110 protein-coding genes, 1 tRNA gene and 1 riboswitch (2 of these 112 running past the window's edge) are annotated in these 114909 nt (G+C 65.8%); of the genes, 59 read left to right on the top strand and 52 right to left on the bottom strand.

Annotation, left to right across the window (positions count from 1 at the left end):
* From MWU77_RS17545 to MWU77_RS17565, 5 genes are all read left to right on the top strand, one after another.
* Positions 1-741, top strand: the 3' portion of a protein-coding gene (locus MWU77_RS17545) for an AraC family transcriptional regulator (RefSeq protein ID WP_169689771.1). Its footprint begins 27 nt before the window's first position; 741 of the gene's 768 nt are visible here — the last part of the coding sequence; its start codon lies beyond the left edge, outside the window; the stop codon is at positions 739-741.
* 152 nt (positions 742-893) lie between these two features.
* Positions 894-1928 carry an iron-siderophore ABC transporter substrate-binding protein gene (locus tag MWU77_RS17550; protein WP_169689772.1) on the top strand — a complete coding sequence of 345 codons (1035 nt, stop codon included), beginning with the start codon at positions 894-896 and terminating at the stop codon, positions 1926-1928.
* Complete coding sequence (locus MWU77_RS17555; protein WP_169689773.1) at positions 1925-2968, top strand: iron ABC transporter permease; 1044 nt, start codon at positions 1925-1927, stop codon at positions 2966-2968. The genes MWU77_RS17550 and MWU77_RS17555 overlap by 4 nt, the downstream gene beginning before the upstream one ends.
* Positions 2965-4017 (top strand): iron chelate uptake ABC transporter family permease subunit, encoded by a 1053-nt coding sequence (locus MWU77_RS17560; RefSeq protein WP_169689774.1) that lies wholly within the window; start codon positions 2965-2967, stop codon positions 4015-4017. Before MWU77_RS17555 ends, MWU77_RS17560 begins: the two co-directional genes overlap by 4 nt.
* Positions 4014-4817 carry an ABC transporter ATP-binding protein gene (locus MWU77_RS17565; RefSeq protein WP_169689775.1) on the top strand — a complete coding sequence of 268 codons (804 nt, stop codon included), beginning with the start codon at positions 4014-4016 and terminating at the stop codon, positions 4815-4817. Before MWU77_RS17560 ends, MWU77_RS17565 begins: the two co-directional genes overlap by 4 nt.
* Positions 4818-4854: 37 nt before the next feature.
* Here the strand turns inward: MWU77_RS17565 and MWU77_RS17570 are convergent, their stop codons facing one another.
* The 5 genes from MWU77_RS17570 to MWU77_RS17590 all read right to left on the bottom strand — a co-directional run bounded on the left by MWU77_RS17570 (position 4855) and on the right by MWU77_RS17590 (position 9271).
* Positions 4855-5103, bottom strand: a complete 249-nt coding sequence (locus tag MWU77_RS17570) for a hypothetical protein (protein ID WP_169689776.1) — start codon at positions 5101-5103, stop codon at positions 4855-4857.
* Between the two features lie 122 nt (positions 5104-5225).
* Complete coding sequence (gene efeB, locus MWU77_RS17575) at positions 5226-6467, bottom strand: iron uptake transporter deferrochelatase/peroxidase subunit (RefSeq protein WP_169689777.1); 1242 nt, start codon at positions 6465-6467, stop codon at positions 5226-5228.
* On the bottom strand, positions 6464-7603 hold the full coding sequence (gene efeO, locus MWU77_RS17580; protein ID WP_169689778.1) for an iron uptake system protein EfeO: 1140 nt from the start codon (positions 7601-7603) through the stop codon (positions 6464-6466). Before efeO ends, efeB begins: the two co-directional genes overlap by 4 nt.
* A gap of 44 nt (positions 7604-7647) precedes the next feature.
* The gene (gene efeU / locus MWU77_RS17585) at positions 7648-8535 is read right to left on the bottom strand and encodes an iron uptake transporter permease EfeU (RefSeq protein ID WP_169689779.1); all 888 of its coding nucleotides are present in this window, start codon (positions 8533-8535) and stop codon (positions 7648-7650) included.
* Between the two features lie 130 nt (positions 8536-8665).
* Positions 8666-9271 carry a DedA family protein gene (locus MWU77_RS17590; RefSeq protein WP_206040326.1) on the bottom strand — a complete coding sequence of 202 codons (606 nt, stop codon included), beginning with the start codon at positions 9269-9271 and terminating at the stop codon, positions 8666-8668.
* Between the two features lie 107 nt (positions 9272-9378).
* On the opposite strand from MWU77_RS17590, the gene MWU77_RS17595 reads away from it, so the two are divergent.
* Together MWU77_RS17595 and MWU77_RS17600 are read left to right on the top strand one after the other, a co-directional pair.
* Positions 9379-11400, top strand: a complete 2022-nt coding sequence (locus tag MWU77_RS17595; RefSeq protein WP_247274352.1) for an ABC transporter ATP-binding protein — start codon at positions 9379-9381, stop codon at positions 11398-11400.
* Positions 11400-12158: an energy-coupling factor transporter transmembrane protein EcfT gene (locus MWU77_RS17600; RefSeq protein WP_247274415.1), complete on the top strand. Its 759-nt coding sequence runs from the start codon at positions 11400-11402 to the stop codon at positions 12156-12158. Before MWU77_RS17595 ends, MWU77_RS17600 begins: the two co-directional genes overlap by 1 nt.
* A 4-nt stretch (positions 12159-12162) precedes the next feature.
* On the opposite strand, the gene MWU77_RS17605 is transcribed toward MWU77_RS17600, so the two are convergent.
* A complete protein-coding gene (locus MWU77_RS17605) occupies positions 12163-12795 on the bottom strand; it encodes a maleylpyruvate isomerase family mycothiol-dependent enzyme (protein ID WP_247274353.1) in 633 nt (210 codons plus the stop codon).
* 53 nt (positions 12796-12848) lie between these two features.
* On the opposite strand from MWU77_RS17605, the gene MWU77_RS17610 reads away from it, so the two are divergent.
* Positions 12849-13874 carry a DNA polymerase IV gene (locus MWU77_RS17610; protein WP_247274354.1) on the top strand — a complete coding sequence of 342 codons (1026 nt, stop codon included), beginning with the start codon at positions 12849-12851 and terminating at the stop codon, positions 13872-13874.
* Here the strand turns inward: MWU77_RS17610 and MWU77_RS17615 are convergent, their stop codons facing one another.
* Positions 13875-14303, bottom strand: coding sequence for a PPOX class F420-dependent oxidoreductase (locus MWU77_RS17615; protein WP_247274355.1), 429 nt, complete (start codon positions 14301-14303; stop codon positions 13875-13877). It abuts the gene before it with no gap.
* Positions 14304-14431: 128 nt separating this feature from the next.
* Between MWU77_RS17615 and MWU77_RS17620 the strand changes: the two genes are divergently transcribed.
* A complete protein-coding gene (locus MWU77_RS17620; RefSeq protein WP_169689786.1) occupies positions 14432-15115 on the top strand; it encodes a hypothetical protein in 684 nt (227 codons plus the stop codon).
* 8 nt (positions 15116-15123) lie between these two features.
* Here MWU77_RS17620 and MWU77_RS17625 read toward each other — a convergent pair whose 3' ends face one another.
* Positions 15124-15963 (bottom strand): AraC family transcriptional regulator, encoded by an 840-nt coding sequence (locus tag MWU77_RS17625; RefSeq protein ID WP_247274356.1) that lies wholly within the window; start codon positions 15961-15963, stop codon positions 15124-15126.
* Between the two features lie 37 nt (positions 15964-16000).
* On the opposite strand from MWU77_RS17625, the gene MWU77_RS17630 reads away from it, so the two are divergent.
* Together MWU77_RS17630 and MWU77_RS17635 are read left to right on the top strand one after the other, a co-directional pair.
* Entirely contained in the window at positions 16001-16561 is a 561-nt protein-coding gene (locus MWU77_RS17630) for a maleylpyruvate isomerase family mycothiol-dependent enzyme (protein WP_247274357.1), read from the top strand.
* Between the two features lie 19 nt (positions 16562-16580).
* Positions 16581-17495 (top strand): pseudouridine-5'-phosphate glycosidase, encoded by a 915-nt coding sequence (locus MWU77_RS17635; protein WP_247274358.1) that lies wholly within the window; start codon positions 16581-16583, stop codon positions 17493-17495.
* 16 nt (positions 17496-17511) lie between these two features.
* Here MWU77_RS17635 and MWU77_RS17640 read toward each other — a convergent pair whose 3' ends face one another.
* Both MWU77_RS17640 and MWU77_RS17645 read right to left on the bottom strand, forming a co-directional pair.
* Complete coding sequence (locus MWU77_RS17640) at positions 17512-18141, bottom strand: histidine phosphatase family protein (protein WP_169689789.1); 630 nt, start codon at positions 18139-18141, stop codon at positions 17512-17514.
* Positions 18141-18815, bottom strand: coding sequence for an NUDIX domain-containing protein (locus tag MWU77_RS17645; protein ID WP_247274359.1), 675 nt, complete (start codon positions 18813-18815; stop codon positions 18141-18143). Before MWU77_RS17645 ends, MWU77_RS17640 begins: the two co-directional genes overlap by 1 nt.
* Positions 18816-18876: 61 nt before the next feature.
* Between MWU77_RS17645 and MWU77_RS17650 the strand changes: the two genes are divergently transcribed.
* A complete protein-coding gene (locus MWU77_RS17650) occupies positions 18877-19830 on the top strand; it encodes an ADP-ribosylglycohydrolase family protein (RefSeq protein WP_247274360.1) in 954 nt (317 codons plus the stop codon).
* Here the strand turns inward: MWU77_RS17650 and MWU77_RS17655 are convergent, their stop codons facing one another.
* Both MWU77_RS17655 and MWU77_RS17660 read right to left on the bottom strand, forming a co-directional pair.
* Positions 19831-20010, bottom strand: a complete 180-nt coding sequence (locus MWU77_RS17655; RefSeq protein ID WP_169689792.1) for a hypothetical protein — start codon at positions 20008-20010, stop codon at positions 19831-19833.
* A 68-nt stretch (positions 20011-20078) separates the two neighbouring features.
* Positions 20079-22133 (bottom strand): elongation factor G-like protein EF-G2, encoded by a 2055-nt coding sequence (locus MWU77_RS17660; protein WP_169689793.1) that lies wholly within the window; start codon positions 22131-22133, stop codon positions 20079-20081.
* A 224-nt stretch (positions 22134-22357) separates the two neighbouring features.
* Between MWU77_RS17660 and MWU77_RS17665 the strand changes: the two genes are divergently transcribed.
* A complete protein-coding gene (locus MWU77_RS17665) occupies positions 22358-23515 on the top strand; it encodes a collagen binding domain-containing protein (RefSeq protein ID WP_247274361.1) in 1158 nt (385 codons plus the stop codon).
* A gap of 1 nt (position 23516) precedes the next feature.
* Complete coding sequence (locus MWU77_RS17670) at positions 23517-24131, top strand: class F sortase (protein ID WP_247274362.1); 615 nt, start codon at positions 23517-23519, stop codon at positions 24129-24131.
* On the opposite strand, the gene MWU77_RS17675 is transcribed toward MWU77_RS17670, so the two are convergent.
* Positions 24132-24632 carry a TetR/AcrR family transcriptional regulator gene (locus tag MWU77_RS17675; RefSeq protein ID WP_247274363.1) on the bottom strand — a complete coding sequence of 167 codons (501 nt, stop codon included), beginning with the start codon at positions 24630-24632 and terminating at the stop codon, positions 24132-24134.
* Between the two features lie 3 nt (positions 24633-24635).
* Between MWU77_RS17675 and MWU77_RS17680 the strand changes: the two genes are divergently transcribed.
* From MWU77_RS17680 to MWU77_RS17725, 10 genes are all read left to right on the top strand, one after another.
* On the top strand, positions 24636-25271 hold the full coding sequence (locus tag MWU77_RS17680) for an SRPBCC family protein (RefSeq protein WP_308198817.1): 636 nt from the start codon (positions 24636-24638) through the stop codon (positions 25269-25271).
* A gap of 125 nt (positions 25272-25396) precedes the next feature.
* Complete coding sequence (locus tag MWU77_RS17685) at positions 25397-25789, top strand: hypothetical protein (protein WP_247274364.1); 393 nt, start codon at positions 25397-25399, stop codon at positions 25787-25789.
* Between the two features lie 149 nt (positions 25790-25938).
* Positions 25939-26745: a TauD/TfdA family dioxygenase gene (locus MWU77_RS17690; protein ID WP_247274365.1), complete on the top strand. Its 807-nt coding sequence runs from the start codon at positions 25939-25941 to the stop codon at positions 26743-26745.
* On the top strand, positions 26742-27266 hold the full coding sequence (locus tag MWU77_RS17695; protein ID WP_247274416.1) for an SDR family NAD(P)-dependent oxidoreductase: 525 nt from the start codon (positions 26742-26744) through the stop codon (positions 27264-27266). The genes MWU77_RS17690 and MWU77_RS17695 overlap by 4 nt, the downstream gene beginning before the upstream one ends.
* 310 nt (positions 27267-27576) lie before the next feature.
* A complete protein-coding gene (locus MWU77_RS17700) occupies positions 27577-28965 on the top strand; it encodes an ABC transporter substrate-binding protein (RefSeq protein ID WP_247274366.1) in 1389 nt (462 codons plus the stop codon).
* Positions 28965-31088 (top strand): ABC transporter permease, encoded by a 2124-nt coding sequence (locus tag MWU77_RS17705; RefSeq protein ID WP_247274367.1) that lies wholly within the window; start codon positions 28965-28967, stop codon positions 31086-31088. The genes MWU77_RS17700 and MWU77_RS17705 overlap by 1 nt, the downstream gene beginning before the upstream one ends.
* Entirely contained in the window at positions 31066-31779 is a 714-nt protein-coding gene (locus MWU77_RS17710) for an ABC transporter ATP-binding protein (RefSeq protein ID WP_247274368.1), read from the top strand. The genes MWU77_RS17705 and MWU77_RS17710 overlap by 23 nt, the downstream gene beginning before the upstream one ends.
* A complete protein-coding gene (locus MWU77_RS17715; protein WP_247274369.1) occupies positions 31776-32480 on the top strand; it encodes an ABC transporter ATP-binding protein in 705 nt (234 codons plus the stop codon). The genes MWU77_RS17710 and MWU77_RS17715 overlap by 4 nt, the downstream gene beginning before the upstream one ends.
* Entirely contained in the window at positions 32477-32830 is a 354-nt protein-coding gene (locus MWU77_RS17720) for a hypothetical protein (RefSeq protein WP_247274370.1), read from the top strand. The genes MWU77_RS17715 and MWU77_RS17720 overlap by 4 nt, the downstream gene beginning before the upstream one ends.
* 53 nt (positions 32831-32883) lie before the next feature.
* Positions 32884-33420, top strand: a complete 537-nt coding sequence (locus MWU77_RS17725; protein WP_247274371.1) for a hypothetical protein — start codon at positions 32884-32886, stop codon at positions 33418-33420.
* 82 nt (positions 33421-33502) lie between these two features.
* Here the strand turns inward: MWU77_RS17725 and MWU77_RS17730 are convergent, their stop codons facing one another.
* Together MWU77_RS17730 and MWU77_RS17735 are read right to left on the bottom strand one after the other, a co-directional pair.
* A complete protein-coding gene (locus tag MWU77_RS17730) occupies positions 33503-35272 on the bottom strand; it encodes a sulfite reductase subunit alpha (RefSeq protein WP_247274372.1) in 1770 nt (589 codons plus the stop codon).
* Positions 35269-40758 carry a glutamate synthase-related protein gene (locus MWU77_RS17735; RefSeq protein WP_247274373.1) on the bottom strand — a complete coding sequence of 1830 codons (5490 nt, stop codon included), beginning with the start codon at positions 40756-40758 and terminating at the stop codon, positions 35269-35271. The genes MWU77_RS17730 and MWU77_RS17735 overlap by 4 nt, the downstream gene beginning before the upstream one ends.
* Positions 40759-41091: 333 nt before the next feature.
* On the opposite strand from MWU77_RS17735, the gene MWU77_RS17740 reads away from it, so the two are divergent.
* The gene (locus tag MWU77_RS17740; RefSeq protein WP_169689804.1) at positions 41092-42516 is read left to right on the top strand and encodes an aldehyde dehydrogenase family protein; all 1425 of its coding nucleotides are present in this window, start codon (positions 41092-41094) and stop codon (positions 42514-42516) included.
* A 155-nt stretch (positions 42517-42671) separates the two neighbouring features.
* A complete protein-coding gene (locus tag MWU77_RS17745; protein WP_240959832.1) occupies positions 42672-43160 on the top strand; it encodes a hypothetical protein in 489 nt (162 codons plus the stop codon).
* 81 nt (positions 43161-43241) lie between these two features.
* Here the strand turns inward: MWU77_RS17745 and MWU77_RS17750 are convergent, their stop codons facing one another.
* Positions 43242-43541: a chorismate mutase gene (locus MWU77_RS17750; protein WP_169689805.1), complete on the bottom strand. Its 300-nt coding sequence runs from the start codon at positions 43539-43541 to the stop codon at positions 43242-43244.
* Between the two features lie 313 nt (positions 43542-43854).
* Here MWU77_RS17750 and MWU77_RS17755 point away from each other — a divergent pair, with 313 nt between their 5' ends.
* Both MWU77_RS17755 and MWU77_RS17760 read left to right on the top strand, forming a co-directional pair.
* A complete protein-coding gene (locus MWU77_RS17755; RefSeq protein WP_240959834.1) occupies positions 43855-44745 on the top strand; it encodes a hypothetical protein in 891 nt (296 codons plus the stop codon).
* 159 nt (positions 44746-44904) lie between these two features.
* The gene (locus MWU77_RS17760; RefSeq protein ID WP_169689806.1) at positions 44905-46089 is read left to right on the top strand and encodes a thiolase family protein; all 1185 of its coding nucleotides are present in this window, start codon (positions 44905-44907) and stop codon (positions 46087-46089) included.
* Positions 46090-46281: 192 nt separating this feature from the next.
* Here MWU77_RS17760 and MWU77_RS17765 read toward each other — a convergent pair whose 3' ends face one another.
* The 4 genes from MWU77_RS17765 to MWU77_RS17780 are packed head-to-tail and all read right to left on the bottom strand — an operon-like array spanning position 46282 to position 53549.
* Positions 46282-46776 (bottom strand): NUDIX domain-containing protein, encoded by a 495-nt coding sequence (locus MWU77_RS17765; protein ID WP_247274374.1) that lies wholly within the window; start codon positions 46774-46776, stop codon positions 46282-46284.
* 13 nt (positions 46777-46789) lie between these two features.
* Positions 46790-50944, bottom strand: a complete 4155-nt coding sequence (locus MWU77_RS17770) for a TIGR02680 family protein (protein ID WP_247274375.1) — start codon at positions 50942-50944, stop codon at positions 46790-46792.
* Complete coding sequence (locus MWU77_RS17775; protein ID WP_247274376.1) at positions 50941-52077, bottom strand: TIGR02678 family protein; 1137 nt, start codon at positions 52075-52077, stop codon at positions 50941-50943. The genes MWU77_RS17770 and MWU77_RS17775 overlap by 4 nt, the downstream gene beginning before the upstream one ends.
* A complete protein-coding gene (locus MWU77_RS17780) occupies positions 52071-53549 on the bottom strand; it encodes a DUF2397 domain-containing protein (RefSeq protein WP_169689810.1) in 1479 nt (492 codons plus the stop codon). Before MWU77_RS17780 ends, MWU77_RS17775 begins: the two co-directional genes overlap by 7 nt.
* Before the next feature lie 102 nt (positions 53550-53651).
* Between MWU77_RS17780 and MWU77_RS17785 the strand changes: the two genes are divergently transcribed.
* Genes MWU77_RS17785 through MWU77_RS17795 form a run of 3 tightly spaced genes read left to right on the top strand, consistent with a single transcriptional unit; the run spans position 53652 to position 56580 of the window.
* Positions 53652-54239, top strand: a complete 588-nt coding sequence (locus MWU77_RS17785; protein ID WP_169689811.1) for a DinB family protein — start codon at positions 53652-53654, stop codon at positions 54237-54239.
* A gap of 60 nt (positions 54240-54299) precedes the next feature.
* The gene (locus MWU77_RS17790) at positions 54300-54791 is read left to right on the top strand and encodes a MarR family winged helix-turn-helix transcriptional regulator (RefSeq protein ID WP_169689812.1); all 492 of its coding nucleotides are present in this window, start codon (positions 54300-54302) and stop codon (positions 54789-54791) included.
* Positions 54784-56580, top strand: a complete 1797-nt coding sequence (locus MWU77_RS17795; protein ID WP_169689813.1) for a long-chain fatty acid--CoA ligase — start codon at positions 54784-54786, stop codon at positions 56578-56580. The genes MWU77_RS17790 and MWU77_RS17795 overlap by 8 nt, the downstream gene beginning before the upstream one ends.
* A gap of 3 nt (positions 56581-56583) precedes the next feature.
* Here the strand turns inward: MWU77_RS17795 and malQ are convergent, their stop codons facing one another.
* Positions 56584-58698 (bottom strand): 4-alpha-glucanotransferase, encoded by a 2115-nt coding sequence (gene malQ, locus MWU77_RS17800; protein WP_247274377.1) that lies wholly within the window; start codon positions 58696-58698, stop codon positions 56584-56586.
* Positions 58699-58755: 57 nt separating this feature from the next.
* On the opposite strand from malQ, the gene MWU77_RS17805 reads away from it, so the two are divergent.
* Positions 58756-59271, top strand: a complete 516-nt coding sequence (locus tag MWU77_RS17805) for an O-acetyl-ADP-ribose deacetylase (protein ID WP_169689815.1) — start codon at positions 58756-58758, stop codon at positions 59269-59271.
* On the opposite strand, the gene MWU77_RS17810 is transcribed toward MWU77_RS17805, so the two are convergent.
* On the bottom strand, positions 59268-60680 hold the full coding sequence (locus MWU77_RS17810; RefSeq protein ID WP_247274378.1) for a hypothetical protein: 1413 nt from the start codon (positions 60678-60680) through the stop codon (positions 59268-59270). The two genes, MWU77_RS17805 and MWU77_RS17810, sit on opposite strands and share 4 nt — an antisense overlap.
* Positions 60681-60798: 118 nt before the next feature.
* Here MWU77_RS17810 and MWU77_RS25005 point away from each other — a divergent pair, with 118 nt between their 5' ends.
* Positions 60799-61374 carry a potassium channel family protein gene (locus tag MWU77_RS25005; RefSeq protein ID WP_247274379.1) on the top strand — a complete coding sequence of 192 codons (576 nt, stop codon included), beginning with the start codon at positions 60799-60801 and terminating at the stop codon, positions 61372-61374.
* A 79-nt stretch (positions 61375-61453) separates the two neighbouring features.
* Here MWU77_RS25005 and MWU77_RS17820 read toward each other — a convergent pair whose 3' ends face one another.
* The 6 genes from MWU77_RS17820 to MWU77_RS17845 form a co-directional block, all read right to left on the bottom strand.
* Positions 61454-62017 (bottom strand): LysM peptidoglycan-binding domain-containing protein, encoded by a 564-nt coding sequence (locus MWU77_RS17820; RefSeq protein ID WP_247274380.1) that lies wholly within the window; start codon positions 62015-62017, stop codon positions 61454-61456.
* 123 nt (positions 62018-62140) lie between these two features.
* Entirely contained in the window at positions 62141-63136 is a 996-nt protein-coding gene (locus tag MWU77_RS17825) for an alpha/beta hydrolase (protein ID WP_247274381.1), read from the bottom strand.
* A 189-nt stretch (positions 63137-63325) separates the two neighbouring features.
* Positions 63326-64075, bottom strand: coding sequence for an ABC transporter ATP-binding protein (locus MWU77_RS17830; protein ID WP_247274382.1), 750 nt, complete (start codon positions 64073-64075; stop codon positions 63326-63328).
* Positions 64072-64920 carry an ABC transporter permease gene (locus MWU77_RS17835; protein ID WP_247274383.1) on the bottom strand — a complete coding sequence of 283 codons (849 nt, stop codon included), beginning with the start codon at positions 64918-64920 and terminating at the stop codon, positions 64072-64074. The genes MWU77_RS17830 and MWU77_RS17835 overlap by 4 nt, the downstream gene beginning before the upstream one ends.
* Positions 64901-65923: an ABC transporter substrate-binding protein gene (locus MWU77_RS17840; protein WP_374229903.1), complete on the bottom strand. Its 1023-nt coding sequence runs from the start codon at positions 65921-65923 to the stop codon at positions 64901-64903. The genes MWU77_RS17835 and MWU77_RS17840 overlap by 20 nt, the downstream gene beginning before the upstream one ends.
* Positions 65908-66618, bottom strand: a complete 711-nt coding sequence (locus MWU77_RS17845) for a TenA family protein (protein ID WP_247274384.1) — start codon at positions 66616-66618, stop codon at positions 65908-65910. The genes MWU77_RS17840 and MWU77_RS17845 overlap by 16 nt, the downstream gene beginning before the upstream one ends.
* A riboswitch (TPP riboswitch) is annotated at positions 66611-66707 on the bottom strand. Its footprint overlaps the gene before it by 8 nt.
* Before the next feature lie 83 nt (positions 66708-66790).
* Here MWU77_RS17845 and MWU77_RS17850 point away from each other — a divergent pair.
* The 4 genes from MWU77_RS17850 to MWU77_RS17865 are packed head-to-tail and all read left to right on the top strand — an operon-like array spanning position 66791 to position 71625.
* Complete coding sequence (locus tag MWU77_RS17850; protein WP_247274385.1) at positions 66791-68332, top strand: carboxylesterase/lipase family protein; 1542 nt, start codon at positions 66791-66793, stop codon at positions 68330-68332.
* Positions 68333-68387: 55 nt separating this feature from the next.
* Positions 68388-69041 (top strand): TetR/AcrR family transcriptional regulator, encoded by a 654-nt coding sequence (locus MWU77_RS17855; protein ID WP_169689824.1) that lies wholly within the window; start codon positions 68388-68390, stop codon positions 69039-69041.
* 20 nt (positions 69042-69061) lie between these two features.
* Entirely contained in the window at positions 69062-69988 is a 927-nt protein-coding gene (locus tag MWU77_RS17860; RefSeq protein ID WP_247274386.1) for an ABC transporter ATP-binding protein, read from the top strand.
* A complete protein-coding gene (locus MWU77_RS17865) occupies positions 69985-71625 on the top strand; it encodes an ABC transporter permease (RefSeq protein WP_247274387.1) in 1641 nt (546 codons plus the stop codon). Before MWU77_RS17860 ends, MWU77_RS17865 begins: the two co-directional genes overlap by 4 nt.
* A gap of 11 nt (positions 71626-71636) precedes the next feature.
* On the opposite strand, the gene MWU77_RS17870 is transcribed toward MWU77_RS17865, so the two are convergent.
* The 7 genes from MWU77_RS17870 to MWU77_RS17895 are packed head-to-tail and all read right to left on the bottom strand — an operon-like array spanning position 71637 to position 75175.
* Complete coding sequence (locus tag MWU77_RS17870; protein WP_169689827.1) at positions 71637-71924, bottom strand: GNAT family N-acetyltransferase; 288 nt, start codon at positions 71922-71924, stop codon at positions 71637-71639.
* A 10-nt stretch (positions 71925-71934) separates the two neighbouring features.
* On the bottom strand, positions 71935-72573 hold the full coding sequence (locus MWU77_RS17875; protein ID WP_169689828.1) for a Type 1 glutamine amidotransferase-like domain-containing protein: 639 nt from the start codon (positions 72571-72573) through the stop codon (positions 71935-71937).
* 3 nt (positions 72574-72576) lie between these two features.
* Positions 72577-73380, bottom strand: coding sequence for a maleylpyruvate isomerase family mycothiol-dependent enzyme (locus tag MWU77_RS17880; protein ID WP_247274418.1), 804 nt, complete (start codon positions 73378-73380; stop codon positions 72577-72579).
* 38 nt (positions 73381-73418) lie between these two features.
* Positions 73419-73859: an HIT family protein gene (locus MWU77_RS17885; protein WP_169689830.1), complete on the bottom strand. Its 441-nt coding sequence runs from the start codon at positions 73857-73859 to the stop codon at positions 73419-73421.
* 4 nt (positions 73860-73863) lie between these two features.
* Positions 73864-74607, bottom strand: coding sequence for an NAD-dependent deacylase (locus tag MWU77_RS17890; RefSeq protein WP_169689831.1), 744 nt, complete (start codon positions 74605-74607; stop codon positions 73864-73866).
* Between the two features lie 60 nt (positions 74608-74667).
* The gene (locus MWU77_RS24770) at positions 74668-74802 is read right to left on the bottom strand and encodes a hypothetical protein (RefSeq protein ID WP_281499444.1); all 135 of its coding nucleotides are present in this window, start codon (positions 74800-74802) and stop codon (positions 74668-74670) included.
* A gap of 10 nt (positions 74803-74812) precedes the next feature.
* On the bottom strand, positions 74813-75175 hold the full coding sequence (locus tag MWU77_RS17895; RefSeq protein WP_169689832.1) for a DUF488 domain-containing protein: 363 nt from the start codon (positions 75173-75175) through the stop codon (positions 74813-74815).
* 257 nt (positions 75176-75432) lie between these two features.
* Here MWU77_RS17895 and MWU77_RS17900 point away from each other — a divergent pair, with 257 nt between their 5' ends.
* From MWU77_RS17900 to MWU77_RS17910, 3 genes are read left to right on the top strand one after another with little or no spacing between them, the layout of a single operon-like run.
* Entirely contained in the window at positions 75433-76560 is a 1128-nt protein-coding gene (locus MWU77_RS17900; protein WP_169689833.1) for a Re/Si-specific NAD(P)(+) transhydrogenase subunit alpha, read from the top strand.
* Positions 76561-76890, top strand: coding sequence for an NAD(P) transhydrogenase subunit alpha (locus MWU77_RS17905; protein WP_169689834.1), 330 nt, complete (start codon positions 76561-76563; stop codon positions 76888-76890). It abuts the gene before it with no gap.
* A complete protein-coding gene (locus tag MWU77_RS17910; RefSeq protein WP_247274388.1) occupies positions 76890-78314 on the top strand; it encodes an NAD(P)(+) transhydrogenase (Re/Si-specific) subunit beta in 1425 nt (474 codons plus the stop codon). Before MWU77_RS17905 ends, MWU77_RS17910 begins: the two co-directional genes overlap by 1 nt.
* 58 nt (positions 78315-78372) lie before the next feature.
* On the opposite strand, the gene MWU77_RS17915 is transcribed toward MWU77_RS17910, so the two are convergent.
* From MWU77_RS17915 to pdhA, 4 genes are read right to left on the bottom strand one after another with little or no spacing between them, the layout of a single operon-like run.
* Entirely contained in the window at positions 78373-79506 is a 1134-nt protein-coding gene (locus MWU77_RS17915; RefSeq protein WP_169689908.1) for an MFS transporter, read from the bottom strand.
* A 40-nt stretch (positions 79507-79546) separates the two neighbouring features.
* Positions 79547-80833 carry a dihydrolipoamide acetyltransferase family protein gene (locus tag MWU77_RS17920; protein WP_247274419.1) on the bottom strand — a complete coding sequence of 429 codons (1287 nt, stop codon included), beginning with the start codon at positions 80831-80833 and terminating at the stop codon, positions 79547-79549.
* Positions 80834-80847: 14 nt separating this feature from the next.
* Positions 80848-81831 (bottom strand): alpha-ketoacid dehydrogenase subunit beta, encoded by a 984-nt coding sequence (locus tag MWU77_RS17925; RefSeq protein WP_169689836.1) that lies wholly within the window; start codon positions 81829-81831, stop codon positions 80848-80850.
* A complete protein-coding gene (gene pdhA, locus MWU77_RS17930) occupies positions 81828-82940 on the bottom strand; it encodes a pyruvate dehydrogenase (acetyl-transferring) E1 component subunit alpha (protein WP_247274389.1) in 1113 nt (370 codons plus the stop codon). The genes MWU77_RS17925 and pdhA overlap by 4 nt, the downstream gene beginning before the upstream one ends.
* A 168-nt stretch (positions 82941-83108) precedes the next feature.
* Between pdhA and MWU77_RS17935 the strand changes: the two genes are divergently transcribed.
* Complete coding sequence (locus MWU77_RS17935; RefSeq protein ID WP_169689838.1) at positions 83109-83576, top strand: Lrp/AsnC family transcriptional regulator; 468 nt, start codon at positions 83109-83111, stop codon at positions 83574-83576.
* Positions 83577-83603: 27 nt separating this feature from the next.
* On the opposite strand, the gene MWU77_RS17940 is transcribed toward MWU77_RS17935, so the two are convergent.
* Complete coding sequence (locus tag MWU77_RS17940; RefSeq protein ID WP_247274390.1) at positions 83604-84068, bottom strand: thioesterase family protein; 465 nt, start codon at positions 84066-84068, stop codon at positions 83604-83606.
* 131 nt (positions 84069-84199) lie between these two features.
* Between MWU77_RS17940 and MWU77_RS17945 the strand changes: the two genes are divergently transcribed.
* Positions 84200-85033: a sulfurtransferase gene (locus tag MWU77_RS17945; RefSeq protein ID WP_247274391.1), complete on the top strand. Its 834-nt coding sequence runs from the start codon at positions 84200-84202 to the stop codon at positions 85031-85033.
* A gap of 67 nt (positions 85034-85100) precedes the next feature.
* Positions 85101-85958: a DUF5995 family protein gene (locus MWU77_RS17950; RefSeq protein WP_247274392.1), complete on the top strand. Its 858-nt coding sequence runs from the start codon at positions 85101-85103 to the stop codon at positions 85956-85958.
* A gap of 51 nt (positions 85959-86009) precedes the next feature.
* Here MWU77_RS17950 and MWU77_RS17955 read toward each other — a convergent pair whose 3' ends face one another.
* Entirely contained in the window at positions 86010-86831 is an 822-nt protein-coding gene (locus MWU77_RS17955) for a shikimate 5-dehydrogenase (protein ID WP_247274393.1), read from the bottom strand.
* Between the two features lie 69 nt (positions 86832-86900).
* Here MWU77_RS17955 and MWU77_RS17960 point away from each other — a divergent pair, with 69 nt between their 5' ends.
* The gene (locus MWU77_RS17960; protein ID WP_169689843.1) at positions 86901-87686 is read left to right on the top strand and encodes an enoyl-CoA hydratase/isomerase family protein; all 786 of its coding nucleotides are present in this window, start codon (positions 86901-86903) and stop codon (positions 87684-87686) included.
* 3 nt (positions 87687-87689) lie between these two features.
* Here MWU77_RS17960 and MWU77_RS17965 read toward each other — a convergent pair whose 3' ends face one another.
* From MWU77_RS17965 to MWU77_RS17975, 3 genes are all read right to left on the bottom strand, one after another.
* Positions 87690-88400: an HNH endonuclease family protein gene (locus MWU77_RS17965; protein WP_247274394.1), complete on the bottom strand. Its 711-nt coding sequence runs from the start codon at positions 88398-88400 to the stop codon at positions 87690-87692.
* A 126-nt stretch (positions 88401-88526) separates the two neighbouring features.
* Positions 88527-88853, bottom strand: a complete 327-nt coding sequence (locus MWU77_RS17970; RefSeq protein WP_169689844.1) for a hypothetical protein — start codon at positions 88851-88853, stop codon at positions 88527-88529.
* 70 nt (positions 88854-88923) lie between these two features.
* Complete coding sequence (locus MWU77_RS17975; RefSeq protein ID WP_247274395.1) at positions 88924-89850, bottom strand: NADP-dependent oxidoreductase; 927 nt, start codon at positions 89848-89850, stop codon at positions 88924-88926.
* A gap of 50 nt (positions 89851-89900) precedes the next feature.
* On the opposite strand from MWU77_RS17975, the gene MWU77_RS17980 reads away from it, so the two are divergent.
* The 7 genes from MWU77_RS17980 to MWU77_RS18010 all read left to right on the top strand — a co-directional run bounded on the left by MWU77_RS17980 (position 89901) and on the right by MWU77_RS18010 (position 99089).
* Entirely contained in the window at positions 89901-92750 is a 2850-nt protein-coding gene (locus tag MWU77_RS17980; RefSeq protein WP_247274396.1) for a DEAD/DEAH box helicase, read from the top strand.
* The gene (locus MWU77_RS17985) at positions 92750-93508 is read left to right on the top strand and encodes an SWIM zinc finger family protein (protein ID WP_169689847.1); all 759 of its coding nucleotides are present in this window, start codon (positions 92750-92752) and stop codon (positions 93506-93508) included. Before MWU77_RS17980 ends, MWU77_RS17985 begins: the two co-directional genes overlap by 1 nt.
* A 141-nt stretch (positions 93509-93649) precedes the next feature.
* Positions 93650-95182: a CoA-acylating methylmalonate-semialdehyde dehydrogenase gene (locus MWU77_RS17990; RefSeq protein WP_247274397.1), complete on the top strand. Its 1533-nt coding sequence runs from the start codon at positions 93650-93652 to the stop codon at positions 95180-95182.
* A 12-nt stretch (positions 95183-95194) separates the two neighbouring features.
* Positions 95195-96349 (top strand): isobutyryl-CoA dehydrogenase, encoded by a 1155-nt coding sequence (locus MWU77_RS17995; protein ID WP_169689849.1) that lies wholly within the window; start codon positions 95195-95197, stop codon positions 96347-96349.
* Positions 96346-97407 carry an enoyl-CoA hydratase/isomerase family protein gene (locus MWU77_RS18000; RefSeq protein ID WP_169689850.1) on the top strand — a complete coding sequence of 354 codons (1062 nt, stop codon included), beginning with the start codon at positions 96346-96348 and terminating at the stop codon, positions 97405-97407. Before MWU77_RS17995 ends, MWU77_RS18000 begins: the two co-directional genes overlap by 4 nt.
* Positions 97408-98316, top strand: coding sequence for a 3-hydroxyisobutyrate dehydrogenase (gene mmsB / locus MWU77_RS18005; RefSeq protein WP_247274398.1), 909 nt, complete (start codon positions 97408-97410; stop codon positions 98314-98316).
* Positions 98313-99089, top strand: coding sequence for an enoyl-CoA hydratase (locus MWU77_RS18010; RefSeq protein WP_169689852.1), 777 nt, complete (start codon positions 98313-98315; stop codon positions 99087-99089). Before mmsB ends, MWU77_RS18010 begins: the two co-directional genes overlap by 4 nt.
* Positions 99090-99151: 62 nt before the next feature.
* Here MWU77_RS18010 and MWU77_RS18015 read toward each other — a convergent pair whose 3' ends face one another.
* Positions 99152-99679, bottom strand: a complete 528-nt coding sequence (locus MWU77_RS18015) for a MarR family winged helix-turn-helix transcriptional regulator (protein ID WP_169689853.1) — start codon at positions 99677-99679, stop codon at positions 99152-99154.
* A 30-nt stretch (positions 99680-99709) separates the two neighbouring features.
* A complete protein-coding gene (locus MWU77_RS18020) occupies positions 99710-100714 on the bottom strand; it encodes an ABC transporter substrate-binding protein (protein WP_206040299.1) in 1005 nt (334 codons plus the stop codon).
* A gap of 241 nt (positions 100715-100955) precedes the next feature.
* Here MWU77_RS18020 and MWU77_RS18025 point away from each other — a divergent pair, with 241 nt between their 5' ends.
* Positions 100956-101525 (top strand): low molecular weight phosphatase family protein, encoded by a 570-nt coding sequence (locus tag MWU77_RS18025; protein WP_247274399.1) that lies wholly within the window; start codon positions 100956-100958, stop codon positions 101523-101525.
* Here MWU77_RS18025 and MWU77_RS18030 read toward each other — a convergent pair.
* Genes MWU77_RS18030 through MWU77_RS18040 form a run of 3 tightly spaced genes read right to left on the bottom strand, consistent with a single transcriptional unit; the run spans position 101510 to position 104625 of the window.
* The gene (locus MWU77_RS18030; protein WP_169689855.1) at positions 101510-102658 is read right to left on the bottom strand and encodes a sulfotransferase; all 1149 of its coding nucleotides are present in this window, start codon (positions 102656-102658) and stop codon (positions 101510-101512) included. The two genes, MWU77_RS18025 and MWU77_RS18030, sit on opposite strands and share 16 nt — an antisense overlap.
* A 12-nt stretch (positions 102659-102670) precedes the next feature.
* On the bottom strand, positions 102671-103462 hold the full coding sequence (locus MWU77_RS18035; RefSeq protein WP_247274400.1) for an SDR family oxidoreductase: 792 nt from the start codon (positions 103460-103462) through the stop codon (positions 102671-102673).
* The gene (locus tag MWU77_RS18040) at positions 103459-104625 is read right to left on the bottom strand and encodes a hypothetical protein (RefSeq protein ID WP_169689857.1); all 1167 of its coding nucleotides are present in this window, start codon (positions 104623-104625) and stop codon (positions 103459-103461) included. Before MWU77_RS18040 ends, MWU77_RS18035 begins: the two co-directional genes overlap by 4 nt.
* A gap of 130 nt (positions 104626-104755) precedes the next feature.
* On the opposite strand from MWU77_RS18040, the gene MWU77_RS18045 reads away from it, so the two are divergent.
* Together MWU77_RS18045 and MWU77_RS18050 are read left to right on the top strand one after the other, a co-directional pair.
* Positions 104756-105877: a 3'(2'),5'-bisphosphate nucleotidase CysQ gene (locus tag MWU77_RS18045; protein WP_247274401.1), complete on the top strand. Its 1122-nt coding sequence runs from the start codon at positions 104756-104758 to the stop codon at positions 105875-105877.
* A 68-nt stretch (positions 105878-105945) separates the two neighbouring features.
* A complete protein-coding gene (locus tag MWU77_RS18050; RefSeq protein ID WP_247274402.1) occupies positions 105946-106935 on the top strand; it encodes an MBL fold metallo-hydrolase in 990 nt (329 codons plus the stop codon).
* A gap of 53 nt (positions 106936-106988) precedes the next feature.
* Here the strand turns inward: MWU77_RS18050 and MWU77_RS18055 are convergent.
* The 3 genes from MWU77_RS18055 to MWU77_RS18065 all read right to left on the bottom strand — a co-directional run bounded on the left by MWU77_RS18055 (position 106989) and on the right by MWU77_RS18065 (position 108759).
* Positions 106989-107064 (bottom strand) — tRNA-Arg (locus MWU77_RS18055).
* A gap of 121 nt (positions 107065-107185) precedes the next feature.
* Positions 107186-107917: a DUF305 domain-containing protein gene (locus MWU77_RS18060; RefSeq protein WP_169689860.1), complete on the bottom strand. Its 732-nt coding sequence runs from the start codon at positions 107915-107917 to the stop codon at positions 107186-107188.
* Between the two features lie 2 nt (positions 107918-107919).
* Entirely contained in the window at positions 107920-108759 is an 840-nt protein-coding gene (locus tag MWU77_RS18065; RefSeq protein WP_169689861.1) for a DUF3105 domain-containing protein, read from the bottom strand.
* A gap of 132 nt (positions 108760-108891) precedes the next feature.
* Between MWU77_RS18065 and argS the strand changes: the two genes are divergently transcribed.
* The 5 genes in view from argS to thrB are tightly spaced (at most 35 nt apart) and all read left to right on the top strand, a layout consistent with a single transcriptional unit that may run on beyond the window.
* A complete protein-coding gene (argS, locus tag MWU77_RS18070; RefSeq protein WP_169689862.1) occupies positions 108892-110544 on the top strand; it encodes an arginine--tRNA ligase in 1653 nt (550 codons plus the stop codon).
* Positions 110541-111962 (top strand): diaminopimelate decarboxylase, encoded by a 1422-nt coding sequence (lysA, locus tag MWU77_RS18075; protein ID WP_169689863.1) that lies wholly within the window; start codon positions 110541-110543, stop codon positions 111960-111962. Before argS ends, lysA begins: the two co-directional genes overlap by 4 nt.
* Complete coding sequence (locus MWU77_RS18080) at positions 111959-113287, top strand: homoserine dehydrogenase (protein ID WP_169689864.1); 1329 nt, start codon at positions 111959-111961, stop codon at positions 113285-113287. The genes lysA and MWU77_RS18080 overlap by 4 nt, the downstream gene beginning before the upstream one ends.
* Positions 113284-114375, top strand: coding sequence for a threonine synthase (gene thrC / locus MWU77_RS18085; protein WP_247274403.1), 1092 nt, complete (start codon positions 113284-113286; stop codon positions 114373-114375). The genes MWU77_RS18080 and thrC overlap by 4 nt, the downstream gene beginning before the upstream one ends.
* A gap of 35 nt (positions 114376-114410) precedes the next feature.
* Positions 114411-114909, top strand: partial view of a homoserine kinase gene (thrB, locus tag MWU77_RS18090; RefSeq protein WP_247274404.1) — the 5' portion only. It continues 431 nt past the right edge of the window; only the first 499 of its 930 coding nucleotides appear in the window; it begins with the start codon at positions 114411-114413; its stop codon lies beyond the right edge, outside the window.

The following is a 114909-nucleotide window of genomic DNA, read 5'->3' on the forward strand; positions in this document are numbered from 1 at the left end:
GCCGCTGGAGAGATCGAGGTGCCGTTCGTGATCGCCGGTATGGACGAACTCATCGGACGCGACACCCGTTTCGAGCCGCACTCGCATCCCACCCATGAGCTGTTGTGGAACGAGCGCGGCGCATCGAGCGCAACGATCGGCTCCCAGACCTGGACCATCTCCCCGACGATCGGACTGTGGATCCCGGCGGGTCTGCTGCACTGGGGCATCATGCCGACGGGGACGTGGTATCGCACTGCGCATTTCGGTATCGACCATGCGCCGTCGCTGTCCGATGGCCCGGTGGCCGTCGAGATGACACCATTGCTGCGTCTGCTACTCGACCGCCTCGCCGACGATTCGCTCGAGCCTGCATCACGATCGTTGACGGAGAAAATGGTGATCGACGTGCTCGTCCCCGCTGAGCACGAGCTGCTGGTCCGGGTGCCTGCCTCACCGTTGCTGCGACCCATCGTCGAAGCGATCGGCGAGGACCCCGGTGACCCGCGGACCCTGTCGGACTGGGCGACGGAACTCGGGGTCAGCCGCCGCACCGTCACACGTGCGTTCCGCGCGGAGACAGGCCTCAGCTTCGGCCGTTGGGTGGCGGCAGTGCGAGCGCAGCACGCGGTGATGCTCCTCGGACACGGCATCGAGCTGGGCGAAGTCGCAGAGCAGCTCGGGTATCGCTCGGCGAGCGCATTCGGTGCGGCGTTCAGGCGGGCCACGGGGGCGACACCGGCATCGTTCCGCGCGGGCTGAACGGGCGACGAGTCGTGACCCGATCGCGATAACCGGTGGCCCGATCGCGCGATTGCGTCTCAGGTCGGCAAACATTAGGTTTAGGCAAACCTCGCCTAACATCCGATCTGTCCGGATGTGGGCACCCCCTGCACGAAAGCGAGTTCGTCCCCATGCGTTCACAGCGCTTCCTGGCAGTGGCCGCCGCCGCGGTCGCCGTCACACTCGGCTTGTCGGCCTGTAGCTCCGACCCGGAAACCACCGAGAGCGACACCGGCACCACCTCCGGCGGATACCCGATCACCATCGAGCATGCCCTCGGCACCACCACGCTCGAGCAGAAGCCGGAGCGCGTCGCCACCGTGCAGTGGGCCAACCACGAAGTGCCCCTCGCGCTCGGTGTCGTGCCGGTCGGTATGGCCGCCGCGAACTTCGGCGACGACGACGGCGACGGCATGCTGCCGTGGGTCGAGGAGAAGCTCGAGGAGCTCGGCGGCGAAACCCCGGTGCTGTTCGACGAGACGGACGGCATCGATTTCGAAGCCGTGTCCGATACCGACCCCGACGTCATCCTCGCCGGCTACTCCGGACTCACGCAGGAGGACTACGACACCCTCAGCGAGATCGCTCCGGTCATCGCGTACCCCGAAGCCCCCTGGGCGACGGCATGGCGCGACATGATCGCGATCAACAGCGAGGGGATGGGGATGGCCGAAGAAGGCCAGGATCTCATCGCGAGCCTCGAGAGCGAGATCGCCGACGAAGCCGCCTCTCACCCGGAACTCGAAGGCAAGGCGGCGATGTTCCTCACCCACGTAGACACCGCCGACCTGAGCCAGGTCAGCTTCTACACCGCCAACGACACGCGGGCCGCGTTCTTCGAAGACCTCGGACTCGCCACCCCGAAGAGCGTCGCTGACGCTTCCACCGGCGACGAGTTCTCGCAGAAGGTCAGCGCCGAGCAGGTCGACGTGTTCGATGACGTCCAGATCATCGTCACCTACGGCGACCAGTCACTCGTCGACTCGTTGAAGGCAGACCCTCTGCTGTCGCAGATGCCCGCGGTCGCCAACGACTCGATCGTCTTCCTCGACGGCTCCGGCCCGCTCGGCACCGCCGCGAACCCGACGCCGCTCGCCATCTCGTGGGTGCTCTCGGACTACGTGGAGATGCTCGCCGAAGCAGCAAGCAAGACCAACGCGGAGTGACCTCCGTACAACAAGCATCGACGCCGGGCGCCGCACTCTCGCGGCGCTCGGCGCTCGGCAACTCCGCGTGGCTCCTCGTTCTGCTCGGGGTGCTCGCGCTCCTCGTCGTTGCGTCGGTCACCATCGGGTCGCGTGATGTGGAGTGGGCCGACATCGTCGCCGCGCTCGGCGGGTCGACCGACAACATCGGGCAGGGCGCCATCGCGAAGAGAATCCCGCGAACGGTGCTCGCACTTCTCGTCGGGGCGGCATTGGGACTCGCAGGTGCGGTGATGCAAGGCGTCACCCGAAACCCGTTGGCCGACCCCGGAATCCTCGGCGTCAACATGGGAGCGTCGCTCGCGGTGGTCGTAGGCATGGCCTGGTTCGGGCTGTGGACGCAGACCGCGATGCTGTGGGTCGCGATCTTCGGCGCAGGCGTGACCGCGGTGTTCGTCTACATGATCGGTTCGCTCGGCCGCGGCGGAGCGACACCGCTCAAACTCGCACTCGCCGGAGCCGCTACCGCGGCCGCCCTTTCGTCGTTCATCACCGCGATAATCCTTCCGCGCAACGACATCGCGGGGAACGTGCGCTCGTGGCAGATCGGCGGTGTGGGAGGCGCGACCTTCGACGTGATCGGGCAGGCGATGCCGTTCCTGATCGCAGGATTCGTGATCTGCCTGCTGTCGGCGCGCAGCCTCAACTCCCTGGCCTTGGGTGACGAAATGGCCGCCGGGCTCGGCGAACGTGTCGCGCTCGCGCGAGGGCTCGCCTCGCTCGGAGCGGTGCTGCTGTGCGGCGCCGCGACCGCGATCGCCGGCCCCATCGCCTTCGTCGGTCTCGTCGTGCCGCACCTGTGCCGGCTCCTGATCGGCGTCGACAACCGGTGGCTGTTGCCCTTCTCCGCACTGGTCGGTGCCGCGCTGCTCACGGCCGCCGACGTCGTCGGCCGCATCGTCGCGCGACCCAGCGAGATCGACGTCGGCATCATCACCGCGCTCATCGGCGCACCGTTCTTCGTGTACATCGTCCGCCGGCAGAAACTCCGAGAACTGTGACAGCCACACTCACCACCATCGAACCGGATGTCGACGAGGTCGCCGCGAGCCGAGTGCGCCGCGGACGACGTCGACGCATCGTGATCGGAATCCTCGGCGCGCTCGTCCTCACCGCATTCGTCGCGAGCCTGATGTTCGGGAAGACGTTCTATCCGCCGTCCGACATCGTCCGCGTGATCCTCGGCGAAAACGTCCCCGGTGCGACGTTCACCGTCGGCCGACTCCGCCTGCCGCGCACTGTGCTCGCCGTGGTCGCGGGAGTGTGCTTCGGTCTGGGCGGCATCACCTTTCAGACGATGCTGCGCAATCCGCTCGCGAGTCCCGACATCATCGGGATCAGTGCCGGGGCGAGCGCCGCTGCCGCGTTCGGGATCATCGTGCTCGGTCTCGGCAGTACTCAGGTGTCGATCTTCGCGATCGTCGCGGGGCTCGGCGTGGCGCTGTTGATCTATGCGCTGTCGTATCGAGGCGGTGTCGCGGGGACGCGGCTGATCCTCATCGGCATCGGCATCGCAGCCATGCTCGACAGCGTCACCTCGTATCTGCTGAGCACCGCAGCCGCATGGGATCTGCAGGAGACCATGCGCTGGTTGACCGGCAGCCTCAACGGTGCAACGTGGGGCGCGACCGTGCCCGTGATCGTCGCACTCGCGATTCTCGGTCCGGTGCTGTTGGCGCAGACCCGCAACCTGTCGGTAATCCAGCTCGGCGACGAGGCCGCGCAGGCACTCGGTGTGCGCGTCGAGCGCACACGCATAGTGGCGATCGTCGCCGCCGTCGGACTCATCGCGTTCGCCACCGCGGCAGCCGGACCGATCGCGTTCGTCGCATTCCTCGCCGGTCCGATCGCCGCGCGCATCGTGGGGCAGGGTACGTCGCTGTTCGTCCCGGCGGCGCTCGTAGGTGCGTTGCTGGTCCTCGTCGCCGACTTCGTGGGCCAGTACGCATTCGGTACCCGCTACCCGGTGGGCGTCGTGACCGGCGCCCTCGGAGCACCGTACCTCGTCTACCTGATCATTCGCTCCAATCGAGCGGGAGGCTCGCTGTGACCGCATCGCACACTTTGACGGTCGAGAATCTGGAACTCGGCTACGGTAACCGGACGGTCGTCGAGAACCTGGATCTCGACGTACCTTCCGGGATGATCACATGCATCGTCGGCGCAAATGCGTGCGGCAAATCGACGCTACTGCGGTCGATGTCGCGACTGCTCGCGCCGCGCGGCGGGCATGTATTGCTCGACGGCAAGGACGTCCACAAGCTGCCTGCGAAGAAGCTCGCTCGTACTATGGGCCTGCTGCCGCAGTCGCCGATAGCTCCGGAGGGGATCGTCGTCGCGGATCTCGTCGGACGCGGCAGGCATCCGCATCAGCGGGTCTTGTCGAGGTGGAGTCGCGAGGACGACGCCGCCGTCGCCGATGCGCTCGCCGCCACGAATACCACCGAACTTGCCGAACGCGCCGTCGACGAATTGTCGGGTGGCCAGCGTCAACGGGTGTGGATCGCGATGGCCCTCGCGCAGCAGACCGACGTGCTGCTGCTCGACGAACCCACTACCTTCCTCGATGTGAGTCATCAGGTGGAGGTGCTGGACCTGCTCACCGACCTCAATCGTGACCGCGGCACGACGATCGTCATGGTGCTGCACGATCTCAACCTCGCCGCCCGTTACGCCGACTACCTCGTCGCGATCGCAGACGGGCGGCTCTATGCGGCGGGTGATCCGTCGGACGTGCTCACGAGTGAGACCGTCGCCGCGGTGTTCGGGCTCGACAGCCGCGTGATCGAGGACCCTGTCTCCGGAAAGCCGCTGGTGCTGCCGGTCGGGCGACATCACGTGAGTATTTGAAAAGTGGGGATCCGGGCCCGGATCCCCACTTCGGGTATCAGCTGTATGCGTTCTTGATCGCGTCGAGTGCGGTGGTGCACGGGACGTCGGCTTCGCGCAACGCGTCGACGACGTCTGCCTGATCTGCCAGAAGGCTGTTCGCAGCGACCGCCCAGGTCACTTTGCCGGGCTCGAACTTGCGGGTGGGAACCCACCCTCGCTGCGGAGCCAGCTCGCGCAAGGTGCTCCAGTGGGCGACCTCGGTCGCGTCCGGACGTCCGATGAACAGCAACTGCTGGTGTGCCACGATGAACCCCTTTGTTCTACATGCCTCGTCAGGGGTGTCGTTCACTGTGTTCTTTTCGTTACATTGCGCTCGGACGAAATTTGTGCCCTGGGTCAGGACTCGGGGAATGCCTGGGCCGCAGGTCAGGCCTCGAAGAGTGTCTGGCCCCAGTAACCGTTCTCACCGGGACCGGGCGGGCACGCGAACACTGCCGATCCGACGTGCTGGATGTATTCGTTGAGAGCGTCGGACCGGGCAAGCGCGAGTTGCATCGGCACGAACTGGGTCTGTGGGTCGCGACAGAAGGCGATGAAGAACAAGCCGGCATCGAGATGGCCGAAGCCGTCGGACCCGTCGGTGAAGTTGTAGCCGCGACGCAGGATCTCGATGCCACCGAGATGTTGCGCCGACGCGAGCCGGACGTGCGCGGTGGTGGGGATGAACGGCCCGTCGGGACCGTTGGATTCGAGATCGAGTTCGTCGAACTCGTGGGTCTTCCCGAGCGGTGCACCCTCTCTCTTGTCGCGCCCGATGACCGCTTCCTGCTCGCCGAGCACCGCACGATCCCACTGTTCGATGAGCATCCGGATGCGTCGCGCAACAAGATACGTGCCGCCGCCGAGCCAAGGCTGATCGTCTGCTGGTGCGACCCATACCGACCGGTCGAGTGCGGCAGGATCCTCGGCTTTGAGGTTGTTCGTTCCGTCCTTGAATCCGAACAGGTTCCGCGGTGTCGTCTGCGATGTCGACGTCGACGAGGTCCGCCCGAAACCGAGTTGCGACCAGCGCACCGATGCAGTTCCGAACGCGACGCGCGCGAGATTGCGGATTGCATGCACCGCGACCTGCGGGTCGTCGGCGCAGGCCTGGACGGCGATGTCGCCGCCGCCACGCGTCGGGTCGAGATTGTCGGCCGGGAAGTGCGGGAGGTCTTCGAGTGCTGTGGGTCTGAGGTGGGCGAGCCCGAACCGGTCGTCGAACAGGGACGGGCCGAATCCGATGGTGAGTGTGAGGTGGGATGGGCCGAGGTCGAGTGCTTCACCGGTATCGCTCGGTGGGTGATAGGCGCCGTCGCCCGTCGCGCCGTCCTCCGTGGCCTCGCGGCCGGCGGTCATCCGGTCGGCCATCTCGGTCCACGTCTTCAAGAGCGCGATCAACGCGTCACGGTTATCGGTGGTGACATCGAACGCAACGAAATGCAAGCGGTCCTGCGCCGGAGTGACCACCCCGGCCTGATGCGCCCCTCGAAACGCGACGATGGGGTCGGTCGTGTCGGATTCGGGTGCGGTGGCTCTGCCGATCACCGCACCCGTTCCTGCGAGCACCGCTCCGGCCCCCACCGCGCCGAACAGTCGGCGGCGGGAGATCCCCGGGTTCTCGGTCATTGCCCCGATGCCTCCGCAACAACGCCCTGAACCTTGCTGACCTCAGCGGACAGTGCGTCGAGCAAGCGGGACAGTTCTTGACGCTGCGGTTCGGTCACCGTGTCGTAGGAGACGAACCCTTCGCCTTCCCGATACTGCTGCAAGGCTGCATCGAGGTCGGCGAACCGACTGTCGATCACCGGTCCGAGTTCTGGATCCTGCTCGTCGAGGACCGGACGCAGAGCGGCGATCGCAGCCTGCGAGCCGTCGACATTGGCCTGGAAATCATAGAGGTCGGTGTGGGAGAAGATGTCCTCCTCACCGGTGATCTTCGACGTGGAGATCTCGTCGAGTAGGCCCTGTGCGTCGCCGGCGATGCGGGTGGGATCGATCGTGTAGTCCTCTGCATTCACCAGGTTCGCGAGCTCCTGGATGTCGACCACGAGCTGATCGGCAATGGCGTTGGTGTCGGGCTGGAGTCCGTCGACCCACAGGTCCTTCTCGATGCGGTGGAAGCCCGTCCAATCCTGACCGGGTTCGAGGTCGGCCTCGCGTAGGTCCAGGCGCGGATCGAGGTCGCCGAAGCTTTCGGCCTCGGGCTCGATGCGTTCGTAATATGTGCGGGTCAGGGGGAACATCCGCTTGGCTTCGTCGACATTGCCGGCTTCGACCGCGGCGACGAACTCGCCGGTGGTGGTCACCAACGCCTCGGCCTGGCTTCGGATGTAGCGGCGGTAGCCGTCGGCGGCTTCGGCGAGTTTCCCGTCGGCGTCGCTTGCCGCCTGGGAGTCTCCGGTGACGGTGAACGGCTGGCGGACACCATCGCCCACCATGCCCGGCCGGCACGAAAGCTCGTATTCACCGGCTTCGGGGATGCTGACGATGAGCTGCCGAGTCAGGCCCGGGCCGATGTTCTCGACCTCACCGAGCGCGCGGTCGCCCGTGGCGAACACGTAGAACTCGGTGACCTTGGTGCCGTTGTTGGTGATAGCGAACGTCGAATGGCCGGTGACGGCCTCCTCGGTCGATACGTCGCAGGACGTGTCGGTGGCCGTCACCGTGATCGCCTCGGCGTCGGACGACGCTTTCTCCGTGCATCCGGCGAGGACCAACGGAAGCAGGGCGGCAGCCCCGGCGCAGTAGAGGGAACGACGCATATTCGTACCTTTCGAGCGAGCGCACACGGATCGCGGACGCGAAATCAGGGGGTTACGGCGGCCTGCGACGGGCGGACCCGTGGCTCGGCAGCGAACGGCCTCAGGAACAGGAACAGGACGACGACCAGGTAGAGGAGCCACGCGGTGAACTGCAGGACCGTCGGATCGGGGCGGAGGTTGAAGATGCCGCCGAGGACCGTTCCGTACCAGCTTCCGGCGTCGTAGGTGTCGGACACATCGAAGGCAAGGGACGTGCCACCGGGCAGTACCCCGCCGATCTGTAGTGCACGCACGCCGTAGCCGAGGATCCCTGCCGCCACGACCACGAGGAAGGCTCCGGTGAACGTGAAGAACTTCGCCATGTTGATTCGGATAGCGCCGAGATACATCAACACGGTGATCCCGGCGGCGACGGCGATACCGAGCAGGAGTCCGATGAGCGGCCACGGGCTACCGGCGGTGTTCTCTGCGTAGCCGACCATCAGCAACGCGGTTTCGAGACCTTCACGGCCGACCGCGAAGAACGACAGGGACAGCACGGCGACCGGTCCGACGACCAGTGCCTTCTCCATGCCGGACTTGAGATTGCCGGAGATCGTCCGGGCGGCGTTACGCATCCACAGCACCATGGTCGTGACGATCACGACCGCGATGAGCGAGGCGATGCCCGCCGCGATCTCGGCGGCCAGACCGTCGAGCGTGTTCGTCCCGAAATGGATGATCAGGAAGGTGGCAGCGACCAACGCCACAGCGATCCCGACGCCGAGCCACACCCATTTGAGGGCATCGCGACGTTCGGATTTGACGATGAACGCCACGAGGATCATGACGACGATTCCGGCTTCGAGTCCCTCGCGGAGGCCGATGAGCCCGGACCCCGCCAGTTGAGTGGCAATGGACGGTGCATCGGCGCCTGCAGCCAGAGCGGACATGGAGCAACTCCCGTACTAAGGTGAGCCGACCCTCACTGAGCCGCGCGGAGAAGAACATACACCCATCTGCCACCTCTGCGGGAGGGGCTTTCGGGTCATTACCTGCGCATTACCGAGTCGGACGGACCCACTACTTGTCTGTGCCGGCCGACTCGTCCGTATTGTGCTCTGCCTTCGACCGCATGCGTCGCACGATGGCGTAGGCAACAGCGATCACCACGACGGCGATCACGATGTACTGCAACGTCTCCGCATAGGGCTCGACCCGGTACCAGTTCTCGCCCAGCTGATACCCGGCGATCACGAAGATGCTGTTCCAGATGAGGCTGCCCGCGGTGGTGAACGCAGTGAACTGCCAGATCGGCATGCGTGTCACGCCGGCCGGGATCGAGATGAGGCTGCGGAAGATGGGCACCATCCGGCCGAAGAACACTGCTTTGCGGCCGTGCCGCCGGAACCATTCGGTGGTCCGGTCCAGATCGTCGACGTCGACGAGAGGCAGCCGGTCCACCGCGCGGCGTATCCGTGCCTCACCCACCCAGCGTCCGAGGGAGTAGAGCCCCAGTGCTCCGACGATCGAGCCGAGCGTGGTCCAGAAGAGCGCACCGAAGAGGGTGAAGCTGCCGAGGCTCGCCGCGAAGCCCGCGAGCGGGAGGATGACCTCGCTGGGGAGCGGAGGGAAGAAGTTCTCGAGCGCAATGGCGATGCCCGCGCCGACCCCGCCGAGCTGATCCATGAGATCGAGCGCCCATCCGGCGAGTCCGTCTGTGGGGGCCGTTCCGGCATCTTCGATACTCACCTCACCCAGGGTAAGGCGGAGTCGACGCTGGCAGACTGGGCCCGGTGAACGCGGGGACAAGAACCAGAACCAGAGGACCACTCCAGCCGCCGGAACTCGCAGCTGCGGCAGTGTTCGGAGCACTCACGGCGGTGTTGTCGGTGGTCGCAGGGTTGATTCCGATCGGGGTCGCGCAGGTTCTGGTGGCGCTACCCATCGCGTTTCTCGCCATCACGGGCCGCGTCCGCACCGTCATCGCCGCCACTACCGCAGCGGGTGTCGTAGCACTGATCGCAGGCGGACCGTTCGCGGTCGCGGCGGTGGTGCTGCTCGCGGCGATCGGCACCCTTGTGGGGTTTGCGCAACGCCGCTGGGGACGATCGGCGGTATTCGTCATCTTCGCGTGCTCGGTACCGATGGGTCTGACGGTGGCGGCGGCGGTCGTCGGCCTCCTGGTCGTGTTCGAACAGACCCGCGTCCTGCTGCTCGAGGCACTGGTCAACACCATGCGCGGGATGCTTGCCGCGTTCGAGGCCGCTGGGGCGGATACCGAGCTCAGCCGGATAGTGAACGAGACCATCGATTTCCTCGTGACCTACTGGTGGCTGTGGATCGGCAGTGCTGTCGTCCTCGGAGTGGTCGGGACTGCACTGCTGGCGTTCGGGATGTTCGCGTCCGTCGCACAGCGCAGTACCTGGCCGCGGCAACAGGCGGGATGGCCGCAACGGACAACCGAGCGTGAGCCCGGCCCGCTCCCCGTGAAGCTGAACTCGGTCTCGTACCGCTACCCCGGCACAACCGTCGATGCGTTGAGCAACGTGGACCTGACGATCACCGAAGGCGAGTTCGTCGCAGTCGTCGGCGCCAACGGCTCCGGGAAATCGACACTCGCTCGCATTCTGGCAGGTCTCGACCCCACTTCGGGTTTCGTCGATCGTCCCGGCCCGGTGGGACTCGGCAGTCCGGGCGGAACAGTGCTGGTCTTCCAACATCCGGAAGCTCAGGTGCTCGGTCGCACGGTCGGTGAAGATCTGCGCTGGGGAACGAGCAGCGACATCGACATCGACATCGACTCCCTGCTTGCCCGTGTCGGACTCGAAGGCATGGGAAACCGCGCCACCGAAGACCTCTCCGGCGGGCAACAGCAGCGCCTGGCGTTGGCCGCCGCACTCGCGCGTACTCCGAAACTGCTCATCGCCGACGAGATCACCGCGATGGTGGACTCCGACAGCCGCACCGCACTGGTCGGTCTGCTCGCCGAGATCGCTGCCGGTGGCACCACAGTCGTGCTCATCACCCACCTGGACGACGAAACTGCACACGCCGACCGCGTCGTACATCTGGATCGGGGGCATACAGTCGCGCCGCCGGCGCCCGAACAGCGGCGCGAGGCGATCATGGCCGCACCGCCGGTGCAGTGGCTCGCGGTGCTCGAACTTCGCGAGGTCACCCACACGTATTCGGCGCGCACCCCATGGGCACACACCGCGTTGCACAACGTGTCGCTGACCGTCGGCCGCGGGGAGGGGGTGCTGGTGGTCGGAGCCAACGGGTCCGGCAAGACCACCCTCGCGTGGACCATCGCAGGTCTGCTGCGACCCACGAGTGGCACCTGCACCGTGCATGACACTCCCAGCGCACGGGTGCGCGGCGAGGTCGGCCTCGTGTTCCAACAGGCGCGGCTACAGCTGCAGCGCCCCACGGTTGCTCGCGAAATATCCGAAGTCGCGGGCCTCCACCGCACCGACCACCAGTATGTCGCTGCTGTCCTGAAGCGGGTGGGGTTGAGCGCCGGTCTCGCAGTTCGCCCGATCGATCAGCTCAGCGGTGGTGAGATGCGACGAGTCGCGATCGCCGCCCAACTGTCGCGTGCTCCGCGCGTGCTCGTGCTCGACGAGCCCCTTGCCGGTCTCGATGCCGCGGGACGCCGCGAACTGATTTCGATCCTCGTGCATCTGAGAACCGTCGAGCACGTCACGATCGTCGTCATCTCCCACGACCTGCACGGCATGGAAGAGGTGTGCTCGCGCACCGTGGTCCTCGAGGGCGGCACCGTCGTCGACGACGGAACGAAGGCGGCCGCGTGATGAAGAAACAGCGTCAGCGCCGTCCCCGTCAGCGCCGTCCCCTTGTCCTGCTGCGGCCGGTTCCGCGTGAGACACCCCTGCACCGCGTGTGGGCGGGCACGAAAGTGATTGCGGCTGCCGTGCTGTCGGTGGTGGTGAGTTTCCAGCCGTCGTGGGCCGGGCTCGGCGTCATTGTTGCCGTGCTCCTCGGAGGTCTGCTCGTCGCGCGCATTCCGCGCGGTGTGGTGCCCACCATCCCGTGGTGGGTGTTCGCGTTCTTCGCGTTCTTCGGCGTCATCAATGCGGTCGGTGGAGGTATCGACGCATACATCCGGGCGACGCTGCTGGGTATCGCACTGTTGGTTCTTGCGTCGCTGGTGGGGTGGACGACGCGGCTGTCGGAGCTCGTCGACGCCCTACCCGTGCTGCTGGCACCACTGAGGATCCTGCGTGTCCCGGTCGACGAATGGGTGACGACGTGCGCATTGGCGTTGCGCGTGCTGCCGTCGATCCGCGGGGAACTGCGCATGTTGTTCGCGGCGCGAAGGCTTCGTGGCCGAGCGGGACTCCCGTCACCACGCGGGTCGTGGCACGAGGTCATCGATGCGGTCGGTGCCGTGGCGTCGGTGTCGATGCGGCAGGTGCGAGACCTCGGGGACGCCCTGTCGGTGCGCGGCCCACGCCCTGTTGCGCGGGCCTGGCCGCGGCTCGGGGTGGGCGATGCCGTGGTGGTGCTCGTCGTGGTCGCGGCGTGCGTTGCCGTGGAGATTCTGGGGTGAAATGTCATGGGCAGCGTGCGCGGAGGATGTCGGCACCGGGCCCCGTGAGATCGTCGCAGTAGTCGGTGCGGCCTGCCATCGCCATCGTCAGCGAAAGGGTCGGGCCACCCACCTCCGGTCCGGAGCCCACGGTGAAATCGCTGTCCGTGGCGGTGAGCCGCAGCCCCTCGGCGGCGGTTCTGCTGTTCACCGCGAAATCTTTTCGCGCGTAGAAGCGTGCAACTTCTGTGGTTACCGCGATCGCCGGTGTGCGGGAGATGCCGAGCGGGCGACGAATGTCCTGTGCGTGCACCACCACCTCACCCAGCCATGCCGCGGTCGGGCCGAGCGGAGCCGTGGTACTGGTGAGCACGCGTCGAAAGTTCGCGAGCGTGTCATCCGGTGTGGCGCCGAGGTGCTCTGCGAGTCGTCGTGCGTTGTGGAGGTCGGTATCGAAGCGGGCGCCGAGGGCACTTCCGATCCACCGCAGTGGACCCACAGTGGCGACCGCGGTGAGATGCGCGACGACCTGCTCGACCGTCCATTGGCCGCACAGCGACCGGCATGCCCACTGGGCAGAATCGAGTTCCGCAAGGTCGTCCGCAAGCGCCGACCGTTCGGCGTGCACAAGATTCCAGAGTCGATCGCGGTCGGCCACGCTGGTGAGGATATCGGGTTCGGACATCCGATTCCGGCGGTAGCGTGTGCCATGTGCGTTGGGTTCTGCACGTCGACCTCGACGAGTTCCTCGCCGCCGTCGAAGTGCTCCGACATCCCGACCTCGCCGGGAAACCGGTGGTGGTCGGTGGCCGCGGCGACCCCACCGAACGTGGCGTGGTGTCGACCGCGTCGTATGCGGCGCGCAAATTCGGAGTGCGGTCGGGAATGCCGCTGCGTGTCGCGGCCCGCAAGATCCCCGACGCGGTGTTCCTGCCGGTCGACGCAGATGCCTACAACGAAATGTCGCGACGGGTGATGGATGCCCTGCGTGGGTTGGGTATCACAGTCGAGGTGCTGGGATGGGACGAAGCATTCCTCGGGGTCGAGAGCAGCGACCCCGAAGCGTTTGCAACGGTGGTGCGACAGTCGGTGCTCGACGCGACCGGTCTGCACTGCTCGGTGGGGATCGGCGACAACAAACTGCGCGCGAAGATAGCGACCGGATTCGGTAAGCCCCGGGGCCAATTCACTTTGACCCGCGACAACTGGTATTCGGTGATGGGAGACCTGGGCCCGATCGCGCTGTGGGGGATCGGGGCGAAGACCGCGAAGAAGTTGGATGCCATCGGGATTCGCACGGTCCGCGAGTTGGCGTCGTCTTCTGTCGACGAGATGGCGTCGAGATTCGGTCCGAAGACCGGGCCATGGCTCGTGGGGCTCGGTAGGGGGGTGGGCAGCGCGGAGGTGTCGAGCGAACCGTGGGTTGCACGATCACACAGTCGCGAAACGACGTTCCAACACAACCTCGCGGACTGGGACGAGGTCGCAGAGCATGTGCGACGGTTGGCCGCGCGGGTCACCGAAGACATCCGGGCCGAGAAGCGGCCCGGCGTGCGGGTCGAAATCAAGCTCCGCTACGCACCGTTCTTCACGCGCACCACCAGCCGCGCGCTGCCGGATCCGACACTGGATCCTTCGGTGATCTCGGCGGCAGCGGTGTCGCTGCTCGACCGCTTCGATCACGAGCGGCAGGTGCGGCTGGTGGGGGTGCGGGTGGAGATGGTGGAAAGCGGGTAGCTATCGGGCGATGCCGTAGAACCGATCGACACGCACTCGCAATACCAGTCGTTGTTCGTCGACCATCGCCGCGCGGAACTCGTCCCAATCGGGATGCTCGCCCTGGACCTTGCGGTAGAGCGCGACGAGTTGTTCGGCCGCGTCGTCGTGGGGAGTGCGTGCGATATCGGACAACTCGGCGTTGCCCTCGGCGACGGCGTACGACCAACCACCGTCGGAGTCCTTGAACAGGCTCACGCGCGAGTCGCGGCGCATGTTCCTCGTTTTCGCGCGAGAGTCGGTGATCGAGATGGAGAACGTGTGTGTCCGGTGATCGTAATGGTAGAGGATGTTCGAGACCTGAGGTCTGCCTGAACGTTTGAGGGTGACGAGCGCGGCGATTCCGGTGTCGCCGAACAGGGCTTCGAGAGTGGACTCATCGGCTGCCATGGCGTCAGGATACGTGGGCCGAATGTGGTCGTCAGGCAGTCGAAGTGAACGAATGTGACATTCGGCTGCAGTAACGGGTCTACCCTCGGATGAGGGTCGGGGCCCATTGTCGTGACATCGAGGCAGCCATGGCTGACAACACCACAAGCAATCGCGCTTCATCGGCGGGGGAGGGTGCGGGTTCATCGATCATCGACAAGGTGCTCGACGGACCGCTGACAGGCCTCGCGCCTTGGATCTTCCTTGCCATCTTCGAAGGACCCGGCAGCATCGGCTGGGTGTCTGCGGTGGCGCTCGCCATCTCGGTGTTCTTCGTCGTGGCGGATCGGATCCGCGGAAAGAGCCTCAAGCTTCTCGGGGCCGTCGACGTGCTCTTCTTCGCCGGCCTGTTCGTCCTGCAGTTCTTCCTGAGCGCCGACGGTGAGGTATGGCTCGAGAAATGGATCGGTGAGATCGCGAACATCACCCTGGTGATCATTGCGGTGGGATCGATCCTGATCCGGGTGCCTTTCACCCTCCAGTACGCGCGCGAGATGGTCGAGCGCGAGTACTGGGATTCCCCACTGTTCATCAGGACCAACTACATCATCACAGCAGCGTGGGCCGTAGCATTCGCGGTTGCGGCGGCCGCCGGTTGGTACGGCGACGCTGTTCTCGACGACAGCAACAACATCTGGACGGGTTGGGTGCTGCAGACCGGGGCGATGATATGTGCGATCAAATTCACCTCCTGGTATCCGGATCACGTCAGTGCGAAGGCGATCGGCGAGCATGAGAACGCGGACAGCGACGCGACCGGGGAGACCGCCTGACGACCGGGTCAGAGCCCGTACTGCTGCGCGAAGGCTGCCGGTGTCATGCCGACGACCTTCGCGAAGTCGCGTACGAAATGCGGTTGATCTGCGTACCCGAGCATCGCGGCCATTTCGGCCAGGGGGATTGCATGCTCACGCAATCGTCCCGCCGCTTCCTGGAGACGGCGACGCTGGATCAACCATTTCGGTGTCAGCCCGATCCTGCGGTGTACCAGCCGCTGCAGCGCCCGCTCCGACAGGCCGAACTCGTTTCGGACCTGCTCGACGCGAAGGACGTCGGAATTGTCCTCGACGTATGCGACCACCTGGTTGATCAAGCGCCCCTCGTCGTCGATCGACGCATATGGCCGGAGCATGTCGTCGAACAGGTCCATTGCGGCGCGATGCGATTCGGGAGCACGGGGCGAAGTCGCCATCGCGATACGTACCTCGTCGGTGAGGCGGGCACCGGCGTCGCCGAAGATGTCGCGCAGATCGACGAACCGGTCGGTGAACGCCGCGACCGGTGTGTGTGTAAGTAACCGACCTGCTGCCGGGGTGAACATCACCCCGACCGCCCACCCCTTGCCTCTGAGCGTGGTACGGGACAACCCCGACGTGATGCCGTAGAAGCGCGCGTAGTCCTGTGCGATCACTGCAAGGCACACGGGGTATTGCAGAACTCGCTGGACGGACTCCTCACCGTCGGGCACAGACCACACCGGAATCCAGTACCGACGCATCAACGCAGTGAGCTCGGGTGCGGCCGAATACCGGAAGACCCTGCTGGAGGTGTCGGTCGGGTCGTTCAGGTGGGCGCGTTCGATCGGCTGTCGATCCGGATCGTCGACCGTGTCGGGTTTCATCAATACCGCATCCTTTGCGCGGAAATATTGTCACGTCATGAGTACAGCGTCCATGAATACAACAGCACTCCGACACGACGAGGCGAACGCGCCGCTCACCGCACTCATCGGCGCCGTCGCGTCCGGTTCGTGGGACCGGCCATCGCCCTGCGACGGCTGGACCACGCGCGATGTGGTTGCCCATATCGTCGATACGCAACGGGAGTTCCTCACCAGTCGCGGTCTCGATGTCGGTGAGCGTCCCGACCTCGACGATCCTGCGGCGGGATGGCGTGAGCACACCGCTCGTGTCGCGGCGCTGCTGACCGACGACGAGCTCGTCGTCGCCCCGTACGAGGGATACTTCGGCCCCACGACGTTGGGTGCAACGTTCGAGCAGTTCTACATCTGGGATCTGCTCGTTCATCGTTGGGACATTGCGCAGGGCGCCGGAATCCCGGTGTCTTTCACCGATGCCGAACTCGACCGGATCGAGGCCGGGGCGAACAGCTTCGGCGACTCCCTCTACATGGACGGTGTCTGCAAGCCCGGTGCGGAAGCCGGGTCCGACGATCGGCAGGAGCGGGTACTGGCGCGATTGGGACGCCGAGCAAAGTGATGCCCCCTATCGTCGGTGTATGACCGGAACGATCGTCGTTGCCGACGAGGTGCGCGCGGCCGTCGCGGAGGGTAGGCCCGTGGTGGCGCTCGAGTCGACGATTTTCACACACGGCCTGTCGCGGCCACGCAACCTCGAGGTGGCGTTCGAGGCCGAACGATCATTGCGCGACGCAGGCGTGACTCCGGCGACCGTCGGAGTGGTTTCGGGTGTCCCCACCGTCGGTCTGTCCCGCGACCAGATCGAACTGATCGAGGCCGTGGACGCGGGGACCGTGAAGACCGGGATCCGCGACCTGCCCACGGCTGCCGTGAAGAGGCTGCACGGTGGAACGACCGTGGCCTCGACCGCGTGGCTTGCGCACCGCGCCGGGATAGCAGTGTTCGCGACAGGGGGTCTCGGAGGTGTCCACCGCGGTGCGGCGACAACCTTCGACGAGAGTGCAGATCTCGTCGCGCTGTCGTCGATTCCGATTCTGATCGTCAGCGCGGGAGTGAAATCCATCCTGGACGTGCCTGCCACACTCGAACGGCTCGAAACGCTCGGCGTGATCGTGCTGGGGTATCGCACTACCCGCTTCCCGGGCTACTACGTGCGCGACAGCGGGTGTTCGATCGAGGCGGTGGAGTCGTCGGAAGCTGCTGCCGCTGTAGCCCGAGCCCGCGACGATCTCGGGATACGGTCGGCTGTGCTCATCGCCAATCCGGTCGCTGCCGACGAGCAGGTGGATCCGGCCCTGCATGATCGCGTACTCGCCGAGGCGGAGCGGGAGGCGGCCACGGCCGGTGTTCATGGCAAGGACCTGACGCCGTTTCTGCTCGACCACATGCACCGCGGTACGGAGGGTGCCACCCTCGACACGAACAGTGCGGTGTACTTGAGGAACGTGCAGGTCGCAGCGGAGATCGCGACAGCCCTCCAGGGTGCATGCTGACCGAAGGCACTCGGCCTCAGAGTAGGTGACCGACGTCCCCGAGGGTGTGCAGCGTTCGGTTGTGGAAGACGTCGTCTTGCTCGAGCACCGTGATGCTGCCGGGAGCGGCGCGATAGGCCACATACGCGCAGGCACTGATCGGTAGCCGCTGCCAGGAGGCAATGACCCAGCTCAGCGAACCGCCGTGGGTGACGACAATGCGATGCGCCTTGCTGTCGGCAGTGATTCGAGCCATGGCCCGGTAGACGCGAGTGACGCAGTCGAGCTTGGTTTCCGCACCCTCGATTCCTTCGTCGTGATCCAGGCGTTCTCCGGCGGGAGGGGGAGGAACGAAGTAGGTGTCGAGCCAGGCCTGCGGACGACCACCCGCAACGCCGTAGGACTTCTCGCGTAGGTCGGGAAGAAGTACGGGTTCGACGTCGAAAACTTCCGCGAGGGGGCGGGCGGTCTCGGTGGCACGGGTGAGGTCCGACGTGTAGAGAGCCGGAATCGAATCGGCGGGTATGAGATCCCGCAGTCGTGTAGCGATCGCATGCGCGTGGATCACTCCGCGGGAGGTGAGTGCGGAGTCGTACCAGCCGCCGACGAGACCGTCGACGTGATGGGTCGCTTCGGGGTGCGTGACGACGTAGATGTGCTCGCCCATCAGCCGGACCGGTTCCAGAGGAAAGACGCTGCACCTGGAAGCAGCGGCGTGTGTGTCTTCCGATAGAGCTCGGCAGGCCTGCCCACACCTTCGCGGCTGAGTTCGCCCGTTGCTTCGAGGCCGTGTGACAGGTGGCGTCGGAAGGTGTCCTTCGGGAACCGACGCCCGTAGATCACTTCGTAGAGGCGTCGCAATTCGAGGATGGTGAACTCGTCGCTGATCAATCCCGACGGATCGACCGCTGTTGCGTAGCGGCGACGCAGATCGTCGACGGCGAGGTCGACGATGTCGGCGTGGTCGAACGCGAGCTCACTCGTGTCGTCCACAGGTGCCAGCTGAGCCCCGGTGGGGAAGCGCTCGAACGGCACGGCTGCGCTGTGGGCCATCGACAGTACCCAGCCGCGGTCATCGCGCTCGGGATCGTCGAGCATGGCCATCTGGTGGAACTCGACGCTGTCGAATCCGGCTTTGTCGTGGAGCGCACGACGTGCGGCGTCGGCGAGGCGCTCGCCGGGATGCAGGAACGTCCCGGGTAACGCGCGTCCCCGCGGATGATCGACCACCAGTACTTTCACGGTGTCGTCGACGACGGTAAGTACGGCCACGTCGACGGCGACCGAGGGGCGCGGATAGTCGGTGAGGGGCTTGCTCGGTGACCGCGGATTCTTGCTCATGTTGTCATTAAAGCAAACTTGCGCTAATTTGGTTGGCGCAAGTTTGATCAAAGGGGAGAATGTGAAACTGGACGCGCTGCAGAAGGATCGTGTCGCCGGAGTGCTCGTGGCCACCGCCGCGGGTGATGCGCTCGGTGCCGGATACGAATTCACTTATCCGCGACCGGATATGGCAATCGACATGATCGGTGGCGGACTGGGCCCGTTCGCGCCGGGGGAGTGGACCGACGACACCTCGATGGCCCTCGCCATTGCCGAGGTATCCGCCTCGGGACGACCGATCGGGCACGGCGAAGGACTCGATGCCGTCGCAGCGCAGTTCGTGCGCTGGTACGACACCCACCCGAAGGACATCGGCAACCAGACGCGGGCCGTGCTCTCCGCGCGGCCGACGTCGGCCGCGGCGATGCGGCGGCATGCCCTCGAACTTCCGGGACGCAAAGCGGGCAACGGGTCGCTCATGCGCACCGCGCCCGTCGGCATTGCCTATCTGCACGACGCCGGCGCGTGTGTCGCCGCGGCCGGCGACATCAGTGCCCTGACTCACAACGACCCTCAGGCCATCGAAGCGTGTCGCCTGTGGTCGTACGCGATCCGTCACGCCGTGCTGCACGGCAACTTCGACGGGGCCCGACTGTATCTCGACGGAGCATCCGATGAGGTGGCCGACTTCTGGGGAGGGCTACTCGACGAGGCTGAGAAGGCAGATACCGCAAGAGTATTCGACAAGAACGGATGGGTCGTGCACGCGCTGCAGGTCGCGTGGTGGGCGATCACCCACACCGACGCGTCCGGACCGGGCCACCTCGTCGATGCGCTGGAGGCTGCAGTGCGTGCCGGCGGCGACACGGATACGACCGCGGCGATTGCAGGCGGTCTGCTCGGAGCCCGGTGGGGCGCGTCGGCAGTACCGGAACGTTGGCAGCAGATGCTGCACGGCTGGCCCGGATATCGTGCCGCCGATCTCACCGATCTCGCCTCGAAGACGGCCGCGCGCGCAGGGCAGGGGATGTAGTCAGGAGGGTGCCTGATCGTCGGGCTCGACTTTCTCGGTCTTCTCACGGTCGGTGGAACTTCCCGGGACGCCCTCCTCGTTCCGCTCCTTCTTGACGTTCTCTTCCATGTCGTCGATGAGCTGAGACAGGTTGTCGCCGGTCAGGTCGTTGTCGTGTGCACGTCGATCGGGGTCGGGCATGGTATTCCTTTCGTCGTGCGGATTCTCTGACTTCCACGTACCCGAGTCGGCGGGCCGCGAAACCAGCCTCACGACCGAGCGGGTGCCGTCCCGTCGAGGAACTGTGCGGCGAGCGATGCCGGCATCGGTTCGTGCCGCAGGTATCCACGAGCGAAATCCGCGGTGCCCTGGGTGATGGCGCGCAGGTCGATCGGGTAGCGGCCCAATTCGAGTTCGGGCACCTCCGCGCGTAGCAGCGCGACCCCCGGGCCGGGGGCTTCGGTTCCGAGCACCCGGCCGCGGCGCGCCGACAGATCGCTCAGTACCGACCCGAGGTGTTCCTCCGGCAACGTCACCCGAACCGCCGCTACCGGCTCGAGCAGGCGGGTCTCGCCATGGGCCGCGGCATCACGCAGCGCCAGGCCCGCAGCGGCCTGGAACGCGGCATCCGACGAGTCCACCGAGTGGGCCTTGCCGTCGACGAGCGTGACTCGTACATCCACCATCGGATTTCCTGTCGCGACTCCTTTGGCGGCCTGCGCGCGCACACCTTTTTCCACGGACGGAATGAACTGCCGCGGCACCGCGCCTCCGACCACGCGCTCTTCGAACACCACCCCGCTGCCGACCGGGAGAGGTTCGATCTCCAGGTCGCACACCGCGTACTGGCCGTGTCCACCCGACTGTTTCACCAAACGACCGTGCCCTGAGGTCGGGGCAGTGAACGTCTCGCGGAGCGGGACACGATGCTCGACCAGATCGACCTGCACGCCGTGCCGGTTGCGGAGCCGATCCACGACCAGTTCGGCGTGGGCTTCGCCGGTGCACCACAGTACGACCTGATTGGTGTCGGCATTCTGCTCCACGCGCACGGCGGGATCTTCGGCCGTCAAGCGCGAGAGGGCCTGTGACAGCTTGTCGTCGTCGGTGCGTGAATGTGCCTCGACCGCGAGGGGCAGCAGCGGTTCGGGAATCGGCCACATCGCCAGGTCTGCGGGGTGGTCGGGGTCGTGGAGCGTATCGCCGGGGCGAGCGGTCGCGAGCTTGCCCACGCAGACGAGATCTCCGGCCACCGCCTCGCCGGTCGGTCTTTGTTGCTTGCCGAACGGGCTGGTCAGCGCGGGGATTCGTTCGGACGAGCGCTCGCTTCCAGTGAGTGCGGCTGTCGTATCCGGTCGCAACGTTCCCGCGTAGACGCGCGCCAGACTGATCCTGCCCACATACGAGTCTCCCGTCACCCGCACGACCTGGGCAACCAGTGGGGCGTCGGGATCGCACGGCGGAGCGCCCCGCAACCGGTGGGTGGGGTCGGGGAATCCCGTGACGATCAACTCGAGCAACTCGACCGCGCCGACGCCGCTCTCGGTCGCGGGAACCGCAGGGTGCATTGCGCACAAAAGTATCTCGCGGGTGAGTCCGTCCTGCAAGGAATCCGGATCGAGTTCTTCACCGGAGACGAACCGTTCCATGAGTGTGTCGTCCTGGCCGGAGATTGCCTCCACCAGGCTTTCGCGCGCGGCATCGGAGACAGGGCATGGGCCGGGCTCGCCGTAGCTTCGACCCGTCAGCAGCCCCATCGACCCGATCGGCCGGTCCCCGTCGAACACCGGATAGAACAGTGCGCGCACGGTGTCGGGGCCGAGTCCGAACGCGTCGTGGCACTGCTCCAGTAGTTCGTCGTAGGTGTGTCGCGCGATATCGAGTTTGGTCACGACAATTGCGCGCGGAATCGCCTCGTCGTCGCACTCGCGCCACAACGCGCGAGTGGCCGGAGTGATGGCATCGGTGGCCGAGACGACGAAGATCGCTGCGTCGGCGGCGTGGAGCCCGGCGCGGAGTTCGGCGTCGAAGTCGGGGTGGCCGGGCGTGTCGATCAAATTGATCTTGACGCCTTTCCATTCGAGGGGCAGTACCGCCAGCTGCACGGAGCGTCGGTGTTCCTGCTCGATCTCTTCATAATCGGACACTGTGGTGCCGTCGGCCACCCGGCCCGCACGGCCGATTGCACCTGATGCGAAGGCGAGTGATTCCGCGAGCGTCGTCTTTCCCGTGGCGCTGCACCCGACCAGCGCGACGTTGCGTATGGCGTCCGGCGTTTCTGCAACGGGCGCCTGCCGAGTACGTGATGCGGTGCGATCTGACATCGACCTGCTCCTCGTGTCGCTTCCGCCCAGTTTAGGCAGCGACACGGCTGCGGCGGTCCCCTTTCGATCATCGGGAGACGACGGGAACCGTCGAACACCGTGTGATGACGATGCGGCTACGTCTCGGTCTCGAGTCGCTCCGAGGTGCTAACGGGTGACGGAGCCACGTCGACGACACCGGTGTCGGGGTACCCACCTTTCGAAAGTCGAAGGAGGCACCCACCATGCGAACTCCCTCACGCGTACTCTCCGTGCTGTTCGGTTCCGCTCTCGTCGTCGCACTGTCCGGAGTCGCTCTCGCGGACCCGTCGGAGACCGTCCCCACCACGACCGAGATCACAGCCACAACAACTGTGCCCTCAACAACTGTGCCCACAACTACTGCGCCGTCACTGCCGACGACGTCCGTGAACACCGACCCGGCGCCACCCGATGTCGGCATCGAGATGGGTACGGTGGCGATCCGAGCGGCCACCCTGTCCGACGATCAGCCGGTTGCCGGTGTGTCGGTCGAAGTCGCGCGCTGCGACACCGGTGAGATCGTCGGGACACCGGCGACCGGTCCGGAGGGAACCGCGAGCGTGTCGGTCCCACTCGGATGCCACACCGCCACGGCTGTGGGTTTCCCCGACGGCTACGACCCCGTGTCGGTAGGGCCATGGCAGGTCGAGGTCACGGCTCCGGGACAGGTGCAGAGCGTGGGGTTCACCTTTGCTCGCTGGGCACCACCCGGAGAGGGCACGATCGATCTGCGGGCTCGCGACCTCACTACCGGAACGCCGATCGCAGGAGTGACGGCGTCGGTGCGCTCCTGTGTCGAGGACGGGCCCTACGGTTACCTGACAACGGATCTGGACGGTGCAGCGAGCGCGACGTTCCCGCTGAACTGCTACGAAGTGACCGCCACGACGATTCCTGCGGGCTCGACAGTAGTGTCCGGCGGACCGTTCACCGTCGAACTCGATGCCCCGGGGGTCGTGCGCAGCGTCGAGGTCATCCTCGACCGTTCATCTCCGCCGGATCCGCCGACGCCTACCGTGCAGGGACGAATCATCAAGATGGACAGGATATCCGGTTCGCCTCTCGAGGGAGCGATCTTCGTCGTGGGTCCGTGCAACTCGGAGTGGAACCATCGTGAGGTCACCGGCGCGGACGGTCTGATCCCCCTCTTGCTCGCCCCCGGGTGCTACGTGGCGAAGGAAATCAGTGCACCCGACGGGTACATCGCAGACACCGCCCCGATCACATTCACCGCGACGGAGGGCGAGTACTTCACCGTCCAGGCACTGAACATGCCCGAGAACCCCGGGCCGGTCTTCCGCAATCCCGACCTTCGCGTACCGGTTCGGTCGATACCGGCCGGCCCGGTCGAAAGGCCCTGAGATGCGCGCCCGGGTACTTCCCGCAGCGTTGGCGGCGGCCGTTCTCGTCCTCGCGGGAGCCTGTTCCTCGGATGCCCCCACCACAGGCTCGGAGGTCTCCCCACCTACCACTCGGCAGGAGGATGGTAAGCGCGATATGCCGCCGCCGGTGATGGCGATCGCCGACGACCCGGCCGTGCCGGTGGCTCTGACCATCGGCGAGGACTCCGCCCCGACGGATCCGGTCGCGACCGATACCGCGGGTGTCCTGATGCCCCCACAGGATGTGTCGCGGTTGGGATGGTGGGCGGATTCGGCGCTACCCGGATCCGGGACCGGATCGATCGTCGTCACAGGGCACGTCGACGACGTCGAGCAGGGTGACGGATTCGCCGTGCGTTTCACCGAACTCGACGAAGGTGACGAGGTGACCTTGTCGCTGGGAGGCGGATCGAGGCACCAGTACCGTGTCGATCGGGTCGTCAGTGTCGGTAAGGGCGGGGACGTGCCGTTCGACGAAGTGAACCGACTCGGCGGACCGGAAACGTTGGTGCTGGTCACGTGCGGCGGTGAGTTCGTGGGGCCGCCGTTGGGTTATGCGAACAACGACTTCGTCTTCGCGACACCGACAACGTGATCAGGTGTCGCTGCGGGGATAATCGAACAGCGATCCCTGGATCAACAATCTGACTGCGGCGTGGGTGGCCCGATACTGCTCGGGTGTGGCGGTCGCGGCATGGTCGTGCAGACCCCGAAGCACCGTGATGATCGCGTCCGTTGCACCTGCCGTGCCGGTGTTGAGGATGCCTTCCCGGGCGGCCTGATCGATGATTCCGGCGATCACGTCGTGTAGCGATGTGAAGATCACGTCGCTGTCTTCACCCAGATGGAGATGTTCGGCGTTTTCCATCCGCAGTGCGCGGTCGAACGCCACGGAGTGAGGATTCTCGAGCAGAACGGCAGCGCCCTCGTCGAGTACCGCCAGGAGCTTCGCCCGAACACCGTCGGCTCGCTCGGCCGCGGCCTCCAAGCGCGGCAGGGTCACCTGCGCGATAGCGGTGAAGGCGGCCTTGACCAGTTCGGCCTTGTTGGGAAAGTAGTGGTCGAGAAGAGTCGATACCGCCTGCTCGATCGGCACGCGGTGTCCTGTTCTCCGTTCGAGGTCGCGCACGTCGACGAATTCACTGCGGAGGGGCAGGTCCAGGGGATTCGTGAACTGCCCGAGACGTTTCCATCGATCATGCGGGTCCTCCCACGCTTCGAGGAAATAGTCGACAGCCACCGCACCGACGGCCGGGCACTGTCGTTCCCCGACGGGGTCACTGCGCGAACCGTCCTGCAGCGAGCCACGCGGGAGGTTCTGACGGAATCGGGTCTCGACGTCTCCGGCCTCACAGACGCTCAGATGAGCGACAACCACGGTTGGGTCCTGTTCCCCAACTTCTTCATGACGGTTCGTGCAGGTGAAGCCACAGTGATTCTTGCCCAGCCCGACCCGGAGGGCGACCCGAATCGATGCGTCTGGCAGATCATCAGCGTCATGTTCCTGCCCGACGAGATGAAGGACGCGCTGCGCGCAACACCCATCGAGGTGAAGGAACCGGGCGAGTTCAAGTATCTCGAAGCGCTCCAGCAGGATTACGAACAGATGCCTCGCCAGCAGCGGGGCCTGCGCAACGAGGCGCTCGACCATCTTCTTCTCGTGTCGGAGGAAGTGGTTGTGGCGCACTTTCATTCTGTGCTCGACCGTTACCTCGGTGCGAGTGAGCGGGCCTGATCCACACGTTCGCAACCGGAACCACACCACAGCACCAGGAGAGGGACACGGAACTACGCGAAATTGTCGACGTCGCTGACGATTACACCGGACGAGCACGCACTGTGCTCGAATACAGCCTGCTCATGAAGTCTCTCGTGGACCTCGCCAAAGAACCGGGGTTCTCGAAGGAAGGCTGGGCGCCCCTCGCCGAACTCGTCGCCACGGACGAGTTCGTGCGGGTCGGGAACTTCAAGGAGGTGATGAACTGGTCCGAATACGTCGAGTTTCTCACCGGCTGGGCCGGCTCGTCGCAGTGGGCAGGATCCTTCAGGCGCATCACCGAAACACCGGACGTCGTCTTCCTCGAGCTCGAGGAACGAAGCAGCGTGGGTGATTTCTCCAGCGTGGTCAATTCTGTATCGGTTTACGAATTCGACGACGCCGGGAAGATTTCCCATATCGACGTCTACCTGCAGATGGCGCTTCCCGAGAGCGCCATGCTCGGCAGTTACGAAGACGTTCAGGTCTCCGAATAGCGTTCCATTCCAACCGGAAAGCATTCACTCGAAAGGCTGTAGATGTCCCTGGAAGAGCGTATGAGCCAGCACCGGCGAGTGGCCGAGAGCTACCGGAACGCATACCTGCGTGAGGGCGTGAAGGACGCGACGATGGAGGCCGAAGCCTGATGGAGTCTGTGGCAATCACCCCGTTGTTCGGTACGGAATTTCGGGGAGTGGACACTCTCGACGACGACATCGTCGCGGCCCGCATCGCCGAGGCCCTGAAGTGGCGGGGTGTCGTACTCATCCGCGGACTGCATCTCGACGACGACGCACAGATCGCCTTCAGCCGGCGACTCGGCGATCTGGTGGAACCGGTGCGAAACGAGAAGATCATGACGGTCTCGCTCGACCCGGAGAAGACAGCGGCGGCAGAGTACCTCGCCGGGACCTTCAGCTGGCACATCGACGACACCACGAACAAGGTCCCGGCGAAAGTCACCACACTGACGGCGCGGCAGGTCGCCGAAGTCGGAGGCAGAACCGAGTTCGCCAGTACATACGCAGCGTACGAGAACATGTCCGAGCACGAGAAGAAAAGATACGGGGGGCTGCGGGTCGTCCACAGTTTCGAGGCCGCACAGCGCACCGTGTACCCGGATCCCACCGACGAGCAGGTCAAGTTGTGGCGCATGCTGCCGCAGAACGAATCGTCTCTGATCTGGGACCGTCGTGACGGGCGACGTTCGCTGGTGCTGGGCGCGACAGCAGATCATGTCGTCGGCATGGATCCGGAGCGAAGTCGCAGGTTGCTCGACGAAGTACTGGCGTGGAGCACGCAGAAGCAATTCTCCTACCTGCATGAATGGGAGGTCGGAGACTTCGTCCTGTGGGACAACACGGGGATCCTGCACCGTGCAGAATCGTACGATCCCGCATCCGGGCGGTTGATGCAGCGGACGACCATCGTCGGGGATGAGCCGTGGACGTGAGGACGGCGGTGGTGACCGGTGGTGGATCGGGGATCGGCAAAGCGGTCGCCGCCCGGTTGCGCAAGGACGGGTATCAGGTGGCCGTGTTCGATATCGCCCCGTCGGGAGGGGAACTCGAGTACAAGGTCGACGTCACGGATCGCGCTCGGGTCGATGCCGACTGGGGGCGCATCGTCAACATCTCCTCATCGAGTACCCACTCGGGGCAGCCGTTCATGTCGTCCTATGTTGCGGCGAAGTCGGGAGTCAACGGGCTCACGAAGTCACTTGCACTCGAGTACGGCCCACAAGGGATCACCGTCAACGCCGTACCGCCGGGATTCGTGAACACTCCGATGCTGCGACGCGCAGAGGGGAAAGGCTTGCTCGGCGGCACCATCGAGGAACACATCGAGCGAACCCCGGTGCGGAGGGCGGGCCGTCCCGAGGACATCGCGGCTGCCTGTTCTTTCCTGATCGGCGAGGAAGCCGGTTACATCACCGGGCAGATTCTCGGCGTCAATGGCGGGCGCAACACGTGATCGACGCGCCTGGGCGCGACCGAAAACATACCCATAGGGAAAGTTTATCCACCGCGAAATAACGTATTTCAAGAATGAGAATTGCGTTATTGACAATCGAGTATGTGAGTTGCACCATATGTGAGTCGATCGCGGATCGGACGCGCTCGATGTGGTCGGGGGGACTACGGGGCAGAGGGGTCGAAACGGCAGCATTTCTGAGCAACGCGCGGTGAGTGGCATCGATTCGTTCTGTCGATGGGGCACTCTCCCTGAGATTCTCCGGGTGTGGGGATAGCCCGAATCATCGACACGGCCGGCGACGGCCCGGATGAAGGACTCCAATTTGAAATTACACAAGGTGGTTGTGGCGTTCGCGGCTCTCGCAGTACTCGCGACCGGATGTGGTGGCAGAGAAGGCGCAGAGGAGATCGACTCGGGCTCAGGCCAGTCGGACTCGACAGCGACAGCGAACTTCGGCGACCTGACCGAAGTATGCGGCCCGGGCGATGCGTCCACGGCCTCGGCCCAAGGCGTGACCGCCGATTCGATCGAGGTCGGAGTGTTCTCCGACATCGGATTCACCAAGAACTCCGAGTTCGTGGACGCCGCGAAGGTCTTCACCTCGTGGTGCAACGAGGCCGGCGGCATCAACGGTCGTGAGCTCATCGCGACCACGCGTGACGCCAAACTCATGGAGCCGCGCCAGCGGATGATCGAAGCGTGTCGCGACGACTTCGCGCTTGTCGGAGGCGGTGCAGGACTTGATGCGCTCGGTGTCGAGACACGTCTTGAGTGCATGTTGCCCACTTTCACGGCCCAGGCCGTCCAGGAGAAGGCCGCGGGTGCAGACCTCGAGATCTCGGCCTCACCGTCCAAGATTCCCGGCTACGACAACTACGCGGGATTCCGCACCTGGGTGCTGAACGAGGCGTACCCGGAGTCCAAAGCTGCGGTCGGCATGATCAACGGCGACTCCGCGGTGACCAGAGTCGTCGGAGAGATCAGCAACGAAACCCTCCAGGACATCGGGGCCACGGTGATCTACGACGAGCTCTATCCGGCAATGGGAGTCGCCGACTGGACTCCCTACGCTCAGGCCATCAAGTCCAAAGGCGTGCGCGGCCTGATCTTCATGGGTAGTTTCGAGCAGCTCGCCAAGCTCGAAGAGTCGCTCACCAACATGGATTACAAGCTCGACTGGATCGACGCCAACAACAACGCATACAACGACCAATTCATCGAATTGCTCGGTCGATCTGCGGACTTCCAGAACAACCTGGTCGATCTCGGCGGTGTTGCTCCGCTTGAAAGTGGCGAGCCGGCGGTGGAGGAACTTCGTGCGCTGTACGAGAAGTACGCGCCGGATGCCCAGATCACTCTTCCCGCGCTGCGCGCGTGGTCGTCCTGGTTGCTCTTTGCGAAGTCCGCGGATGCATGTGGAGACGACCTGACACGCCGATGCCTCTACGACACGGCGAGGCAGGAAACCGAGTGGACCGGTGGCGGACTCAACGTCCCCATCAATGTGGCCGAACCACTTCCCCCGCAGCCATGCTTCAACGTCGAGCGGGCCACATCCGACGGATGGAAGACGGCAGACTTCGGAGCCGACAACGGTCTGTACCGGTGCGACATCCCGGCTCGTGAGCTCACCGGCGACTACGGTGTGCCCATGACGCTCGCCGACGTCGGCAAGAGCATGAACGACGTCGAATAATGGACCAGTTCATCACCTTCGGCCTCGTAGGCCTCTCGACGGCTGCGATCTATGCGGTCATCAGCAGCGGTTTGGTGGTCACCTACACCACCACCGGTGTGTTCAACTTCGCGCATGGCGCGACCGGAATGATGGCGGCCTTCGCCTACTGGCAGCTCAGTGTCGGTTGGGGATGGCCCGTGTGGCTGGCGTTGCCGATCATTCTGGTGGTGCTGGCACCGCTGTTCGGGATCCTCGTCGAACTGCTGATGCGACCCGTCCAAAAGCTCGGTGACGCTGAGAAACTCGTGATGACGATCGCGTTGCTGAGCGGCCTGATCGCGCTTGCGCGGTGGGTGTGGAATCCGACAGAGGCGCGATCACTTCCCACCTTCTTCGCTGACCGGGTGCCCTTCCATATCGGTTCGGCGACGATCAGCTGGCATCAGGCACTGACGATGGTGATTGCCGTTTCAGTGGCGCTTGCACTCCGCGTCCTGCTGTTCAATACCCGCACCGGCGTCGAGATGCGGGCCACCGTCGACGACCGGGCGCTCGTCGGGCTCACCGGAGCAGACCCGGTGCGGGCCAACCGCGTTGCTTGGGTAGCCGGCACTATGCTCGCTGCTCTCGGTGGGGTGTTGATCGCACCTATGGTGTCGCTCGACGCGACTCAGCTGTCACTCTTGATCGTCAGCGCGTATGCGGCCGCTATCTTCGGTCGGCTGAAGAGCCTGCCGATGACGTTCGTCGGTGCGATTGTCGTCGGATGCATGGAGGCCTACCTCGCGGGATACCTACCACAGAACGACTATTTGCCGGGGCTCCGTCTCGCGGCGCCGGCGCTCCTGCTGTTGATCGCACTGCTGATCTTCCCGCATCGGAAACTCCGTGGACGCGAACGCAATCTCACACAGGTGCCGGTGCCCACAGTGCGGGGCACGATCGCATTCGCCGTCGTCATCGTCGTCTTCGGTCTCATGCTGGCGACGGTGCTCGGTGAAGGCGACCTGATCACCTACGGTCAGATCTTCGCGTTCGGTGTGATTGCGTTGTCGATGGTGCCGCTCATCGGCTACGCCGGGCAGATCTCGCTGGCTCAGCTGGGAATGGCCGGCATCGGTGCGGTCGTGTGCGCGAACTTCGGTGCGGAGGGTCAATGGTGGGCGATACCTCTCGCGATGGTGGTGGCGGGTGCGATCGGTGCGCTAGTGGCGTTGCCGGCGTTGCGCCTGTCCGGGGTGTATCTGGCCTTGGGGACAGCTGCAATTGCGGTTGTTCTCGATCGGTGGGTCTTCCCCCTGGCACCGGTGACGGTGTTCGGCAGGGAGTTCACCTTCTTCAACCAAGGATCGGCAAACCTGGTGGGGCCCAGCTTTGCCGGATACCACCTCGACAGCACAGCCGAGCTCACCGTGTTCGCTGCCGTGTGTCTGGCATTGGTGACCGCGTTCGTCGCGGCGATTCGGCGAGGGAAGCTCGGTCGTCGTCTGATTGCATTGCGCGACAGCGAAACCGCATACGCGACATTCGGTGGCAGTCTGCTGTACATGAAGGCGCTGGTGTTTGCGATCTCCGCTGCGATCGCTGGACTCGGCGGTGTGCTGTACGGGATGCAACTGCAAGCGGTGGCACCCCAGCAGTTCAACTTCGTTGCGGGTCTCGGTATCTTCCTGATCGCGGTGGTCGGCGGACTCGGTGTGGTCGGCAATGGACTGTTCACCGGTGCGATGATCGCCGGACCGATGAACGCGATCGTCGCGCTGTGGCCTGCAACCCAGAATCTCGTGCAGACCCTCCCGGCAGCGGCCGGACTCGCCTACGGGTCGGGGACGGTCGACGACGGTGTGGTGCCCTCCCTGAGAGAACGATTCGACGGTGCGCTTCGCAACCCGATTGCCATGGGCTCGCTCACGATAGCGGTCGTAGTGCTGTGGTTGCTGCGGATCGCCGACGTGATCAACGGCTACGTGCTCGTCCTGGGGATCGTGATCGCAGCAGCGGTCGCCTTCGGATGGGGTGCGCGTCGCGTGCCCGAGACGGGCTCGGAGCTGGATATCCCCGTCGAGTGGTGGGGACTGCAGCGCCCGTGGGACGAGAACGATGAGGAGGTGCTCGATCGTGCCATCACAACTCGAGGTTGAGAACGTCACGGTGGCATTCGGCGGCCGCAGAGCCCTCGACGGTGTCGACCTCCGGGCCGAACCGGGACATGTCACCGGGCTGATCGGTCCCAACGGGGCGGGAAAGAGCACGCTGTTCGACGTGATCTCCGGACTGCGCAAGCCGGTGAACGGGAGCGTTGCCCTCGGCGGACGGGAGATCACCAAGCTCGGCCCCGCGCGCCGCGCGCGGCTCGGGATGTCCCGTACCTTCCAACGGCTCGAACTGTTCGGGCGGCTCAGCGTCCGCGACAATCTCCTCGTCGCAGCCGAGATGGGACCCGACCGGAAGCAGGCGTCCACCGTGGTCGACGGACTCCTCGATCGCCTCGATCTACGGACCATCGCCGACACGACCGCGGATGCGCTGTCGACCGGCATGGGGCGCCTCGTCGAAGTGGGACGCGCACTGGCCGCGCGGCCCAGCGTGCTTCTCTTGGACGAACCCGCCGCAGGCCAGGATCACGAGGAAACCGAGCGCTTCTCCACGCTGCTGCGTACGGTTGCCGACGACGGCGTGGCGGTCCTGCTCGTCGAGCACGACATGGACCTGGTGATGAAGGTGTGCGACACCGTCCACGTCCTCGATCTCGGGAAGATCATCAGTGTCGGTACTCCGGATGAGATCCGCAGCGACGAACGCGTCATCACGGCCTACCTGGGAGCGTCATGAACCCCATTCTCGAACTCCGCGATGTCTCCGCCGCATACGGGAAGATCACCGTCCTGCGCGGTGTGAACGTCGCCGTGATGCCCGGACAGGTCGTGGCGCTGCTCGGCCCCAATGGCGCGGGCAAGACCACGACGCTACGCGTTGCGTGCGGTGCTCATCCCGTCAGTTCGGGTCAACTGTTGCTCGGCGGCCGCGACATGACAGGTGCCTCATCGCGCGACCTCGCCCGTATCGGTGTGTGCTTGATCCCGGAGGGTCGCGGGGTCTTCCCCAACCTGACGGTCCGGGAGAACCTCGTGATGATGACGTTCACGGGACGCTCGATCGAAGAGATCGAGGAGATCGCCTACACGCGGTTCCCGATCCTCGGTAAACGCGTGTCGCAGACGGCCGGAACGATGTCCGGCGGCGAACAGCAGATGCTTGCACTGGCACGGGGATTGGCAACCGATCCTGCGGTGCTCATGCTCGACGAGCTGTCGATGGGATTGGCTCCCCGGATCGTGGCGGAACTGTACGAGCACGTCGCCGAGGCCGCGGCGCAGGGGGTCGCGGTCTTGGTGGTCGAGCAGTTTGCCACTGCGGTGCTCCACACCGCTGATCACGCCGCGGTGCTCGTCCGCGGTGAGATCGAGATAGAAGGCCCACCGGACGAACTCGGCGACGAACTCGCCTCCCTCTACCTAGGAAGTGCATCATGACCGCGACGGAAACACGCGCCGACAGGTTTGCGCGCGAACTGACCGAACTGAAGATCCCCGATCCGGCTGCCGGCCGATCCGGCCTGTGGTTGAAACTCGGTGTCGCGCTGATGGTTCTCGGGCCGGTGCTCGCGATCGTGGCGTACTTCCTGTCGCACAACACCTCCGACGCGCTCGTTCAACGCGACGCCATCATCGTGGCGTTACTCGGTATTGCGGTGGCAGTCGTGGGAGCGGCTGTATTCCTGCGATATTCGATCACGGGATTCTTGAGATTCTGGCTCGCTCGGCAGTCGTACGAATTCGCTCGACTCGGTGATCGACTTCCCGCGGACCCCACCGCACCCTGACTCGACTGCACCACCCACGTGGACGAGGGTCCACCCTTCGAAAGGAACACCAAGTGCGCACACATTCCATCCGTCGGGCATTGGCGGTTGCCGGAATCGCCGCCGTGGCTCTCGCCGGAGTCGTCGGTTGCAGTAGTGACGATTCGTCGGACGCCACCGACGACACGACCTCGACCACTGTCGCCACCGCCACCACGGAGGCCGAGGAGACGACGGAGGCTGCCGGGGGCGCCGCAGACGCGGAGACGACACAGGCGGTCACCGACGCCTGGGTCGCGTTCTTCAACGGAACGACCCCGCCGGAGACCCGCGCGGGCCTCGTCGAGAACGGTGACGAGTTCCTCCCTGCGCTGCAGGGAATGGCTGCAGATCCGCAGGCGACGGCGACCACTGCCACAGTGGAAGGTGTGATGAGCGCGGGAGATGATGCTGCGACCGTCTCGTGGACACTGCTGATGAACGGCGCTCCCGTACTTCCCGACCAGTCCGGTGAGGCACTGCTCGAGGACGGTCAGTGGAAAGTGTCCGCCGTGACCTTCTGCACGCTGCTCGCGATCCAAGGCGATGGCAGTCAGGTGCCCGGCTGCTGACGCTGCCAGACCCTGAACGGTCGAATGGCCGAATGCCACATCGTGACATTCGGCCATCGAGCGTGTCAGCGGACCGTCAGCGTCAGTACACGTCGCGCACGTACCGCTTTTCACGCTTGAGTGAGGTGATGTACTCGGTGGCCTGCTCTGCGCTCATGTTGCCGTGTTCGGCAACGACCTCGTGGAGCGCGACGTCGACGTCCTTCGCCATCCGCGACGCGTCGCCGCAAATGTAGAAGTGCCCGCCCTCTTCGAGCCACGCGAACAGCTCGGCGCCGTGCTCCTTCATCCGGGTCTGGACGTAGATCTTCTGGGCCTGGTCGCGGGAGAACGCCAGGTCGAGGCGGCTGAGCAGACCGGACTCGACGAAGTCGGCGAGCTCGTCTTCGTAGATGTAGTCGCAGCTGCGCTTCTGGTCGCCGAACAGCAGCCAATTCTTGCCGGTCGCACTGCGGGCGCGGCGCTCTTGCAGGAAACCGCGGAACGGTGCGATACCGGTGCCCGGTCCGACCATGATCATCGGCGCGGTGTCGTCGGATGGGACGCGGAACGACTTGTTCTTCGTCACGAAGATCCCGACCGTGTTCTCGCCGGCACGGTCGGAGAGGAACGTCGAGCACACGCCGCGCCGTTCACGCTCGTCGTTGCCGTAGCGCACGGCCGCGACCGTCAGATGCACCGACCCGTCGGCGATGTGAGGGCTCGAGGAGATCGAGTACGCCCGGTGCTGCAGGGGTTTGAGAACCGCGAGGAGTTCTTCGGGTGAGAACTTCGGGGTGGGTTCGAGCGACAGGACATCGAGAATGTCGCGGCCCCACAACCATTCGTCGAGTCCGGTCTTGTCGCCGTGGCGCAGCACGTAGGTGAGTTCTTCGTTGCCGGTGCGCTCCGCGACGGCTTCGAGCAGGTCGACGTTCGGTGCGGTGATCTCGTCTTGGTAGGTGAGCAGATACTCGAGCGTGTCGTCGTGACCGTCGGGTACCACCTCGCCGTCGAGCCCCAGCAGGTCCAGCAGCGACCGCACGAGACCGGTGTCGTTGACCGGCATTACGTTCAGCGCATCGCCTGCCTCGTACTCGATGCCCGAGTCGGCGAGCGCGAACTCGAAGTGCCGGATCTCCTTCGCGGAATCCTCACCCGAGAGCAATCGATTGACGGTGAGTGTTGCTGGGAACGGGTTCTTCCGCGTCCACTGCGACTTCGCCCGCGCCCGCGCCCGCGCGGGTGCGGCCTCGGCCGGAGCGGCAAGGGCACCGTCGCCGTTGATGCCCTCGACCGCAGCGACGAGGGGCAACGTCTCGGCGATCCACGCTGCCGCGACGTCCTCGAACTCCACGTCGCAATCGACGCGCGATACGATGCGCGCCGCTCCGAGTTGCTCGAGGCGCATATCGATCAGCTTGCCTGCCTGGCAGAATCCGTCGTAGCCGGTGTCGCCGAGAGCGAGCACTGCGAAGTCCACACCGTCGAGACGAGGTGCGGATTCGTCCGACAATGCGTCCCAGAACAGTTCGGCGTTGTCGGGCATCTCACCCTCACCGTAGGTGGACGTGATGATCAGGACCCGCCCGAGCGACGCGAACGTCGCGGGATCGACGTCGTCGAGGGCGGAGACCACGGGCGCGAATCCGTGCGTGCGGGCCGCTGCTGCGGCATCCTCGGCAACCGTTTCGGCGTTGCCGGTCTGCGACCCGTACAGCACGTGCAGGGCGGGAGCCGAACCGGTGGCGCCGACAGCGCTGGCGGGACCACCGGAGAACAGACGGGTCTGCATTCCCGCGAGGAAGCCGGCCAGCCACGAACGCTGGTCGGTGGTGAAAGGAGCGTCGACGGGGATGAACGGAGCGGTCATGTGGAAACTCCCAGAGTCGGGGCGACAAGGCCGGGTACCGCGTGGCGGGCGAACAGTTCTTCGTAGCCCGGAAGATCACCGGCGATGTCGAGATTCTTGCCGCTTTGCCACAGGATCCACCCGTAGGTGCCGGGTGCATCCACCGAGCGGACGTTGCGCAGCGCGAGGGCCTGCTTGTAGTCGGTGAGCCGCTTGTCGGCGACGAGCGCTGCCAACTGGGTGTCGGTGTGGTCTGAAATCGCTTCGAGTGCATAGCGTTCGAGCTTGCTGATGAGGAAGAAGTCCTCGGTGAGCAACAGATTTCGCGCCGCCTTCTGGACTGCGGGATCGTCGGTGCCTGCTGCGCCGGGGACCTTCTGCAGTGCCATCTCCTGTGCGGCGGCGAGCACCGTGTAGTTGTTGAGCAGCGCGTACATCGACTCGGTGTCGGTGCCGTTCGGGGTGACACCACCGGCGACGGGCGCACCCGACCGGTAGCTCTCCTTGAATTTGCGCACCTGATGGGCGACGAGTGCTGTGGCGACCTCACTCGCGAGTTCCTTGCGGGTCGAGGCGGCGAGGATCGCGTCGAAGTCCTGGTATTGCAGCAGAGCGCGCGGCATGCCGTACGCGAAGTGCTGCTGCTCGACCTGCCAGTTGTCGATGAGGAATCGGGCCTTCTCGGATCCGGTGGCCTCGACGTGCAGGTGCAGCAGTCGTAGCACGGTCGCGTTGTGGATCGCGGCCTGCGGTTCGTCGCCGGTGATCGGGCCGAGCACGATCGAATCGGCGCTGGCCTTGCCGGAGAGCTGACCCTCGGGGTCGTACTGGTAGACGAACCCGCCCGACATGCCGTTACCGACGCCCTTGCCGAACCCACCGATGTTGAGTACTGCGCCGTTGGTCATGTATTCGCACGCGAAGTCGCCGACACCTTCGACAACGGCGGTCGCACCGGAGTTGCGGACGGCGAAGCGATCGCCTGCTTCACCCTGGACGAGCAAACGGCCGCCGGTGGCGCCGAACAGTGCGAAGTTGCCGATCAGCACGTTGCCGCCGCGGTCGTTCGCGCCACCGCCTGGGGAGGACACGACGATCTGCCCGCCGCACTGGCCCTTGCCGACTCCGTCGTTGGCGGTGCCGGTGTGGTGGAGCACCATGCCGTCGTTGCAGAACGCCCCGAACGACAGGCCGGCCGAGCCGGTGGTGGTGATGGTGACGGTGCCGTCGCGCAGCCAGCGGCGTCCGCGCTCGTCGGTGAGCGCGGATGGCACGTGGCCGAGTTGCTCGTGGTTGAGCATGCGCTCGATGTCGATCGCGAGCTGCGCGCCGACGCTCTTGTTGTTGTTGGTCAGCCGCACGCCCTCGCCGAGTACGACGGTGAGTTCGTTCTCGTTGTCGAGAGCGCCGCGGAGCTCGCTGATCCACTCGTCGTCGAGCGAGTAGTCCTTCTCCAGATACACCGGGTTGTCGACGTGGACCTCGGGGATTACGGCGAGCATCGCCCGCAGGTCCAGTTCGCCGACGCTCGACGGATGGTCGAGCAGGTGCAGCAGGTCGGACCGGCCGCGTGCGTCGCGGAGCGACTGCAGGCCCAGGCGGGCGAGCAACTCGCGGGTCTCGTGCGCGATGTTGAGCAGGTACTGCGCCATCGCCCGTGGGTCGCCGTTGAACATCTCGGGGTTGGTGGTCAGGCCGGCGGGGCATTTGACGTTGCAGTTCTTCGCCATGACGCAACCGAGCATCATCAGTGCAGTGGTGCCGAACTCGAAGCTGTCGGCGCCGAGCAGTGCGGAGGTCAGGACGTCGGAGGCGGTCTGGTGAGCACCCGAGCACCGCAGGATCACCTTGTCGCGCAATCCGTTCGCGCACAGCGCCTGGTGGACCTCGGCGACACCGATCTCAGCGGACCGGCCGGCGTACTTGAGCGAGGTCACCGATGCGGCACCTGTGCCACCGGTGTTGCCTGCGACGTTGATGACATCTGCGCCGGCCTTGGCGACACCGACGGCGATCGTGCCGATTCCCTCCGACGAGACGAGCTTGACGATCACCCGCACGCGGGCTGCCTTCGCGTCGTGGATGAGCTGCGCGAGATCCTCGATCGAGTACGTGTCGTGGTGCGGGGGAGGGGAGACGAGTTCGACACCGGGGGTCGCACCGCGGGCGGCGGCGATCTCGACGGTGACCTTCTTCGCGGGAAGCTGGCCGCCCTCGCCCGGCTTGGCGCCCTGCGCGATCTTGATCTCGATCTCCTCGAGCATCGGATCTGCCAGATACCCGGCCCACACTCCGAAGCGACCCGACGCGAACTGCTTGATCCGCGATCCGCGGATGGTGCCGTAGCGGGAGATGTGTTCGCCGCCCTCACCACAATTCGACATGCCACCGACCATGTTGGTGCCGTGTGCGACTGCCTCGTGAGCGTTGGAGTTGAGAGCACCGTGGCTCATCGCACCGGACGCGAGGGAGCGGGTGATCTCGTGGGCCGGCTGGATCCGGTCGAGACGCAGGCTCTGCGGCGCCTGCCGGATCTGCCCGAGATAGTCGGCGGCCTGCCCGAGTGCCCGCACGGTGAGGGTGTCGCAGTAACTGCGATACTCGACGATCGAGTCGCCGAACCGTGCGACGAGCGACTGCGCGAGCGCCTCGGGGCGGGTGTGGTCGTCGGCCAGCGGGCCGGTCAGGCGCAGCACGAACTCGTTGTCGCCGACGCGGGACGCGGAGAGCCCGCGCACCAGCATGGAGTTGTTGCCGTACCGGGCGAACCGGCCCATCTCGCGCTGGAAGTCGTCGGCGCCGGTGAGGTATGTGACGTCGGCGGGCAGTGCGAGCACGTCGCGCAATGCGGCGGGGCGGCGTATACGTTCGTCGGCGATCGTGCGTGCGAAGGCGCGGTAGCCGGGAGTGATGTCGAACGCGTCGATCTCGTCGGGGGTGAGCGCACGGAATCCGCCGTAGCGGTAGGCGTCGTCGTCGAGGCCGTGTGCGTCGGACAGCCGGTGCAGCGGAAGCAGCCGCAGGGAATCGGTCAGGTCGGCCTCGCCCGTACGCTCGACCGGCAACGTGACCTCTTCCTCGGTCATGTCGACGAACCCGCGCACCGCGGTGGTGCCGAAGGAGTGACCGGCGCCGTCGGCGCGTTCCTTGAACAGGCCGAGCAACGGCACGTCGGTCTCACCCTGCACGCTCAGGGCGTGGCTGTGCCAGTCGGCGACGGCCTGCGCGATGGTGGTGAATCCGACACCGCCGACCGGGGTCCTGACGTTGGGGAACCAGCGGCTCAGCACCTCGTCGTCGGTGTCGAGGTAACTCGGTTCGAAGAACTCGCCACCGATGTACGACTCGACGGTGCACAGACCCACCCGGCCCATCGTCTTCATGAGTGACTTCTCGGCGGCCTTGCGGAACTTCAGGAATGCTGCGTCGGCGTCGTCGCTGAACTTCTCCTCGGCGCGCATCTGCACTGTCAGCGGGTAGACGGAGGCGGCGCCGAAGCCGAGCGTGGCAGCGATGTGGTGCGACGAGAACAGCTGACCGGATTCGACGATCACGGACACCCGAAGACGTACGCCATCGTCGATGAGTCGCTGGTTCACGGCCGCGACGGTGAGAATCATCGGCAGCGGCGCGTGGTCGGCGGACACGTGGCGGTCGGTCAGGACTGCGATACCGCCTGTGGTGCGAGCGAATTCGGTGATCCGGTCGGCGACGACGTCGACGGCGGCGGCGAGCGCCGCGGCATTGGCCTTGCTGTCGTCGAACACGGGGGAGTACAGCATTTCGAAACGCTGTGTCGGTGTCTCGGACTGCTCGCGGATCCGGAGCATGTCGAGGTGGGTGAGGATCGGGGTGGGAACGACGATCTGTGCCGCGGAGGGTGCACCGCTGCCGGGGCGTGCACCGAGCGCGACCCTCAGCGTCATGCCGTCGGCTTCGCGAATGGAGTCGAGTGACGGGTTGGTGACCTGCGCGAATCGCTGGGAGAAGTACTTCGCGACACCGCCCTCCTGATCGGAGAGGGCATTGATCGCGTTGCCGTAGCCCATCGCCGAGATTCGCTCCTGTCCCGAGGCGAGCATCGGGTCGAGCATGAACCGGAACGATTCCTGATTGAGCGAGTACGACACGTAGCGCTGGTGCCGCCCGAGGTTGCCGTTGTAGCGCAGCGGTGAGCCGGCTTTCTCGGCCGGGACCGGAGGCAGCGCGTCGAGGTTGCGGCGGGCCTCGTCGACCAGCGTCGCGTAATCTCGTTGAGCCGCAAGCATCTCGAGTGCTTCGTCGGCTCCGTACGACCGGCCCGTGCGGTGGTCGAAGTACAGCATGCCGCCGGCTTCGATGCGGCCGCGACGAATCACGGCTTCGGGCGCGAAGTCGAACTGGCCGGCCTCGGAGGTGACGGCGAGATACTCGTCGGTCTCGACGGTCCGCAGAGGACGTAGGCCGAGTCGGTCGAGGCGCGCGCCCACGACGGTGCCGTTGCCGAAGATCAGTGCGGCGGGCCCGTCGTTCTTCTCCTCGTAGAGGGAGAAGAATTCGAGCATCGCGCGGACCTGCGGCGACACGGTCGGATCGTTCTCCCACGCGGGCGGAACCATCTGGACGACCGCAGTGACGAGATCCAGATCGCCCGGCGCGATGCGCGCAGCGAGGGTCTGGTCGAATCGGCAGCTGTCGGACTGCCCGGGCGGGCGGATGATGTCGCGGCCGGCGGCGCGCGCCTGGGCGCCTTCGAACAGGCGGTTCTTCCGGTCGGTGTTGAGCTCCCCGTTGTGGGCCATGAGCCGGAACGGTTGTGCCATCGTCGGATGCGGGTCGGTGTTGGTGGAGAAGCGAGTGTGGAAGAACAACGTGTGCACCGCGTGTCGCGGGTCGACGAGGTCGCGGAAGTAGGGAATGACCTCGTGAGAGTTCAAGCGGCCCTTGAGGACCTGGGTTCGGGTGCTCAGCGACAGGGGGTAGAGACCGGCCAGGGCGGGCTCAGTGTAGGCGCGGGACTCGATCGTGAGCAGTATCTCGTGCAGGATGCGGTCGAATTCCTCTGCTGACGTGCAACTGTCGGGCCGTCCGAAGATCCACTGACGGATCGGCAGCTGGTAGGCCGCGGCCGACGGACGCAATACGGAATCGTCGACGGGGATTTCACGGACGGTGATGACCTCGACACCGGCCGCGGTGAGCGCTCCGGTGACCAACGCTTCCGTGTCGTGGTGCACGGATCGGTCGGCAGGCATGAAGAAGTTCCCGACGCCGAATTCCTGTGCGCGCAAGGGTCGTCCGGTGAGCACGGAGAAGAAATCGACGGACAGGTCGACGTTGACACCGGCGCCGTCGCCGACGCCCTCGGCGGACATGCCGCCGCGGTGGGGAACCACGCACAGTGCTTCGTGTCCACGGGTGAGGACCTCGTGAGTCTGGGCGCCGTCCTTGCGGGTGATGAACCCGACTCCGCAGCTGCTCTTGTCGAGCGTGCTGTCGTACAACCCGGTATCGGTGTCATGCGTCAACGGACCATCCTCCTCGGCGATTCGAAGTCGACCGACGGCGGCGGAAGGCGCGTGCGTATACGCACGGAAAGCGCCAAGGGTAGACCGGTGCCTGCGACGGTGACCAAAGATCAGAAAACAGACGTCTTTGTCCGAATGCGCCGAGCGTTGCGACAGTGGAGCGCGCGAGCAGCGTTGTCGATTGTAGCGCACAGGTTACGGCCGTGGGTCCGCGTCGTGCGTCACAGGCGGGGTGGCATCTGTGTGAGTGCCGCAGGTCACAGGGGTCGGATACGCTGCGATCGTCGTCCGATCCGTACGTGCAGGTATCGAAGAAGAGCAGGGGTGTTGCAGATGAGTGAAGTTCTCGACCGAACCAAGATCTACATCGGCGGGCAATGGGTCGACTCCGACGGCGCCGGACACATCGAGGTCGTCGATCCCACCACCGAAGAGGTCATCGCGAAGGTCGCGGACGGTGTGGCTTCCGACGTCGATCGGGCGGTGGCAGCCGCCCATGAGGCGTTCCCGGCATGGTCGTCGCTGAGTGGGTCTGCGCGCGCGGCTTACCTGGAGAAGATCTCGTCCCTCGCCAACGAGCGTGTCGATGCACTGACCGCGACCGTGTCTCAGGATATGGGGATGCCGCTGAGTCTGGCGAAGCCGGTGCAGATCGGCATGCCGCTCAAGAACATCGCCGCCTATGCCGCATTGGCAGGCGCCTACGATTTCGACGACCAGGAGATCGGCAACGCCCTTGTGGTGCGTGAACCGATCGGGGTCGTCGGTGCGATCACCCCGTGGAACTACCCGCTACATCAGGTGGTCCTCAAGGTGTTTGCGGCGCTGGCAGCCGGATGCACTGTGGTCCTCAAGCCCACCGAAGTGGCGCCGCTGATCACCTACGCGCTTGCAGACATCGTCGACGAAGCGGGCTTGCCCCCGGGCGTATTCAACGTCGTCAGCGGTTACGGCCCTGTCGTGGGCGAGGCCATCGCCGCGCATCCCGACGTCGACATGGTGTCGTTCACCGGGTCGACGCGCGCGGGTAAGCGGGTCGCGGTGGTTGCCGCCGAGACCGTGAAGAAGGTGGCGCTCGAACTCGGCGGTAAGTCGGCGAACCTCATTCTCGACGATGCCGACCTTGCCGCCGCTGTCACCGAGGGCGTGGGCAAGTGCTTCCTCAACTCCGGACAGACCTGCACGGCGCTCACCCGGATGCTCGTGCCCGCTGATCGACTGCCCGAGGCTGCCGCGATCGCCGCCGAGGTGGCGAAGGCCTACACCGTCGGGGTCCCGTCCGAGCCGGGTTCGAAGCTCGGACCGCTTGTGAGCGGTACGCAACAGAAGCGGGTGCTGTCCTACATCGACAAGGGTGTGGCCGAGGGCGCCGAACTGACCCTCGACGGGCGCGAGCACGGCTTCTCCACGGGCTACTTCGTCGGTCCCACGGTCTTCAGCAATGTCACCGAGGACATGACCATCGCCAAGGAGGAAATCTTCGGACCGGTGTTGTCGATCATGGGCTACAAGGACGACGACGACGCTGTGCGCATCGCCAACAACAGTGAGTACGGACTGTCGGGTGGTGTGTGGTCGGGAGACCCTGCGCGCGCCGAGTCCGTTGCACGCCGTATCCGCACCGGCCAGGTCTACATCAACGGCGGCGCGTTCAACACCGATGCTCCGTTCGGCGGGTACAAGCAGTCGGGCATCGGCCGTGAGGCCGGCGTCTTCGGACTGGAGGAGTTCCTGGAGATCAAGACCATCCTGCGCTGATCGGCACCACGTGCCGTGCGCCGCGACACGCCGATTTCGGCAGTGTGTGATGTTCGACACGTTTCGGGCGATAGTCGAAGTGGGCGACGAATCGCAGCTCGAAACATGTGATCGATCGCGGCGCACAGCACAACGGCACAGGAAGAAGCGCGGCTATGTATTGGTCGGCGAATACGGGTGACGGAGTCGGCGGGTTCGGCCACGGTGGCGTTCCGGGCGGGAACCTGCCGCCCGGTCGTCGTGGTGCCGAACCGCCACTGCGCAGTCTCCTCGAGGCCCGGCTTCCGGATCTCGCGCCTTGCGCACGACTTCTGGCAGGCAGTCATGACGTGGACACCGCGCTGCTCGATCGGGCGGTCGCTCGTGCCGCGGCGACCTGGCGGGAGCCTGTGGGGCCCGAATTGTGTGCCTACGTCCTGTACTGGTTCGGGTATCTGCTGCAGGCGAAGCGGCCTCACTGTGGTCCGCCTCATCCGGATCTCGGCGTCGACGACACGGTGCTGTTCGGAGCTCTGTCCCCGCTCGAGCAGGTCACGATCGTGCTGAGCGCGTATGACGGGCTTCCCTCCGCGCGTGTTGCCGCGCTGGCAGGGCGGGCGCTCGCCGAGTTCGAACTGGACGAGTCTCGGGCGATCGTCGGATAGTCGTGGTCGACCGAGGGTGTGCGCATCTACGCACGAGGCCCCCGCACCATCGGTGCGGGGGCCTCGCTCAGGAGAGTGTGGTCAGGACCGGCGCGTACGTCCCAGTCGAAGCAGGGTCATGGCGAGGGTCTTGCCGTCGTTGCCGAGTTCGGCGAACCGATCGAGCACGCTCATCTCGTTGGACTGTGCTTCGCGGGTCTCACCCGATTCTTTCGCTGCGGCGCCGATCTGCTGGGACAATTCGGAGCGCCGCTTGACCGCCTCGAGGATATGGGCGTCGAGGTCGCGGATCTGGTCGAAGAGGCTTCCCAGGTCCGTGTCGTTGGCCGACGATGCTGCTTCGGCGCGCTCGATGCCAGGCGAATCAAGCTGGATGGTCATGCAGATTCCTCCGGTCTCGTCTGAATCGTCACAGATTGTGTCGTGTTCATCGGCGAGGGTGTTACTCATCCGTACATGAAAATTCTCCGGCTCCGCAGACACGACCGAATCAACCCCCCTCAAAGGCACTGTGAACAGGATAAATACCCTATCTGACCGGTGAGTATGGTAATTGTCACACTGGCGTGTGCCAAGACTTTGTGCTGAGCACCTGACGGGGTACTCGTCGGTGGGGTCGGGTGCGGTAGCGTCGGGCCGCGACCGGCATTCACCGGAGGCGTCGGGGCCTCCGGTGCTCCGGAAGGGAGTACCTATGCAACGGCCGATTCTTCGGAACGGGCAGGGCTCGGGGGAACGTCAGGAGCACGCGAACGGCCTGGTGCGTCCGGGTGAGTGGGGGCGGCCCAGGTGGAATGCCCGGGCTGCGATCTCGATCGTGGTGGCAGCCGTGGTCAGTGTCCTCGCCTTCGTCGGCGGACTGTCGTCCGCAGGCTCCGGCTTCGGGCCCGAATCCAGATTCTTCTTGATCCTCTCCGCGCTGATGCTGCTCACTGCGGCGTTCGGATGTGTGTTCTGGTGGCCGAGGCGCGGTGCCCCGGGGGTGCGGACTCTGCGCCGGGGTGGTCTCGGCGCGGGGACCGAGGTGCGCTCACGGATGTCGGTCTTCGTCGCTCTCGTTTCGATGGTGGGCTGCGCGGCAGCGCTCGCCGTGGGCGCCGCCGTCGAGGTGTTCCTGTTCAACAACGGCATCCCTTGGGTGAGTCTGGTCCTGGCGCTGCTGGGCGTGCCGTGCGTGACCTTCGTGATCGAAGTGGCGCTCGGTCGCCTGGCGGTGGGGGCGCTCGTGCTCAGCCCCGACGGCATTCGTCAGCGCGGATGGTCGTTCGAGTCGTATCTGCCGTGGATGTCGGTGGCCGGCGTACAGGCACTGGATTTCGGATACCCGGAAACGTGGATCGAGGGAACGCCGACCGCGGCGTGGGCGCGTCGCCGCACCAGTGCGCTGTTCCGGCTGGACAGGTTCCCGGAGACACCGCGCATAGAGATCGACTCGCGGCGCTACGCGGTCGACCCGGTGCTGCTTCACCGGATGCTCGAGTTCTACACGTCTCACCCTGCCGCGCGAAGCGAACTCGGCACCCCGCGGGCGGTCGAGAGGTTCCGGCGAGCCGACCTTCGCGACCCTGACCGACTCGGCGAATGAAAGTCGGATTCTCTGGAAAAGAGAGCGATACTTCCATATAGTCGGGGTCGAGAGTCCATTGCGTAATGGATTCTGCGGCACTGAGTGCCGTAGCCTTCGTTCGGGGTGTACAGCACGGCAGCCCAACACGAGAGTGTTCGACCAGATTGGATTTCAGATATGACCACTCCGGACCCGATCGTCATCGTCGACGGCGCACGTACCCCGGTGGGAAGCTTCGGCGGCGCGTTCAAAGATGTCCCCGCTCACGAACTCGGCGCGGTTGCCGTCCGAGCAGCGCTCGAGCGATCCGGTGTGGCAGGCAGTGACATCGACGAAGTGGTCATGGGCTGCATCGGGCAGGTCGGTGGCGACGCATACAACGCGCGCCGAGTCGCCCTCGCGGCGGACCTGCCGATATCGACCCCTGCATTCACCGTCAACCGCCTGTGCGGTTCCGGACTGCAGGCCATCTGGTCGGCTGCACAGCAGATGCACTGGGGCGGCGCCGACATCACCATCGCCGGTGGCGACGAGAACATGTCGCGGATGCCGTTCTACGACTTCGGCGCCCGGAGCGGTTACAAGCTCGGTAACCGCGAGCTCGTCGACGGCACCACCGGCATGCTCACCGACCCGTTCAGCGGCAAGCACATGGGTGTCACGGCTGAGAACGTCGCCCGCGAGTACAACGTCACCCGCGAGCAACAGGACGAGTTCGCCCTCGAATCGCAGCGACGCGCAGACAGTGCCGCGGCCAAGGCCGCCTTCGCCGAAGAGATCACTCCGGTCGAGGTCGGTGGACGCAAGCCGGTCACCGTGACCACCGACGAGCATCCCAAGCCCGAGACCACCCTCGAAGGGCTCGGTAAGTTGCGGTCGGCGTTCATCAAGGACGGCACGGTGACCGCAGGCAATGCCTCGGGTATCAACGACGGTGCCGCCGCAGTAGTGCTGGCAAAGCAGTCCGTCGCGCAGGAGCGCGGCCTCACCGGCTCCGTGGTGATCGACTCGGTCGCCGTCGCAGCGATGGATCCGTCCCTGATGGGCTACGCCCCCACTCACGCGCTTGCGAAGCTGTTCGAGCAGACCGGCACGACACCGTCCGACATCGACACGATCGAACTGAACGAGGCCTTCGCCTCGCAGGCAATCGCCGTGATCCGCGACGCGAAGCTCGACCCCGCCAAGACCAATCCGTACGGCGGAGCAATCGCGCTCGGTCACCCGGTCGGCGCCACCGGCGCAATCCTGACCGTCCGGGTCGCCAAGGACCTGGTCCGCCGCGACCTCGAACTGGGCATCGTCACGATGTGCATCGGCGGTGGCCAGGCCCTCGCCGCATTGCTGCGTCGAGTCGGCTGACGGACGACCCGTAGAACGGATGGACCCCGAGACCGGGGTCGGGGACCGGTCGCCCGGCCCCCGACCCCGGTCTCGGATGCTTCGTTCGTGTCCGTCCCAGTAAGGGCCTCCGCGTGCGCAGTGAGGTTGCGGTGGGTCAGCTGAACCTCCTTCGGGCGTCCCGTGGTCGCGGAGGATGTACGCCTTCGAGGCCTACCGAGGAGGGGACAGATCGATGGGCGGATTCGGAACCGGGCTGTCGAGCAGACGCGGGTAGTCACTGGCGAGCGAACGCGGTGCCAGCAGATCCGGACCTGGGTATCCGATGATTTCGGAACGCTCCCACCAGCGGAACGCGGTCAGGTTCTCCTGTGCGAGTTCGTCTGCGGTCAGAGTGGGGCTCGGGACGAACTGGGCGGTGCGGATGAGGAAGTAGTCGTTGATGATGCCGTCGAAACCGGGCACGTGATCGGGCGAGATGATCGTCGAATGCCATACGTGTGACGGCTCCGTGGAGAGCTCGAATCCGACCTCTTCGACGAGTTCGCGCGCCAATGCCTCGAGCGGGGTCTCCCCGGTCTCGATGCCGCCCCCGGGGGTGATCCACACGGTGTACCCATCGGGCGTGCGCGCACGGCACAGCAGCAGTCGATCGTCCGGGTCGACGAGAAGTGCGCGGACCGAGTGGCGGAGGCGGCGGAAACTCACGTCGCGAGCCTACTCAGTCGCCCCCGCGCACGTGTCTGCTGCGCCCGTCCCAATGGACATGGGTCGTGACGGCAGAGCTGTCGCCGAGGCGACGGACTTCGTAGATGTCGAGTGCCGGCACCTGGGGCACACATCCCCACAGCGCGTGCCCGGTCATGACGAAATCGATGTCCTGGCGCACCAGCAAACCCATGAGCTCACCGATCGTCGGCTCGTCGATCTTGGCGAACGCGTCGTCGAGCAGCACCATCCGCAGCGCGAGGTCGGTGTCGGGCAGTCCCGACAGATAGCCGTCTGCTGCGGCGAACAGTGCAACGTACGACACGAATCGAGTCTCGCCCTGGGAGATCTTCGCCCGCTTCGAAATACGACGCTCTTGATCGGGCTCCGGGCCGATGATGGTGACGTCGATGGTGTGCCACGCCCGGTAGTCCAGTGCCCGCGACAGATGCGCTGCATACCCGGCCGACGGGTCGGTGCCGTGCGAGACCTCCACGCGGTGACGAAGCAGCTCGATCAGATCGTCACTGTCCTCGATCGACCGGGTGCTACCGGTGAGGAGTCCGGTGATCCGCGCCGCGTCGGCGTCCTCACGGACCGGATGCCACCCGATGCGGACGCCGATACCGTGGCTGGTCCGGCTGTCGCTGAGACTCTCGTTCATCGCCGCAATCAAATTCTCGGCCTGCGTGATCCGCCTGCGGAGTTCATCGGCAACACCTCCGAGCACGAAGCCGGTGAACACATCGTGTTCACGCTGGGACAGCGCGGCCCTGCCCTCTTCGACACGGGCGGTGAGGTGGGCGAGTACCCCTGTCGGGGTGGTGTCGGGACCCGCGCCGGACAGGCGCACCACATGGGCGCCCGATTCCACGGTGTGCTCGATGTCGAGCGCTTCCGAGATCTCCCGATCGAATCGTTGCAGCGCAGCGAGGATCCGGTTCTCGCCCGTGTCCGTGGCGCGTGGCAGTGCTGTCAGCACGGCATCGGCAGCCTCACGGACATGTTGCGAGTCGAGATGCGCGATCGGACCACCTTCGACATCGGCTGCTGCGGAGAGGGCGGGGATGGCGAGCCGAGCCTCGAGTATGCCCGCAGCGGCCTCGAGTTCCTCGCGGTGACGGGTGAGTCGCTCCCGCGCTGCCGAGGCCTGTTGCATCGCCGCTGCCACAGCCTTGCCCAGCTGCTCGCGGTGAGCAAGGGTGCGGCGGCACTGCTCGTCGGTCCGGGCCCTCTCCGTCTCCGAGCTTCGCAATTCCTCCGCGAGGTCGGCGACCTCGATGTCGACCGCCTGAGTCTGCGCGGCGATCACCGCTGCCCGCTCGTGCCACTCGTGCCAACGGGCGTCGGCCTCAAGCTCGGCGCGTGCGCGCAGTTCTGCCGACTGGGTGACTGCGTGCGCGGAACCGCCGAATCTTGCGTAGTCGGCCAGGACGTCGCCGATGCCGCGGGCCAGAGTTGTGCACGCGGTGTCCGCCTCGGCACAGGCCACGACGACTGCGTCCAGGTCGGCGACCCCGATCGGCAACGCGAAATGGGCGCAGGCGGTCCGGTGGGATTCGAGATCGGCCGCCCACCGGGAGCGCAGTGCACCCGCCCGCTCCCGAGCTCGGTCGGCGATCTCCGTACGGCGGAGCGCGTACTCGGCGTGTGCGCGAGACCGTGCGTATGCCCGGTGCAGAGCGTGCGCGGTGGGCGCGGAGGAAAGATGGGCGTCGAGTTCGTCGTGTGGCCTCGGCGCGACACGGTTGTCGACCGCCTGTCTCTGCTCGACGAGATCCAATCGGACCAGTTCACCGTCGATCTCGTCGAGCCGGCTCCGGCGCGCGGCCTCGTTTCTGCTCCGGGCGGCCTCACCGATGAATCCGGGTGCCTCTGCGGTGTGCCGTCCGCGCAATACGCCGTTGTGCCAGCGGCCGTCGCGTGAGACGGATGCGGACGCCGAGGCATCCTCGAACCCGATCGCGGACAGAACCGAAGCGACCGCCTCGACCGGCGCCTCGGAAGTCGGGTCGGGCTGCAAAACTGTCGAAAGCGGCCGGAGCGGAGGTTCACCGCGGGGCGAGACGAGGATCTGCCCTGAAGACGCACGTAGCCGACCTTCACCGTCCACGGTGGCAGTCAGTAATCCTGCGGCCAGCAGTCCGGATTCGATACCTGCCCGATCGTCATCGCCGAGGACATCGACGAAATCGACGGCCCTCCAGAACGGGACTCCGCTCTGGGGACTCCGCCACGGTGCCATCGAAGGGCCTTCGGAGCCGAGTTCGAGACGTTGTCGTTCCTCCAGCAGAGCCGACCGCAACTCCCTCTCGGCTGTGCTGGGGGACTCGGCCGTGCCTGTCGCGCTGGTGATGTCGAGGTCGCCGGGTGTCGCGGTTCGAGTGAGTGCCACGAGTTCGGTGAGGACCGCGTCGGTAGCCGCGGGGTCGGGGTCGTCGCCGGAGAGTGATTCGATGGCGTCCACGAGGCGCTGCATCAACGCCGCACCGTTCTGGTCGAGGTGCGGCAGCAGAGTAGTGGTGCGCTCGGATGTGAACCATGCACGCCATCGGTGCTCGAGGTCGAGGGCAGCGTCGTCCAGTGCATGAGCAGCGGCATCGCGTTCGAGTATCTCGCGTTCGGCATCGTGTGCGGCGCGCTCGGCCTCGGCTTCGGCGTCGCGCACTCCACGTTCGGCGAGTTCGAGGCGACGGGCCTCGACCAGTCGTCTCGATGCTTGATCCCGCCTGCGCCGCGCGGCTGTCGCCGCGTGGTAGGCGGCGACGCGGGCATCTTCGCAGCCCTCCGGAAGAAGCCGTACCTGCGCGACCGTGGGCCTGACGATGGACTCTGCGACGGCTTCGCGCCGCGTGCGGACGGGTTCGGAATGGTCTTGGGGTCGTTGGATGTCGAGGCGGATCCGCTCCGGGAGTGCGTCAGCCGTTACGGCTGAGTTGGTGAGGCGGAGTTTCGCGGCCGCGAGCATCTCGGACGCCCCGGCGACGGTGACCTCCAGAGCGCCCAGATGTGTGTCTGCGCGCTCGGCGTCCAGGGACTCGCGGTCTCTGGCCTGCGCGGCGTGATGCATGGCCAGGTCGACAGCGCGGCCGAGCGCGTCGACGGCGAGCGTCCGCTGAGCCAGGTCATCGGCGTGGCGGAACAGAGCATGGGATTCGAGGCCTCGGATGGCACGATCGAGTTCGGCGAGCTGGTCACGTCGTTCGCTCAGGCGAGTGTCGGCTGCGGCGACCTGAGCGTCGAGGTCCGCGACCTCGGCTTCGGCCTCGTCGAGTTCGGTACGCGCCCGGGCGACCCGATCGGCGGTCTGTGCAGCGGCATCCGCACTTGCCCGGAGCAGGTCGGCCGCGTAACGACGATAGACGGCGTGGAACTGACGGACTCGGGTGAGCGAGGATTCCAGCCGAGTCTGGGCTGCACGGCTCTCACCGAGCAGATCGAGACGATCACCCGCCGAGGCGAGCATGTTCTCGTTGAGCGGGGGGAGTGCGTCGGACAGGATCTGAGGTAGACGGCCTTCGTCGATCCGGTTGCCGACATCGGGTGACCGCAGGGTGTGGAGTAGCTGCAGCAGGCCCGTGTACCGATCGCGCCCGGAGTCGCCGTGCAGACCGAACACCAGCGTGCGGACGGTGTCGCGGTGTTCCTCGGGGTTGCGCGTGATCCGGTCCGGGCCGATGCGGGCAGCGAGGTCGTCGCGTGAGAGTGGCACCCGATGCTCGTCGACCAGTGGGAGGTCGGTGCCTACCCGGGCATCCGCGGTGAAGAAATACACCTCGCTCCGGTGCGCGGTTGCGCTGTAGCGCACTTGCGCGCCGATCGTGAGAACACCTTCAGGACGCGATAATTCGAGCCACAGATAGCCGATTCGGTTGTTCTGACCGCCTGCTCCGATCCGCATCAGTTCGTCGAGATCGACCTTGCCCGCGCCGGTGGCATCCATGCGTTTGCGGTCGGCGTCGAGCAGGAACGGCAGCAGCATCTCGAGGGCACGTGATTTCCCGGAACCGTTGGTGCCGCGCAGGATCATGCGCCCATCGCTGAGTGTGAACTCGGTATCGAGGTAATGCCAGACGTTGACGATGCCCGCGCGGGAGAGCTTCCACCGGTGCGGGTGCGATGAGGCGGTGGCGGCATCGAGTACGGGCGTGTCGGACGAATGGGTCATGGTCGGGGGCTTTCGGCGATGGTCGGGCGATACCGGGCGGCGGGGGCAGCGAGAAGGATTCCGTCGTCGAGGGCACGTGCGAGACCGAGTCGCACCAGCAGTGCCGTGACATCGCGGCGCAAAGCGGTGACATCACGGACGTACTCGCCGCGCCAGCTCCTGGCATGGGTGGCTGTGAGGCCGGTCAAGGTCCTGTCCAGGGTGGCCGTGTCGATGTGCACGGGGTTGCCGGGTACGGGGTCGACTACGTCGACCAACTCCGAAATCAGGAGAAGCGCAGCCTGATTCACGGTCCCTGCGCCGGGGAAGAGTAGGTCGGTGAGGCTGCCGTCCGGGTCGTAGGCGAGCGCGCCCTCCGTGCGTACCTCGAGGACCAGACCGAAATCCTCGTCCAGACGACGTGCGATCTCTGCTCGTTCGCGGATCAACACGTCGAGAGTTTCAGGATCGAGATCGTCGCGTGCCGTGAACGGGTCTTCGACGAGCCTGCGATACAGACGGCGCCGCGGTGTCTCTGGTCGCGCGGTGATCGCTGCCGACGGGCCGGGAAGGTCGTGTAAGGCGAAAGCGGTGAGGTGCCGCAGCAGTGACCGGCAGACGGTGAGAACCACCTCGTCCTCATCCCCCTCGCAGCCGTCCCCGTCGTCGCCGAGGTCGGTTTCCCCGACCACCCCCCACTCCATCAGGACCTGCAATGCGGCCACGAGATGTCGCCGTTCCGACAACCCGTCGGCGATCTCGATGTTCTGCGCGGCGGCGTCGGCTCGGACCTGCCCGACCAGTACCGCCATGGGAATGCGGTCGCCCTGACCGGGTGCGAGCAGTGCGGCGGCGGTCAATGCGAGATAGGTGTATCCGATCGCGCCGAACTCGCCGCCGGTTGCGCGATGGAGCGGTCGCAGGGGCGCTGCGGGATCGAGCGGTGTCTTCACCAGCCGTGCGAACTCCGCCTCCACGATCAGCGTGTAGCCCAATTGATCGGCGAACATGGCGCGCAGTGCTGTTGCGTGGCGGCGGACCAGATCGAAAGTGTCGGGGTCGTGGACGGCCGTGAGGATCGGTCGCTGCAGCACGGCGCGGGCGCCGTCGCGCCGGCCTGCAGCATCCTGGACTGCGGTACCGGTATTCACCACACCCCGATCGTGTGTCCGGAATCGGCGGGCGCCAGCAGCGGCGACGAGGTGCGAAGGATCAACCCGTGCACTGTGAGATCGCCGTCCGGGCAGTGCACGGTGGTGTCGCGACCGGGTTCGGCGGTCAGAGTGAGGCCGAGGTCGTGGTCGTCGATGCGGTACACGCCGTCGAGTTCCTGGTGCCGTGCGAGAAGTGCCGCGAGTCGGTCGAGGAGTACGTCGCGCGCGGTCGTGGAGATCCGCTCGCCGTCCAGGTCGCCGGATGCGCGTAGTTCGGCGACGGCGTCGGCGAGTTCTCCCGATTCCTTCTCGGCCAGCGCTGCGATGAGGGTACGGTCGGCGGCCGGGTCGGGAATCCGGGCGTTTCGGCCACGCGGCGAGCGGTCGCCACGTTCGCGCAGCGACACCGGCACCGACACCGGATCGGCGCTCCACCAAGATGTTCCGGCCCCGATCCGCGGGTCCGGTTCTTCCGGGCCCAGCAGCAGGTGCCGACTCGGATAGGCCCCGAATGTAGCGGCATGGAGCCGGTGGGCCTGTTCGTCCGAGGACTCCGAGAACCACGAGGCCAGGCGCAGAAGATCGGCTCGGTGGGAGAACCCGGGAGCGTCGGAGGTGCGGGTCCGGGTATGAGTGAGCAGCCGGTTCAGTGCCGTGGTCGCGGCGTCGCGCAGCTCACGCGGGCCTGCTTCCTCGTCGTACCAGGACACGAGATGTTCCCATTCGTCTCGTGTGCGCCCGGGGGAGCGGGAGGCGGTGCCGCTGGGGAACCCCGGATCGGGGAGCGCCGCGAGCAGGTCGTCGATGTGTGGGAGCAGGCGCTTCACCGCCGTGTGGATCCGGGTCGCGTAGCGGCCCAGATCGGAGGTGATGACGTCGATGTAGTCGAGTAGCAGGAACTTGAGTTCGGTGTAGTCGTCGCCGGAGAGATCCGGTCGACCCGAGATCTCCGCCAGGTAGTTGTAGAAGTCGGCGACGCTGTCGGTGAATGCTCTGTGGTGCACGAACACCCCGGTGACGTGTCCCGCGAGGGTGTCGGGATCGATGGCGAATCCGGTGCGGGTCGCTGCGTCGATGTGCGTGAGTGCGTCGCAGATGCGCGCGAGGGATTCTCGGGTGACTTCGCGGGCGCCTTCGTGGGACGACAGCAGTGTTGTGGCTTCGCGGTGTATGCGGCCGCCGAGCACTGTCGGACGATATCGGGCGGTGGCGCGGACGTAGTCGCCGATCGACCCGACGCGGGTGTCGCGGCCTCCCTCGCCGAGGTTGCCCCACGCGACGAGTTGTCGGCACCGGACCTCCACGACGTCCCGGTCGATGCGATGTCCACAGGCAGCGAGGGCGGCGGCGATGTCGGCGGCAGTCGCGTCGGCGAGCAGGACGCCTGTGAAGTAGTCCATGATCGCGACGTAGTCGTCGGATTCGTCGGCCACCAGGTAGCGGAACAGGCCGCGGGACCCCCCATCACCCATCGGTCGTCCTTCCTGTGCGCCACCACCACGGTACGCACAGGTTAGTTGCTCGGATTCGTCGAGCCTCGGGGTGAGGGTGAGGTGTGCGCCTACGATGGGCCCATGACAGGTACCGACGGGTTTGCGAGCGACCTCGTCGAGCAGCTACAGGCCTCGCGCGACCTGATCCTGTGGAAGCTCGACGGGCTGTCCGAGTACGACGCGAGGCGCCCGATGACACCGACCGGAACCAACCTTCTCGGGCTCGTCAAACACCTCGCGACCTGCGAATTCGGCTATTTCGGTGAGGCGTTCGGCCGGCCATCTCCGGTTGCGCTGCCCTGGGCGGATCCGGAGGGTGCTGACGGTGCGAACATCGACATGTGGGCTACTGCCGACCAGTCGCGCGAGTACCTCGTGGGTCTGTATCGCCGCTCGTGGCAGCATGCCGCGGAGACTTTCGCTGCGACCGAGCTCGACGACGTGACGCGCGTGGAGCTGTGGGGCCAGGGCCGCATTACGCTGCACCGCATCCTCGTGCACATGAACAGTGAAACTGCCCGCCATGCCGGGCACGCCGACATAGTGCGGGAAATGATCGACGGCTCGGCCGGATGGCGGCGAGACTTCGACAATTTGCAGTACCACGAGGACGCGCAGGTGCGTGCTCACCATGCCCGGGTGCAGGCGGCCGCCGAGCGATTCCGCTGACCGAACGCGGTGGGTTGCCCTGATTCGAGGCGTGGAGCACACCGGGCTTATAGTTGCCGTATGCAACAGAAGCGGAGGTCCGATTCACCGAATCGGACCTCGGTATCCGAGGCCTACGACGAATTCGTTCACCTCGTGCGCTTCCTGACTGCAGGGGAGCGGTCCGATGACAGTTCCCTGTCGCTCGCGCAGCATTCGCTGCTCGGGTTCATCGCCCGCAATCCGGGTTGCCGCGCCACCGATATCTCGGAGGTTTTCGGCGTCAATCGGTCGACCGTCTCGAGGCAAGTACGCCACTGCATCGACGAGGGTTGGCTCTCTGCGGACTCCGGACCGACCAGGTTGGGACACCCGCTCAGGCTGACGGACCAGGGGCACGCGGTGCTCGCCGTCACAGTGACTCGCCGATACGGCGAAGTCACAGCAGGACTGGCGGGATGGGACCAGGATGAGATCGACACGTTCATCCACTTGCTGCGCCGCTTCCGCTTCGGTGTGGACCCGTCTACCCCGCCTTCGACCGACCAGAACGATGGAGATTTCAGTGCGTGAGTACTCGACCCCCGCCCAGTTCACTGTTGCGGACAACGATTCCGTGGTCCACACGGTATTCATCCAAGCGGAGAAGACCCCGCACCGCGTGATGTACTCGCGCCCGCTCGGTGACGAGTGGGTCGCGGTCACCGCATCGCAGTTCGCGGAGCAGGTCGCCGGTGTCGCCAAGGGCTTGATCGCCAGAGGAGTGCAACCCGGCGATCGTGTCGCATTGCTCTCGGCCACTCGGTACGAGTGGTCGCTGTTCGACTACGCGATCTGGGCGGCGGGTGCGGCATCGGTGCCGATCTACGATTCGTCGTCCACCGAGCAGATCCGCTGGATCCTCGAGGACTCCGGCGCCTGCCTCGCCATCGTCGAGACCGCCGCCCATGAGGCGCTCTTCGTCGGCATGCCCGACACCCTCGGTGAGATCCATCGGATCGACGGTGGGGCCGTGGACGCACTCATCGCCGCGGGCGCAGGGATCGACGACGCCGAACTCACCGCTCGCCGCGAGGGGATCCGCGTCGACGATCTCGCCTCCCTCGTCTACACCTCCGGCACCACAGGCCGGCCGAAGGGTTGCATCCTCACCCACCGGAACTTCCTCTCGGAGGTTCGCGGAATTCTGACGGCACCGATCGGTCAGATGGCTGCCAAGCCGGGTAACCGGATCCTGACGTTCCTGCCCCTGGCACACGTGCTGGCGCGGGCAGTGTCGCTTGCATCATTCGAAGGTGGTGCAGCACAGTCGCACTGGTCTGATTTCGGAACCGTATCGAGCCAGTTCTCCCGGTACTCGCCACACATGATCCTCGGCGTGCCTCGCGTGTTCGAGAAGGTACGTGACGCCGCGGCCGGTAAGGCGGCAGCAGGCGGAAAGCTCAATGCGGCCATCTTCCAGTTCGCCGAGGACACCGCGATCGCGTACAGCGAGTCGCTCGACCACGGTGGCCCGAGCCTGTTCTTGAAGGCCAAGCGGACCATGGCCGACAAGCTCGTCTACGGCAAGCTACGTGAGGCCATGGGCGGCGAGTGTCAGATGGCCATCTCCGGTGGCGGAGCGCTCAGCACCACGCTCGGACACTTCTTCCGCGGCGTCGGCGTGCCGATTTACGAGGGCTACGGCCTGACCGAATCGACAGCGGCACACACCGTCAACATGCCTGGATCGCAGAAGATCGGTACGGTGGGTCAGCCCTTGGGTGGCAACAGTGTTCGTATCGCTGAGGACGGCGAGATCGAACTTCGCGGAGGAGTCGTATTCAACGGCTACTGGCGCAACGAGAAGGCGACCGAGGACGCGTTCCACGACGGATGGTTTCGTACCGGCGACCTCGGCTCGCTCGACGCCGACGGCTACACCACGATCACCGGACGTAAGAAGGACCTCATCGTCACCGCCGGCGGCAAGAACGTCTCTCCGGGTCCGCTCGAAGACCGGATGCGATCGCACACGCTGGTCTCGCAGGCCGTTGTTCTCGGCGACGGGCGCACGTTCATCTCGGCATTGCTGACGGTCGACCCCGACGTATTCGACAACTGGAAGCGGGAGAACGGCAAGCCGGCGGACGCCACTATCGCAGACCTGCGAAACGATCCGTCGCTGCGCGATGCGATGCAGACGATCGTCGACGACGCCAACAGCACGGTCTCGCATACGGAGGCCATCAAGAAGTTCGTGATCCTCGATCGCGACCTCACCGAGGAGACCGGTGAGCTGACCCCGACGCTGAAGATCAAGCGCAATGTGGTCGCCGAGAAGTTCGCCGCCGACATCGAGGGCATCTACGTGAAGCGGTGAAGCTCAGCCGGGCTCGGCCGGGGACAACGCCTCCGCGAGTCGCGCAAAACGCTCATGACCGGTGAGGTCGTCGATGAGGACGGCCTCACCGTCGGCGTCTGCGAGCGGCACACGCCAATTCGGATACTCGTCGACGGTGCCCGGCTGATTCTGGCTACGGGGTTCACCGACCGCGTCGGCCAGTGACAACGCCAGCATGGCCGACGGACTCGCCGCGACGAGCCGATGCAGCGCCTCGACCTGGTGCTCGAGACTCTCGCCCTCTACCGGGTCGAGCAGCCCGCGATCGCGGGCGAGACCGAGCACCGCATCGCGTTCGGCTTCCGCGGCAGCGAACTCGGTCGCCAGGTCGTCTTTCAGTAACCCGAGCTTCGACCGGATCGAAATATGCTCCCCGGCAAGGTATCCGGACGTCGGAGGTAGGTCGTGTGTGGTGACCGACGTCAGGCACAACCGGCGGTAGCTCTCAGGTGCGCGCGGAGTGTCTCCGTCCTTCTCGAACCACAGGATCGACGTACCCGCGACCCCACGCTCAGCGAGATACTCCTGGACCCATCCCTCGAACACACCGAGATCCTCACCGATGACAACCGCATCCGCGCGGTGTGCCTCGAGTACCAGGATGCCGATCATCGCCTCGTGGTCGTACCGCACATACGCGCCTTCGCTCGGCGACGATCCTTCCGGCACCCACCATGTGCGGAACAGACCGAGGATGTGGTCGATCCGCACACCACCGGCATGTCGCAGCACCGACCGGAGCATCTCGCGGTACGGGCCGTAGCCGAGTTCCTCGAGGCGATCGGGACGCCACGGCGGCTGGTTCCAGTTCTGTCCGTTCCGATTGAAGTCGTCGGGCGGGGCGCCGACTGTGACCCCCGAGGCCAGCGCATCACCCAGTGTCCACGCGTCGGCGCCCTCGCGTTTCACCCCCACCGCCAGGTCGTGTACGACACCGATGCTCATGCCCGCGGCTCGTGCCGCGATCTGCGCGTCGGCGAGTTGCTCGTCGCACAACCACTGCAACCAGCGGTGGAAATCGATGCGCTCGGCCAGTACGACGCGTTGGCGTTTCACCCAGGGATCGTCCGGAACCGTGACCCGCTCGTCCCAGTGCTGCGACCCCGCCGTCTCCGCGAGTGCGCACCACAGTGCGAAGTCGTCGAGTGCCCGGCCGCCGTCAGCGCAGAATGCTGCGTAACGAGCCTGACGGGCAGGACCCCGGGGCACACTGTGGATCCGCTCGAGCACCTTCAGTTTGGCGCGGAACACCGGATTCCGCTTCAGCCGTGCACCTTTCCGGTTCGCTTTCGCGCAGTCCCGTGCGCTCTCGTCGAGCAGTCTGCGCTGTTTGCGCGAAAGATAGGCGGCCTCGGGAATGTCCTCGACCCGCAGATAGAGGGGGTCCACGAACCGCCGTGAGGACGGAAGGTACGGAGACGGCTCGTGTGGGGGCCGCGGCTCGGCGGCGTGGACGGGATTGATCAACACGAAGTCGCCGCCATGGCCCGCGGTCACTGCTGTGAGATCGGCAAGATCGGCGAAGTCGCCTATACCCCAAGACCGGCTCGACCGGACCGAATACAGTTGTGCGGCCAAACCCCACTGTCGGGAGCGCAGCACGCGGTCTGCCGTGGACAGTCGCGCCGGCGTCACCACGAGCGTCGCGGTCGCTTCGATGTCGTTGCTGCGCGCATGGATCGTGTGCCAGCCCAGTGGTAGCGCAGGCACCGTGAAGGTGGCCCGGCCGACGAGCCGTCCGTCGACCATCCTCGGTTCGACCCACACGTCGAGCTGCTCGGCGTCGACCTCGGAGCCGTCCTCGGCCACTACCCACACCGAGACCGGATCTCCGTGCGGCACGTGTACGGCAAAAGGACGCCTATCGCCTTCGGCGACAACCAGCGACAGCGGCAGCATCTGCCGCCACGGTGCGTTCGGGACATCCGCGAGGGATTTGTCGATCTCGGCGTCCGAACCGGCGGGCACGTCGAGCGCTGCCAGGATCGAGCGCAGCGTCCGATCGGGGACATGATGTTCGAGGGTGTCCCATCCACGGTAGGTGCAGGACACCCCGTGGTACCCGGCGAGTTCGCGAAGCTTGTCCGACGACGTCACGCTCTGGAATCATGCCAGGAAACGCCCGTGGTGGCACTACCACGAACGAGAGACCACATGACAATCATCGACGTCGTCGAAGGTGATATCACCACGATTGCGGTCGACGCCATCGTCAACGCCGCCAACTCGTCGCTGCTCGGTGGAGGCGGAGTCGACGGCGCGATCCACCGCGCGGGCGGGCCGGAGATCCTCACCGAATGTCGCGCGCTGCGCGACACCACACTGCCCGACGGCCTTCCCGCGGGCGACGCGGTGGCCACCACAGCAGGACGACTGCCTGCTCGGTGGGTGATCCATACCGTCGGTCCCGTGTACGCACGTGACGACGACCGGTCGCTGATTCTCCGCTCCGCCTATCGCCGGTCACTGATGGTCGCGGACGAGCTCGGTGCGGCGACCGTGGCTTTTCCGCTGATCTCTGCCGGCGTCTACGGATGGCCGGTGGAGGACGCCGCCGCGCAGGCGGTCTCGGCGATTCGCGCCACTACGACGGCGGCTGCCACGGTCACCCTCGTCGGATACACGAGCGCCGTCGCTGACGTGCTGCGACGGGCAGTAGCGGGACGCTAGTCGCCGAATCCGTCGAAGAGCGTCGGCTCGTCCGGATTGTCGAACAGCGGCGGCTGGTCGGTGCTCGGCTTCGCCGGCGGGCGCCGGTGGTTCGGGATCTCCGTGGGCAGGTCGAGGTAGCTGAGGGCTGCGGCCAGCGACCAGCTCGTCAGCTTCCACTCGAGGGCCTTTGCGTCGGCAGCGGCGACACCGTCGTCGTCGCCCATGAAGGCACGGTTGAGGGATTCGCTGGTCCAGCCCACGTGCTGCTCGGTGCTGAGTTCGAGGAACTGCTGCAGCCGGGAGGCCTCCCGGTTTCCGATCGCCGCGACCGTCTCGACCGGTATATCGGAGCGCCCGTGGATGTGATGATCGCGAAGTTCGAGCAGTGCCGCCGGAAGATCGTCTTCGAGGCGGGGTTCCCACAGGTCGTCCTCGAACAGATTGCGCTCGTCGGAGGATTCGAAATCCGGGGCCTCGAAATAATGATCGTGACCGTGACCGCGCATCGGAAGGCCGCCGATATGCGCTGCGAAGTCGTGGTCGACGCCCTCGAGGAAGCCGGACATGCGATCGAGAGCGGACACCAGATGTTCCGGCACGAAGGGCGACGCAGGCAGGTGGTTGACGACCGCGACGCGATCGTCGATGAGCACGAACTTCAGTTGCGGCCATTGCCGATTGAGATCGGACACCACCTCCATCGCGCGTGTGCGACCACTGATCGAATGCACGATCGGCGCAAGGAGATCCACCGTTGCTGCGCCCGCACCGACCCCGACGAACACGAGGACGTCGGCGATACGCAGCACGAGGTCGCCGTCTTCGTCCCATGTGGGTGTGTCGCCGACCCGGTCGCCCACGGTGTCCTCGATGAGTTCTCGCAGGTGCTCCTCGCCGAGGGGATGGACAGGGCCTCGCACCGGCACTTTGGGAGAGACCTCGGCCACCGGTGCCGGAGTTTCCAACTCGTGGCTGCCGGCGGTCCCGAAGGACTCCGCACGCAGGAAAAGGGGATGCGGAACGCCCCAGACCTCGCGCAACGCGCGCACCGCGACCTCGGCGAGCCGATCGGCCCACGAGGAGGGGAGGTCCATCCAGAACGCGGGCGAGCCGCCGTCCTCCGGTGCGTCGGGATCGCGCGACGGTGTCTGCCATCCCAAATCCAACAACAACGCCTCGTCGTGCGGCGACAGGTGACGATCCTCGGTCAGATGGAGATTCGACGGTACTTCGCAGCGCACCTGCTGATCACCCCACGCGTAGAACTGCACGCACGGCCCGGCCGGCCCTCCGGCCTCCTCTGCCAGTGGCTCGAGCACGAGTCCGCCTCCATCGCGCATGGCTGCGACGTGGTCGGCGAGGTCCCCCCGGAACTCGCGCCAGGCCCGGTCGACGTCGCGGTCGAATCCGCTTTCCGGTTCGCCCATGAACCTGCCCCCTTCCTTCCCGACATTGACCCGTGTGTCGTGAACACTAGTCGGACCCACCGACACCGTGCCCGTCGGTGAGCGCGCCCACGGGGGTGCCAGGCGCATACTGGCACCTGTGCCGAACAGCGCGCAGTCATCCGATGCAGCCGGGACCGACAAGGCGGCGCAACTACGCGCACTCACGTGGCGGGCATTGCTTCGCACCGTGACGACGCTTGTGGTGGCGGGCACCGCCTACTTCACGCTTCCCTTCTCGGGACTCGACGACCTCCCCACGCTGCTCCTGCTCGTACTCGGATCGGTAGTGGTATGTGCTGTCTGCGCCTGGCAGGTGTGGTCGGTGCTGCGGTCGCCGCATCCGATGGTCCAGGCCATGGAAGGGATCGCCGCGACCGTCACCGTCTACGTCCTCGGCTTCGCGTCGCTGTACGCGGTGATCTCGCAAGTCGAGCCGGAAGGATTCACGGAGGTCCTCACCCGGATGGGCGCCCTGTACTTCAGTCTCACAGTGTTCGCGACCGTCGGATTCGGGGACATCGCCGCGGTCACCGACGGAACGAGGGCGGTGGTCTCGGCGCAGATCGTATGCAACCTGATCTTCCTCGCGCTGGTTGTGCGGTTGTTCGTGCTCACCGCCAAGCATCGTTGGCAGCAGGTGGGGGAGACGCCGACAACCGACGAGGTTTCGTGAATGACGAAATCTGTGAATGTGGACGTCCCCACCACCGGAACAGGTGATGGGGACGTTCGATACTACGAGCCTGCAGGCATCACGGGATGGTGAGCACCTGGCCGGGCTGGATCAGGTCCGGGTTGGAGACCCCGCTCGCATCGGCGATGCGCTGGTACTGGTTGCCGTCGCCGTAGAAACGCTCGGCGATCGCCCAGAGAGTGTCGCCGGAGGCGACAGTGTGGGTGCGGGCGGCCGGGGCCGGGGCAGGAGCGGGCTCGGCCGGTGCGGGAGCCACGTGGGCCGGCTCGGCAACGGGCGCTGCCGCCTTCGGAGCAACACTGTTGCTTGCCCAGACCGGCTTGTCGCCCGCGTACAGCACGACATTGCGGTCGTCCTGCACCGTCAGGCGTACACCTGAATTACCGCTCGTCTCCGACGCCCACACGGGGGAGTTGTCATCCTTGTACAGGACGAAGTTGCCGTCCTCCTGTACCGTCGCGCGCACCGTGCCGGAGCCGTCGGTTCCCGCCGCCCACACGGCCTTGCCGTCCTCGGACAGGACCAGGTTGCCGTCCTGCTGGAGCACGAGAGTGTACTTGCCGTTGTCGGACTTCAGTTCCTGGCCCACACTGAGGCTTTGGCCGGAATTGAGAGAGCTCACGCTGACCCCTTCGATCGATACATGGTGATTCGGGCAACCGGCTCGAACCGGGCGCCTGACGCACAGTACCGCCCACCCGACTCCTAGCTGTGGATGCCGTAGAGGGTCGTACTGTTCGCTGGATCACACCGTGTCGAGCGAGCGCACGAACATTCCGATCTCGACGACCGCACGACTGCCCTCGGGAACCAGTGACGCGGCAGCCTGGAACACGTGCACCTGCTTCTCCCACACCTGCAGTTCCGTCGGCACACCTGCCGAGGCGAGACGGTAGGCCATCGTCTCGGCGTCGACGAACGTCATCTCCTCGGATCCGGTCTGGAGCAGAGCCGGCGGCATGCCGGTCAGGTCGAGATCCACGGGAGAAGGCACGGGCTCGTAGCGGTCATCGATCTGTTCGGCCCTCTCGATCAAGGTGGACAATGCCGGCACCGCCCGCCGCGGGAACAACGCGCACTTCCGGGCATTCGGATGGTCGAGCTTGGGGCGGTGATCGAGGTCGGTCAGCGGCGAGATCGCGACGGTGCCCGCGGCCCGACCCAGCCCCAGCCGCAGTGCTTCGTGAGCCACGGAGAAAGCGAGAAATCCGCCCGCGGAATCGCCTGCGATGACGATCCGATCGATCGGGTAGCCATGGGCGATGAGCCAACGGAGTCCGGACAGGCCGTCGTCGACCGCATGTCGGATCGGGTGACGTGGCAGCATCCGGTAGGCCACCGACAGGGCCGGGGCGCCTGCTGCCGCCGAGATGCGCGACACCAGTTGGCGGTGGGTGGTCAGCCCGCAGCACAGAAACGCTCCGCCGTGCAGGTACAGGATTGCGGTGCGGCCGCCGGCGCCGGGGGCACGGACGAACTCGGCGGGGCAGGTATCCAACGTCATGCGGTGGTACTCGGTCCCGGGTGCCGGGAGCAGGGGGAACGCTGCGCGGTCGACCAGACCCGTGGGCCACGGAAGGGACGGCGTGAGCGCCCACGCGTCGAGGAGTGGTCGCACCGTGTGGCGCAAGGAGATGCTCAGGGCGCGCGAGGCGATGCTGACGCCGCCGTATTCCTCGATCTGCGGGGTGGAGCGTGCACGGACAGGCGCGACGAGGGGGGCGGACAATGCGCTGCTCATTTCGTCGCCTCCTCGCCACTCGCCGCAACACCGGACGGGTGTTCGAACTACGGATCATTCAAGCTACGCCCGACATGTGGTGCAGGTGGGCCTCGTAATCCGATAGATACGACGTGGCACGCCAGCTGCAGGTGGGGTGGCATCCTGTTACCGATTCGATATTGCGGGTTGTCCGAATAGCGCGAGCGATCAAAGCATGTCGGATCGTGAGTGCAGGACCGACACGAGTTCACGTTCGATCGCCACGAATTCGGGGTCGGCCAGCAACTCCAACGACCGTGGTCGCGGTAGCCCGACCCGGACTTCGTGCAGGATCCGTGCAGGTCGCGGCGAAAGGACCAGGACGCGGTCGGACAGCAGGACGGCCTCACGTACGTCGTGCGTGATCATCAGGACGGTCCACCGGTCGCGCAGCCACACCGACTGCAGCCACAACTGCATGTCGGTGCGGGTGAGTGAGTCGAGAGCGCCGAACGGTTCGTCGAGCAACAGAATCTCGCGTTGTTGGATCACTGTTCGCGCCAACGCTGCACGCTGACGCATCCCGCCGGACAGTTGCGACGGACGAGCCTCCTCGAACCCGGCGAGTCCGAACGTGGGGAACAGTGCCCGCGCCCGCGCGCGTGCCTCCCGACGTGGCACGCCCTGAACTTCGAGGGCGAGCGCGCAGTTGTCGAGGACTGTGCGCCATGGGAACAGGAGATCCTTCTGGGGCATCAGTGCAGCGCACCCCGGGGACGCAGGAGCGCCGCCGACCGAGACGGTCCCCTCGTCGGGCGTGTCGAGTCCCGCGACCAGACCGAACAGCGTGGACTTCCCCGACCCGCTCGGACCGATGACCGATACGAATTCCCCTGGGGACACGTCGAACCCGACGTCGTCGAGCACGTGGTTGCCGTCGAACGACCGGTGGACGCCGGAGAGGGTGACGGCACTCATGCGTGGCTCCCTGTTGCTCGATTCTCTGTGCCGAGGGCCCACGGTGCGATCAAGCGCTGTGCCACATACGTGAGCAGGTACAACACCAATGACACTGTCGCGGTGACCAGTACCGCGGCGAGCACCAGATCGGTGCGGAACGAATTCTTCTGGATGGCCATGTAGATGCCGAGCCCCGATGTGGCGCCGACGTACTCCGCGAACACCGCGCCCACCACGGCGTAGGTGATGCCGATGCGCAGCGAGGTGAAGAACCGAGGCAGCGCCGAGGGAAGACGCACGTACCGGAACTCTTGCCAGCGAGTGGCTCCCATACTGCGCAGAAGTGCCCCGGCCTCGCGATCGGTCGCGGCAAATCCCTCGATCAGGCCGATCGCCATCGGAAAGAAGGTGGCCAGCGCGATCACCAGAATCTTCGGCAGGAGACCGAATCCGAACCAGATGATCATGAGCGGGGCAATTGCGATGATCGGCAGTGTCTGCGAGGCGACGAACAGCGGCACGAATGCTCGCCGTAGGAACGGCGAGAAATCGACCGCGACTGCCAGTAGCCACGCCACGGTCAGCGACACCACGAAACCGACGAGTGTGACCTGCAGTGTCGCAGCGGCGTGCTCGGCTATGGCGATGCGATGTGCCCACCCCTGCTGCAACACGCGCGTGGGGGACGGCAGCACTTGCGGGCGGATTCCGCTGACCATCACGTACAGCTGCCATGTCGCGACGAGTGCCACCGCGACGACCGTCGCAGGAAGTACACGATCGATGCGGCGTCGGAGCGGGGAGTTCCGGGTAGTCGTGACCCGGATCCGGGCCCCCGCGGGCTCAGGGCGTTTGGTAGTCATCGGTGAGGTAGGTCGACCAGTCGGGCTCGGTGGTCAGCCGCGCGCCGTCGGTACCGGTGAGTAGCCCCTGCTCGTACAGGAACCGGGCGTACCCGGCCCATCTGCTCGCGTCGAGGGTCCCGACGCGTCCCTGGTCGTCACGCATGAAGTCGGCGGAGAGCATCCGCTGACTCTCGAAGACGAGTTCTTCGTTCGAGAACGTACCCGGGTTGGCGTCGAGCAGCGCACGCGCGCCCCGATCGGGATCGTCGGCAGCGATCTCGTAGCCACGCTGCAGTGCTTGCACGAACGCGCGACCACGATCAGGGTTCTCGGCGAGCCAGTCCTCGTTGCCGTTCACGACGATCGCGTACTGATCGGGGAAGCCGTAGTCGGTGTAGTCGAAATAGCGCATCGGCAATCCACGATGCTCCGCTTCGAGTCCCTCCCACGCCAGATACGAGACGGTGAAGTCCGCGGTACCCGAGTAGACGGCCTCGTACGCCGACGTTCCGAGAACGATCTCTTCGAACTCGCCTTGTCCTCCGTCGTTACGGATGACCTGCGCCAGCGTTTCCGAGACGCCCGGGTCGGCGAACCCCGCGTAGATCCGGCCGTCGAGATCGGCCGGTCGCGTGAGATCGTCGCGGTCGGACTTGACGGCTATCGCTGTCGCCCAATGTTGTAGCGGGGCGAGGACCGCAACGGTATGTGCTCCCGCGGCGCGTGCGAACGTAGCCATTCCATGGGTCGAGATCCCGAACTCCGCATTGCCCGCGTCGACGAGAGTGTCGGGTGACGCGTCGTTGTAAGGAAGGATCTCGACGTCGAGCCCGGCGTCGTCGAACAATCCTTCCTGCAGCGCCACGTACAGACCGGTGTGGTTGGTGTTGGGAGTCCAGTCGAGTGCGAACCGGATCGTGTCGTCGGAACCGCCACCGGCGCACGCGCTGACTGCGCACAGCGTGAAGATGGCGGCGGCGAGCGAGACGATCCGGTGCCGCAGCGTCACGATGCGGGCCACGGCTGCGTGTTCAGGGCGGTGTCCCAGAACAGCAACTCGTAGCGGGTCGCAAGCGTGAACGCGTCGATCATCGCGTCGCGTTCGGGCTCGGTGGCCGCGGCCCCTGCAGCGTCGACGAGGGTGCGTGCGGTGGCGACCGAATCCTGGAATCCCTGGTCGTCATAGGTTGCGACCCATCGCGCGTAGGGGTGGGCCGGGTCGGCAGCAAGCACAACAGCTGCGCTGGACGCAAGGTCGCGGCACACTTCGGCGTAGATCCAGAAGCACGGCAACACCGCGGCGGCACCCACCGGATACGGCTCGGTCGCGACGGTCGCCGTCAGATACGACACGTAGCCGAGGCACGCGGGGGAATGCGCGACAGGATCGTCGTTCGCGGGCAGTACACCCCCGGTCAGGAGTTGCCGATGCAGCGCCGATTCTTCGGTGGCAGCCGTCGCGGAACTCGTGGCCCAGAATGCGCCGGTGACAGGATCCGGCGCCTTGGCGGAGAGCAATGCGAGCGCTTTGGCGTATCCGGCCAGGTAGAGCGCATCCTGCTCGATGTAGAAGCGGAACGACTCGAGCGGCAATGTGCCGTCGCCGAGGCGGCGCAGGAACTCGAGGTCGTCGATGGAGTCGCGCAGAACCTTCGTGCGGTCCCACAGGACATCGGTGAAACGGTCGGTCGGTGAAGCGTGCGCAGGCACAGTCATCCCGAATCATCCCTTCGTCAGCATTACCTGATCAGGTTCGACGGGTGTGATCTCAGCCCCGCTGTCGCGAAGCACCCCGTGTCGGTCGGAGGCGACGATAGCACCTCGGGCGGGCCGTGGGCGCCGCTGCCGATGGGTACGTTGGGATGCGAGAAGCTCACCGGGAGGTCATGTGGACGCCGAGACGCTCATTGTCGGATGCAAGTACGGCGACGCCCGCGGGTACCGCGACGGCGCGGTGTACTCGTGGAAGGGGATCCCGTTTGCGGCCCCGACCGGCGGCGACATAAGATTCCGCTCGCCGGAGAGTCCCCGGCCGTGGTCGGGCGTGCTCGACTGCGAGCAGTACGGTCCGATCGCTCCACAGAGCCCGAACAGCCCGATCGGAATCTCGTCCGAGATGTCGATCGGGGAGGACTGCCTCTCCCTCAACATCTGGGCGCCCGAACCGGACGGCGAGAAGCGTCCGGTGATGGTGTGGATCCACGGTGGTGCGTATGTCATCGGCTACTCGGGTCAGAAGATCTACGACGGGCGTGCGCTCTGTGAAGCGGGGAACGTCGTGGTGGTCACCCTCAACTATCGCCTGGGTGCCCTCGGATTCCTCGATCTGTCGTCCTTCTCGTCCGCCGACGACACATATGAGTCGAATCTGGGTTTGCGAGATCAAATTTCGGCGCTCGAGTGGGTGCGCGACTGCATTGCGGACTTCGGAGGCGACCCGGATAACGTCACCCTGTTCGGCGAATCGTCCGGTGGGGGCTCGGTCACGACGTTGATGACGGTGCCTCGTGCGGAGGGGTTGTTCCATCGGGCGATCGCGCAGTCGCCGCCGGCGACGTCGGTATACGGCCGTGAGCGTGCGGCGGTGGTCGCCGAGCGGTTCCTCGGGATCCTCGAGGTGTCTCCGGCTCGGGTGGGGCGTCTCCGGCAGATGCCCTTCGAGCAGCTCGTCGAGGCGGCCGAAACCGTGGTCGGGGAGATCCCCACGAAAGTTCCGGGCACCTTGGCCATGACGCCGGTGGTCGATCGCGACCTCGTGCCCAAGTACCCGGTCGCGGCATTCCAGAAAGGCCTGTCGCACCGGGTGCCGCTCATCATCGGTTCGAACAAGGACGAGCCGTCGATCTTCCGGTTCATGAAGTCGCCGTTGATGCCGGTCGACGATTCGTCCGTGCGCGCCATGCTGGAGGCGCTTGCGAAGGACCGCCCCGATCTCGAGCCCGCGCGGCTCGCCGAGATCGCCGCAGCGTATCCCGATCTGCCGAAGCCGAGCGGGGCGATGGCCTTGTCCCGCGACGCCGGGTTCCGGATGCCGGTGTTGTGGGTGGCGGAAGCGCACTCCGAGCATTCCCCCACGTGGGTGTACCGCTTCGACCACGCAACGCCGATGCTCAAGGCAGCGCGGATCGGTGCCGGGCACGCAACCGAATTACCCTACGTATTCGGTAATTTCGGCACGCTCGGTCGAGATCCGAGTTTCTGGCTCGGTGGGCGCAAGAGTGCGATCGAGGTGTCGGGCCGGATCCAGCGACGATGGTTGGCGTTCGCGAAGCACGCGGTTCCTGCCGCACTGGACGCGTCGAAGCACTGGCCGCAGTACGAGCCGCGTGAGCGGGCCACCCTACTCATCGATGCACGAGACACAGTGGTCGCAGACCCGGAGGGCGCAATGCGTGAGGTGTGGGGCGCGCAGGTGATGGGTTTCTCCTGAACCGGGCCGGTGGCGCAGTCTTGACGTCGTTGAACGCGTGTGCAACCCTTGGAACATGCGTTCAACCGAGGGCGTTTCCGACCTCACCACACGCGCTCGCATCCGCGACGCGGCGATCTGTTGCGTTGCTCGGGATGGGGTGAATGTCTCACTCCGGGCCATCGCCTCGGAATGCGGCGTGAGCGCCTCGCTCATCGTGCACCACTTCGGTTCCCGGGCCGGTCTGCGCGAGCACTGCGACGGGTACGTCCTGGGCAGCATCCGAGAGCTCAAATCCTCGGCCCTCGAGCCGGGCAGCGGCGTCGCGGCAATGCTCGCTCAGCTCGAGAACATCGGGAGCTACGCCCCGCTCATCGGCTACCTGATCCGGAGTCTCCAGGCCCGCGGCCCCGCCTCCGAAGAGTTCCTCGATCATCTGGTGGCCACCACCGAGGATTACCTCGCGAAAGGCACCGAGTCCGGCGTCGTGAGTCGCAGTCGCAATCCTGAGGCACGGGCGCGGGCTCTGGTCGAATTGAGTACCGGCGCGCTCCTGCTGCATGTCCCCGGGCCGAACGAGCCCCTCGACCTCGACGCACTGCCCGCTTGGCTCAGTTCCTACACCGACCGTCTCCTGCTCCCGTTGCTCGAGCTCTACACCGAACCGCTCCTTACCGACTCGAGCATGCTCACCGCGTATCTGGCCGCTCGCGAGGCGGCTCTCTCGTAACCGATCACGGAGGTTGCATCATGGATACACCGGCCATCGAAACCGTCGACCTCGTCAAGACGTTCGGCACCACCCGTGCCCTCGACGGCTTCTCGATCGAAGTCGGAACTGCAACAGTGGCGGGGTTTCTCGGCCCCAATGGGGCCGGAAAGTCAACGGCGATCCGCGTGCTCCTCGGCATGCTGCGTGCCGACTCCGGTTCGGCACGTGTCCTCGGGCTCGATCCGTGGACCGATGCGGTCGAGATCCACCGTCGCATCGCGTATGTTCCGGGTGACACCAATTTGTGGCCTGCGCTCACCGGCGGCGAGATCATCGATCTGCTGACTCGTATCCGTGGCGGTGACAGCCCTTCCCGCCGAGCCGAACTTCTCGAGCGATTCGAACTCGACCCCACCAAGAAGGCTCGCACCTATTCGAAAGGTAACCGGCAGAAGGTCGCACTCGTCGCGGCGTTGGCGTCGGACGTCGAACTGTACCTGTTCGACGAGCCCACGTCCGGACTCGACCCACTGATGGAGGCCGTGTTCACCGACGAGGTGCGCGCATTGCGTGACGCCGGACGAACGGTGCTGCTGTCGAGTCACATTCTCGCCGAGGTCGAGAAACTCTGCGACACCGTGACGATCATCCGCTCCGGAAAAGACGTGGAGACAGGGACTCTCGCGCAGTTGCGGCACCTGACCCGCTCCGCGGTGCGAGCCACCGTGCCCACGCTCCCGGGTGGGTTCGCATCGCTCACCGGCGTGCACGACCTGACCTACGACGACGGTCATCTCGCCTTCGACGTCGACAATGCTGCGGTCGCCCCCGTACTGCGCGCACTCGCAGAGCTCGACATCGCGAATCTGACGATCACCCCGCCGTCACTCGAGGAACTCTTCCTGCGTCATTACGGCGATACCCCTACGAATGCACCCGAAGAAGAGGGGGTGACGACCCGATGACCGCCATAGTTGCTCCCGATGCCGACCTCGATACCCGAAGTGCGCATCGATTCAGTGGAATCGGCGATCTGCTCCGGCTCTACCTCCGGCTGGATCGTGTTCGCATCACGGTGTGGACCCTCGCACTCGCATTCACCGTGTACGTGACCGTCGAAAGTCTCATCGCGGCCTATCCGGACGAGGCGGCCAGGCAGGCCCGCGCGGCACTGCTCGAAAACCCCGCCGCGGTGCTGATGACCGGTCCGGCGTACGGAGCCGACAACTACACTCTGGGCGCGATGACCGCCAACGAACTGAGCTTGACGCTCATCGTTGCCGTCGCAATCATGAACATTCTGCTCGTGGTGCGGCACACGCGTGCCGAAGAGGAAGCCGGGCGACTCGAACTGCTCCGTGCGCTCCCGGTGGGCCCGTTCGCACCCCCCGCGGCGGCTCTGCTCGCCGTCGCTGTCGCAGACTCGATCGTCGGTGCCGGAGTCACTCTCGCGCTGCTTGCGGGAGGCCTCCCTGTCACGGGATCGGTGCTGTTCGGTGTGGCCACCGCTGTCACAGGCCTGCTGTTCGGCGCGGTGGCTGCCGTGACGGCGCAGTTCAGTGAGCATTCGCGGACAGCGTCGGGCACCGCACTCGCGGTCCTCGCGGTGGCCTTCCTCGTACGCGGGTTCGGCGACATTCTCGAACCCACAGGGTCCTGGGTGTCGTGGCTGTCGCCGATCGCATGGGCGCAACAGACCCGCCTCTACGTCGACGAGCGGTGGTGGCCGCTGCTGCTGTCGGTGGTGGCGATCGGTGCACTGCTCGTATTCGCTGTTGCGCTCTCGCGGCGCCGGGACATCGGCGCCGGGTTGCGTGCTCCGAAGCCGGGGCCCGCCGAAGCCTCGGCGTCGCTGCTCACTCCGCCCGGACCGGCATGGCGGCTGCTGCGCGGGACGTTCGTGGCGTGGACGGCAGCCCTTGCACTCCTCGGACTGGCGATGGGCACTCTCGCCGATTCGATCCAGGACATGGTCGACAGCGTCCCCGACATCGGCGAATTCCTCGGTGGTGACACACAATCGCTCACCGCCTCGTTCGGTGCGACGATGCTGCTGTTCCTCGTTGTGGGAATCGCGGCGTTCGCCGTCTCAGCGGTCATGCGTATCCACGCAGACGAGGATGCCGGCCGAATCGGACTGGTGATCGTCACCGGGACACCGCGTACGCGATCGTTCCTGTGGATCGTCGCGGTCATCGTGGCGCAGGTGGTCGTCGCATCGGTCGTCACGGGTGCTGCCACCGGTCTGGGTATGTCCATCGCGACCGGTGAGGCCGACTGGATCATCCGGATGTGTGGTGCTGCACTGGCGTACGCGCCCGCGGTATTGTTCGTCTTCTCGGTGTCGCTAGCGCTGGTCGGGCTCGTCCCGAGACTGGCAAACCTGGCCTGGGTTCTCGTCGTCTATGCGGTGTTCGTGGCGTGGTTCGGTGAACTGCTGAATCTGTCGCAGTGGCTGCGCGACCTCTCGCCGTTCTCTCATATACCGCTCGTACCATACGAAAGTGCAAGTGTTGCACCGATGCTCATACTCGGTGCGGCGACGGTGGTGTTGGTCGCGGCGGCAGTCGTGGGCTTCCGCCGCCGCGATGTGACAGTGTGAGGACGACGCCGTCAGTTCCGGTACTCGGGATGCTCGGAGACGAACTTCTCGACGTACGAGCAGGATGTGCCGATCTTCAGGCCCTGCTGGCGGGTCGTGTCGAGGGCGTACTGCACGACCTGCCCGGCGAGCCCGCGGCCACGGAAGTCCGCTTCGGTGACCGTGTGGTCGAAGTCGCGTAGTCCGTCGGCCTCGCTGTAGTCGGCATAAGCTGCGAGATCGTCACCGATGAACAGTGCGAACCGCGACTGCTCGGGCAGGTGTTCGATGCGGACGGCGGTCTCAGTGTTGTTCGACATGCTCACGACTTTACATCCGGGTCGGACCGTCGGTCTCGATCACCAGTGCGTCGTCGTCGCGCAGCGCCACGAATGGGATGGACTCGCGGCGAAGATATTCCAGAGTGCGGCCCACGCCGTCGTCGCCCAGCAGCGAATCTCCCGCATGGGGAACGACCGAGTGATCGATCCAGCCGAGCCCGTCCCACAGCACCGGGCCTGCCCCGATCTCGACGACCTCCGCTGGATCATCCGAGAACTCGAGCCCCCGCAGCGTGGGAGTCGCGATGCAGGCTCCGGCGCTGTAGCCCCCGTACGCGAGGGCGCCGGATCCGACCAGGTCGGTGAGCACCGCGTCGCCGCCACTCCGGGCGAGCTGGGCGCGCAGCACAAAAGTGTTACCTCCGCGCACCCACACCGAAGAGAAGGCGGCGAGCCGCGCTCGAAGTCCATCCGGATCCGCAGGATGATCGCGGAGATCGACTTCCTCCGGCTCGTATCCGAGGCCCCGCAGCGGACCGAACTCGCTGGTCACACTCGACTCCCGCGCGCGAGCGGGCCATGCGTCACCGGCATTGGCGATTACGGCGATGGGCCCGGGCCCGCGCGTCACCGCCAGCAGACGCGCAGGATCGGACCCGAACCGGTAGGACGACAGGAACAGGCGCATCGGTCAGATCGTGAACGCGAGATTCTCGACGATACGGCCTCCTACCTCGGTGTCTCCACCGAGAACCACCTCACCGAGTTTGTCGACGCCGCTGACACGCCCACCTGCGAGCCGCACGAACAACGCAGATTCCATCGTGATCGTGCTCGTCGCGGGCCCCGACAGCGACGTAACGACATTCGCACGTCCTGCCACCTCGAGATGGATTGTACGGGCGAGAGGCCCCGTGAGTTCGATCGTGATCCGCGAACCTTCGGGAGCCTTGCCACGCTTGCCCACGACGAACGGCATCGCACCGAAGATCTCGGCGGACCCGAGTTGAGCTCGGGCACCACCTTCGCTGCCGACGGTACCCAGCGCGTCGTGAATGTCCAGTTCGTGTAGCCAGCAGTCGAACACCCTGATACGCATGAACCGGCCATAGGTTGCCGGACCGACCGGGGTGTCGGCCGGGGCGTCGAAGTCGGTCTGGGTCATCGCATTCAGACTCTCGCGTCGCTGCGCGACGATGTCGCGGTAGCGGGCGAGTACCTCTGGTCCTGGGACACGGCGAAGATGCTCGACCCACAGCTCGTTGAACGCCGCGATTTCGTTGTGGACATGGCCCAGTGTGTGCACGTCGATGTCGACATGAGGTGCGGCGATCCCGGCGAGCAGAGATTCGGTTCCGATCAGGTGCGCGGCGATGTCCTTGACTGTCCATCCGGGCAGTTCGGTGGGGGTGAACCAGGCATCTCCGTCGATGCCGGAGAGCAACGTGTCGAGAACCTCGAACTGCTCGAGAAGTAACGGCCGGATGACGTCGATGGAGAATTCGCTGGTTTCGGAACTGCCGGTCGGGGTGGTCACAGATTCTCCTCTTTCGAAAGACGGTCGAGGCCGACGCGGATGGCCGCAGCGGTGGATTCAGGGTTGCGGTGTTTGCGGCGGAGGACGCCGACACCGAGACGGAAGCGGTCGCCGTTCCATCGGGGAATGACGTGCAGGTGCATGTGGAATACGGTCTGGAATGCGGCGCGACCGTCGTTGACCACCAGGTTGGCCCCGTCGGTGGCGAGATCGGATCGGGTGAGTGCGCGGGCCATGCGCTGGCCCGCCTGGAACATCGACGCCGCGTACACGGGGTCGAGGTCCTCGAGCCGTTCGGAATGGGTGCGCGGCACCACCAGCAGATGCCCGCGCGCCAGGGGCCGGATGTCGAGGAACGCGACCACATGGTCGTCCTGGTAGACGAGCGCGGCGGGCGCGGCACCTCCGGCTATGTCGCAGAACACGCAGGAGTCCACCTGCTCACTGTATCGCCGACACCAGTTCCGGCAGCCCTACCGCGGCGGTCGTGCGCCACACATGGTCGGCCTGATCCGACAGGTCGGTGTCGTCAGGATTGATCTCCACCACCGGAACTCCGTGGCGTCGTGCGAGCGACGGCAGGCCCGCCGCCGGATACACCACCCCGGACGTACCCACGACCAGCAGAAGATCTGCCTCGCGCAGGGACGCCGTCGCTGCCTCCCACGGCTGCTCGGGCAACATCTCCCCGAACCACACGACGCCGGGACGGACCAGTCCGCTGCAGTCCGCGCACACCGGCGGCTCGAGTCGTTCGACGGGTGCCGCGGGCGGTTCGGGGACTTCGGCTGCGCTGCCGCAGTCGGCGCAGCGCGGCTCGAACAGACTGCCGTGCAGGTGTGCGAGGACCGCGCTGCCTGCACGCTCGTGCAGATCGTCGACGTTCTGCGTCGTGATCTGCATATCCGTCGCGCGTCCCCAGTCGGAAAGTGCCAGGTGACCGGCGTTCGGCTGCACTCGCCGCACCAATTCGACGCGCCACTGGTACCAGGCCCACACAAGGGAAGGGTCGTCGTTCCATGCTTCGGGTGTTGCGAGCGCCGCGGGGTCGAATTTCTCCCACAATCCGGTCTGCGCATCGCGGAATGTCGGCACTCCGCTCTCGGCGGACATCCCGGCGCCGGTGAGCACGGCGATGCGCCGCGCGGGAAACGCGAGGTCGTAGATCGCAGTAGGGACGGCCATGTGTCTTCTCGTAGGGATTGCCTTCTCGTAGGGACTGTCTTCGGACCGTAGCGGTCGGGATCAGGTTGTGGGGGAGTTGTCCCACTCGTGTCCACAGCGCGGGCACGGCGCATCCGGGTCGTCGAGGAACAGGCCGCATTCCGGGCAGACGCGGTCGAGCCAGCACACCGGGTCGCCGCCGAGATCATCGCTCATTCGCTTCGTATTACTCCTCGCGCAGGTGCTCGGCAAGGACCTCCGCGCCGCTGTGCTCGACGTCGCGGGTGGCGGTGAGAAGTACGAGGGGGCGTCCGTCGGCAAGCGTGTCGAGCCGCTCGATCGCGGCGCGACCGTCGGGCGACATCAACTCGTCGATGTACCGCTCGCGGAACTCTGCGAACAACGCTGTGTCGTGCGAGTACCACTTCCGCAGATCCGTCGAGGGTGCAAGTTCCTTCGCCCAGTCGTCGTAATGGAAAGCATCCTTGCGAAGTCCTCGGGGCCACAACCGGTCCACGAGGACACGCACGGAATCCTCGGCGCCAGGGTGGTCGTAGACCCGCTCGACACTGACTTCACGTCGCGACATGTGTACCTCCCGGAGTCGACTTCTCACAGATGCGAAGGTGCGCCTGTGAAGTGAGGTGCCTCACATTCTTGCATTTTCTTACTGTTCGGACTCGATTCAGACAGTCCGGGCCAGTTGCGGCCCGCCTGTGGGCGCGGTAGGTCTGGCAAGGCTTACAACACACGTGTAGGGCCGTTACATGGCCGACAGACACGCCATTCGCCGCCGATCGCGGCGCCGCGCGCGGCAATTTCATTCGACGCAGGAGTTAGAGAATATTGAGTAGCGAAGGATCGAACACGGAGAGCGGGGACCGCCGCCGCCCGGCCGTCGGTGTCGTTCGTGAGACGAACGACGGCGAGCGGCGGGTCGCGCTGGTGCCGAAGGTAGTGCCCTCGCTCGTTTCGAAGGGATTCGACGTCATCGTCGAGCCCGGGGCCGGTCAGAACGCACTGATCCCGGACGGTGCATACAAGGAAGCGGGCGCCACGATCGGTGACGCGTGGTCGGCCGACATCGTCGTCAAGGTCGCACCGCCGTCGGATGCCGAGGTGGCCCGGTTGAAGTCGGGACAGAAACTCATCGGCTTCCTCGCTCCGCGCAACGCGGAGAACCAGATCGGTGCACTGACCACCGCTGGGGTCGAGGCGTACGCAGTCGAGGCCATCCCGCGTATCTCGCGTGCACAGGTGATGGACGCGCTGTCGTCGCAGGGCAACGTGTCGGGTTACAAGTCGGTGCTCGTCGCCGCATCGGAATCGACGCGTTTCTTCCCGATGCTGACCACCGCTGCAGGCACTGTGAAGCCGGCGACCGTGCTGGTGCTCGGCGTGGGCGTTGCGGGCCTGCAGGCTCTCGCCACCGCGAAGCGTCTCGGTGGCCGCACCACCGGATACGACGTGCGGCCCGAGGTTGCCGACCAGGTGCGCTCCGTCGGAGCGCAGTGGCTCGATCTCGGCATCGATGCCGCAGGCGAGGGTGGATACGCCCGCGAGCTCACCGACGAGGAACGCGCCCAGCAGCAGCAGGCGCTCGAGAATGCCATCAAGGGCTTCGACGTCGTCATCACCACCGCTCTGGTGCCGGGTCGCCCCGCGCCGCGACTGGTGACCGCCGCTGCCGTCGAGGGCATGAAGCCCGGTTCGGTCATCGTCGACCTCGCCGGCGAGACCGGTGGCAACTGTGAGCTCACCGAGCCCGGACAGACCGTCGTCAAGCACGACGTGACGATCTGCTCGCCGCTGAACCTGCCCGCGACGATGCCCGAGCACGCGTCCGAGCTCTATTCGAAGAACGTGTCCGCGCTGATCGAGCTGTTGCTCGACGAGAGCGGCGCGCTCGCCCCCGATTTCTCGGACGAGATCCTTTCGGGTGCATGCGTGACGCGGTCGAAGGAGAACGTCTAGATGTACAACGAACTGCTCGCGAACATCGCGATTCTGGTCCTTGCCGGATTCGTCGGATTCGCCGTCATCTCCAAGGTCCCGAACACGCTGCACACGCCGCTGATGTCCGGTACCAACGCCATTCACGGCATCGTCGTGCTCGGCGCCCTGGTGGTCCTCGGGCACCTGCCCGGCGACGCCCACTGGGGAATCAAGATCATCCTGTTCGTCGCCCTTGTCTTCGGCACCCTGAACGTGGTCGGCGGCTTCGTCGTCACCGACCGCATGCTCGGGATGTTCAAACAGCGCAAGCAGGCCCCGCAGGCTGCCGAGAAGGGGGCTGACGCCTGATGAGTTACCTCGTTTCAGTCCTGTACATCGTCGCGTTCGCGATGTTCATCTACGGTCTGTCGGGCCTGACCGGACCGAAGACCGCAGTGCGCGGCAACTACATCGCCGCAGTCGGTATGGGTGTCGCGGTCATCGCGGTGCTCATCGACATTCGTGAGACCGAGAACTGGGGTCTGATCATCGGCGGTCTGGCCGTCGGTGTCATCCTCGGTGTGCCGCCGGCTCTCAAGACCAAGATGACGGCGATGCCGCAGCTGGTTGCGCTGTTCAACGGCGTCGGCGGTGGCACCGTCGCGCTGATCGCGTGGGCCGAGTACCTCGAGTCCTCGAGCTTCACCACCCTCGACGACATTCCGACCGTCACCATGATCGTCGGCTCGCTCTTCGCCGCGATCATCGGCTCGATCTCCTTCTGGGGCTCGCTCGTCGCGTTCGCCAAACTGCAGGAGCTGCTGAACAAGAACCTCGAGAAGAAGCTGGTCTCCGCGGCGAAGCTGTTCCAGCTCGCCAACATCGTGCTCGTGATCGCGTCCATCGCGGTCGCCGTGTACATCGGTATCAGCGCCGACGGTGAGCCGCTCGCGTCGTGGTGGATCGTGCTGCTGCTCGTCATCGCGGGCCTGATGGGTCTGTTCGTCGTGCTGCCGATCGGTGGGGCCGACATGCCCGTCGTGATCTCGCTGCTCAACGCTCTGACGGGTCTGTCCGCTGCCGCGGCCGGCCTGGCGCTGAACAACCAGGCGATGATCGTCGCAGGCATGATCGTCGGCGCGTCCGGCACCATCTTGACCAACCTCATGGCCAAGGCCATGAACCGCTCCATCCCGGCGATCGTGTTCGGCGCGTTCGGTGGCGGCGACGAGGGCGGCGCGGCGGTAGGCCCCGGTGGTGGCACCGTCAAGGCGACCTCTGCCTCCGATGCCGCGATCCAGATGGCCTATGCAAATCAGGTCATCGTCGTCCCCGGTTACGGTCTGGCGGTCGCGCAGGCGCAGCACGCGGTCAAGGAGATGGCGGCGCTGCTCGAAGAGCGCGGCGTCGAGGTCAAGTACGCGATCCACCCGGTTGCCGGTCGGATGCCCGGTCATATGAACGTGTTGCTCGCCGAAGCCGACGTCGAGTACGACGCGATGAAGGAAATGGACGACATCAACGGCGAGTTCGGCCGTACCGATGTCACCATCGTCATCGGCGCGAACGACGTGACCAACCCTGCGGCACGCTTGGATTCGTCGTCTCCGATCTACGGTATGCCGATCCTCAATGTGGATCAGTCCCGTTCGGTGATCGTGATGAAGCGGTCGATGAGCTCCGGTTATGCGGGCATCGAGAATCCGCTGTTCACGCTGGATCAGACGTCGATGCTGTTCGGGGATGCCAAGAAGATGGTCGGAGAGGTGACGGAAGAGCTGAAGGCTCTCTAGAACACTGACCCGAAGGTGTGGATCCGAGCCCGGGAAATCCGGCTCGGATCCACACTTTTCATTTGAGAGCCGGAGCGAGCGCCGCAGCGACGAGGACACACACCAACGGCACCACCATCGCCACCGTCAACGACGACACCTCCGAGATCCAGCCGATCGCAGCCGGACCGGCAAGAAACCCGATGTAGCCCAGACCGACGACCCGCGACATGTTCTTGCCCGGAGTGCCGGTCGCGATGTTGCCCGCGGCGGTGAAGATCTGAGGGACCGCCCCCGACAGGCCGAGCCCGAACAACGCCCACCCGACGAGGGTCGTCGGCACCCCCGGCGACGTCATCACCAGAGCCATGCCCGCCGCAGCCGCGAGAGTGCCGAACCGGACCACGGCGACGCCGCCGATCCGCGCGCTCACCCGGTCGGCGACGAACCGGCCCAGCGTCATCGTCGCGGAGAACGCACCGAAGGCCAGCGCCGCCACGGAATCCGAGGCGCCCAGATGCTCCTTGACCTGGAGTGCACTCCAGTCGTTGGCGACGCCCTCGCTGAGCATCAGGCCGAACGCGACGCCGCCGAGCAAGATCACCCGCATCGAGGACCCACCCGCGCTGCTCTCCGCGGGTACGTGCGGTGTCGGCTCACTTGGCACGAGACGAGGGGCCGACCACAGGATCGCGGCGAGACCGACTGCTCCGGCCGCCGCCAACGTCACCGGCGGGTCGATTCCCACGGCGAGTGTCGCTGCACCCACCAGCGACCCGGCGATCCCGCCCATCGAGAACAGCCCGTGGAACGCGGCCATGATCGGGCGGTGGTAGCGCCTCTCCACGAGTACGGCCTGAGAGTTCATCGACACATCGAGCGCACCATTCGCGAAGCCGAATACGACCAGGGCGACGGCAAGCTGCCACGGCGCGGTGGCGAGGCCGGGCCCGATCACCGCGACAGCGAGAATTGCCGCGAACAGCACGGTGGTGCGATTGCTGCCGAACCGGTCGGCGAGGTACCCGGTCGCCTGCATACCCATCAGGGCGCCGACCGCGAGGGCAAGCAGCAGGGTTCCGAGCGCGGCGTGACCGACACCTACTCGCTGCTGAACCACCGGGATATGGACGACCCACATCGCGAGGAGGAAGCCGTTGATACCGAAGACGGTGAACACTGCGGCGCGGGCGCGTGTGAGGGCAGCATCGATCACGTGGCTCCACGCTAGCGGGATTCTGTGAGGCGGGCTGTCAGGGTCTCGCGATGAGAGTCGGTACCGGATCCCTCAGGATGGCGCCTACCGCGGCAAGCGCGCGCCCGGCCTGTTCACCGTCGACCAGCCGGTGATCGAACGCGAGCGACAACGTCACGACCTTCCGCACCGCAAGAGCGCCGTCGACCACCCAGGGTCGGTCGGTGATCGCTCCGACTGCCAGGATCGCGGCCTCCCCGGGATTGAGGATGGGGGTGCCTGCGTCGATCCCGAACACACCCACGTTGGTGATCGAGATCGTCGACCCCGTCAGATCGACAGGCGTGGACTCACCCGAGCGCGCGCCGCCCGAGGCCGAAGCGATCGCGTCGGCCAACTCGGGTAGACGCATCGCGTGCGCATCGCGCACCACCGGTACCTTCAGGCCTTCGTCGGTGGCGGTCGCGACACCCAGATGAACACGGTGGTGAACGACGATCTCCTGGGCTTCCTCGTCCCACGACGAATTCAGCGACGGCTCGTCGGCGACGGCACGCATCAGGGCGGCCGCGACGATCGACAGCGATGTCAGGTGCGTGCCGTCGAACGGAGGTGACGACCGCAGCCGCGTCACCAGTTCGACAGTATGCGTGGCATCGCACGTCAGGAACACCGTCGCATGGGGAGCCGTGAAGGCACTGCGTGTGACGGCCGCGGCGCTGCGCTTGCGTATCCCGCGGATGGACACGCGCGTGTCGTCGTCGGTACCGGATGCCTGCGGAAGACCCCGGTCGGCGCGGCGCCGCACATCGGCGCGGGTGATCACCCCACCGGGACCTGTGCCCTCGACGGTAGCGAGGTCGACGCCGAGGTCCTTCGCCTCCCGTCGGGCGCCGGGCTTCGCGTCGGGCCGAAGCGCGACAGTGCTGCTGGTGCTCGCCTCTTCGTCGGAGTCGTTCCCGGACAATGCCTTCCGAGAGGCACGTCTGCTGACCGGGGCGTCACCGGGGCCGTAACCGACGAGAACCTGCGGTCGCTGCTCGGTTTCGTGCTGATCAGGCTTCGCGGCGGGGGTGTCGGTATCGGAGCCACCGCTGCCGGACACCGTGATCCGCAGCAACGTCGCCCCCACCGGCACGGTGTCGCCGGGGGAAGCGAGCAGTTCGGCGACGGTGCCGGCGTACGGGGACGGCAACTCCACCGCAGCCTTCGCCGTCTCCACCTCGGCGATTACCTGGTTGAGCTCGAGGTGGTCGCCTACCTGCACCTTCCACGCGACAAGATCCGCGTCGGTCAGGCCCTCACCCAGATCGGGCAACCGGAATTCCTTGACGGTGTCGACCATCGGTCCTCCATTCGTCACGCCGCGAGACTGCGGTCGACGGCGTCGAGTATCCGGTCGGGGTCGGGGCGATGGTGGGATTCGAGCTTTGCAGGGGGATACGGAATGTCGAATCCGCCCACCCGAAGTACCGGAGCCTCCAGCTGATAGAAGCAACGTTCACCGATATGCGCAGCGATCTCGGCCCCCACCCCACAGAACACAGGCGCCTCCTGCACGACGACGAGTCGGCCCGTGCGGCGCACCGATTCCTCGATCGTGTCGAAATCGATGGGGGAGAGCGACCGCAGGTCGATGACCTCGATCGAATGCCCCTCGCCGTCAGCGATATCCGCGGAGTGGAGGGCCGTCGTCACGAGTGCGCCGAAGGTCACGAGGGTGGCATCGGTCCCGGATCGGACGATACGGGCCCGATCGAGCGGCAGGTCCGGTTGCGCGTCGACGTCGACGGAGCCGCGTTCCCAATAGCGGTGCTTCGGTTCGAGGAAAATCACCGGGTCATCGAGGGCGATGGACTGCTGGATCATCGCGAACGCGTCGGCGGGGTTGCTGGGGGACACCACCCGTAGGCCCGCGGTGTGCGTGAAATACACCTCGGGCGATTCCGAATGGTGCTCGACCGCGCCGATCCCCCCGCCATACGGGATACGGATCGTCAGAGGGGCTCGGACGGCACCCGCTGTCCGGTAGTGGATCTTCGCGACCTGGGAGACGATCTGGTCGAACGCCGGGTAGACGAACCCGTCGAATTGGATTTCACACACCGGCCGGTAGCCGCGCAGTGCCATCCCGAACGCGGTACCGACGATTCCGGACTCGGCCAGTGGGGTATCGATCACCCGGCCGTCCCCGAAATCCTTCTGCAGTGTGTCGGTGATGCGGAAGACACCGCCGAGCTTGCCTACGTCCTCGCCCATGATCACGACCTTGCGATCGTGTTCGAGGGCCCGTCGCAGACCGGCATTGAGCGCTGCGCCGAGTGTCATCGTCGTGGTGGTCATCGTGCGGCCTCCTCCGGGATATCGAATTTCGGCGTCTCGAAGCTCGTGAGATAGCCGGCGTAGTCGGCGCGTTCGCGTTCGATCAGGGGATGCTCGGTGGCGTACACGTGGTCGAACATGCTCAGCGGTTCCGGATCGGGCAGGGCGAGAGTGCCGGTGCGCAGGCGCGTTGCAGCGGTGTCGGAGGTGTCCTTCACGTCGGCGAGGAACGCGTCGTCGGCGAGGCCCTCCCGTTCGAGCAACTTTCGGACCCGTTCGATCGGGTCGCGAGCTCGCCATTCGTCGAGGTCGGCGTCGGTGCGGTAGCGGCTGGGGTCGTCCGAGGTGGTGTGCGGCCCCATCCGGTAGGTCAGGGCCTCGACGAAGAACGGTCCGGCTCCGTCACGTGTGTGCTGCGCGGCACGTCGAGTGACTGCGAGGACCGCGAGCACATCGTTGCCGTCGACCTGCACGGCAGGCATCCCGAATCCGGCGGCGCGTTGCGCGAGCGGAACCGGTGTCTGGACCTGAGTGGGGGCACTGATCGCCCAGTGGTTGTTCTGGCAGAAGAAGACGACCCCGACCCCCCAGCTCACAGCGAAGCCCAGCGCCTCCGACACGTCGCCCTGGCTGGTGGCGCCGTCCCCGAAATAGACGACGGTCGCGATGTCTGCGCCGTCGAGCTTGGCGCCCATCGCGTAGCCGGTGGCATGCAGCCCCTGCGAACCCACCACGATCGCGGGGTTCGTCATGTTCACGGTGGCCGGATCCCAGCCGGAGTGGGCGCAGCCGCGCCACATCCGGGTCATGTCGGCGGGGTCGACTCCGCGACACCAGGCGACTCCGTGCTCACGGTAGCTGGTGAGAATGTAGTCGTCGGGCCGCAGCGCATGGGCGGATCCCACTTGTGCGGCCTCTTGGCCGGTCAGCGGGGCCCAGAGCCCGAGCTCGCCCTGTCGCTGGAGCGCGGTGGCTTCGGTGTCGAGTCGGCGGACGACGACGAGATCGCGATAGATCTCGCGCAGGCGCGCGGCATCGACGTCGGCGACCAACGCGGAGTATTCGGGGTTGTGGACGCGCCGGCCATCGGGCTGGATGAGCTGGACCGGATAGGTCGGGGATGCAACCATCGTCGATCACCTCGTCGGTGCAGGCCCGGAGGTCCTTGTGGGACGAACCGGGCTTGTATTGTGCTGTACCTCACATGATCCACGTTCGGTGAAAGTGCGCAATCGAACGCGGCCTGGTTGTGCAAGAAGCACAGAGATCGTCGGTCGAACGGTGGCACACTGTGAAGGATGACCAATGTGGACGCGACCGACGCCCGTCTGCTGATCGAGCTGGCCCGCACGCCCAGGGCCACGGGTGTCGAATTGGCTCAGCGACTGGGGTTGTCCCGCAACACCGTGCAGGCACGCCTCGCGCGCTGGGATGAGGAAGGGTTGCTGGCGTCGTTCGAGCGGAGAGTCGATCCGGTGGTGCTCGGCTACCCGCTTGCGGCGTACGTGGCGACCACGGTGGACCAGCATCGTCTCGCAGAGGTGGTCGATGCGCTGGAGGGGATTCCCGAGGTCGTCGAGGTCTACGGGCTTGCGGGTCCGATCGATCTGTCGGTCAAGATCGTCGCTCGCGACACAGACGATCTGTACCGGCTTGCCGGGCAGATTCTCGAGATTCCCGGTGTGGAGCGCACCAACATGTCGCTGGTGATGCGTGAACTCGTTCGCCAGCGCACTGTGCCGCTTCTCGGGATGATCCCTCGGTGACGGTCGGCAACCGACCGTATGTGCGGCTCAGGCCGAGCGGGTGACGAGTTTGTGGACGGCTTTCCGGATCTGCTCGGGGATCGGGACGGGGCGCCGGGTGTTCATGTCGACGTACACGTGTGTGAAGCGTCCGGTGGCGGCAGCAACGAGCGTGCCGTCGTCCTCCTCGCGGAAAATGGCGAGTGAGTAGGTCACCGATCGGCGGCCGAGCCCCTCTACCGAGAGGCCCACTTGAAGGCGATCGGGGAACGACAGTTCTGCGAGATAGCGGCACGAAGTTTCGGCGACAACGCCGATCGCGTCGAGTTCGCGGATGTCCACGCCGGTGGTGGCCATGAGCCAGCCGTTGACTGCCGAGTCGAAATACGAATAGTAGGTCACGTTGTCGACGTGGCCGTAGTGATCGTTGTCGGCCCAGCGGGTCTGAACCGGCCACAGTACCGGGAATTGCCCCGGTTCGGCTGTGGGTGTCGTCGGCTGGCGGTTGGTCACGCCTCGACGATAGTGCTATCCGGACAGCAAAATCCCATCAACAGTGCTCACATTGCAGAACCGACACCGAAAAGGGATGAATCGGGCACTACTGTGGCGCGTTCATGCGCGTCCACGTGTCACTATTCGGTATGGCCCACAGAAACGTGCTCATCTCCGCTGCCGAACTCGCGGATTGTATCGATGCCGGCGTGCCACCGATCCTGTTGGATGTGCGCTGGATGCTCGGCGACCGGCACGGTCGGGAGAAGTACCGCGAAGGCCACATTCCGGGTGCCGTGTTCGTCGATCTCGACGCCGAGCTCGCCGATCCGCCCTCCGTCGAACTGGGCCGTCATCCCCTGCCCGACATCGAGCGCCTGCAAGCGGAAGCCCGCGGGTGGGGGATCTCCGACGGCTCCGCGGTGGTCGCCTACGACGCAACCGGCGGAATGGCGGCGGCGCGCGCGTGGTGGCTGCTCGAATGGGCCGGTCTGGCGGACGTCCGCCTGCTCGACGGCGGGCTTCCCGCGTGGATCGCAGGAGGTCATCCTGTCGCGGCCGGCCCCGGGGCGGAACACAGGCCGGGGTCGGTCACTCTCAGCGCAGGACACATGCCGACGGTCGACATCGACGAGGTCGCAGAGTTTCCGTCGCACGGCGTACTCCTTGACGCCCGTAGCGCGGAGCGCTATTTCGGCGACGAGGAACCGGTGGACTCGCGTGCGGGGCACATTCCCGGTGCGATCAACGCGCCGACCGGCGGAAATCTCCGTGAGGACGGCACCTTCCGGCCCGCGGATCAGCTGGCGGCCCGGTTCGCGGAGTTGGGTGTGACCGGCGATGTGGCTGTGTACTGCGGCTCGGGGGTCACCGCGGCGCACGAGATCGCAGCGCTGGCGATCGTGGGTATCGATGCGTCCCTGTTCCCCGGATCGTGGTCGCAGTGGTCGGGTGATGCGCGCCGGGAGATCGCGACCGGATGACGCAGCGGGACGGCAAGAATGCACCGGGAGTGGTTCGGCGGGGGAGCGACTGCGTATGTTACCGAGGGTGACATTCAAAATTCCTGGACGTGTAGCGTTCCCGTTGGTCGCGGCGGCTCTGTTCGGTGCCGTCGTATGCGCGCCTGTTGCCGCTGCCGCACCTGGCGGCCAGGGAACACCCGCCCTGGCGGCGTGCGCAGGCATCGAGCCCTCGTCCGAGCTGGCCACGCTCACCGATCCGGCCGGGATCGAGACCTTCGCCGACGCGCAGGCTCGCATCGGTGCACTGCGCGAGGTGCTCACGCGCAGCGACGATTACCGTGGAACATTCGTCCTCGCGTTCGACGAGATCCTCACTTCGGCGGAGCCGACCCTCACGGCAGGTATCTACGACGATCCGGAATGGGCGGAGGAACTGGCGGTCGAGGTGGTGCGGCTGTACCTGGCCAACCTCCATGCGTACGTCACCGGCGGTACACCGGCTCCCCACTGGGCAGCGGCCTTCGCGCTCACCGAGCAGTGCGACCGCAGCCCGGGGCGAGTGCTCACGGGCGCGATCGTGGCGCATCTTGTGATCGATTTCCCCGAGGCGCTCGTGGCGATCGGATCGACACCGCAGCACACCCGCGACTTCTATACCTTCGGTGAGGCTCTCGTCGCGGCGGCACCGGTCATTGCCGACGAGTTCGAGCGGGTCTACGGCACCGATATGGAGCCGTTCTTCACCGGTTGGTTCGTCGGGGATCTCGTCGGCGACACTCCGACCACGACGTTCATGTTCCAATCGGCACGAACGGTGGCCTGGGTCAACAACTTCGGCTTACAGAACCCCGCGACCCGAGATCTGACCCGCGCCGAGATGAACCTTGCAGTCGACGCGGCGAGCGTGGTTCTGGACGGGCTGGAGGTCATCGGAACAGTGTGAGTACAGCGGTGCTGTGAGGGCGGCGGTGCGGTGAATACGGCCGGCCGTATGTCACTGCCTGGAGTACTCGGATGCGCGCCGGATCTGTTCGGAGGTCGGCTTCACGCCGGTGTAGAGCTCGAACTGGAGTGCCGCCTGGAGTGCGATCACCTCGGCTCCGGTGATGGTGTGCATCCCGTGCTCCCTGGCGTCGCGGATGAGCGGGGTCTCCGGTGGTACGGCGACCACGTCGAACACTGTCGATGCCGAGGCGATCAGGTTGCCGGGGAACGGCAGCGCCTCGGAGTCCGCTCCGCCGCCGGACATTCCGATCGGAGTGGCGTTGACGAGCAATCCCGCAGAGAGGTCGGTCGCATCGCTACGCCACGCGTAGCCGTATTTCTGAGCAAGTGCCCTGCCGCTGGTCTCGTTGCGCGCGACGACGGTGCCCTCGGTGAAGCCGCTGTGGCGAAGTGCTGCCGCGACCGCCTTGGCCATGCCGCCACTCCCGGCGATCACGACCGGCACGGTGGGGTCGACCTCGTGTGCGGCAAGCAGGTCCACCACGGCCTGGTAGTCGGTGTTGTAAGCGTGGAGGATGCCGTCGTCGTTGACGATCGTGTTGACCGATTCGATTGCTCGGGCGGAGTCGTGGAGGACATCCATCATCGGCAGCACCGATTCCTTGAAGGGCATCGACACACCCGCGCCCCGGATCCCGAGTCCTCGGATTCCGGCCACGGCATCGGCGATATCGCTGGGCCGAAATGCCTTGTACACGAAATCGAGGCCGAGTTCGTCATAGAGGTAGTTGTGGAACCGGGTGCCGATATTGCTGGGCCGTCCCGAGAGTGAGATGCACAGCCGAGTGTCCTTGGAGATGCGCGAGGCCATCTTGACACGGTAGCCCGCACCCCGACCGGAATGCTGTTCTCGCAAACAAGAATGATGTATGTTCGCGATATGGGAGACGATCTGGGTGCCGGTGGACTGCGATTCGAACGCGAGGGTGCGATCGGGTGGTGCATCATCGACCGGCCTGCCGCACGCAACGCATTCACCCCGGCGATGTACTACGGCCTCAAGCGCGCGGTCAAGCTGGTCAACACCGACCCCGATCTCGGTGCCCTGATCATCACCGGAGTCGACGACGTCTTCGCGCCGGGCGGCGATCTGGGCGGCCGCTCGGAGCCGGGCGACCAACTGCCGGAAGGGCTTTCAGGTGACGAAGTCGTCCCGTTCCTGACCATCCGCGACAGCCGCGCGCCCGTTATCTCCGCCGTCAACGGAATCTGCCAGGCGGGTGGGTTGCTCGTGGCCATGATGTCCGACATCGCGGTGGCCAGCGACCGCGCCACCTTCCGCGTGCCCGAACTCTTGCGCGGAATCCCCGACGCAACCTTTGCCGCGGCACTGCCCGCACATGTCGGATTGGCAGCGGCCCGCGATCTGATCCTGTCCGCCCGGAGATTCGACGCGGCCGAGGCCCTGCGGCTCGGCGTGATCTCCCGCGTCGTCCCGCACGAACAGCTGCGCGAAGCCGCCCTCACTGCGGCCCGCGAAGTGTTGCAGACGGCGCCCATCGCGCGCGCCCAGGTCAAACGCATGCTCAACGAGCGCTACGGACTGTTCGACTACCAAACCATGTTCGGCGCCCTCGAGACTTCCCCGGAGCCCCGTGAAGGAATGCGGGCGTTCATGGAAAAGCGTGATCCCGCCTGGATTCCACAGAATCTGCCGTCCGTCTGATCGTCATCGGGGGCACGTGCGGGCAGAGTCGGCGAGGGCGCTGTGATCCTCCACCGTGATCGGTAGCCCATACCTCAGCGCGACTGTCAGATACTTGCCTGCAAACCAGCACCGGTACCCGGTGGCGGGAGGTAGCCACGCCGCTGGGGTGTGATCGCGTTTGGTCATGTTCGTGGCGCCGTCGACGGCAATGAGGTTGTACACCATGTCGTTCGCGAACTGCCGCCGAAGCTCCGCAGACCACTGCGCGGCGCCGTGATCCCACGCCGCCGCGAGTGGATAGATGTGATCGATGTGCACCGCGTTCGCATGGGTGCGCCGGAACTGCACGCGCGCGCCGGTGTACGGATCGTCGAGTGTTCCGCTGAGGACGACGCACTCGTCGCTGCCCGGCCGGAATACGACGTCACGAAGGTCCCGTGCGAGCACGTTGTTGCGGGTGTCGCAGCCGTCGCGCCCGCCCGGACCGGGGTGCTCGTCCGTCCACGCTTCTCCGAAGACACACCCACCTTCGCCTCCACAGTCGCGCACGTATCCACCGGGGTGCGGCCGCACGGATACAACCGTCACTGCGGCGAGCAACTCGTCGATCAGCGCGCGCGAAGGACTACCGGGAGCGGGATCCGACGGTGGTGGAGACGAGTCGAACCACCACGACACGACCATGGCGATCACCACCGCCGGCACCCACCACTTCGCGTTTCCCCCACGCATCGGATGATGGTGACAGGTTCGCGTCGACATGTCGTGTTTGCGCGCCCCACGGACTTGCGCGCGTGATGTCGTGGGCACGCACCCACCTGCGCGGCATCGACGCCGCGGCCGGAACGCACTGGGAAGTCAGCCCTCGGTGGTCAGCGGGAAACGCGTCGCGCGGATCGATGCGACCGTGCGTCCGTCGTGTCCGACGATCCAGGAACCACCGGACTGGCGGCATTCGGCGATCCGGTCGTAGACCCTGAGCAGGAAGAAGATCGCATCCTCGGGACTGGCGGTCGCGGCGAGTCGGTGCGACTCACCGTGTTTGGTCCCGTCGAGCCACACCCCGCACTGGCCGTCGAGACGCAATGTGGTGACGTGGTCCCAGTCGATGAACGCGTACTTCACCTGCTCCCACGGTGTGTGAGCACTGTATGTCTGCTCGAGAACCTGGATCAGGACGGGCATACGCACATCCTCCTCCGCTCACGCTCCTCGATCCAGACCGTGCTCGAGTTCAGTACTCGGCGGCGAGTGTTCAGCGGACGGTGACGACCACTTTGCCGCGCGCGTGCCCTTCCTCGACGAGCGCCAGGGCGTGTCCGGCTTCGCGGAGCGGGAAGGTGCGCTCGATCCTCGGGTCGAGGATACCCGTTTCGACGAGTGTCGCGACACGCGTGAACACCTCGGTGGTGCGGCGACGGTCGACACCCGAACCCCCGAGTTCGGACCCCAGGCCCGGATCGGCGACGCTGACCAAGCGCACGGCGGGTCCGCAGGCAGCTGCGGCGTGTGCCAGGACGTCCCCGCCCACCAGGTCGACGATCACCGTCACTTTCCCCACCCGCTCGCCTGCCGCGACGATCCGTTCTTCGCTGCCGGATCCGGACTCTATCCAGATTCCGCTGTTGGCCTCCACGAGATCCGATTTGCCTGCACTCGCGACACCGAGTACCGCCGCGCCCCGCGCGTGGGCCAGTTGGGTGACGGCCGAGCCGACACCGCCCCCGGCGCCCAATACCAGTACGGTGTCCGCATCCACGATCTCGAGTTGCTCGACGATGTCGAGCGCTGTGCCGAGCGCAACCGGAACGGTCGCGGCCGCGGCGAAACCGAGCACCTCGGGCTTGTGCGCGGCACTGTCCGCGTTGAGCACCGTGTATTCGGCATAACCGCCGAAACCCCTGGCGGTCGAACCGAAGACGGCATCGCCCACCGAGAAGTCCCGGCCGTTCTCGCCGACTGCCGTGACCACACCCGACACCTCCCGTCCGAGGACGGCAGGCAATGTCACCGGAACGGTGTCCTTGCGGGTGCCCGTCCGTACCTTCCAGTCGGCCGGATTCACTCCAGCGGCGTGAACGGCGACGACGAGCTGACCAGGTCCGGGCCGAGGTACTTCCAGGTCGAAGACCTGCTGGGTATCTGGTCCGCCGTATTCCGAGAAACCGTACGCAAGCGCCATGGTCACAGCCTGCCACTTCGGATGTCGACGAGGGCTGGCACCATATAGGGATGTTCTTGCACGGGCTCTGGTCACCGGGATCGGGTCTCATGCTGTGGCGCGAACCGGACGAAACGCCTGCCGCCGGCCTTGCCGACAGCGCGGAGCTACCGTCGGCGCTGCGCCGGTGGACGGACCGGCCCTTCCGGCACCGGGTCGAGCTGACGCTGCCCGGTGACACCGCACCGCGCGTCCTGCCCGCCATCGCTGTCGCACCGCCCGACGCGGCCGAACTCCTGCTCGACGTCCCGCGCCGCGCGCAGGGAATTGCGGGTGATCTGCGTTTCCTCGTCCACGTCGCACGTGGCATCGAACGGTGGGCGCAGTCCGGCCGGGTCGCGCCCGGGCTGGAGCGGGCCGAGAAACAGTGGTGGGCTCGCTGGCAGCTCCTCGGCGGCGAGAAGACACGGGCGTGGCTTGCGGAACTCGCTGCGGCGATGCCGCCGGTCCAACGCCAGCTCGGCCGTCCTGCGGCACTGCTCGACGACATGTGTGCCGAGCTGACCGACCCGATCGTGCGAGGTCTGCACCGGCCATCGACGTCGCTGCATCCCCTCGTTGCCGCGCTGGCTGATGGCAACCCGCATCCGCGCGGCAGCCAACGGATGGCCGACGCCCTCGACGAGTGGCGGGCCAGCCTCGCGGGATTCGAACCCGGCCTCGTGCTTCGCCTGGTGGAGCCGGACGACAGTGACGATGCGGACGTCGGTGCCGACGTGTTGTGGCGTCTCGAAGTGTGCCTGCAGACGGAGGGGCGGTCGCCGATTCCCCTGCCGGTGGAGTCGACCGACGCGCATCTTCTTCAGATCGGTGTCCGCAAGCTCGGATCCGCGCTCAACGCGTACCCGCGACTACAGGATGTCCCGCGCGACCCCGACACGCTGGATCTGCTGCTGCCGACCCCGGTCGTGATCGATCTCGTGGAGCACGGCGCGCGCGCTCTGCAGGCGGCGGGCGTGTCGCTGCTACTGCCGAGAGCGTGGGCCACGGTCGACCCGTCGCTGCGCCTGAAGGTGAATTCATCGGTCGCACCGGTGACTGCCGACGAGAGCTCGGTGGGAATGAACGCGATCGTCTCCTACGAGTGGCAACTCGCCGTCGGCGACATGTTGCTCACACACTCCGAGATGGAAGAACTCGTCGCCGCGAACAGCGACCTGGTGAAGCTACGCGGCAAATGGGTTCGCGCCGACAATGAGGCGCTGGCCCGCGCTGCCGAATACGTCAATGCCCATTCGGAGCAGGACGGCTCGCTCGGTTCCTTGTTCGCGCAGTTCACCGGAGATGACCCGCCGCCGGTCGAAGTCACCGATATCACCGCCTCCGGGTGGGTCGAGACGCTGCTCGACGGCCAGGTGCATCCCGAGCCGGTGCCGGTGCCGAAGGACATGCGCACCGAACTACGCCCCTACCAGCAGCGGGGACTCGACTGGCTCGCATTCATGACCAGGCTCGGTCTCGGTGCTGTGCTCGCGGACGACATGGGCCTGGGCAAGACGGTGCAGGTGCTCGCGTTGCTGGCCCACGAACAGGAGGTGTCACAGCCAGGCAGTCCGGGTGAGGGCACGGCGCCGACGCTGCTGGTGTGTCCGATGTCCGTCGTCGGCAATTGGCATCGGGAGGCAGAGCGGTTCGTTCCGGGTCTGCGCGTCTACGTACACCACGGCCCTTCGCGTCTGCGCGACGAGGCGCTCGCCGCAGCGGTAGCCGATCACGACCTGGTGATCACCACCTACGCAATCGTCGCGCGTGACATCGCGCAGCTGACGGAGCTGTGGTGGCGGCGGATCGTGCTCGACGAGGCGCAGCACGTGAAGAACGCGAGCACCGGACAGTCACGGGCTACGCGCGCTATTCACGCAGCACACCGAATCGCACTCACCGGCACACCCGTCGAGAACCGGCTCGAGGAACTCCGCTCGATCCTCGACTTCGCGAACCCGAAACTGCTCGGCAGCGCTGCAGGGTTCCGGGCGAAGTTCGCGGTACCCATCGAACGCGATCATGATTCGGCGGCGGCCGCACGACTGCGTGCTCTGACCGCACCGTTCGTGCTGAGGCGCGTCAAGACCGACCCCGACGTGATCTCCGATCTGCCGGAGAAGTTCGAGCAGACCGTGCGGGCCAACCTCACCGCCGAACAGGCCGCGCTGTACCGGGCCGTTGTCGACGACATGATGCGCAAGATCCGCGACAAGGAGGGAATGGCCCGTAAGGGCGCAGTGCTGGCGGCGCTGACCCGCCTCAAGCAGGTGTGTAACCATCCCGCCCATTATCTCGGCGACGGCTCTCCGGTGCTGCGCCGCGGGCGGCACCGGTCGGGCAAGCTCGGGTTGATCGAGGACATCGTCGAATCGGTGCTCGGCGACGGCGAGAAGGTCCTGCTGTTCACGCAGTTCCGTGAGTTCGGCACCCTCGTCGCGCCGTATCTCGAACAACGTTTCGCGACCGAGGTGCCGTTCCTGCACGGCGGTGTGCCGAAGGCGAAGCGCGACGACATGGTCACCCGATTCCAGCAGGACGGTGCAGGGCCCCCGATCATGCTTCTGTCGCTCAAAGCGGGTGGCACGGGTCTGAACTTGACGGCCGCCAACCACGTGGTGCATCTGGATCGTTGGTGGAATCCGGCGGTCGAGAATCAGGCCACCGACCGCGCATTTCGCATCGGGCAACGCCGCGACGTGCAGGTGCGCAAGCTGGTGTGCGTGGGCACAGTCGAAGAACGGATCGATGAAATGCTCACCGGGAAACAGGAACTCGCCGATCTTGCGGTCGGAGTGGGGGAGAACTGGATCACCGAACTGTCCACCGATCAGCTGCACTCGCTGCTGACCCTGGGCGACGATGCGGTGGGTGACTGATGGCGGGCCGGAGGAACGCAGGCAGGTACGGCACCGCCGAATCGGCGATGCACGGCGTGGAGGCTCGCACCAAGCGCGGCGCGATCGGCCGCAGCTGGTGGTCGAAAGAACTCATCGCGACGATGGAACAGGTGGCCGATAAAGGCCGGCTGACCCGGGGCCGTGCGTATGCGCGATCGGGTCAGGTGGTGTCCATACGACTCGAGCCCGGCGCCGTGATCGGCGAGGTGCAGGGCAGCCAACTGCGCCCGTTCACGGCCACCGTCACGGTGCGCACGTTGTCGGACGAGGCTGTCGAGGAACTGATCGAACGGGTGCGTTCGTCACCCGGATTGCTCGCGCGCCTGGCGGGGGGAGTGCTGCCCGAGGAACTCGGGCCGCTGTTGCTGCCGCGCCGCGCCGGTGAACTCGACTTCGACTGCACGTGTCCCGACGGCGGTTGGCCGTGTAAGCATGCTGCGGCGGTCGCGTTCCTGTTGGCCGAGCACGTCGATGAGAACCCGATGTCCGTCTTGACGCTGCGGGGTGTGGAGGTGTCGGGACTCATCGGAGGGGTCGAGGAGGACGAGCCCGACGACGGTGATTTCTACGGGGACGACACCGAACTGCCGGAGCTTCCGGTCGAGCGTTTCCGGCCTGCGATGGACGATCTGGATCCGATGTTGCTGCGCCGGGCTCTGCGGGCGGGTGGAACGGATGAGGCCGTGGTGATCCGCGGTATGTCCGATCTCGAGGATCTCTACCGTCGTTTGCGCTGATCTACTGCTCGATACGCGGTGGCCCGGAATGTGACGGTAGACATACATGGACTTCCAACTATAGGATGGTCGAATACTTCCGGGTGTGGTCTGCGGCTACGCCTCGGTCATCGACACAACTATCTCAAAGGACTGGTCGACATGAGCGTTCGAGAACTCACCCATTTCATCGGCGGCAAGCATGTCGCCGGGACGTCCGGACGATTCGGGGACGTCTTCGAACCCAGCACCGGTGAAGTCCAGGCGCGCGTCCCGCTCGCCACGAAGGCGGAGGTCGAGGCCGCCATCGTCAACGCCGAAGAGGCACAGAAGGAATGGGGCTCGTGGAACCCGCAGAAGCGGGTCCGTGTGCTGATGCGATTCGTCCAACTCGTGCAGGACAACATGGACGAACTTGCCGCGTTGCTCTCGAGCGAGCACGGCAAGACCATCCCCGATGCGCGCGGCGACGTTCAGCGAGGGCTCGAAGTCATCGAGGTGTGCCTCGGTGCAGCACACATGCTCAAGGGTGAATTCACCGACTCCGCCGGCACCGGCATCGACGTCTACTCGATGCGGCAACCCCTCGGTGTCGTCGCCGGGATCACCCCGTTCAACTTCCCCGCGATGATCCCGCTGTGGAAGGCCGGCCCGGCCCTCGCCAGTGGCAATGCCTTCGTCCTCAAGCCTTCCGAGCGTGACCCCTCGGTGCCGTTGCGTCTGGCGGAACTGTTCCTCGAAGCGGGCCTGCCCGCCGGGGTGTTCAACGTCGTCAACGGCGACAAGGAATCCGTCGACGTCCTGCTCGAAGATCCGCGCATCAAGGCCGTCGGGTTCGTCGGGTCCACGCCGATCGCGCAGTACATCTACGAAACCGCCGCGAAGAACGGCAAGCGCGCCCAGTGCTTCGGCGGCGCCAAGAACCACGCGATCATCATGCCCGACGCCGACATGGACCAGGTCGCCGACGCGCTCGTCGGCGCCGCCTACGGGGCCGCAGGCGAACGCTGCATGGCCTTGTCCGTCGCGGTGCCCGTCGGTGAGGAGACCGCAGACCGGCTCGTCGCCAAGCTCACCGAACGTATCGCGGATCTGCGCGTCGGTCCCGGTACCGACGAGAAGGCCGACTTCGGTCCACTCGTGACGGCCGACGCACGCGACCGCGTCCACGGGTACATCGCCAAGGGCGTCGAGGAAGGTGCCGAGCTCGTCGTCGACGGTCGTGATTTCGTCCTCGCGGGTCACGAGAACGGCTTCTTCTCCGGCCCCACCCTGTTCGACAAGGTCACCCCCGGTATGTCGATCTACCTCGAGGAGATCTTCGGGCCCGTCCTGACAGTCGTGCGCGCCGCCGACTACGAGGAAGCATTGCGTCTGCCCACCGAACACGAATACGGCAACGGCGTCGCGATCTTCACCCGCGACGGCGACACCGCCCGCGACTTCACTCGCCGCGTCGAGGTCGGCATGGTCGGCGTCAACGTCCCGATCCCCGTCCCGATCGCGTACTACACGTTCGGCGGCTGGAAGGCATCGGGCTTCGGCGACCTCAACCAGCACGGCCCCGATGCCTTCCGCTTCTACACCAAGACCAAGACCGTCACGCAGCGCTTCCCCTCCGGTGTCAAGGAAGGCGACATCGAGGGCGCCCACGTGGCCGACACCGACCACTTCGTCATCCCGACCATGGACTAGGCGGCACCGACAATGTTCGCACTCACCGACGACGATCGGGCGATCCGCGACACCGCCCGCGACTTCGCCACCGAGTACCTGGCTCCGAACGCGGTCGAATGGGACCAGGAGAAGCACTTCCCGGTCGACGTGCTGCGCAAGGCCGCAGCACTCGGCATGGGAGGAATCTACGTTCGAGAGGACGTCGGCGGGTCCGGGCTGCGACGCCTCGACTCCGTCCGCATATTCGAGGAACTCGCCAAGGGCTGCCCGTCGATCGCCGCATACATCTCGATCCACAACATGGTGGCGTGGATGATCGACAAATACGGCAACGACGAACAGCGTGGCCGGTGGCTGCCGAGCCTGTGCTCGATGGAGCACCTCGGCAGCTATTGCCTCACCGAACCGGGTGCCGGTTCGGACGCCGCTGCCTTGAGCACCAAGGCCGTCCGGGACGGCGACGAGTACGTACTCAACGGTGTCAAACAATTCATCTCGGGTGCAGGCACATCCGACGTGTACGTGGTGATGGCCCGCACCGGCGACACCGGCGCCCGCGGAATATCCGCGTTCATCATCCCGAAGGACACCCCGGGGCTGTCGTTCGGCGCCAACGAGAAGAAGATGGGCTGGAACGCCCAGCCCACCCGACAGGTGATCTTCGAGGACGCCCGCGTTCCCGCGGAGAATCTCCTCGGCGAGGAAGGCGGCGGCTTTCGGATCGCGATGCACGGGCTCAACGGCGGACGACTGAACATCGCTGCGTGTTCGGTCGGCGGCGGCCAGACCGCTCTCGATCGGACAGTCGCATATCTCGCTGAGCGCAAGGCATTCGGTGAGCGGCTGCTCGATGCGCAGGCGCTGCAGTTCCGGCTCGCCGACATGCGCACCGAACTGGAAGCGGCGCGCACCCTGTTGTGGCGGGCCGCCGACGCGCTCGACACCGAGGCCGCCGACGTCGTGGAACTCTGTGCGATGGCGAAGCGGTTCGCGACCGACGCGGGTTTCGCCGCGGCGAACGAGGCCCTGCAGTTGCACGGCGGATACGGTTACCTTGCCGAGTACGGGATCGAGAAGATCGTGCGAGATCTGCGCGTTCACCAGATCCTGGAAGGAACCAACGAAATCATGCGGCTGGTCATCGCGCGGAGCGTGGTGGCGGCGGCCCAGACAGGAGCGGCATGACGGGGAACGAACCCGAGATCCTCATCGAGGCGAAGAACGGGCTCGGCCGGATCACTCTGAACCGGCCGAGGGCGATCAACGCGCTCAACCACACCATGGTCCAAGCGATGGCCGAGGCGCTGCTCGAATGGTCCACCGACGACACGATCCGGACCGTTGTGGTCTCCGGCGCAGGCGAACGTGGTCTGTGCGCGGGAGGTGACATCGTTGCGATCTACCACGATGCGAAAGACGGTGGCACCGGCACACAGGAGTTCTGGCGCGACGAGTACATCCTCAACGCCGCGATCGGCCGCTACCCGAAGCCGTACGTCGCGATCATGGACGGCATCGTGATGGGCGGCGGCATCGGGATCTCGGCGCACGGCAACGTGCGGATCGTCACCGAACGTTCCTCTCTGGCAATGCCGGAGGTCGGAATCGGGTTCATTCCCGACGTCGGCGGAACCTACCTCCTCTCGCGAGCCCCGGGGGAGCTGGGCACACACATCGCCCTGACCACCGGGCGAATGAAGGCGGGCGACGCGATCGCACTCGGGTTCGCCGACCACTTCGTCCCGTCCGAAGCACTCGACAAGTTCGTCACCGCGCTCGAATCGGGTTCGGTCGAAGAGGCGCTGGCCGAATACTCGCAGCCCGCACCGGAATCGGACGTGCTCGCGCAGCAGAGCTGGATCGACGCGGCCTACTCCGCCGACAGCGTTCGCGCGATCGTCGAACAACTCCGTGCCAGTGATGTTCCCGACGCTCAGGCCACAGCCGAGACGATCCTCGGCAAGTCTCCGGTCGCGCTCGAGGCGACCTTGCGGTCGTTGCGGCACGCCCGGCAGCTCGACACCCTCGAAGAGGTCCTCAACGAGGAGTACCGAGTGTCGCTCGCGTCGTTGAAGACCCATGATCTCGTCGAAGGAATCCGCGCGCAGGTGGTCGACAAGGACCGCAACCCCGCGTGGAGCCCCGCGACCCTCACCGACGTCACCGACGCGGACGTCGACGCCTACTTCCAGCCGCTCGGTGATCTCGAACTCGGGCTCGCCGTCCCTGAAGGAGATCGATAGATGAGCACTCTCCCCAGCGTTGCCTTCCTCGGACTCGGGCACATGGGCGGCCCGATGGCCGCGAACCTGGTGAAGGCCGGCTACGCCGTGACCGGATTCGACCCGGTCCCCGCCGCTGCGGAACAGGCCACCAAGGACGGCGTCACCATCGTCGCCTCGGCGGTCGAGGCCGTGGGCAACGCGGACGTCGTCGTCACCATGCTTCCCAACGGCAGGCTCGTGCTGGACCTCTACGACGAGATCCTGCCCACCGCGAAGGCCGACACCCTGTTCGTCGACAGCTCCACCATCGACGTCGCCGACGCTCGTGAGGCCGCATCCCGCGCACAGGCAGCGGGACACCGCGCCATCGACGCACCCGTGTCCGGCGGTGTCGCCGGTGCGACTGCGGGCACCCTCGCGTTCATGGTCGGCGGATCCGAGGACGATTTCGGGTCGGCGCAGCCGTTGCTCGAGGTCATGGGACGCAAGGTCGTGCACTGCGGCGGTTCGGGCAACGGCCAGGCCGCGAAGATCTGCAACAACATGATCCTCGGTGTGTCGATGATCGCGATCAGCGAGGCGTTCGTACTCGGCGAGAAGCTCGGCCTCGACAACCAAGCCTTGTTCGACGTTGCCTCCAACGCGTCGGGACAGTGCTGGGCACTGACGAGCAACTGCCCGGTGCCGGGCCCGGTCCCGACGACTCCGGCGAACAACGACTACCAACCCGGATTCGCTGTCGCACTCATGGACAAAGACCTTGGCCTGGCCTCGAATGCGGTCCGCACCAACGGTGTCGATGCGGAACTCGGTCTGCGCGCGGCGGAGCTCTACCACCGGTTCAACGAGGGTGGCGGCGGTGGTCTCGATTTCTCTGCGATCATCAACGACATCCGTACCCGTTCGACAGAAGAGGACAGCAAGTGAGCGAGTTCGAGACCATCCTGCTCGACCGTAAGGGCCGAGTCGGAATCATCACGCTCAACCGGCCGAAGGCGCTCAACGCCCTCAACAGCCAGTTGATGCACGAGGTCGTTGCGGCAGTCGAGGAGCTCGATGCCGACGCCGAGATCGGAGCGATCCTGCTCACCGGTTCCGAAAAAGCCTTCGCCGCCGGCGCCGACATCAAGGAGATGGCGCCCAAGACGTTCAGCGAGGTGTACGGGGAGGACTTCTTCTCCGAGTGGGACCGCCTCTCGGCCGCACGCACCCCGATCGTCGCCGCGGTCTCCGGCTACGCGCTCGGTGGCGGCTGCGAACTCGCGATGCTGTGCGACTTCATCATCGCCTCCGACACCGCGAAGTTCGGGCAGCCCGAGATCAACCTCGGCGTCATCCCGGGTATCGGTGGCTCGCAGCGACTGACCCGCGCCGTGGGCAAGGCCAAGGCGATGGAAATGGTTCTCACCGGTCGCAACATGGACGCAGAGGAAGCCGAACGCGCCGGGCTCGTGTCGCGGATCGTGCCGGTGGCCGAGCTGTTCGACGCCGCGCTCGAGACGGCGACGACCATCGCCTCGAAGTCGTTGCCCGTTGCGATCATGGCGAAGGAAGCGGTCAACCGCGCGTTCGAGACCACGCTCGCCGAGGGTGTGAAATTCGAACGCCGCGTGTTCCATTCGACGTTCGCGACCGCCGACCAGAAGGAAGGCATGGCCGCGTTCATCGAGAAGCGCGCACCGGAGTTCAAGCACGCTTGATCGTGCGGATTCGGTAGAGACGAGTGAGGGCCGCCCCGACCGGGGCGGCCCTCACTGCTCGTTCACCACTTCGTCGGCGTGCCACCTGTGTCGAAATCACCTGCGTCGTGGCGCATCACGGACAGGACTCGGAGCAGTTCGTCGAGGTCTGCCTCCGGGATGCCGGGGCGTGCGAACACCTCGGCATTGAGCTTCTCCGTTGCCTCGACGGCGAGCGTGCGCCCGGCATCGGTCAATTCGATCAGTGTGGCGCGACGATCGCTCGGATGCGGCGTGCGTCGAACGAGGCCTGCGCCTTCGAGTCGGTCGACGGCGTTGGTGACGCTGGTCGGGTGCACCTGTAGTCGAGCACTGGCCTTGGCCATCGGAAGCGCCCCCGACTTCGTGAAGTGCAGGAGAGTCAGCAGTTCGTAGCGTGCGAACGTCAGACCGAACGGTTTGAGGACCTCCTCGACGCGGGCGATCATGATCTGCTGGGCCCGCATAACCGAGGTCACAGCGGCCATGCCGTCGGCGACCTCGCCCCAGCCGTGGAGGGTCCACTGGCGGTGGGCTTCGGCGATGGGGTCGAGCGGAAGTGGTGCGGGCATACTTTCGATCATCCCACGTCGGAGCGGCTGTCAGGCGAACTGCTCCTCGAGGTGGTCGAGAAACGCCATCGACTCGTCGTAGTCTGCGCGGATCGCCCAATACGGCATGTCGTAGGCGTGTCCGGCGGCGAATGCGGGAAGGGCGGCATAGATGGGGTTGGCCTTCAGTTCCTCGACGGACGGGCCGGGACCGTTGAACCCGGTGACGAACACCGACGGGGTGGTCACGACCTGCCCGATGGTCTCCAGGGAGACTTCGAACATGTCGCCGCCTTCCGTGTAGGGCTCGGCGCCGCTGTCCGCGAACACGGGGGCCGGTTCGAACCCGAAGTCGGCGAGATCGGCGGGCAGCCCCATGTTCTCGATCAGGACGTACGGAGTGCCGTCCGCCGTGATCGTGACGTACGAGACCGGGTTGGGCGGTGGTGTGATCGACTCGATCACCTCGGTCCTGCGGTCCTCGTACTCCTGCGTCAGCTGCGTGAGTACGTCGGACTGGTCGAACACGTCGTTCGCGAGGTACCCGAACTGTTCCTGCCAGGTCTGGAACTGCCGGTCCACGAGCACGGTCGGGGCAACCGTGGTGAGGTTGTCGTAGGCCTCCGAAGCCTGAAGGTACGGGAACCCGACGCCGCCCGCGATGATGAGATCGGGATTCATCGCTGCGATGGCCTCGATATCGAAGCCGTCTACGGACCACGGAAGGAATTCGGTTCCGGCAGCCTCTGCATCGTCCGCCCAGAACTCCGAGAAGGTTCCCGCCACGTCCGCGTCCTCGGGTGTGACGCCGACGATGGGAACATCGAGGTGGTAGAGGTAGCCTGCCAGCGCGTAGTTCAATACGACGACGCGTTGCGGGTCAGCCGGAATCGTCACCTCTCCCATAGGGGTTGCGACGGCGCGGGTCTCCTCCGCGGAACTCCGCTCCGCCGTGTCCGCCCCCGTGTCCGTCCCCGAATCCTGTCCGCACGCCGTGAGTGCGAACGCTGTCAACACCGCGGCGCACAGCGGGATGATCCTTCTTCGAATCGACACGTGCACAACACCTCCTGAACCGCGGCGTCTCCGCGAGAAGGTCAGGCTAACCGAAGTATCGGTCGACTGCACCGTCCCCGTCTCGTTCGAGAGTGACGGAGAGTCGTTCCGGCACCGTCGGTCAGCTCCGAATCTGCGCTCGGTGACGTGTAGGTGTCGGCTCGGTGAACGGCGGCTTCACCCGCGGTGACCAACATCTGCGCACGTCAGGCGCGCATACTGTCGGCGCTAGAGTGCGCGGGTGCACATTCTGTTCGTCTGTAGCGGGAACGTGTGCCGCTCCGTGATCGCCGAGCGGCTCACGCTCGCATACGCCGCCGAACGACAGATCAGCGGACTCACCGCCGAGAGCGCCGGGACCCGGGCACTTGTCGGGTTCCCGATCGAACCGCGAGCCGCCGCGGTGATCGAGGGACTGGGCGGTCACGTGACCGAACGGCGAGCACGCCGCGTCGATTCGGACATGATCGCACGGGCAGCGCTGGTGCTCACCATGACCGGTGACCAGCGCGACCGGGTCAGCGCACTGGCCGCGGGTTCATCGATGAAGTCGTTCACCCTCACCGAGGCGCACCGGATCGCCACCGTGACCGGAGCCGACACCGTCGCGAGGCTCGACGCCTATCGCTCCACCAGCGATGCCGACGGAAGTCCGGGGATCCCCGACCCGGTCGGGCTGTCGGAACGCAAGTTCGTCGAGACGGGGGACCGGATCGCGGCGGCCCTGTTTCCGTTGCTCGACATCCTCACCACGCGTCACGCCGGGAACGACCCGGCCGTCGCCGGGTGGCGTATTCAGCGGTATGCGTAGTCGGGGAAATGTTCGTCGACGGCCTCGGCGCACAACCCGAATTCCTCGAGGGTGTACCGGTGTGCGGGCTTGCGGGATCCGCTGCGGCTCTCGGCATGAATCGCCGTCATCGCACGCTCCGCCTCGATGGTGAGGTCGGTGTCGAGCCGGTCGTAGATGCCCCTGATCGTCTCCAGCGGATCGGCGACGAAGTCCCGGTAGTCGACGTCGACGAACTGTGCGGGGTCGTGTCGCGACCGGGCCTCGGTGAACGTTGCGTAACCCCGTGACCACAGGTCGAGTTGACTGCGGCCGATGGTGTCGCCGACGAATGTCTCCGACCACCCCTCGGTCGCCTGGGCGGCAAGGCTGCAGACCGAAGGGATGACCGTGCGGGGGTCGCGATGCGTGACCACGACGAGGGCATCCGGGTAGACCGTGAGCAGTTCGTCGAGGGCGAAGAGGTGGCTCGGGTTCTTCAGCACCCATCGCTTGCCGGCGTCGGGTAGGCCGATCAGTTGAAGATTGCGTCGATGGCGCGCATACGCATCGGTCCAGTCCTGACCGGCGAGCCACTGCGAGTAGGTGGGCAGATGAGCGAGGCATTCGTACGAGATCGACCGGAACGACTGGCGCAAGAGTTGCCAGCATTCCTCGACCTCGGCGGCCGACATGTAGTGCACACCCATGAACTCCGGGTGCTCGACGTGATGCTGGGAGAACGCCGACTCGATCCCGGCGAACACCGGATTGTCGCCCCAGGACTCGCGGGGCGGGCGCGGTTGCGGCATCTCGGTCAGCCACATCTCGAGACCCTGGTGGGCAGGGTCGGCGGTGAGGAGGCGATGCAGTGCGGTGGTGCCGGTGCGAGGCAGGCCCGTCACGAAGATCGGTCGCGTGATCTCGACGTCTGCGTGCGCGGGGTGCTGAGCCCACGCGGTCTCGGACAACAGCCGCGCGACGAGTGCTCCGCGCAGAAACACCCGCGACATCTTGCTGCCGAGTGGGGTGAGTTTCTCGTCGCGCTCGTACGAGTCGAGCAGGACGCCGAGTGCCTCGCTGTAGTTGTCGGTTCCGAAATCGGTCAGGCCCGTCAGGCGCGTTGCGGACTCGTGTAGCGATTCGGCGGTGCCGATCGTGGTGCGTTCGGTCATGATCAGTCCCCGTCAGTGGTGGTATTCGCCGCAGTTGACGTCGAGGCACTGGCCTGTGATCGCCGATGCCATCGGCGAGGCAAGGAAGATCACAGCATCGGCGATCTCCTCGACGGTGGGCAGGCGCTTCAGATCGCTCGCGGCCGCGGTGTGGTCGTAGATCTGGTCGACCGTCATGCCGTACTTCTCTGCCTGATGCTCGAAGTAGCCGCGCAGAATCGGGCCCCAGATATATCCTGGGGCAACGGAATTGACGCGAATCCCTTTCGGTCCGAGTTCCGTCGCAAGCGACTGTGACGATGCGAGTAGTGCGGACTTCGCCAGCTTGTAACTGCCGTAGCGCTCTTGGGAATGCCGAAGGACCATCGAATTCACATTCACCACAGAACCTTTCGCGGTTCCGAGTAGGTCGGTGAACAGTCCGGTCAGTCGGAGCGCGCCGAGCACGGTGAGTTCGATGCTGTCACGAATATGTTGAAAATCGGTGCGCACCAACGATTTCATCGCGGGAATCGAGAACGCGTTGTTCACCAGGGTGTCGACCTGCCCGAACTCGTGCGCCGCGACCTGTGCGAGGTGGGCGGCCGAGTCGTCATCGGTGATATCGGTGGGGACGGCCACCGCGCGGCGGCCCAGCGCGGTGACCTCCGCCGCGACCTGTTCGAGTCGTTCCGGGGTGCGAGCGGCCAGAACGACATCGGCGCCGTGCTCGGCGCACCGTACCGCGAGTGTGCGGCCGAGGCCGGGGCCGACACCCGAGATGACGACCACCTGATCGCGCAGGAGGCCCGCCGGGGCGCTCACGCGAGCATCCGATCCGCTATGCCGCTCCGGCGGGCGGCGATGCGCGCCGCCCAGTCGTTCGGCGTGATGCGATTCGACCCATGGAACGGCAGCAGCTCGGGCACTCGGTCGACTGCGACCACTTCGGCAACCGGACCCTCTCCGGGTCCCGGGTGGCGGTCGAGGCGCTGCCAGCGGAACTGCAGGATGCCGCGGTCGTGACCGACGGTCTCGACCCAGTTGGTCACCCCCGGATTGCGGTTCGAAACGACGATCCGGATGATTCCATCGGGATCGACCTGTGCCTGGGAGTTGTTGAGCGACGTCTGGTGACCGGTGTAGTCGAGCGAGACGTACCACAGACTGCCGAGCTGGAAGCCCAGGTAGGGGGCGTCCGATGCGGGCAGCGTGATGATCATCGCCTCGTCGTCCGAGAGCTCGAAATGACCGACCGAGGAGTACTGGGTATCGAGCCCACCGGGCGTGCGACGCGGCTCGGTGAGGGTGTTGACGGGAAGATCCAGATAGAACCACTGAGGAAACTGCAGCCATGTCTTCACACGCGACACCAGGGCGCGGGCGGCGCGCTCGTACCGTCGAGAGACGTCGTCGCGAGTGGGGGCGGGTGCGGGAGTACCCAAGGTGTCGAGCCGGTCGATGCGGAGCGTTCCGCGCTGCTGGGTCCAATCGCTGTAGACCTCCCGGACGACGAGCTGCGACGAACCAGGGGACAGGTGGAAGTAGTTGCGCGTGGGATCTTCGGGGCCGGGCCCGAACCGGATCTCGAAGGTGTCGTCGTCCGCGATGCGGATCGCGCGATCGTCGAACGCTGTCACATTGCCGGGCACGTTCGTATCGGTGTAATTACCGGCCATCACCTGGAAGCTCAGATCGCAGGTGGTGCCGCGACGTCCTGTAACGACGTACTCGGCGTTGTCCCGCACGGGAGCGCCCCAGTACAGAGTGTCGGGATTGTCGAGACCCATCTTGGCGTAGGGACCGGTGCCCGTGATGAATGTCGGATGTGTACTGCTGTGCACGAACGCGGCGTGCACGCACGCGGAGATTCCCCCGGCGAGGTACTCGTAGCCCTCCGTCAAGTCTTGTTCGGTGCGGATGTGCGGTGCGGTGGCCACGAGTTTCTCGGCTTCGGCGATGGCCGCTGTCAGTGGATCGGTGAGCACGCGGTTCTCCTGAACGTCCGATGTCTACCGCTGCGGTGAGCTTCTTCCGCAGCCGACAATAGAACGCGTTCTAGTAACTGGTCAACGGTCGCGGGTCCCGGCGAGCAGGAACCATGGTTTTGTGGAGTGCATGACCGACGACGCAGCCCTGGCCACCGAGATCGCCGCGGGCGCAGGAGAACTGTTGCTGACCATTCGCGCAACTGCACGGTACGAACACTACGGGCGCGAACTCGGACGCCGTGGTGATCACGCTGCGAACGCATACATACTCGAGCGGATCGCGTCTGCGCGACCCGGCGACCTGGTGCTCTCGGAGGAATCGGCCGACAACCCGGCGCGCATCGACGCGGAGCGGGTATGGATCATCGATCCGCTCGACGGCTCGAAAGAATACGGCAGGCCCGGCTACATCGATTGGGCAGTCCACGTTGCGTTGTGGCAGGCAGGAAAGGGACTCACCGCCGCGGCCGTCGCGCAGCCCGCGATCGGGGCCGTCTACTCGACGAACGACGAACCGGCCCTCGCCCACGAACCCCTCGGACGGTACCGGCCCTCCATTGTGATCAGCGGCAGCCGTCCTCCCGCGTTCATCGGTGAGGTCGCGAGGAAGGTGGGCGCCGACCTCGTACGTATGGGATCTGCGGGGGCCAAGGCCATGGCGGTCCTACGCGGCGAAGCCGACGCGTACGTGCATGCAGGGGGCCAATGGGAATGGGATTCGGCTGCACCCGTCGCGGTCGCGCAGGCTGCGGGCATGTTCTGCGCCCGAATCGACGGCGCCCCCCTCGAATACAACAGGCCCCATCCGTACCTGCCCGATCTGGTGATCTGCCGCCCGGACTGGGCTCCCACACTCATGGCCGCCGTGTCCGAACACGCGGACGAGCCCACCGACAGTGCTCGGGTGGCGATGGCGCGCGCCTACATTCGCTCGCTCCTGAGCCACGATGCAACGCATGTGCGGCTCGCTGAAGACGCATGGCGCGTCGAAAACGGGCAGCGTACCGGCGACAGCGGGACCGAAATCCGAGACCGCCTGGAGAACGGGGCGGAGTACCGGTCGCTCCGCCGGGTGCGCGAGTTGACGTTCCACGAATGGCACCACGACGTCGTTGCCCGCTTTCTGCTCGACATCGCTGCAGGTCCGGACCGGACGACGACGGTTTCGGTCGTCGAGCATTTCCACATCCCCGCAGGCGATATTCGGTCGATCGTCGCGATCATCGAACCCAATCCGCCAATCAGTTGAACCTTTGAGCTACTTTCGAAAGCGACGAATAGTGCGCAAAGCGATACAGATCAGAATCAGGCGGTGCCATGACAGCTTCACTCGATATCGGCGACGGAATTCACGCGATCCCCGTTCCCGTTGCTGACCTCCCGGTCGGCGACACCCAGGTCTACGCGATGGAATCCCCGCGCGGCGTGGTTCTGGTCGACGCCGGCTGGAACAACGACACCTCCTGGAACGCATTGCAGCAGGGGCTTGCCACCGCAGGCTTGTCCGTGACCGACGTCGAAGGCGTCGTGGTCACCCATTTCCATCCCGACCACGTAGGCCTCACGGCGCGTCTCCGCGAGGCCTCCGGTTGCTGGGTGGGAATGCACGAATCGGACTTCGAGCAGCTCGGCCACATGATGTCCGATGCCGATTGGAGCGAACGCGCTGTCGAGCAATGGCGCATCGCGGGAGCCCCACCCGAGCAGATCGAGGAATACCTCGCCGACTCGGGCAAGGGTGAGGGCAAACCGGAGGCTGCACCCGATCGCAGACTCACCGACGGGGAGATCATCCCGCTCACCGGACGCACGCTCCGCACCGTGTTCACGCCCGGCCACACTCCCGGGCACGCGTGCTTCTATATCGAGGAACACGAGATCCTGTTCAGCGGCGACCACGTGCTCGCCAAGACCACACCGCACGTCGGTGAATTCGATTTTCCCGTTGCGGAGCGGGATGCGCTCGGCGAATTCATCGAGTCGCTGGGTGCGGTGGGGAAACTTCCTGCGCGGCGTACTCTTCCTGCACATCGCCAACCCATCGACGACCTTGCGGCCCGGACGGCGGCACTGGTCGAACACCACGAGGAGCGCCTGGACGACCTCTACGAATCGCTGGGTGACGAAGGGCTCACGCTGTGGGAGGCCACGTCCCGCATGAAGTGGTACCGGCCGTGGGACGAGACACCGGCGCGCGGTAAGCAGATGGCGATGTCCGAAGGGTCGGCGCACCTGCGTCACCTCATCGAACGTGGACGTGCTCGACTCGTACCCGGCAGTCATCCCGCCCGTTTCGTGCGGGTCTGAGGATCCACCGGAACGAGTTCGCCCCCCGCCTCGTAATGAAGCGGGGGGCGTCGTGGTGCCCTCGGCAGGATTCGAACCTGCGACTTCTTGCTCCGGAGGCAAGCGCTCTATCCCCTGAGCTACGAGGGCAATCCGGGCCCGCTGGGTGACCAGTGGTGCGGGAGTCAGCCTAGCGCATTGTCGGCTCAACACCACATCGGCTGGTCAGGGCCGGTTTACTGACCCAGGCGGGGGTACGCCGGACCATCGATCAGTTCATCGGGAGTGGCTCGGCACCGCGCTCGGCCAGCATCGACGTCATCAGCTCGGACTCGCTGGTCTGTGTGTCGACCATCTTCTGAGCCAGGCCCCGAACGACCGATTCGCTCGCGTACTGCGCGCCGTATTCCATCATCGGCAGCCCACCCTCGTGGTGACGCAGCATCAACTGCAGGAACAGCACATCCTGCTCGATACCGGTCGCCGCGCGCAGGTTCGCGAGATCCTCGGAAGAGGCCATCCCCGGCATCATGGCCATTCCGTCGGAACCTGCCTTCGAGTCGGATCCGTGGCCCTCGCCCGTACTCGCGTGCGAATGACCGCTGTCCTCGCTCATCCAAGTCATGTAGGGGCCTGACGGCAGCGGTGGCTGCCCCCACATCGTGAGCCAGCCCTCCATCTGTCCGACCTGATTCTGCTGGGTCGTGAGGATGTCGTAGGCGAGATTGCGAACGTATTGATCCTGCGAGCTCGTCACCGCAATCGCCGACATCTCGATCGCCTGGTTGTGATGAACCGTCATGTCCTGGCAGAACCCGACATCCACCGAACCTGCCGTCGGATCCGCCGGCCGCGAGTCCTCGAGGGGGATCCGCGCGAGAAACCCGAGCAGGAAGCCGACCGCCAGCACAGCGACCGCAGCGAGCACCAGCAGCATCCGACGGTTCCCGGTCCCGTGGGCGGGGCCGGTCGAGTCGCGCGTCAGATCGTCCGGGATGTTCATCGTCAGCTCCCTGCCGGTGCCTGCATGTCGGCGGGAATCTGCTCGGTGCCGTCCGCGGTGCCGCCGTCCATCGGTACCGCGTCGGGGCCGGGTGCGGACGCATCGAACGGAGGCGGATTCGCGGGATCGAACGACGACGGCAGCGTCGAGCAGCTCGCACCGATCTCGGGGTAGGTGTACCGGTTCAGGCGCAGTGCTTCGATGAAGTGATCGATGCGCTCGTCATCGACGCTGTCGACCTTGAGCTGGTGACCCCACGACTGCAACGAGATCGGCGTGTCGAGTCCGGGGTACGGCGACATCGACATGTACGTGCGTCCGTCGACCTTCGCCGCGAGCGTCTCGATTGCTGCGTCGTCGAGGAGATCGGGGTTGTAGGCGATCCAGACTGCACCGTGCTCGAGTGAATGGACCATGTTCTCGGTGCGAACGGCCTGCTCGTACACGGTCCCTGTGCAGGTGGCCCAGATCGCGTCGTGCGGTCCGCCGAACGGCGGGTTCTGGTCGTAGGCCACCCGTTGGGTGGGAGCTACGTGCTGGCCCGCCGGATACTCGATATTGACCACGCCGTCGATGGCCAGCGACGGGTCCTGGTTCTCCTCGGTCGGCACCCAGGCCGACAACTCCTGCTTGTCCTGGTACTGCGGAATGATGCTGACCGCGATCACAGCGACCAGTGCGACGACAGCGACGATGCCACCGATCGTCAGCCACGGAATCTGACGCTGCTTCGGGAGGCCTTTGGCCCCGCCACTGTTCTTCTTGGCGGCCTGGATGGCCTTCGACGATTTTGCGCCGGTGTTCTTCTTGCCGGAACTGCCGTTGCTCGGACCGCTGGGCATCGCTGGGTGCTCTTTCGACGGATGGACAGGCGAACGTGCGCACCATCGGGTACGACACATCGTCAACTCTACGGGCGCCGGCAGCGGGGGACCGTCCGCACCTTTACCCCGCAGCCAATAGGATGAACACCTGTGACTCCTGCCGATCTTGCCGAATTGCTCCACGGAACCGCCGCGAGAGTGCTCGCCGACCGTGACCTCGACGCGTCTGTACTGCCTGCGACCCTCACTGTCGAGCGGCCTCGCAACCCCGAGCACGGCGACTACGCAACCAATGTCGCGATGCAGGTTGCCAAGAAGGTCGGCGTGAATCCCCGTGATCTCGCGACGTGGCTCGCCGAAGCGCTCACCGCCGCCGACGGCATCGACTCCGCCGATGTGGCAGGCCCCGGCTTCCTCAACATCAGGCTCGCGGCCGACGCACAGGGTGCGATAGTCGCCAAGGTGCTCGGGGAGCGCGACGCGTACGGCAGCGCCGACGTCCTCGCGGGCACGAAGATCAACCTCGAATTCGTCTCCGCGAACCCGACCGGCCCCATCCACCTCGGCGGCACCCGCTGGGCGGCGGTCGGTGATGCGCTCGGCCGCATCCTCACCGCGCAGGGCGGAGAGGTCACCCGCGAGTACTACTTCAATGATCACGGCGCGCAGATCGATCGTTTCACCCGGTCGCTCATCGCCTCCGCGCTCGGCGAACCCGCCCCCGAGGACGGTTACGCAGGCGCCTATATCGTCGACATCGCGCAGTCGGTCCAGAACCAGCGTCCCGGCGTGCTCGAACTTCCCGAGGACGAGCGGAACGAAGCGTTCCGGTCGGTCGGCGTGGAGTTGATGTTCGAACACATCAAACGCACGCTGCACGAGTTCGGCGTCGACTTCGACGTGTACTTCCACGAGAACTCGCTGTTCGAGTCCGGCGCCGTCGAAAAGTCGGTCGAGACCCTCAAAGCGTCCGGAAACCTGTACTTCGACGACGGTGCGTGGTGGCTCAAGAGCACCGACTACGGCGACGACAAGGACCGCGTCGTCATCAAATCGGACGGCAATGCGGCCTACATCGCCGGCGATATCGCGTACTTCCAGGACAAGCGCTCCCGCGGCTTCGATCTGTGCATCTACATGCTCGGCGCCGACCACCACGGCTACATCGCGCGGCTCAAGGCGGCTGCCGCTGCGTTCGGCGACGATCCCGACACCGTCGAGGTCATGATCGGCCAGATGGTCAATCTCGTGCGCGATGGCCAGGCCGTGAAGATGAGCAAGCGCGCAGGCACAGTGATCACGCTCGACGACCTCGTCGAAGCCATCGGCGTCGACGCTGCCCGATACTCGCTCGTGCGCTCGTCCGTGGATCAGAGCATCGATATCGATCTGGCATTGTGGGCGTCCGCCTCGAGTGAGAATCCCGTCTACTACGTCCAGTACGCGCACGCGCGCCTGTCGTCGATCGCGCGGAACGCTGCCGACCTCGGCCTGAGCGGGGAGGGCGCCGATCTGGCCCTGCTCACCCATGACCGCGAAGGCGACCTGATCCGCACCATCGGTGAATACCCGCGGGTCGTCGCGAAGGCAGCGGAACTGCGGGAGCCGCACCGCGTGGCGCGATATCTCGAAGAACTCGCCGGTACCTACCACCGGTTCTACGACGCATGCCGCATCCTGCCGCAGGGCGACGAAGAGCCCGGCGACCTGCACACCGCTCGTCTGGCTCTGTGTGCTGCCGCACGTCAGGTCCTCGCCAACGGGCTCGGTCTTCTCGGCGTCAGTGCACCGGAGCGGATGTGAACGCGCATCCCGCGGGCCCGCGGCACGCAGAGATCCCGCACGCGCCCGGTCTGCCACAACGACCCGAGAACGCCACCGAACTGAACGAGCTCCACCGGCACGTGTGGCCGCGTAACACCAGCCGCGGTGACGACGGCGTCACCCACATCGCGGGTGTCTCCGTCACCGAACTCGCCGAGACCTACGGCACACCGCTGTTCGTCGTGGATGAGGACGATTTCCGGTCGCGGTGCCGTGAGATCGCTGAGGCCTTCGGCCCCGAAGCGCGTGTCCATTACGCGTCCAAGGCGTTTCTGTGCACCGAGATCGCCCGGTGGGTGCACCAGGAGGGCCTGTGCCTCGATGTCGCATCCGGGGGCGAACTCGCGGTAGCGCTGCGCGCAGGCTTCCCGGCTCAGAAGATCGCGCTGCACGGCAACAACAAGTCTGTGGCCGAACTGCGCACCGCCGTCGAGTTCGGCGTCGGACACATCGTGCTGGACTCGCTCGCCGAGATCGACCGCCTCGATGCCATCGCCGGTGAATTGGATGCCGTTCAGGATGTGCTGATTCGCGTCACCGTCGGTGTCGAAGCACACACCCACGAATTCATCTCCACCGCGCACGAGGATCAGAAGTTCGGTCTCTCCCTGGCGGGCGGCCACGCGATGGACGCTGTACGCCGGGTGTTCGCGGCCGACAACCTGCGCCTGGTCGGGCTGCACAGCCACATCGGCTCCCAGATCTTCGATGTCGACGGATTCGAACTCGCTGCTCACCGTGTCATCGGGCTGCTGCGCGACATCGTTGCCGAATTCGGGGTCGACAAGACCTCGCAGCTGCACATCGTCGATCTCGGCGGTGGTCTCGGAATCTCGTACGTGCCGAGCGACGATCCGCCGCCGGTCACCGACCTCGCGGCGAAACTCAACGACATCGTGCGTACGGAGTCGGCACTGGTCGGATTGCCTACGCCGACCCTTGCCGTCGAGCCGGGACGCGCCATCGCAGGCCCGGGCACCATCACCCTCTACGAGGTGGGCACCATCAAGGACGTGGCCGTCGGTGCCGGCCAGAGCCGGCGCTACATCAGCGTCGACGGTGGGATGAGCGACAACATCCGAACCTCCCTGTATCAGGCGGAGTACGAGTCGCGGCTCGTGTCGCGCAGGAGCGAAGCCGAACCTGTCGTCGCACGGGTGGTCGGTAAGCATTGCGAGAGTGGTGACATCATCATTCGAGACGCGTGGATGCCAGGCGACGTCGGTGCGGGAGATTTGCTGGCTGTCGCGGCGACCGGTGCATACTGCTACTCGATGTCCAGCAGGTACAACATGCTGACCCGCCCCGCTGTCGTGGCAGTCAAGGACGGGGTCTCTCGCGTCCTGCTGCGTAGGGAAACGATCGAAGATCTGCTGAGCTTGGAGGTTACGGAGTGACCAGCACAACGGCGGAGGGTGCATCCGGGCAGCGGCCCCTCGGTGTTGCGGTTCTCGGCCACGGCACCGTTGGTGCCGAGGTCGTCAACATCATCCGGCAGGATGCGCTCGACCTGCAAGAGCGCATCGGTGCGCCCCTGGAACTGCGGGGCGTCGCGGTGCGCGACGCATCGTCCGATCGTGGAATTCCCGCGGAGCTGCTGACGACCGATGCAGAAGCGCTCGTCCGTCGCGACGATGTCGACCTCGTCGTCGAACTCATCGGGGGTATCGAACTACCCCGCACGCTGGTGCGCGCCGCGCTCGACGCAGGCAAGTCGGTGGTCACTGCGAACAAAGCGCTCCTCGCTGCCTACACCGGTGAACTGGCCGAGGCGGCCGAGTCGCACAATGCCGACCTGTACTTCGAAGCCGCCGTCGCCGGCGCCATCCCGGTGATCCGCCCACTGACCCAGTCGCTCGCGGGCGACCGCGTCGACCGGGTGATGGGCATCGTCAACGGCACGACGAACTACATCCTGTCCGCCATGGACGAAAGCGGCGCCGAATACGAGACGACATTGGCCGAAGCAGGCCGCCTCGGCTACGCCGAAGCCGATCCGACTGCAGACGTCGAAGGATTCGACGCCGCGGCCAAGGCTGCGATTCTCGCGTCCATCGCCTTCCACACCCGCGTGACTGCTTCGGATGTCTACCGCGAAGGCATGAGCTCGATCACCGCCGCCGACCTCACCTCGGCCCGTGCGCTCAACTGCACCATCAAGCTGTTGGCGATCTGCGAACGCATCGCAGGGCCGGACGGCCGCGACCGTGTCTCGGCCCGCGTGTATCCGGCTCTCGTGCCGCGTGAACATCCCCTGGCAACCGTTGCCGGTGCGTTCAACGCCGTTGTGGTCGAGGCGCAGGCCGCCGGTCGCCTCATGTTCTACGGCCAGGGAGCCGGGGGAGCGCCCACCGCATCCGCGGTCATGGGGGATCTCGTGATGGCGGCGCGTAACCGTGTCCAGGGTGGCCGGGGTCCGCGCGAATCGAAGTACGCCAAGCTCGAGATCGCCCCGATGAGCGATATCGTCACCCGGTACTACGTCAACCTGCAGGTCGCCGACCGTGCCGGCGTGCTCTCTGCTGTCGCCGCCGAATTCGCCACGCGGGGTGTCAGTATCTCCGCTGTGCGCCAGGAGGGTGCCGGCGACGGCGCTCGTCTGGTGGTGCTCACGCACCGAGCCACCGACCGGGCGCTTGCGGACACCGTCGCCGCGCTCGAGAATCTCGAATCCGTTACTGCTGTCACCAGCGTCCTGAGACTGGAGGGATCCGCCGAATGAGTGCGGTCGACAAGAACACCACCCCCGTGCACACCCCGTGGCCGGGTCTGATCGAGGCGTACCGCGGCCGCCTCCCGATCGGTGACGACTGGAAGACGGTGACGCTGCGCGAGGGCGGTACCCCGCTGCTCCAGGCGGAACGGCTCTCCGAGCTCACCGGGTGTGAGGTGCACATCAAGGTCGAGGGTCTCAACCCCACGGGCTCGTTCAAGGACCGCGGCATGACCATGGCCGTCACCGAGGCGCTCGCATCCGGCAAGCAGGCCGTGCTGTGCGCCTCCACCGGCAACACCTCGGCCTCTGCCGCCGCGTACGCGTCGAAGGCCGGGATCGGATGCGCCGTCCTCGTCCCGCAGGGCAAGATCGCCATGGGCAAGCTCGCACAGGCCGTCATGCACGGTGCGAAGATCGTTCAGGTCGAGGGCAATTTCGACGACTGCCTGGAACTGGCCCGTAAGACCACCTCCGAGTTCGACACCATCGGTCTCGTCAACTCGGTCAACCCTGTGCGCATCGAGGGCCAGAAGACCGCTGCATTCGAGATCGTCGACGCGCTCGGCGACGCACCGGACGTGCACGTGCTGCCCGTCGGCAACGCAGGCAACATCACCGCGTACTGGAAGGGGTACTCCGAGTACTTCTCGGATGGGATGAGCACTCGTCGACCGCGCATGCTCGGCGTTCAGGCTGCCGGTGCTGCCCCGCTGGTCCTCGGTCATCCGGTCAACAATCCCGAGACGATCGCCACCGCAATCCGGATCGGTGCGCCTGCCTCGTGGAACAGTGCTGTTGCAGCCAAGGACGAGTCGGGTGGGGCATTCCGTGCGGCTACCGACGAGGAGATCCTCGAGGCCTACCGGCTCCTCGCCAAGACCGAGTCGATCTTCGTCGAGCCTGCCTCGGCAGCGTCGATCGCGGGTCTACTCGCGGCACGTAAGGAAGGCCGGCTCGAGCCCGGCCTGAAGATCGTGTGCACCGTCACCGGCAACGGCCTCAAGGACCCCGACACCGCGCTGCGCGATGTGCCCGTCGTCGAACCCATCCCGGTCGATCCCGTGGCCGTGGCATCGGCGCTCGAGCTGGCCTAGTGACCGCCTCGCCCTCCTCCGTTGGGAAACAGGACATGACGCAGACGTTGCCCGTAGGGGTCTCGGTGACAGCCCGGGTGCCGGCCTCGAGCGCCAACCTGGGACCCGGATTCGACACGCTCGGATTGGCGCTCGGGCTGTACGACGAGATCACCGTCACCACAACCGGTTCCGGCCTCGACGTGCGTGTCGAAGGGGAGGGGGCGCAGGAGGTGCCGTGGGGGCCGTCGCACCTGGTGGTGCGCGCGGTCGAACGTGGGCTCGAAGCCGCGGGCGTGTGGGCGGACGGACTGGATGTCTTGTGTCGCAACGTGATTCCGCATTCGCGAGGATTGGGTTCGTCGGCATCTGCGGCTGTGGGCGGGCTTGCTGCCGCGAACGGTCTGGTGCGGAAGATCGCGCCGGAGCAAGCTCTCGACTCAGCGCAGCTCGTGCAGTTGGCGTCGGAATTCGAGGGACATCCCGACAATGCGTCGGCGAGCGTTCTCGGCGGTGCTGTCGTCTCGTGGAGTGAGGCCGAGGTCGACTCGGAGC

This window comes from Rhodococcus sp. F64268 (assembly GCF_023015605.1).
Lineage (GTDB): Bacteria > Actinomycetota > Actinomycetes > Mycobacteriales > Mycobacteriaceae > Rhodococcus.

Coding starts and splice junctions, on each gene's coding strand:
- MWU77_RS17550 (WP_169689772.1), top strand. CDS start 894: ATGCGTTCACAGCGCTTCCTGGCAGTGGCCGCCGCCGCGGTCGCCGTC.
- efeB (WP_169689777.1), bottom strand. CDS start 6,467: ATGACCGAGAACCCGGGGATCTCCCGCCGCCGACTGTTCGGCGCGGTG.
- efeO (WP_169689778.1), bottom strand. CDS start 7,603: ATGCGTCGTTCCCTCTACTGCGCCGGGGCTGCCGCCCTGCTTCCGTTG.
- efeU (WP_169689779.1), bottom strand. CDS start 8,535: ATGTCCGCTCTGGCTGCAGGCGCCGATGCACCGTCCATTGCCACTCAA.
- MWU77_RS17590 (WP_206040326.1), bottom strand. CDS start 9,271: ATGGATCAGCTCGGCGGGGTCGGCGCGGGCATCGCCATTGCGCTCGAG.
- MWU77_RS17600 (WP_247274415.1), top strand. CDS start 11,400: ATGAAGAAACAGCGTCAGCGCCGTCCCCGTCAGCGCCGTCCCCTTGTC.
- MWU77_RS17615 (WP_247274355.1), bottom strand. CDS start 14,303: ATGGCAGCCGATGAGTCCACTCTCGAAGCCCTGTTCGGCGACACCGGA.
- MWU77_RS17620 (WP_169689786.1), top strand. CDS start 14,432: ATGGCTGACAACACCACAAGCAATCGCGCTTCATCGGCGGGGGAGGGT.
- MWU77_RS17625 (WP_247274356.1), bottom strand. CDS start 15,963: ATGAAACCCGACACGGTCGACGATCCGGATCGACAGCCGATCGAACGC.
- MWU77_RS17630 (WP_247274357.1), top strand. CDS start 16,001: ATGAGTACAGCGTCCATGAATACAACAGCACTCCGACACGACGAGGCG.
- MWU77_RS17635 (WP_247274358.1), top strand. CDS start 16,581: ATGACCGGAACGATCGTCGTTGCCGACGAGGTGCGCGCGGCCGTCGCG.
- MWU77_RS17640 (WP_169689789.1), bottom strand. CDS start 18,141: ATGGGCGAGCACATCTACGTCGTCACGCACCCCGAAGCGACCCATCAC.
- MWU77_RS17645 (WP_247274359.1), bottom strand. CDS start 18,815: ATGAGCAAGAATCCGCGGTCACCGAGCAAGCCCCTCACCGACTATCCG.
- MWU77_RS17655 (WP_169689792.1), bottom strand. CDS start 20,010: ATGCCCGACCCCGATCGACGTGCACACGACAACGACCTGACCGGCGAC.
- MWU77_RS17660 (WP_169689793.1), bottom strand. CDS start 22,133: ATGTCAGATCGCACCGCATCACGTACTCGGCAGGCGCCCGTTGCAGAA.
- MWU77_RS17665 (WP_247274361.1), top strand. CDS start 22,358: ATGCGAACTCCCTCACGCGTACTCTCCGTGCTGTTCGGTTCCGCTCTC.
- MWU77_RS17670 (WP_247274362.1), top strand. CDS start 23,517: ATGCGCGCCCGGGTACTTCCCGCAGCGTTGGCGGCGGCCGTTCTCGTC.
- MWU77_RS17685 (WP_247274364.1), top strand. CDS start 25,397: ATGAAGTCTCTCGTGGACCTCGCCAAAGAACCGGGGTTCTCGAAGGAA.
- MWU77_RS17690 (WP_247274365.1), top strand. CDS start 25,939: ATGGAGTCTGTGGCAATCACCCCGTTGTTCGGTACGGAATTTCGGGGA.
- MWU77_RS17700 (WP_247274366.1), top strand. CDS start 27,577: ATGAAGGACTCCAATTTGAAATTACACAAGGTGGTTGTGGCGTTCGCG.
- MWU77_RS17705 (WP_247274367.1), top strand. CDS start 28,965: ATGGACCAGTTCATCACCTTCGGCCTCGTAGGCCTCTCGACGGCTGCG.
- MWU77_RS17715 (WP_247274369.1), top strand. CDS start 31,776: ATGAACCCCATTCTCGAACTCCGCGATGTCTCCGCCGCATACGGGAAG.
- MWU77_RS17720 (WP_247274370.1), top strand. CDS start 32,477: ATGACCGCGACGGAAACACGCGCCGACAGGTTTGCGCGCGAACTGACC.
- MWU77_RS17730 (WP_247274372.1), bottom strand. CDS start 35,272: ATGACCGCTCCGTTCATCCCCGTCGACGCTCCTTTCACCACCGACCAG.
- MWU77_RS17740 (WP_169689804.1), top strand. CDS start 41,092: ATGAGTGAAGTTCTCGACCGAACCAAGATCTACATCGGCGGGCAATGG.
- MWU77_RS17745 (WP_240959832.1), top strand. CDS start 42,672: ATGTATTGGTCGGCGAATACGGGTGACGGAGTCGGCGGGTTCGGCCAC.
- MWU77_RS17750 (WP_169689805.1), bottom strand. CDS start 43,541: ATGACCATCCAGCTTGATTCGCCTGGCATCGAGCGCGCCGAAGCAGCA.
- MWU77_RS17755 (WP_240959834.1), top strand. CDS start 43,855: ATGCAACGGCCGATTCTTCGGAACGGGCAGGGCTCGGGGGAACGTCAG.
- MWU77_RS17760 (WP_169689806.1), top strand. CDS start 44,905: ATGACCACTCCGGACCCGATCGTCATCGTCGACGGCGCACGTACCCCG.
- MWU77_RS17770 (WP_247274375.1), bottom strand. CDS start 50,944: ATGACCCATTCGTCCGACACGCCCGTACTCGATGCCGCCACCGCCTCA.
- MWU77_RS17780 (WP_169689810.1), bottom strand. CDS start 53,549: ATGGGTGATGGGGGGTCCCGCGGCCTGTTCCGCTACCTGGTGGCCGAC.
- MWU77_RS17785 (WP_169689811.1), top strand. CDS start 53,652: ATGACAGGTACCGACGGGTTTGCGAGCGACCTCGTCGAGCAGCTACAG.
- MWU77_RS17790 (WP_169689812.1), top strand. CDS start 54,300: ATGCAACAGAAGCGGAGGTCCGATTCACCGAATCGGACCTCGGTATCC.
- MWU77_RS17805 (WP_169689815.1), top strand. CDS start 58,756: ATGACAATCATCGACGTCGTCGAAGGTGATATCACCACGATTGCGGTC.
- MWU77_RS17810 (WP_247274378.1), bottom strand. CDS start 60,680: ATGGGCGAACCGGAAAGCGGATTCGACCGCGACGTCGACCGGGCCTGG.
- MWU77_RS17825 (WP_247274381.1), bottom strand. CDS start 63,136: ATGAGCAGCGCATTGTCCGCCCCCCTCGTCGCGCCTGTCCGTGCACGC.
- MWU77_RS17830 (WP_247274382.1), bottom strand. CDS start 64,075: ATGAGTGCCGTCACCCTCTCCGGCGTCCACCGGTCGTTCGACGGCAAC.
- MWU77_RS17835 (WP_247274383.1), bottom strand. CDS start 64,920: ATGACTACCAAACGCCCTGAGCCCGCGGGGGCCCGGATCCGGGTCACG.
- MWU77_RS17845 (WP_247274384.1), bottom strand. CDS start 66,618: ATGACTGTGCCTGCGCACGCTTCACCGACCGACCGTTTCACCGATGTC.
- MWU77_RS17855 (WP_169689824.1), top strand. CDS start 68,388: ATGCGTTCAACCGAGGGCGTTTCCGACCTCACCACACGCGCTCGCATC.
- MWU77_RS17860 (WP_247274386.1), top strand. CDS start 69,062: ATGGATACACCGGCCATCGAAACCGTCGACCTCGTCAAGACGTTCGGC.
- MWU77_RS17865 (WP_247274387.1), top strand. CDS start 69,985: ATGACCGCCATAGTTGCTCCCGATGCCGACCTCGATACCCGAAGTGCG.
- MWU77_RS17870 (WP_169689827.1), bottom strand. CDS start 71,924: ATGTCGAACAACACTGAGACCGCCGTCCGCATCGAACACCTGCCCGAG.
- MWU77_RS17875 (WP_169689828.1), bottom strand. CDS start 72,573: ATGCGCCTGTTCCTGTCGTCCTACCGGTTCGGGTCCGATCCTGCGCGT.
- MWU77_RS17890 (WP_169689831.1), bottom strand. CDS start 74,607: ATGGCCGTCCCTACTGCGATCTACGACCTCGCGTTTCCCGCGCGGCGC.
- MWU77_RS24770 (WP_281499444.1), bottom strand. CDS start 74,802: ATGAGCGATGATCTCGGCGGCGACCCGGTGTGCTGGCTCGACCGCGTC.
- MWU77_RS17895 (WP_169689832.1), bottom strand. CDS start 75,175: ATGTCGCGACGTGAAGTCAGTGTCGAGCGGGTCTACGACCACCCTGGC.
- MWU77_RS17905 (WP_169689834.1), top strand. CDS start 76,561: ATGTACAACGAACTGCTCGCGAACATCGCGATTCTGGTCCTTGCCGGA.
- MWU77_RS17910 (WP_247274388.1), top strand. CDS start 76,890: ATGAGTTACCTCGTTTCAGTCCTGTACATCGTCGCGTTCGCGATGTTC.
- MWU77_RS17920 (WP_247274419.1), bottom strand. CDS start 80,833: ATGGTCGACACCGTCAAGGAATTCCGGTTGCCCGATCTGGGTGAGGGC.
- MWU77_RS17925 (WP_169689836.1), bottom strand. CDS start 81,831: ATGACCACCACGACGATGACACTCGGCGCAGCGCTCAATGCCGGTCTG.
- pdhA (WP_247274389.1), bottom strand. CDS start 82,940: ATGGTTGCATCCCCGACCTATCCGGTCCAGCTCATCCAGCCCGATGGC.
- MWU77_RS17935 (WP_169689838.1), top strand. CDS start 83,109: ATGACCAATGTGGACGCGACCGACGCCCGTCTGCTGATCGAGCTGGCC.
- MWU77_RS17945 (WP_247274391.1), top strand. CDS start 84,200: ATGGCCCACAGAAACGTGCTCATCTCCGCTGCCGAACTCGCGGATTGT.
- MWU77_RS17955 (WP_247274393.1), bottom strand. CDS start 86,831: ATGGCCTCGCGCATCTCCAAGGACACTCGGCTGTGCATCTCACTCTCG.
- MWU77_RS17960 (WP_169689843.1), top strand. CDS start 86,901: ATGGGAGACGATCTGGGTGCCGGTGGACTGCGATTCGAACGCGAGGGT.
- MWU77_RS17965 (WP_247274394.1), bottom strand. CDS start 88,400: ATGCGTGGGGGAAACGCGAAGTGGTGGGTGCCGGCGGTGGTGATCGCC.
- MWU77_RS17970 (WP_169689844.1), bottom strand. CDS start 88,853: ATGCCCGTCCTGATCCAGGTTCTCGAGCAGACATACAGTGCTCACACA.
- MWU77_RS17975 (WP_247274395.1), bottom strand. CDS start 89,850: ATGGCGCTTGCGTACGGTTTCTCGGAATACGGCGGACCAGATACCCAG.
- MWU77_RS17980 (WP_247274396.1), top strand. CDS start 89,901: ATGTTCTTGCACGGGCTCTGGTCACCGGGATCGGGTCTCATGCTGTGG.
- MWU77_RS17985 (WP_169689847.1), top strand. CDS start 92,750: ATGGCGGGCCGGAGGAACGCAGGCAGGTACGGCACCGCCGAATCGGCG.
- MWU77_RS17990 (WP_247274397.1), top strand. CDS start 93,650: ATGAGCGTTCGAGAACTCACCCATTTCATCGGCGGCAAGCATGTCGCC.
- MWU77_RS17995 (WP_169689849.1), top strand. CDS start 95,195: ATGTTCGCACTCACCGACGACGATCGGGCGATCCGCGACACCGCCCGC.
- MWU77_RS18000 (WP_169689850.1), top strand. CDS start 96,346: ATGACGGGGAACGAACCCGAGATCCTCATCGAGGCGAAGAACGGGCTC.
- mmsB (WP_247274398.1), top strand. CDS start 97,408: ATGAGCACTCTCCCCAGCGTTGCCTTCCTCGGACTCGGGCACATGGGC.
- MWU77_RS18015 (WP_169689853.1), bottom strand. CDS start 99,679: ATGCCCGCACCACTTCCGCTCGACCCCATCGCCGAAGCCCACCGCCAG.
- MWU77_RS18030 (WP_169689855.1), bottom strand. CDS start 102,658: ATGACCGAACGCACCACGATCGGCACCGCCGAATCGCTACACGAGTCC.
- MWU77_RS18045 (WP_247274401.1), top strand. CDS start 104,756: ATGACCGACGACGCAGCCCTGGCCACCGAGATCGCCGCGGGCGCAGGA.
- MWU77_RS18050 (WP_247274402.1), top strand. CDS start 105,946: ATGACAGCTTCACTCGATATCGGCGACGGAATTCACGCGATCCCCGTT.
- MWU77_RS18060 (WP_169689860.1), bottom strand. CDS start 107,917: ATGAACATCCCGGACGATCTGACGCGCGACTCGACCGGCCCCGCCCAC.
- MWU77_RS18065 (WP_169689861.1), bottom strand. CDS start 108,759: ATGCCCAGCGGTCCGAGCAACGGCAGTTCCGGCAAGAAGAACACCGGC.
- thrC (WP_247274403.1), top strand. CDS start 113,284: ATGAGTGCGGTCGACAAGAACACCACCCCCGTGCACACCCCGTGGCCG.